This window comes from Trinickia sp. Z7, from assembly GCF_056498045.1.
Window position 1 is genome coordinate 629489 of record NZ_JAUEQW010000001.1, and the last position, 115343, is coordinate 744831.

The 115343-nt window shown below is 65.2% G+C and carries 89 protein-coding genes, 1 tRNA gene and 1 riboswitch (2 of these 91 running past the window's edge); of the genes, 40 read left to right on the forward strand and 50 right to left on the reverse strand.

The window, feature by feature from the left end:
• Nucleotides 1-2170, reverse strand: the 5' portion of a protein-coding gene (gene alaS / locus QQS38_RS02840; protein WP_479643840.1) for an alanine--tRNA ligase. 455 nt of this gene lie to the left of the window's left edge; 2170 of the gene's 2625 nt are visible here — the first part of the coding sequence; it begins with the start codon at nt 2168-2170; its stop codon lies off the left edge, out of view.
• Between the two features lie 294 nt (nt 2171-2464).
• Here alaS and QQS38_RS02845 point away from each other — a divergent pair, with 294 nt between their 5' ends.
• Complete coding sequence (locus QQS38_RS02845) at nt 2465-3685, forward strand: CaiB/BaiF CoA transferase family protein (protein ID WP_479643841.1); 1221 nt, start codon at nt 2465-2467, stop codon at nt 3683-3685.
• A 94-nt stretch (nt 3686-3779) separates the two neighbouring features.
• Here the strand turns inward: QQS38_RS02845 and QQS38_RS02850 are convergent, their stop codons facing one another.
• Nucleotides 3780-4328 (reverse strand): RBBP9/YdeN family alpha/beta hydrolase, encoded by a 549-nt coding sequence (locus tag QQS38_RS02850; RefSeq protein ID WP_479643842.1) that lies wholly within the window; start codon nt 4326-4328, stop codon nt 3780-3782.
• Nucleotides 4329-4435: 107 nt separating this feature from the next.
• On the opposite strand from QQS38_RS02850, the gene QQS38_RS02855 reads away from it, so the two are divergent.
• Both QQS38_RS02855 and QQS38_RS02860 read left to right on the forward strand, forming a co-directional pair.
• Entirely contained in the window at nt 4436-5104 is a 669-nt protein-coding gene (locus QQS38_RS02855; protein ID WP_479643843.1) for an O-methyltransferase, read from the forward strand.
• A gap of 176 nt (nt 5105-5280) precedes the next feature.
• The gene (locus QQS38_RS02860) at nt 5281-6993 is read left to right on the forward strand and encodes a glutamine--tRNA ligase/YqeY domain fusion protein (protein ID WP_479643844.1); all 1713 of its coding nucleotides are present in this window, start codon (nt 5281-5283) and stop codon (nt 6991-6993) included.
• Between the two features lie 143 nt (nt 6994-7136).
• Here QQS38_RS02860 and QQS38_RS02865 read toward each other — a convergent pair whose 3' ends face one another.
• The 7 genes from QQS38_RS02865 to QQS38_RS02895 form a co-directional block, all read right to left on the reverse strand.
• Entirely contained in the window at nt 7137-7586 is a 450-nt protein-coding gene (locus tag QQS38_RS02865; RefSeq protein ID WP_479643845.1) for an NUDIX hydrolase, read from the reverse strand.
• Between the two features lie 259 nt (nt 7587-7845).
• A complete protein-coding gene (locus QQS38_RS02870) occupies nt 7846-11109 on the reverse strand; it encodes an ATP-binding protein (protein ID WP_479643846.1) in 3264 nt (1087 codons plus the stop codon).
• Between the two features lie 11 nt (nt 11110-11120).
• On the reverse strand, nt 11121-11774 hold the full coding sequence (locus QQS38_RS02875) for a response regulator (protein WP_479643847.1): 654 nt from the start codon (nt 11772-11774) through the stop codon (nt 11121-11123).
• Between the two features lie 458 nt (nt 11775-12232).
• Nucleotides 12233-13015 carry a hypothetical protein gene (locus QQS38_RS02880; RefSeq protein WP_479643848.1) on the reverse strand — a complete coding sequence of 261 codons (783 nt, stop codon included), beginning with the start codon at nt 13013-13015 and terminating at the stop codon, nt 12233-12235.
• A gap of 10 nt (nt 13016-13025) precedes the next feature.
• Nucleotides 13026-13451: a hypothetical protein gene (locus QQS38_RS02885; protein ID WP_479643849.1), complete on the reverse strand. Its 426-nt coding sequence runs from the start codon at nt 13449-13451 to the stop codon at nt 13026-13028.
• A complete protein-coding gene (locus QQS38_RS02890; RefSeq protein WP_479643850.1) occupies nt 13448-13648 on the reverse strand; it encodes a hypothetical protein in 201 nt (66 codons plus the stop codon). Before QQS38_RS02890 ends, QQS38_RS02885 begins: the two co-directional genes overlap by 4 nt.
• A gap of 58 nt (nt 13649-13706) precedes the next feature.
• Nucleotides 13707-14036: a type III secretion system major pilin HrpA gene (locus tag QQS38_RS02895; RefSeq protein WP_479643851.1), complete on the reverse strand. Its 330-nt coding sequence runs from the start codon at nt 14034-14036 to the stop codon at nt 13707-13709.
• Nucleotides 14037-14267: 231 nt separating this feature from the next.
• Here QQS38_RS02895 and QQS38_RS02900 point away from each other — a divergent pair, with 231 nt between their 5' ends.
• The 8 genes from QQS38_RS02900 to QQS38_RS02935 all read left to right on the forward strand — a co-directional run bounded on the left by QQS38_RS02900 (nt 14268) and on the right by QQS38_RS02935 (nt 20508).
• The gene (locus tag QQS38_RS02900; RefSeq protein ID WP_479643852.1) at nt 14268-14822 is read left to right on the forward strand and encodes an RNA polymerase sigma factor; all 555 of its coding nucleotides are present in this window, start codon (nt 14268-14270) and stop codon (nt 14820-14822) included.
• Nucleotides 14823-14987: 165 nt separating this feature from the next.
• Nucleotides 14988-15194 carry a hypothetical protein gene (locus QQS38_RS02905; RefSeq protein WP_479643853.1) on the forward strand — a complete coding sequence of 69 codons (207 nt, stop codon included), beginning with the start codon at nt 14988-14990 and terminating at the stop codon, nt 15192-15194.
• Nucleotides 15181-16728 carry a secretin N-terminal domain-containing protein gene (locus QQS38_RS02910; protein WP_479643854.1) on the forward strand — a complete coding sequence of 516 codons (1548 nt, stop codon included), beginning with the start codon at nt 15181-15183 and terminating at the stop codon, nt 16726-16728. Before QQS38_RS02905 ends, QQS38_RS02910 begins: the two co-directional genes overlap by 14 nt.
• Nucleotides 16729-17517: an FHA domain-containing protein gene (locus QQS38_RS02915; RefSeq protein WP_479643855.1), complete on the forward strand. Its 789-nt coding sequence runs from the start codon at nt 16729-16731 to the stop codon at nt 17515-17517.
• 94 nt (nt 17518-17611) lie between these two features.
• Nucleotides 17612-18265, forward strand: coding sequence for a type III secretion system export apparatus subunit SctR (sctR, locus tag QQS38_RS02920; RefSeq protein WP_479643856.1), 654 nt, complete (start codon nt 17612-17614; stop codon nt 18263-18265).
• 4 nt (nt 18266-18269) lie between these two features.
• Nucleotides 18270-18533 carry a flagellar biosynthetic protein FliQ gene (locus QQS38_RS02925; protein WP_479643857.1) on the forward strand — a complete coding sequence of 88 codons (264 nt, stop codon included), beginning with the start codon at nt 18270-18272 and terminating at the stop codon, nt 18531-18533.
• A gap of 9 nt (nt 18534-18542) precedes the next feature.
• Nucleotides 18543-19352, forward strand: a complete 810-nt coding sequence (gene sctT / locus QQS38_RS02930) for a type III secretion system export apparatus subunit SctT (RefSeq protein WP_479643858.1) — start codon at nt 18543-18545, stop codon at nt 19350-19352.
• Nucleotides 19353-19404: 52 nt separating this feature from the next.
• Nucleotides 19405-20508 carry an EscU/YscU/HrcU family type III secretion system export apparatus switch protein gene (locus tag QQS38_RS02935; RefSeq protein ID WP_479643859.1) on the forward strand — a complete coding sequence of 368 codons (1104 nt, stop codon included), beginning with the start codon at nt 19405-19407 and terminating at the stop codon, nt 20506-20508.
• Nucleotides 20509-20537: 29 nt separating this feature from the next.
• Here the strand turns inward: QQS38_RS02935 and QQS38_RS02940 are convergent, their stop codons facing one another.
• Complete coding sequence (locus tag QQS38_RS02940; protein WP_479643860.1) at nt 20538-22694, reverse strand: FHIPEP family type III secretion protein; 2157 nt, start codon at nt 22692-22694, stop codon at nt 20538-20540.
• A 532-nt stretch (nt 22695-23226) separates the two neighbouring features.
• Between QQS38_RS02940 and QQS38_RS02945 the strand changes: the two genes are divergently transcribed.
• Entirely contained in the window at nt 23227-25617 is a 2391-nt protein-coding gene (locus tag QQS38_RS02945; protein WP_479644089.1) for a PIG-L family deacetylase, read from the forward strand.
• A gap of 90 nt (nt 25618-25707) precedes the next feature.
• Here QQS38_RS02945 and QQS38_RS02950 read toward each other — a convergent pair whose 3' ends face one another.
• The 4 genes from QQS38_RS02950 to QQS38_RS02965 all read right to left on the reverse strand — a co-directional run bounded on the left by QQS38_RS02950 (nt 25708) and on the right by QQS38_RS02965 (nt 33809).
• Nucleotides 25708-29361 (reverse strand): PipA/GogA/GtgA family type III secretion system effector, encoded by a 3654-nt coding sequence (locus QQS38_RS02950; protein WP_479643861.1) that lies wholly within the window; start codon nt 29359-29361, stop codon nt 25708-25710.
• 245 nt (nt 29362-29606) lie between these two features.
• Nucleotides 29607-29996: a hypothetical protein gene (locus QQS38_RS02955; RefSeq protein WP_479643862.1), complete on the reverse strand. Its 390-nt coding sequence runs from the start codon at nt 29994-29996 to the stop codon at nt 29607-29609.
• The gene (locus QQS38_RS02960; RefSeq protein ID WP_479643863.1) at nt 29968-33120 is read right to left on the reverse strand and encodes an ATP-binding protein; all 3153 of its coding nucleotides are present in this window, start codon (nt 33118-33120) and stop codon (nt 29968-29970) included. Before QQS38_RS02960 ends, QQS38_RS02955 begins: the two co-directional genes overlap by 29 nt.
• A 23-nt stretch (nt 33121-33143) precedes the next feature.
• Entirely contained in the window at nt 33144-33809 is a 666-nt protein-coding gene (locus tag QQS38_RS02965) for a response regulator transcription factor (protein ID WP_479643864.1), read from the reverse strand.
• 976 nt (nt 33810-34785) lie between these two features.
• Between QQS38_RS02965 and QQS38_RS02970 the strand changes: the two genes are divergently transcribed.
• Both QQS38_RS02970 and QQS38_RS02975 read left to right on the forward strand, forming a co-directional pair.
• Nucleotides 34786-35040, forward strand: coding sequence for a type II toxin-antitoxin system HicA family toxin (locus QQS38_RS02970; RefSeq protein ID WP_479643865.1), 255 nt, complete (start codon nt 34786-34788; stop codon nt 35038-35040).
• On the forward strand, nt 35037-35369 hold the full coding sequence (locus QQS38_RS02975; protein ID WP_479643866.1) for a type II toxin-antitoxin system HicB family antitoxin: 333 nt from the start codon (nt 35037-35039) through the stop codon (nt 35367-35369). Before QQS38_RS02970 ends, QQS38_RS02975 begins: the two co-directional genes overlap by 4 nt.
• Here the strand turns inward: QQS38_RS02975 and QQS38_RS02980 are convergent.
• From QQS38_RS02980 to QQS38_RS02990, 3 genes are all read right to left on the reverse strand, one after another.
• Nucleotides 35327-35602 (reverse strand): Arm DNA-binding domain-containing protein, encoded by a 276-nt coding sequence (locus tag QQS38_RS02980; RefSeq protein ID WP_479643867.1) that lies wholly within the window; start codon nt 35600-35602, stop codon nt 35327-35329. The two genes, QQS38_RS02975 and QQS38_RS02980, sit on opposite strands and share 43 nt — an antisense overlap.
• 251 nt (nt 35603-35853) lie before the next feature.
• Nucleotides 35854-35928, reverse strand: a tRNA-Arg gene (locus QQS38_RS02985).
• Between the two features lie 91 nt (nt 35929-36019).
• The gene (locus QQS38_RS02990) at nt 36020-36850 is read right to left on the reverse strand and encodes an undecaprenyl-diphosphate phosphatase (protein ID WP_479643868.1); all 831 of its coding nucleotides are present in this window, start codon (nt 36848-36850) and stop codon (nt 36020-36022) included.
• A gap of 238 nt (nt 36851-37088) precedes the next feature.
• Between QQS38_RS02990 and QQS38_RS02995 the strand changes: the two genes are divergently transcribed.
• The 6 genes from QQS38_RS02995 to QQS38_RS03020 all read left to right on the forward strand — a co-directional run bounded on the left by QQS38_RS02995 (nt 37089) and on the right by QQS38_RS03020 (nt 43051).
• Entirely contained in the window at nt 37089-38132 is a 1044-nt protein-coding gene (locus tag QQS38_RS02995) for a substrate-binding domain-containing protein (RefSeq protein WP_479643869.1), read from the forward strand.
• 105 nt (nt 38133-38237) lie between these two features.
• A complete protein-coding gene (locus QQS38_RS03000) occupies nt 38238-39281 on the forward strand; it encodes an ABC transporter substrate-binding protein (RefSeq protein WP_479643870.1) in 1044 nt (347 codons plus the stop codon).
• A 102-nt stretch (nt 39282-39383) separates the two neighbouring features.
• On the forward strand, nt 39384-40208 hold the full coding sequence (locus tag QQS38_RS03005) for an ABC transporter permease (RefSeq protein ID WP_479643871.1): 825 nt from the start codon (nt 39384-39386) through the stop codon (nt 40206-40208).
• A 13-nt stretch (nt 40209-40221) separates the two neighbouring features.
• A complete protein-coding gene (locus QQS38_RS03010; RefSeq protein WP_479643872.1) occupies nt 40222-41115 on the forward strand; it encodes an ABC transporter permease in 894 nt (297 codons plus the stop codon).
• A 21-nt stretch (nt 41116-41136) separates the two neighbouring features.
• Complete coding sequence (locus QQS38_RS03015; protein ID WP_479643873.1) at nt 41137-42180, forward strand: ABC transporter ATP-binding protein; 1044 nt, start codon at nt 41137-41139, stop codon at nt 42178-42180.
• A gap of 43 nt (nt 42181-42223) precedes the next feature.
• Nucleotides 42224-43051 (forward strand): phosphodiesterase, encoded by an 828-nt coding sequence (locus QQS38_RS03020; protein WP_479643874.1) that lies wholly within the window; start codon nt 42224-42226, stop codon nt 43049-43051.
• Nucleotides 43052-43065: 14 nt separating this feature from the next.
• On the opposite strand, the gene QQS38_RS03025 is transcribed toward QQS38_RS03020, so the two are convergent.
• Complete coding sequence (locus QQS38_RS03025) at nt 43066-43890, reverse strand: DUF4397 domain-containing protein (RefSeq protein ID WP_479643875.1); 825 nt, start codon at nt 43888-43890, stop codon at nt 43066-43068.
• Between the two features lie 218 nt (nt 43891-44108).
• Here QQS38_RS03025 and QQS38_RS03030 point away from each other — a divergent pair, with 218 nt between their 5' ends.
• Nucleotides 44109-46133: a 2,4-dienoyl-CoA reductase FMN-binding domain-containing protein gene (locus QQS38_RS03030; protein WP_479643876.1), complete on the forward strand. Its 2025-nt coding sequence runs from the start codon at nt 44109-44111 to the stop codon at nt 46131-46133.
• A gap of 82 nt (nt 46134-46215) precedes the next feature.
• Here QQS38_RS03030 and QQS38_RS03035 read toward each other — a convergent pair whose 3' ends face one another.
• On the reverse strand, nt 46216-47130 hold the full coding sequence (locus QQS38_RS03035; protein WP_479643877.1) for an EamA family transporter: 915 nt from the start codon (nt 47128-47130) through the stop codon (nt 46216-46218).
• Nucleotides 47131-47460: 330 nt separating this feature from the next.
• A riboswitch (TPP riboswitch) is annotated at nt 47461-47574 on the forward strand.
• 65 nt (nt 47575-47639) lie between these two features.
• Between QQS38_RS03035 and thiC the strand changes: the two genes are divergently transcribed.
• From thiC to QQS38_RS03050, 3 genes are all read left to right on the forward strand, one after another.
• Nucleotides 47640-49571 carry a phosphomethylpyrimidine synthase ThiC gene (gene thiC / locus QQS38_RS03040; protein WP_479643878.1) on the forward strand — a complete coding sequence of 644 codons (1932 nt, stop codon included), beginning with the start codon at nt 47640-47642 and terminating at the stop codon, nt 49569-49571.
• 353 nt (nt 49572-49924) lie between these two features.
• The gene (locus tag QQS38_RS03045) at nt 49925-50848 is read left to right on the forward strand and encodes a DMT family transporter (protein WP_479643879.1); all 924 of its coding nucleotides are present in this window, start codon (nt 49925-49927) and stop codon (nt 50846-50848) included.
• A gap of 434 nt (nt 50849-51282) precedes the next feature.
• Entirely contained in the window at nt 51283-52593 is a 1311-nt protein-coding gene (locus QQS38_RS03050) for an EAL domain-containing protein (protein WP_479644090.1), read from the forward strand.
• A gap of 51 nt (nt 52594-52644) precedes the next feature.
• On the opposite strand, the gene arfB is transcribed toward QQS38_RS03050, so the two are convergent.
• From arfB to recC, 4 genes are read right to left on the reverse strand one after another with little or no spacing between them, the layout of a single operon-like run.
• The gene (gene arfB / locus QQS38_RS03055; protein ID WP_479643880.1) at nt 52645-53049 is read right to left on the reverse strand and encodes an alternative ribosome rescue aminoacyl-tRNA hydrolase ArfB; all 405 of its coding nucleotides are present in this window, start codon (nt 53047-53049) and stop codon (nt 52645-52647) included.
• The gene (locus QQS38_RS03060) at nt 53046-55340 is read right to left on the reverse strand and encodes an AAA family ATPase (protein WP_479643881.1); all 2295 of its coding nucleotides are present in this window, start codon (nt 55338-55340) and stop codon (nt 53046-53048) included. The genes arfB and QQS38_RS03060 overlap by 4 nt, the downstream gene beginning before the upstream one ends.
• Before the next feature lie 25 nt (nt 55341-55365).
• The gene (gene recB / locus QQS38_RS03065) at nt 55366-59136 is read right to left on the reverse strand and encodes an exodeoxyribonuclease V subunit beta (protein WP_479643882.1); all 3771 of its coding nucleotides are present in this window, start codon (nt 59134-59136) and stop codon (nt 55366-55368) included.
• Nucleotides 59133-62615: an exodeoxyribonuclease V subunit gamma gene (recC, locus tag QQS38_RS03070; RefSeq protein WP_479643883.1), complete on the reverse strand. Its 3483-nt coding sequence runs from the start codon at nt 62613-62615 to the stop codon at nt 59133-59135. The genes recB and recC overlap by 4 nt, the downstream gene beginning before the upstream one ends.
• Nucleotides 62616-62871: 256 nt before the next feature.
• Here recC and QQS38_RS03075 point away from each other — a divergent pair, with 256 nt between their 5' ends.
• Nucleotides 62872-65169, forward strand: a complete 2298-nt coding sequence (locus QQS38_RS03075; RefSeq protein ID WP_479643884.1) for an FUSC family protein — start codon at nt 62872-62874, stop codon at nt 65167-65169.
• 84 nt (nt 65170-65253) lie between these two features.
• Here the strand turns inward: QQS38_RS03075 and QQS38_RS03080 are convergent, their stop codons facing one another.
• Nucleotides 65254-65424: a hypothetical protein gene (locus QQS38_RS03080; RefSeq protein WP_479643885.1), complete on the reverse strand. Its 171-nt coding sequence runs from the start codon at nt 65422-65424 to the stop codon at nt 65254-65256.
• 166 nt (nt 65425-65590) lie between these two features.
• Nucleotides 65591-66043: an Lrp/AsnC family transcriptional regulator gene (locus tag QQS38_RS03085; RefSeq protein WP_479644091.1), complete on the reverse strand. Its 453-nt coding sequence runs from the start codon at nt 66041-66043 to the stop codon at nt 65591-65593.
• Between the two features lie 148 nt (nt 66044-66191).
• On the opposite strand from QQS38_RS03085, the gene QQS38_RS03090 reads away from it, so the two are divergent.
• Nucleotides 66192-66854, forward strand: coding sequence for a cysteine dioxygenase family protein (locus QQS38_RS03090; RefSeq protein WP_479643886.1), 663 nt, complete (start codon nt 66192-66194; stop codon nt 66852-66854).
• A gap of 37 nt (nt 66855-66891) precedes the next feature.
• Here QQS38_RS03090 and QQS38_RS03095 read toward each other — a convergent pair whose 3' ends face one another.
• Together QQS38_RS03095 and QQS38_RS03100 are read right to left on the reverse strand one after the other, a co-directional pair.
• A complete protein-coding gene (locus QQS38_RS03095) occupies nt 66892-67536 on the reverse strand; it encodes an NAD(P)-dependent oxidoreductase (RefSeq protein WP_479644092.1) in 645 nt (214 codons plus the stop codon).
• 150 nt (nt 67537-67686) lie between these two features.
• Nucleotides 67687-68127 carry an Rrf2 family transcriptional regulator gene (locus QQS38_RS03100; protein WP_479643887.1) on the reverse strand — a complete coding sequence of 147 codons (441 nt, stop codon included), beginning with the start codon at nt 68125-68127 and terminating at the stop codon, nt 67687-67689.
• A 251-nt stretch (nt 68128-68378) separates the two neighbouring features.
• On the opposite strand from QQS38_RS03100, the gene QQS38_RS03105 reads away from it, so the two are divergent.
• Nucleotides 68379-68960, forward strand: a complete 582-nt coding sequence (locus QQS38_RS03105) for a DJ-1/PfpI family protein (RefSeq protein WP_479643888.1) — start codon at nt 68379-68381, stop codon at nt 68958-68960.
• A 138-nt stretch (nt 68961-69098) separates the two neighbouring features.
• On the opposite strand, the gene QQS38_RS03110 is transcribed toward QQS38_RS03105, so the two are convergent.
• The 4 genes from QQS38_RS03110 to QQS38_RS03125 form a co-directional block, all read right to left on the reverse strand.
• Nucleotides 69099-69584 carry a response regulator gene (locus QQS38_RS03110; RefSeq protein ID WP_479643889.1) on the reverse strand — a complete coding sequence of 162 codons (486 nt, stop codon included), beginning with the start codon at nt 69582-69584 and terminating at the stop codon, nt 69099-69101.
• 17 nt (nt 69585-69601) lie between these two features.
• Nucleotides 69602-71203 carry a sensor histidine kinase gene (locus QQS38_RS03115; protein WP_479643890.1) on the reverse strand — a complete coding sequence of 534 codons (1602 nt, stop codon included), beginning with the start codon at nt 71201-71203 and terminating at the stop codon, nt 69602-69604.
• A gap of 90 nt (nt 71204-71293) precedes the next feature.
• Complete coding sequence (locus QQS38_RS03120) at nt 71294-72055, reverse strand: ABC transporter permease (protein WP_479643891.1); 762 nt, start codon at nt 72053-72055, stop codon at nt 71294-71296.
• Complete coding sequence (locus tag QQS38_RS03125) at nt 72052-72993, reverse strand: ABC transporter ATP-binding protein (RefSeq protein ID WP_479644093.1); 942 nt, start codon at nt 72991-72993, stop codon at nt 72052-72054. Before QQS38_RS03125 ends, QQS38_RS03120 begins: the two co-directional genes overlap by 4 nt.
• A 511-nt stretch (nt 72994-73504) precedes the next feature.
• Between QQS38_RS03125 and QQS38_RS03130 the strand changes: the two genes are divergently transcribed.
• The 6 genes from QQS38_RS03130 to QQS38_RS03155 all read left to right on the forward strand — a co-directional run bounded on the left by QQS38_RS03130 (nt 73505) and on the right by QQS38_RS03155 (nt 83474).
• On the forward strand, nt 73505-74341 hold the full coding sequence (locus QQS38_RS03130; protein ID WP_479643892.1) for an IclR family transcriptional regulator: 837 nt from the start codon (nt 73505-73507) through the stop codon (nt 74339-74341).
• Nucleotides 74342-74578: 237 nt separating this feature from the next.
• The gene (locus QQS38_RS03135; protein ID WP_479643893.1) at nt 74579-75952 is read left to right on the forward strand and encodes an MdtA/MuxA family multidrug efflux RND transporter periplasmic adaptor subunit; all 1374 of its coding nucleotides are present in this window, start codon (nt 74579-74581) and stop codon (nt 75950-75952) included.
• An 18-nt stretch (nt 75953-75970) separates the two neighbouring features.
• Nucleotides 75971-79105, forward strand: coding sequence for an MdtB/MuxB family multidrug efflux RND transporter permease subunit (locus QQS38_RS03140; protein ID WP_479643894.1), 3135 nt, complete (start codon nt 75971-75973; stop codon nt 79103-79105).
• 52 nt (nt 79106-79157) lie between these two features.
• Nucleotides 79158-82457, forward strand: a complete 3300-nt coding sequence (locus tag QQS38_RS03145) for an efflux RND transporter permease subunit (RefSeq protein WP_479643895.1) — start codon at nt 79158-79160, stop codon at nt 82455-82457.
• 116 nt (nt 82458-82573) lie between these two features.
• Entirely contained in the window at nt 82574-82954 is a 381-nt protein-coding gene (locus QQS38_RS03150) for a hypothetical protein (RefSeq protein WP_479643896.1), read from the forward strand.
• Between the two features lie 4 nt (nt 82955-82958).
• Nucleotides 82959-83474 (forward strand): hypothetical protein, encoded by a 516-nt coding sequence (locus QQS38_RS03155; RefSeq protein WP_479643897.1) that lies wholly within the window; start codon nt 82959-82961, stop codon nt 83472-83474.
• Between the two features lie 62 nt (nt 83475-83536).
• On the opposite strand, the gene QQS38_RS03160 is transcribed toward QQS38_RS03155, so the two are convergent.
• The gene (locus tag QQS38_RS03160) at nt 83537-84100 is read right to left on the reverse strand and encodes a peroxiredoxin (protein ID WP_479643898.1); all 564 of its coding nucleotides are present in this window, start codon (nt 84098-84100) and stop codon (nt 83537-83539) included.
• A gap of 435 nt (nt 84101-84535) precedes the next feature.
• Between QQS38_RS03160 and QQS38_RS03165 the strand changes: the two genes are divergently transcribed.
• Both QQS38_RS03165 and QQS38_RS03170 read left to right on the forward strand, forming a co-directional pair.
• The gene (locus tag QQS38_RS03165; protein WP_479643899.1) at nt 84536-86377 is read left to right on the forward strand and encodes a putative bifunctional diguanylate cyclase/phosphodiesterase; all 1842 of its coding nucleotides are present in this window, start codon (nt 84536-84538) and stop codon (nt 86375-86377) included.
• Between the two features lie 63 nt (nt 86378-86440).
• Nucleotides 86441-87901, forward strand: coding sequence for an HDOD domain-containing protein (locus tag QQS38_RS03170; protein ID WP_479643900.1), 1461 nt, complete (start codon nt 86441-86443; stop codon nt 87899-87901).
• Between the two features lie 38 nt (nt 87902-87939).
• Here the strand turns inward: QQS38_RS03170 and QQS38_RS03175 are convergent, their stop codons facing one another.
• The 3 genes from QQS38_RS03175 to QQS38_RS03185 form a co-directional block, all read right to left on the reverse strand.
• On the reverse strand, nt 87940-89325 hold the full coding sequence (locus QQS38_RS03175) for an EAL and HDOD domain-containing protein (RefSeq protein ID WP_479643901.1): 1386 nt from the start codon (nt 89323-89325) through the stop codon (nt 87940-87942).
• A 176-nt stretch (nt 89326-89501) separates the two neighbouring features.
• A complete protein-coding gene (locus QQS38_RS03180) occupies nt 89502-90302 on the reverse strand; it encodes an ABC transporter substrate-binding protein (RefSeq protein ID WP_479643902.1) in 801 nt (266 codons plus the stop codon).
• Nucleotides 90303-90589: 287 nt separating this feature from the next.
• Nucleotides 90590-91225 (reverse strand): FMN-dependent NADH-azoreductase, encoded by a 636-nt coding sequence (locus tag QQS38_RS03185; protein ID WP_479643903.1) that lies wholly within the window; start codon nt 91223-91225, stop codon nt 90590-90592.
• A 126-nt stretch (nt 91226-91351) separates the two neighbouring features.
• On the opposite strand from QQS38_RS03185, the gene QQS38_RS03190 reads away from it, so the two are divergent.
• Together QQS38_RS03190 and QQS38_RS03195 are read left to right on the forward strand one after the other, a co-directional pair.
• On the forward strand, nt 91352-92191 hold the full coding sequence (locus tag QQS38_RS03190; RefSeq protein ID WP_479643904.1) for a LysR family transcriptional regulator: 840 nt from the start codon (nt 91352-91354) through the stop codon (nt 92189-92191).
• A gap of 623 nt (nt 92192-92814) precedes the next feature.
• The gene (locus tag QQS38_RS03195; protein ID WP_479643905.1) at nt 92815-93639 is read left to right on the forward strand and encodes a hypothetical protein; all 825 of its coding nucleotides are present in this window, start codon (nt 92815-92817) and stop codon (nt 93637-93639) included.
• Nucleotides 93640-93745: 106 nt separating this feature from the next.
• On the opposite strand, the gene astE is transcribed toward QQS38_RS03195, so the two are convergent.
• The 14 genes from astE to hpnI form a co-directional block, all read right to left on the reverse strand.
• A complete protein-coding gene (gene astE / locus QQS38_RS03200) occupies nt 93746-94801 on the reverse strand; it encodes a succinylglutamate desuccinylase (protein ID WP_479643906.1) in 1056 nt (351 codons plus the stop codon).
• Nucleotides 94785-96125: an N-succinylarginine dihydrolase gene (gene astB / locus QQS38_RS03205; RefSeq protein ID WP_479643907.1), complete on the reverse strand. Its 1341-nt coding sequence runs from the start codon at nt 96123-96125 to the stop codon at nt 94785-94787. The genes astE and astB overlap by 17 nt, the downstream gene beginning before the upstream one ends.
• A 20-nt stretch (nt 96126-96145) precedes the next feature.
• On the reverse strand, nt 96146-97609 hold the full coding sequence (gene astD / locus QQS38_RS03210; RefSeq protein WP_479644094.1) for a succinylglutamate-semialdehyde dehydrogenase: 1464 nt from the start codon (nt 97607-97609) through the stop codon (nt 96146-96148).
• A gap of 12 nt (nt 97610-97621) precedes the next feature.
• Nucleotides 97622-98662 carry an arginine N-succinyltransferase gene (gene astA, locus QQS38_RS03215; RefSeq protein WP_479643908.1) on the reverse strand — a complete coding sequence of 347 codons (1041 nt, stop codon included), beginning with the start codon at nt 98660-98662 and terminating at the stop codon, nt 97622-97624.
• Entirely contained in the window at nt 98659-99789 is a 1131-nt protein-coding gene (gene aruF / locus QQS38_RS03220; protein ID WP_479644095.1) for an arginine/ornithine succinyltransferase subunit alpha, read from the reverse strand. Before aruF ends, astA begins: the two co-directional genes overlap by 4 nt.
• A gap of 25 nt (nt 99790-99814) precedes the next feature.
• Entirely contained in the window at nt 99815-101050 is a 1236-nt protein-coding gene (locus tag QQS38_RS03225; RefSeq protein ID WP_479643909.1) for an aspartate aminotransferase family protein, read from the reverse strand.
• Nucleotides 101051-101192: 142 nt separating this feature from the next.
• Nucleotides 101193-102233: a GlxA family transcriptional regulator gene (locus QQS38_RS03230; RefSeq protein ID WP_479643910.1), complete on the reverse strand. Its 1041-nt coding sequence runs from the start codon at nt 102231-102233 to the stop codon at nt 101193-101195.
• 86 nt (nt 102234-102319) lie between these two features.
• A complete protein-coding gene (locus tag QQS38_RS03235; RefSeq protein WP_277426587.1) occupies nt 102320-103117 on the reverse strand; it encodes an ABC transporter ATP-binding protein in 798 nt (265 codons plus the stop codon).
• A 43-nt stretch (nt 103118-103160) separates the two neighbouring features.
• Nucleotides 103161-103874 carry an ABC transporter permease gene (locus QQS38_RS03240; RefSeq protein ID WP_479643911.1) on the reverse strand — a complete coding sequence of 238 codons (714 nt, stop codon included), beginning with the start codon at nt 103872-103874 and terminating at the stop codon, nt 103161-103163.
• A 13-nt stretch (nt 103875-103887) separates the two neighbouring features.
• Nucleotides 103888-104577 carry an ABC transporter permease gene (locus QQS38_RS03245; protein ID WP_479643912.1) on the reverse strand — a complete coding sequence of 230 codons (690 nt, stop codon included), beginning with the start codon at nt 104575-104577 and terminating at the stop codon, nt 103888-103890.
• A 679-nt stretch (nt 104578-105256) separates the two neighbouring features.
• Nucleotides 105257-106315, reverse strand: a complete 1059-nt coding sequence (locus QQS38_RS03250; RefSeq protein WP_479643913.1) for a lysylphosphatidylglycerol synthase domain-containing protein — start codon at nt 106313-106315, stop codon at nt 105257-105259.
• Nucleotides 106312-107211 (reverse strand): hopanoid biosynthesis-associated protein HpnK, encoded by a 900-nt coding sequence (gene hpnK, locus QQS38_RS03255; protein WP_479643914.1) that lies wholly within the window; start codon nt 107209-107211, stop codon nt 106312-106314. The genes QQS38_RS03250 and hpnK overlap by 4 nt, the downstream gene beginning before the upstream one ends.
• Before the next feature lie 4 nt (nt 107212-107215).
• Complete coding sequence (gene hpnJ / locus QQS38_RS03260; protein WP_479643915.1) at nt 107216-108637, reverse strand: hopanoid biosynthesis associated radical SAM protein HpnJ; 1422 nt, start codon at nt 108635-108637, stop codon at nt 107216-107218.
• A gap of 103 nt (nt 108638-108740) precedes the next feature.
• A complete protein-coding gene (hpnI, locus tag QQS38_RS03265; RefSeq protein WP_479643916.1) occupies nt 108741-109910 on the reverse strand; it encodes a bacteriohopanetetrol glucosamine biosynthesis glycosyltransferase HpnI in 1170 nt (389 codons plus the stop codon).
• 472 nt (nt 109911-110382) lie between these two features.
• On the opposite strand from hpnI, the gene pdxY reads away from it, so the two are divergent.
• Nucleotides 110383-111255 carry a pyridoxal kinase PdxY gene (gene pdxY, locus QQS38_RS03270; RefSeq protein WP_479643917.1) on the forward strand — a complete coding sequence of 291 codons (873 nt, stop codon included), beginning with the start codon at nt 110383-110385 and terminating at the stop codon, nt 111253-111255.
• A 47-nt stretch (nt 111256-111302) separates the two neighbouring features.
• Here the strand turns inward: pdxY and QQS38_RS03275 are convergent, their stop codons facing one another.
• Nucleotides 111303-113105 carry a methyl-accepting chemotaxis protein gene (locus QQS38_RS03275; RefSeq protein ID WP_479643918.1) on the reverse strand — a complete coding sequence of 601 codons (1803 nt, stop codon included), beginning with the start codon at nt 113103-113105 and terminating at the stop codon, nt 111303-111305.
• 493 nt (nt 113106-113598) lie between these two features.
• Here QQS38_RS03275 and QQS38_RS03280 point away from each other — a divergent pair, with 493 nt between their 5' ends.
• Nucleotides 113599-114747 (forward strand): branched-chain amino acid ABC transporter substrate-binding protein, encoded by a 1149-nt coding sequence (locus QQS38_RS03280; RefSeq protein ID WP_479643919.1) that lies wholly within the window; start codon nt 113599-113601, stop codon nt 114745-114747.
• A 107-nt stretch (nt 114748-114854) separates the two neighbouring features.
• Nucleotides 114855-115343, forward strand: partial view of an NAD(P)/FAD-dependent oxidoreductase gene (locus QQS38_RS03285; protein WP_479643920.1) — the start only. Its footprint extends 684 nt past the window's final position; only the first 489 of its 1173 coding nucleotides appear in the window; the start codon lies at nt 114855-114857; its stop codon lies off the right edge, out of view.

Genomic DNA, 115343 nt, shown 5'->3' on the forward strand with positions numbered 1-115343 from the left:
GCTGCGCCTTCAATGCGGCCGCAACCGCATTGACACGGCTTTCGAGGCCTTGCACGTAACGCACGGCGTTATCGCCCGTGATCGCCTCGACCCGCCGGATGCCGGCCGCGACGCCCGTTTCGCCCACGATCTTGAAGAGGCCGATATCGCCCGTGCGATGCACGTGCGTGCCGCCGCAAAGCTCGCGCGAGAAGCCCAGATCGAGCACGCGCACTTCGTCGCCGTACTTTTCGCCGAACAAGGCCATCGCGCCGCCCTTGACCGCCTCGTCGTACGGCATGACGCGCACGATGCCGGGCGCATTGGCGAGCACTTCGGCATTGACGATATCTTCGACGCGGCGCAACTGCTCGTCGGACACCGGCGCATTGTGCGCAAAATCGAAGCGCGTCTTTTCGTCGTCGACGAGCGAACCCTTTTGCTGAACGTGCGACCCGAGCACTTCGCGCAACGCCTTGTGCATCAGGTGGGTGGCCGAGTGGTTGCGCGCGGTGCGCGCGCGACGCACCGCGTCGATCTCGGCTTTGACGACATCGCCCACCCGCAAGACGCCCTGCTCCAGCGTACCGTGATGGCCCACGACGTCGGCTTGCACCTTCAGCGTATCGGCCACCGCGAAACGCACGCTGGCGTTCGCGAGGACCCCGGTGTCGCCCACCTGGCCGCCCGACTCCGCGTAAAACGGCGTGTGGTCGAGCACGACGACGGCCTGTTGCCCGTGCGCGACTTCCTTGACGGCGGTCCCGTCGACGTAGAGCGCCACGACCTTGGCGTCGTCGAGGATCGACTCTTCGTAACCGTGGAAGGTCGTCTTCGCGCCCGAGTAATCGAGACCCTGCGCCATCTTGAACTTGCCCGCCGCACGCGCCTGCTCGCGCTGACGCGACATCGCCTCGTCGAACGCGGGCTCGTCCACCGTCATGCCGCGCTCGCGGCAGACATCGGCCGTCAGGTCGAGCGGAAAGCCGTAGGTATCGTGCAGCTTGAACGCGATATCGCCGGAAAGGAGCTTGCCGCCCTTGCCCTCGAGCGCGCCGAGCGCCTCGTCGAGAATCGACATGCCGTGTTCGATCGTTTCGAAGAAGCGCTCTTCTTCTTGACGCAATACATCGGTCACGCGCGCTTGCGCATCGGCGAGTTCGGGATAGGCCCCGCCCATTTGCGCGACGAGATCGGCAACGAGCTTATTGAAGAACGGCCGCTTGCAGCCGAGCTTGTAGCCGTGCCGAATCGCGCGGCGCACGATCCGGCGCAGCACATAGCCGCGCCCTTCGTTGCCGGGAATGACGCCGTCGACGATCAGGAACGAGCAAGCGCGAATGTGATCGGCGATGACCTTCAACGAGTTGTTCGAGAGATCGCTCACGCCAGTTTCGCGCGCCGCCGCGGCGATGAGCGCTTGGAACAGATCGATCTCGTAGTTGCTGTGCACATGCTGCAAGACCGCCGCGATGCGCTCGAGGCCCATGCCCGTATCGACGCAGGGCTTGGGCAGCGGCGTCATATTGCCTTGGGCGTCGCGGTTGAACTGCATGAACACGAGATTCCAGATCTCGATGTAGCGATCGCCGTCTTCCTCGGGTGAACCCGGGGGGCCGCCCCACACGTCGGGCCCGTGATCGTAGAAGATTTCCGAGCACGGCCCGCACGGCCCCGTATCGGCCATCTGCCAGAAATTGTCGGACGCGTAGCGCGCGCCTTTGTTGTCGCCGATGCGGATGATGCGCTCGGTCGGCACGCCCACTTCCTTGGCCCAGATGTCGTAGGCTTCGTCGTCTTCTTGATAGACCGTCACCCAGAGCTTTTCCTTGGGCAATCCGTAGACGGTGGTCAACAGTTCCCACGCGTAATGGATGGCGTCGCGCTTGAAATAATCGCCGAACGAGAAGTTGCCGAGCATCTCGAAGAACGTGTGATGCCGCGCGGTGTAACCAACGTTTTCGAGATCGTTGTGCTTGCCGCCGGCGCGCACGCTGCGCTGCGCCGTGGTCGCACGCGAATACGGGCGCGACTCCGCGCCGAGGAACACGTCTTTGAACTGCACCATTCCCGAATTGGTGAAGAGCAGCGTAGGGTCGTTGCCGGGCACGAGGCTCGACGAGCGAACGATCGTATGGCCCTTCGATTCGAAGAACTTGAGGAATTTCTCGCGGATTTCGGCGGCTTTCATAGAAAACGGAAGGGGGACGGTCTCGACTGGAAACCGGCCGCGCCTTATGCCCCAGGGCGCACGGCCGTTTTCCCCTAAACGGCTCATTATACGGAATTGTCGCCGGATCGCCCCACCGGGGCGGCGATCGCGCCGTTTTTCGCTCACGCCGCCGGCCCGTGAGCCCGGGGCTCGCTTGGGACGCGGCCCCAAAAGCGCTTACCATGCAAGGGGCCTGCTCGCGCTCGAGCGCGCATTGCAGGCCCGCCGCCCGCCCCTTTGGGCGCGCAATCAACTCGAGGAGACAGTGTTCGCATGGGAGCGCTCAGTCATATCCGCGTGCTCGACCTGACCCGCGTCCTTGCGGGCCCGTGGTGCGCGCAAACGCTCGCCGATCTCGGCGCCGACGTCATCAAAATCGAGCGCCCCGGCGCCGGCGACGACACGCGCCATTGGGGGCCGCCGTACCTGAAGACGCCCGAGGGCGCCGATACGCGCGAGGCGGCCTACTATCTGTGCGCCAACCGCAACAAACGCTCGGTCACCGTCGATATCGCCACCCCCGAAGGCCAACGGATCGTGCGCGAACTGGCCGCGATCAGCGATGTCGTGCTCGAAAACTACAAGGTCGGGCAATTGGCGAAGTACGGGCTCGACTATGCGTCGCTCAAGGCGGTCAAGCCCGATCTCGTCTACTGCTCGGTGACGGGCTTCGGCCAAACGGGCCCGCTCGCCGATCGCGCCGGCTACGACTTCATCGTGCAGGGGATGGGCGGGTTCATGAGCATCACGGGCGAGCGCGACGATCTGCCCGGCGGCGGCCCGCAAAAGGCCGGCGTGGCGATCGCCGACTTGATGACGGGCATGTACGCCAGCGTGGCCGTGCTCGCCGCGCTCGCGCACCGCGATCGCACCGGCGAAGGCCAGGCGATCGACATGGCGCTGCTCGACGTGCAGGTGGCGATGCTGGCGAACGTCGGCTCGAACTATTTGGCGAGCGGCAAAGCGCCGCAGCGCTGGGGCAACGCCCATCAAAACATCGTGCCCTACCAAGCGTTCCAGACGAGCGACAGTTGGATCATCGTGGCCGTGGGCAACGACGGACAGTTTCGCAAGTTCGTGGAAGCGGGCGGGCGGCCGGAACTGGCCGACGACCCGCGCTTCGCGACGAACCCCGAGCGCGTGCGCCACCGCGACGTGCTCGTGCCGATCGTGGCCGAGATGGTGAAGACGCGCGGCAAGCGCGAGTGGATCGAGGCGCTCGAAGCGGCGGGCGTGCCGTGCGGGCCGATCAACGATGTCGGCGAAGTTTTCGCCGACGAGCAGGTTCGAGCGCGCGGCATGCGCGTGGAGGCGCCGCATCCGAGCGGCGCGATGGCTCCGCTCGTGCGCAACCCGATCCGCATGAGCGCGACGCCGCCGGAAGTGCGCAGCGCGCCGCCGCTGTTGGGCGAGCACACCGACGAGGTATTGCGGGACGTGCTCGGCTACGATGCGGCGGCCATTGCCGCGCTGCGAGGCAAAGCGGTGATCTGAAGGACGATTCGAGGGGTACCGATACGAGGGAGACTCGCCTGCGGCGAGCGTTTCGCGTGCGTGCGGCCAAACCCTACGTTGGCCGCGCCGCCGCTTAGTTGGAGAGCGACGCGAGCCAGGCCCGGCCCTCTTCCCAATCGCCGAGACCGCTTTCGGCGTTGATATGCCCACGGGGGCCGATCTCGACTAGGCGGCCGCCCCAGGCATCGGCACAGCGCTTGGCGAACGCTAGCGTGCCGTATGGATCGTCGCTGCTCGCGACGACGATCGAGGGGAACGGCAGCGGCGCGAGCGGGAGGTCGTCGTAGCCGTGCGCGTCGCGCGGAAACGACGGGCCGCTCGGATCGGGCAGCGCCACGAGCAGCGCACCCGCGATTTTGTCGAGCTGCGCCGGCTGCGCTTCTCTCAAGGCCCAGTGCGCGACCGTCAAACAACCTAGGCTGTGCGCCGCGAAGCAAATCGGCCCGCGCTGCGCGGCGACCGCGGCGTCGAGCGTCGCGCACCACGCCTCGCGCACGGGATGGTCCCAGTCGGGCATCGCCACGCGTGCAAACGAAGCGTCTAGCGCTTCCCATCGCGTTTGCCAATGACCGGGGCCCGAATTCGCATAGCCGGGCAGAACGAGGGTTTGGGTTCGAATCATGGTGCGTCGTACGTGGTGCGTGCGAAGGTATGCGCGCTCGCGCGCGCCGTCCGAAGGTTCGCGCGTAGTATAAGCGCTCAACCGCTCGCTCGAAGGAGGCGCAACCGATGAATCCCGCGCAATGGACCGCCGTCGATCGCTATCTGTGCGATACCTTGGTCCCGTCCGATCCCGCGCTCGATGCGGCGCTCTCCGCGAGCGCCGAGGCGGGACTGCCCGCGATCAACGTGTCCCCCAATCAAGGCAAGCTGCTGCACTTGCTCGCCCGCATCCACGGCGCGCGGCGCATCCTCGAAATCGGCACGCTCGGGGGTTACAGCACGATCTGGCTCGCCCGCGCCCTGCCGGCCGACGGTACGGTCACGACCCTCGAACTCGACCCGGGCTATGCCGCGCTCGCGCGCAACAACCTCGAACGCGCCGGGGTGGCCGGGTGCGTCACGGTCCGCGTCGGCGATGCGGCAGCGTCGCTCGCCGCACTGGCTGCCGAGCAAGCCGCGCCGTTCGATTTCGTCTTCATCGACGCGAATAAAGACGGCAATCCGGACTACCTGCGGCTTGCCCTAGGCCTTTCGCGCCCGGGCACGGTGATCGTCTGCGACAACGTCGTGCGCGAGGGGCGCGTCGCCGATGCAGGCAGCCGCGACGCCGACGTCGTCGGCGTGCGACGCTACTTCGAGATGGCGGCGGCCGACCCGCGCCTCACGACCACGGCGATCCAAACCGTCGGCAGCAAAGGCTGGGACGGCTTCGCGATCTCGATCGTCTCGGCGTAGGCTCGCCTTTGCGCGCGCGGTGCGGGCGAGCGACGGGACCCTCCCGCGGCACGCATCGCACCCGCGCTCGCGCGGGCCTGCACCGTGCCGCGCGTCGCTGCCAGTCTCCTTTAGGTAGAATGATCGGATTGCCGCGGGCTCGTCCCGTGTAACTTCCGCCGATTTCCGACTCTCGCATGAACAACGAACGCAACGACGCTGCGGCGGCTCCGCCGTCCAATTTCATCCGCAACATCATCGATGAGGACAACCGCACGGGCAAATGGGGCGGCCGCGTCGAAACGCGCTTCCCCCCCGAGCCGAACGGCTACCTGCACATCGGCCATGCGAAGAGCATCTGCCTGAATTTCGGCGTGGCGCGCGACTACGGCGGCGTCTGCCATTTGCGTTTCGACGATACGAATCCTGAAAAGGAAAGCATCGAATACGCCGATTCGATCGTCGACGCCGTGCGTTGGCTCGGCTTCGACTGGGAGAAGGACGGCAAGTCGCATCAGTATTTCGCGAGCGACTACTACGACAAGCTCTACCAATACGCCGAACTGTTGATCCAGCGCGGCAAGGCCTACGTCGACAGCCAAACGGCGGACGAGATCCGCGCCAATCGCGGTTCGCTCACCGAGCCCGGAAAGAACTCGCCCTATCGCGACCGCACGCCCGAGGAAAACCTCGAGCTGTTCCGTCGCATGAAAGCCGGCGAATTCAAGGAAGGCGAGCATGTGCTGCGCGCCAAGATCGACATGGGCTCGCCGAACATGACGATGCGCGACCCGGTGCTCTACCGCGTCCGCTTCGCGCATCACTACCGCACCGGCGATACCTGGTGCATTTACCCGATGTACGACTATGCGCACTGCATTTCGGACGCGATCGAAAACATCACGCATTCGCTTTGCACGCTCGAATTCGAGGATCACCGCCCGTTGTACGACTGGGTGCTCGACGAACTCGCCGAGGCGGGCGTCTTCACGCGTCCGCTGCCGCAGCAGATCGAGTTCTCGCGACTGAACCTCACTTACGCGATCACGAGCAAGCGCAAGCTGTTGCAACTCGTGACCGAGGGCCACGTCGACGGCTGGGACGATCCGCGCATGCCGACGATCGTCGGCGTGCGCCGGCGCGGCTTCACGCCGGAGGGCATCAGGCTGTTTTGCGATCGCATCGGCGTCACGAAAGTCGACTCGTGGATCGACATGAGCGTGTTCGAAGGCGCGCTGCGCGACGATCTGGACGAGAAAGCGCCACGCACGGCGGCCGTGCTCGATCCGCTCAAGCTCGTCATCGACAACTTCCCCGTCGATTTGGCCGATCTGTGTTCGGCGCCCGTCCATCCGCACCACCCGGAACGCGGCCAGCGCACGTTCCCGATCACGCGCGAGTTGTGGATCGAGCGCGACGATTTCACCGAAACACCGCCAAAGGGTTACTTCCGGCTGTTCCCGGGCAACAAGGTACGGTTGCGCTACGGTTACGTCATCGAATGCACGGGCGCGGAAAGGGACGCGAACGGCAATATCGTCGCCGTCCACTGCAACTACTTCCCCGATAGCAAGTCCGGCACGGAAGGCGCAAACAACTACAAGGTGAAAGGCAATATCCACTGGGTCAGCGCCACCCATGCCGTGCCGGCCGAAGTGCGGCTGTACGACCGGCTGTTCAAGGAGGCGCAACCCGATGCGGGCGGGCGCAATTTCCTCGAGGCGCTCAATCCCGATTCGAAGCGCGTGGTCCAGGCCTATTTGGAGCCGGGCGCGGAAACCTTGGCGCCCGAGGAGCGCTGCCAATTCGAGCGCCACGGCTACTTCGTCGCCGACCGCTACGATTCGAAACCGGGCAAGCCCGTGTTCAATCGAATCGTCGGCCTGCGCGACAGTTGGGGCGGCAAGTAACCAAGGGAACGGCGGCGGCTTCGCCGCGTGCTCGGCGCGGTGGTTCACGAGCATCCGCACCGAGCGCGCCGGGCCGTTTCTGTACGGCAGGCGATCCGGGGCAACGCTTCGCGTTCCCCTCAGTCTGCGTCTGACCTCTACTTCTACAAATCGCGGTGTAATTGCGCGAGCGAAAGCGCCGTCGCGAAGAGTCGCGTGAGGCTGCCGCTCGCATAGCGGCCGACCGCATGCGGCGCCACCCAGCGGAACGCATCCATCTCGGGGATGGGCCCGCCATGCTTGCGGCTCGGAAACATCGACGTACACACGCAGCGGGCTAAATCGACTTCCCCCTCCTCGACGCGCGCGGCGAACAAATGCAAGTCCTTGTCGCGGCGATAAGCGAAGCGGCCGAGGTCTTTCAGGCGCTGCGGCGCGAGTTCGATGCCCGTTTCCTCGCGCAACTCACGCAAGGCAGCTTCGAGCGGAGCCTCGCCGGCGTCGGGCTGTCCTTTGGGAATGTCCCAATGTGACGTTTCCGTAGCGTGGGCGAGCAAGACTCGGCCGCGACCGTCGAGCAACACGACGCCGCACGAAATCGTTCGCTCGCTCATGGCCGCGGCCCGAACCTTCCGACGCCTGCCGAACGAGCCTGCATGAGCTCCAAGCGCACGTTTCCTCCGATATCAAGGACATCACCAGATGATACCGGCGGCACGGGCGTCGCGGCAAAGCGGCAAAGCGGCAAACAGGATTCACGTCGATTCCCGGTGAAGCGCAAGCGATGCAGCGAAGCAAATATCGACGCATTGACGACTAACATCTCGCCACCATCGACTCTGCCTGCGGCAAGCTACGAACGAAAGCTCGGCCTCAATCCGATGAGCATGCCTGTGCGATGGCACGCTCGATCGCCGCTGACAGGGTGCGCACCGACGCCTGCACCCCTTCCTGTTGCGCCAACGCTTCCTGAAGGCGAACGGCCGCGTCGGCCACCGCTCGCAGTCGAAACCATGCCGCCGTGCCGGCAATCGCGTGGGCAACCTCATGCATACGGTCGCTGTCCCCCTTCGATGACGAGGCTAGCAACGCATTCAAATCCGCGGCGAGCGTTCGGCAAAGCTGCTGCCACAACTCGTCGCGCACGAGCGCATCGTCGAAACCGCTGTTCCACGAATCGAGGAGCCGATGCCGCACGAGCAACGCGCGCAACTGCTCGGTCGATAGCGGTTTGACGAAGACTTCATCGGCGCCTGCGTCGAGGCAGGCCTCCCGCTTTTGTGCGGTGGCATCGGCCGTCAATACGACGAGCACCGTGCGACGCTCGTGATCGCCTTGGACCGCGCCATCTCGCTCGCGCCGGCGAATGCGCTCGACGAGCGTCAAGCCGTCGAGCAGAGGCATCGCGCAATCGGTGATCACCATCGCGTAATCGCCCTGTTCATAAGCCTTAAGCGCTTGAACGCCGTCCTCGGCCAAATCGCAGTCGACGACACTCAAATTCGCGAGCTGTCGTCCCAGCACTTCGCGGTTGATGAGTTGATCCTCGACCAGCAAAATCCGCCGCCTCGCACGCTCCGATGCAAACGATGCAGTCGGGTCGGCTTCGGGCGCAACACCGCCGTGGCCGCCGGTGGCAAGGGGCGCACGGTCGATCGGCAGATCCAATGTGACGGTGACCGTGGTGCCCTGCGCCAACGCGCTCTCGAGCTCAATGGCGCCGCCCATCCGTTCGATCAAGCGCCGGCAAATGGCCAGCCCTAAGCCCGTCCCGCCGTACCCGCTCCTGGCAGTTCCGCTCGCCTGCGAAAACGGCGCGAACAAGCGCGCCTGATCGTCCTGCGAGATGCCGATGCCCGTATCGGCAATACGCAGACGCAGCGCTTGCGTGGCGGCCGTCTCTCCGAGCACCTCGACCGTCACCGAGACAGAGCCTCGTTCCGTGAACTTCACCGCATTGCCGAGCAGGTTGAGCAACACCTGTCCGAGCCGCTGCATGTCGCCGAGATGGCGCGGCGCCACGGCGCGCGAGATTTCCACGTGCAACCGCAACCCCTTGCGCTGGATCAACGGTGCAACGAAGCCGGCTGCTCGCTCGACGATCTCGGCCATGCAGATGGGCGTCGATTCGAGCGCGAACTCGCCGTTTTCGCTTTTGGCGAAATCGAGAATGTCATTGAGGATTCGTAGCAATAGTTCGGCGGCATTGCCGGCCATCTCGACGAGACGGCGGTCGTCATCGGCCAAAGCGTCGTGATCGAGCAACTGCAAGATGCCGATGATGCCGCTCATCGGCGTACGTAGTTCGTGACTGACCATTGCGATGAAAGCGTCTCGCGCGCTCGCGGCCTCTTCGGCCTGGTGCTTTGCGTCGATCAGGGCCGCGTGAGACGCTTTGGCCTCGGTCACATCATGCAAGTACCCATTCCATTCGACGCCGCCGTCTTCGCGCGAGCGCGGCTCCGCTTCGACGTGAAACCACGCGAGCCGGCCGTCAGGCATGTGCAGCATGAATTCGGCGCGCACGCGCTCGAGCGAGCGGGCCGAACGCAGGAACATCCTCGTCAATCGCCTGCGTTGAGGCAGATCGAGCGAGCGCACGAACGGGCCGAACGCGTCGGTCGCGTGGGTGTCGTGCGCGCGCACGAGCGCGTCGGCCCGACGGTTGGCGAAGACCAGATCGAACGTGGGGCGCGGCGCGCGCCGCAAGCGCAGTTGGAACACGACAGAAGGCAGGGCCTGCGTCAATTCGACGAGCCGGCGCTTATGCTCCAGTTCCCTGCGCTCCATGCGACGCAGGTCCGAGACATCGACGAACGCGCACAGCACCGCGGCTCGATGGCCGTCTTCACCGCTGCAAAGCCGAACCCAATACACGGCCTCATGGATCGTGTCGTCGTGGCCGCGATAGCGCAGTTCGCCCTGCGCGGGCCGCCCCGTTTCAAGAACTGCGCGCGCCGCCTGCGCGAATACATCGACGTCGACCTCTCGCCCCGGCCCCGGCGGCGGCAGTATCTTTCCGACGACATGTTCGGACCGCACGCCCATGGCCTGCTCGTAGGCGGGATTGACGGCGACATATCGACCGTCGGCATCTTTGACGCAAACCGGAATCGGCACCGTATCCATCAGCAGCGCCTTGAAGCGGGTCTCGAACACCAGCTCGCGTTCGGTTCGACGGCGATGACGAACCTCTTTGCGAAGACGCAGCATGTTGAACGACAACAGCGCGAGAAAGACCACCGTCACGACGCCCAGCGGCGTAAGCACGAGCCAGAGGGTGCGCGGGGCAACCCCGAACGTGAAGCGGCTCGATAGCCAGCTGTTTTGGATGCGCTCGCGCTCGATTTCGGGAATCTCCGACAATACGCGGTCGATCAGAGGCACCAGAGGCGCAAACTGCGGCGCAACGCCGAAGGACAGCTCTTGAATGCGATCGGCTGGCGCCGCGATGCGCAACGTGCCTGCATAACGCTCGCGCACGATCCGATCGATGACGCCGAGATTACCGATGTACGCGAAGGCGCGGCCCTGCGCGACCGCATCGAGCCCATCCTCGGCGGAGCCGACCGTGACCGCGTGAACGCTCGGCAACCCCGGGAACCTAAGACGCGCCGTCTGGACATCGCCGACGATCGCCACCTGCCCGCCTTCGAGGTCCTGCAGGCTGCCGATGAACGGCGCGTTTTCGCGCGTGACGATGACGAGGGGATAACGCACGTAGGGAGTCGACAAGCCGAAGCCTGGTGCGAGCCCATCGAACTGCGAGGCGGCTAGCACGATATCGATGCGGCCTTCATTGGCGAGCCAAATCGTTTCGCCCCACGAGCGCGTCGGGACCAAACGGAAGCGAACACCCAACGTGCTCTTCAGAAAGTCGAGATAGTCGGCGGAGATGCCGTCGATGCGCCCCTGTGGATCCACGAACGCCATGGGCGCCCAATGCGGATCGACGCCCAGGCGCAGCGGCGGCAGAGATTCGAGGTAGTCGCGATCGGCCTGCGACAGCGGCACGCGCAAATCGCGCGCAGCGCTCGAGGGCGTGCCGCGTTCATGTTGGGAACAGCCGACGAGCACTGCCGCAGCGAAGACGCACGCTGCGAGCCCACGCCCGATGCGCAAGACGCCGGCATGCACGGCCGCCATCGCTACGAACAATGATCATGCGCTCGCCAATACTCGAGCAATTCTTGATTGGTCCCCAGGCCGAGTTTGTGCTGCGCGCGAACCTTGTGTGCGCTCACCGTCTTGACGCTGCGATTGAGCCTTTCGGCAATTTGCGCGGCGGTCAGCCCGTCCGCGGCGAACAAGCGAATCACTTCCATTTCCGCGGTGGTCAGCGTCGCTTCCTTGCCGACGCGCTCGCCGACGAGATTCATTCGCGCGAGCAGCTTTTCCACACCGGGACTGACGTAAGTCCTACTCTGCGCCGCTGCGACGAGCGCGCAATGCAATTCGTTGACGCCGCCCGCCTTCTCCACGACACCCTTTACGCCTTTCGCCAACAGTTTGTTCAAGATGGCCGCATTGCGCATGGCGGTGACGACGATGATGGGCACACCCGGGCAAATCCGCTGCAAGCGATCGACGAGGGCGATCCCGTCGCGCGTTCGTGTGCCGGGCATCGACAAATCGGTCACGATCGCGTCGCACGGATATTGCCGTACTGCCGCGATCAGCTCGTCGGAATCGGCGGCTTCCGCGACGACGTGTGCGACATGCCCAGCCTCGATGGCCAGCCGAATGCCGTAGCGGACAATGCCATGATCTTCCGCCAATATGATCTGCAATGGTTTGTTCACGACGTTGTATGCCTCTCTGATCTGCCGGCGATGCGCCCGGGTAGCCAGCTCGGCCGGCCACCGCGTCGCGACCAGCCCCGGTGATCGGCGCGTCGGCGGTTATCGAGAAATTGTAGTCACGGCCGGCCAATATCAAACTGTAGGGACGTTATGCAGATCGGCGAATAAGAAAATTCTCGAATAGTGAAACAAACGGGCGTTTGCAATCGATTTCTAGTGCCAATTCGCCGTGGTTCTAGCGCATCAACCGTGGCTATACCGCTGCCATCTGCCGCGCGCCGTCGCAGCAAGCACGGCGCACGAGACGGCAACGGCAGGAATTGGACTTAGGCCCCGGCCATATGCGGGGGTTTCTATGCGCGGCGCATGGACCCGTATTCTGCGGCGGCACGCCATATCGTCTATGCCGCTCTGGCGCCGCCCCACGCCACGTTTCGCACCCAAACGGCGGAATCGGATCATCCGGCGCTTGCGCTGTCGGCGTTGCCGCCCTTGCCTCCTTTCGGACGGCGCCAGTCTATTCGACGCAGCAGCCGATCGGCGAAAAACCCCAGCGCCGCGGCCCCGGCAACGACCGCGATCAATGGCAGCCGGGACGGATCGTGAGACGTGCCGCCCGAAACCGCCGGCGCGCCGTCGCTCGATTGCTCCGGCACGAGCAAAACGGTGACGTGCCGATCGTCCTCGCCCGCCAGCCCCGGGGCACCGTTCTTGACGAGCCTGGCCATGCCGGGCAACAGCGGCGACAAATCGACGCCCGCGCGATGCTTGATGAGAACGGAAGCCGACGCCGGCATCAGTTGCGCCCCGGGAAATGGGCGCTCCGGCGCCACGACGCGCACCCGTGCCGCGGTAACGCCGTCGATATCCATGAGCGCCGCTTCGAGGTCGCGCTCGATCGCATGAACGTGCCGCAGGCGCTCTTCGAACGGCGTCGGTGCGATGCCGCGCTTGCCGAGCGCCTCGTCGACGCTGGGCCGGCTGGGCCGCAACAAACCGGCCTCGCGCAGCGCGCGCATCGCATGCGGGAAGTCGGCATTGCCCACGAAAAGCGTCACGCCGGCCTTCTCCGACTTGCGCTCGACCTCGATTCCCCGCGCACTCAGCACGGCGTCGATCTCGCTTGCCTGGCGCACATCGGCTGCCTGTTCCAATGCGACCTTGCGCCCACAGCCTGCAGAACCAGCCACGGCAACGACGACCGACAACCACGTCAGCCCCACGCGCACGGACAGCCTCATCACAGGCCGTTCATGTCGGCGACGTCAACTGTTTGAGCGCGCCCGTCGTCACGCCGACGAGTTTCGCGCTCAACATGACGCTCATGTTGTACGAGGCCATGGCGCGTGCCTGACGGTGCATCTTTTCCGCGAGCGTGGCCAGATCGGTGCCGCTCGCCCAAGCGCCGGCCAAATCGTCGGACAGCGCCTGCGCCTCCACCCGATGCCGAGCGAGCGCGTCCAACCGGCGTGCAAGCGCGGGAACGAATGGGCCCGCCGAACCGGCGGAGGGCGCCTGCGGCGCCGCGGCCCCGAGCGAAACCCGGTTGACGGGTACGGCGCGCATGGCGGCGGCGAACGTATCGAATTCGCCGCCCACGGGCGAAACGACATAGCGGGAAACGACGCCGGGCGAGTCGACACCGAGGGACATCGCCTCCCAATTCGCGGCGGTCATGGCCGCAACTGCTGGGCGAGGTTGCGCCATGCGTTGACGAGTTCCGTTTTGGCGTGCCCATGAACGAATGCCAGCGCATGTTCCGCGTCGATACGGCGCTTTTCACGTGCAAATGCGATCCCCGCCTGCGCCGCCCACCGAGCCGCATACCGTTGATCCGCCGCGCGCGCGGCGAAGCTTTCCACTGCGTCTATCATGTTCTTCACCTTGGACGGCGGGCACGATCGCTCGCGCCCGCCGGATTGCCCGCACACGTTAAAAGTGAATGCCCTGCGCCGCTTTGATGCTGGCGTTCTGCACTTTCGTCCCGGAATCGAGATGGCCGCTCGCGATGCTGTTCGCCGTGTCGGTCATCATCTTTTGGATGCTGGCCTCGGTCTGTATCTCCATCGCCTTCAGCTGCATTGTTTGCTGCCGTTGCAGGACGCGCTCCATCTGATTTGCGGCCGCGCTGCTCGTCGCGCCTGCCGCACCCGGCGACGCCGCTTCCGACGCGCCGGACAGGGCCGACACGACCGACGAAGCCAGCGTGGCGAGCGAACCGACAGCTTGAATTGCGGGAACTATGGCTGCGATGGTCATCATTGGACTTCCCTCTTTATCGAGATTGAACGGGTGCTCTTCCGCGTATCGATCGAAGGCCGGAATTGCGCACTTAGTAACGGCCGGCGCGGCGCGGTTCCATTCCACCGCCGAAATCGATTCGAGCCGCGTCGCCAGGCGTTATATCGTCCGATTTTTCAGTCGACCTGGTCCTACCGCGAGGTAACTCCGAGATGATGCGCGGATCGCCATGTCATGAGTTTCGACCCGCCTATGATTTCGACACGCTCGCACGCGGTCCGATCGACTGCCGCGGATCGGACCAGCGAATTCGATGACTGGTACCGCGCCCACGGCCGTTCCATTTATCGCTTCATCGCGCGCCGGGTGCGCAGCGCGGAAGATGCCGAAGACATTTTGCAATCGACCTATTTGGGGGCTTGGGAAAACCGCATGTCGTATCGCGGCACGGCGCAGCCGAAAACATGGCTCACGGCGATCGCGCTCAACGTCGTGCGCAATCACGTCAACCGCGCGTCCGACTATCGATTCGTGACCGAACGTATCGACGACCACGAACAGGCGCTCGTCGATACGCGTGCGCCCGAACGTTGCATGTCCGTGAAGCAAACATTCCTGCGGTTCCTCGACTTCGCGCAATCGCTGTCTTCGGAACAACAGCGAATGCTCGAACTGCTGTTCATCGACAACGTCAGCTATGTCGACGTCGCAGCCACGCTCGGCATCCCGGTCGGGACCGTTCGCTCGCGGCTGTCGCGCCTGCGGGCGAAGCTCGACCGGCACTTCGAACAGACAGGAGGGCCATGACACGCTTCGCTCGTCTTGGCGCCGGGCCATCGCCGTTCGCCGCACATGCCGAACGCCTTCCCGCCTCCATTGGCGCGGTTGGCACGGTTCGATTTTCGCGTGACACCTCGTACAGCTGTCCGTGCCCGTCTCCCATGCAATTGCTCGAATCAGCCTTCTCGACACATGACTTCATCTATCGCCGAAACTCAGTTGCTCAATGCGCTGCGCCACACCGAACATCTGCGCCGCTCTTTATCGCCAGCCGCGCCGGAGCAGTGGCAGGACTATGTCGAGTCCTTGCGCGGCGTCTCGCTCGCGAACTGGAGCGCAACGACGGATCTGCAAATGAGGTTCGCCTTGTTGCGCACGGTCATCAATGAGATTCGGTAGCGCGATGGCGCTTCCCCTGCGTCTATGCCATCTCTTGCTCGCAGCCGTTTGCGCGTTCGCCCCCGGCGCCGGCGCGAGCGCCAGCACGCCTGCCGGGTTGGCAGCCGGAAGCGCCACGCTGACTGCCCCCTATGCGCTCGACGCCTCGAACCTGGTCGTGCGAGAGGTGCTGCATCGATTCGCAGCCGATCACGGCCTGGCGCTGCGCATCGACGCGAGCACGCATCCGCTCTGGCAGTCGGGCAAGCTCGACGGCTGGCTGCGCGCCGATTCAGGCCACGCCTTTCTCGAGCATCTCGCCCAGGCGCACCACTTCTCATGGTTCGTTGCAAACCGCACGTTGCATGCGAGCTCGGCGCACGATTCAGCCGTGGAGCGCATCGCGTTGGCCGGCATGCGCGCCGCTAGCGCGCGCGACGCGCTCGAAGCCGTCGGCATTTACGATGCGCGCTTCGGATGGGGCGAGTTGGAGGGTCGAGACACCGTTCTAGTGGGCGGCCCGCGGGCATACCGGACGCTCGTGCGGCGCTTCGTAGCGGGTGACGCTCATTCTCGAAGCACTGGGGCCGCGACGGAAGCCATGATTTTTCCGCTGCGTTATGCGCAAGCTGTCGATCGGCCAGCGCCGGCCTCCTCGCCTTCGGTTCGCCCGGGCGTCGCAACGCTGCTACGGGAATTGCTCGCCCCGGGCGCGGCAATCGCACAACCGGCTTTCTCGATGCCAATCCAGCCGGATATGCCGCCGCTGCCAAGCGCGGCGCCATCGCTCGCGCAATGGATCGGACTGCCCGCGGCCGCTGCCCCGGCGCTTGCGACGCCACGCGCGCGCGGGGCGATCGCCTCGCCCTCGCCCACGGCCGTGAGCGTCGTCGCAGACGAAAGCACGAACGCCGTAATGGTATGGGCCGACCGCAGCCTGCGCGCCGACATCCAGCGGCTCATCGACGCGCTCGATCGCCCCTCGCCGCTCGTCTCGATGGAAGTGCTCGTGATCGAAGCGGATGCCGCGACGCTGCGTGCGCTGGAAGCGGCCGGCGAACGTGGCGATAGGGGCATGGAAACGAATCGATCCTCGAATACCGTCTCGTTCGAGACGCAACTCGCACAGGCCGTCGCCGACCAGCGCGTGCGCGTGCTCAATCGCCAAATCCTCGTTGGGCGCATGAACGCCCATACCACGCTCACGATCGGCGCCGAGTCGTCGCAAGGGGGCGCCACAGCCGATAAAACCGGAGAGCAACCCGTCAACGGCCGCGACGGCAGTCAGGGCGATCGCCTGGATCTCGCCGCACGCATCGTGCCGGCGGCAGAAGCCGGCGCAACCGCGATCGCAGTCGATGTCGACTTGCTGATGGCCCAGCCCACCGGCCTGCCAGGCCAAACCTGGGCGAACACGAGCAGCGTCAAATTCGACACCGCCGTTACGGTCGAAAGCGGGGCGCCGCCACGCCTGATCGCCAGTTACCCGGTTGCAACCGCACGTGCCGAGCAGCGTGCCATCTTCATCAGCGCAAACGCGCTTCGAGACAGGTAAGTGCAATCGGCCATGCTCGAACTGCGCATCTTGACGGGCTTACACCGTGGCGCTGCGCTTCCGCTCGAAGGCGATCGGGTCTGCATCGGAAGCGGCGAGGAAAACGACATCGTCTTGCTCGACCCGGGTATGCCCGTGCGTGCGGCCATCCTAGAACGAGCGACAGGCTCGTCATGGACATGTCGCATGTATGCCTCCCCGCAGAAGCAAGGCGAATCGCCATCCGGCGCTCCTGCGAGGAACGACATCGAGATCGGCGCCGGTGCGCGCTGGTTCGCCGGCCCGGTGCTGATGGCCTGCGAGGAAGAAACCGCACCATGGAGCAACTCCGCGGGTGAACAGCGAGCACCGTCGGCTCAACCGCGCTTCTCCTTGAAAGCCAAGCTCGCAGTGGCGCTCGTCGTCGCAACGCTAATCGTCGCGCTTGCGGCAACGCTCGGTGGGCAAGCGGCATCTCGTTTGGGCATCGGCGAACCTGCGCGCCATGCGTCGAGCGTGCTCGCCGCACCGTCCGCGGACCGTGCGCTCCGTCTCGAACCAGCGGCAACGGCCGCCGCGACACCGGCCTCCGGCGTTCGCCTGCTGGCCGCAGCCGTGTACCCGAACGAGACGAAGGAACGCCCTCCCTTTTCGATCGGCAGCGCAAACGGCGGCCCGTATGGATTCATCGTGACCGACGACGGTCGGGTATTGCTGCCGGGCAGCCGGTGGCGCGGGTTCACGCTCGTGCGCATCGAGCCGGGACGTGCGATTTTCACAGGTCCGTTTGCGGCGGAGCTGACATGGTGACGCCGGATAAGAGCGAAGCTCGACGGGGCGCCTGCATCGAATTGCCCGTTGAAATCACGCAGTGGCCACGGAACCATGCTGGCGAGCCGCGGCCATGATGCCCGATCAGCACCCGCTTGCACTGATCGCGCTATTGGGGCTGCTTTCCTTACTGCCGCTCGTCGCGATCGCCACTACCTCCTATCTCAAGATTTCGATCGTCCTCGTACTGACGCGCAACGCGCTCGGCGTCCAACAAGCGCCCACGACGCTGGCCCTCAACGCCATCGCCCTCGTCGCGACGTTGTTCGTGATGTCGCCAACGCTGTCGGCATGCATGGACAAAGCAAGGGCAATCCCGGCCGTGCCGGCATCGGGCTCGTCGCAGATCGAAGCGGCGCTCGCCGTGGTCGAGCCGCTCAAGCAATTCGTGCTCCGCAACGGCAGCGAGCGCGAGCGCGAACGCTTTCTCGACCTGGCGCAAAAAAGTTGGCCCGACACCGCGCGCGCTTCCGCACGCAGCGACGATTGGAGCATCGCCGTGCCCGCCTTCGTCGTCTCGGAACTACAGGCCGCGTTCGAAATCGGCCTGCTGTTGTTCATCCCATTCATCGCCGTCGACATTCTCGTCTCCAACGTGCTGCTTGCCATGGGTATGCAAATGGTGCCGCCGATGATCGTCGCCTTGCCGATCAAGCTATTGTTGTTCGTGCTCGCCGACGGATGGGGAAAGCTGCTGCACGCCCTCGTCCTCTCCTACCAAGGATGACGCCATGCCGGAAGCGCTCGCCTTGTTGCAGCACGCACTGCTCTTCGCATTCAAGGTCTCGGTTGCGCTCGCGCTCGCCGCAGCGTGCGCCGGCATCGCGATTTCACTCGTCTTGTCGGCGTTTCAGATACAAGACCAAGCATTGCCGTTCGCAGTCAAATTGGTCGTCGTCGGTATCGCGGTCGCGATCACCGGGCACGGTGTCGGCGTGGAACTCGTTCGCATGGTCGAGCAAGCGTTCGATCTGGCGAGCGTCGCGCGCACTTGACGATTCGACGTGACGGGCTCCATCGAATCCGCCGTCCCCTTCGTGGCCGCGTTGGCCCTATGTGCCCTGCGCTGGCTTCCCGCGATGGTGCTCGTGCCGGTCTTCGCTGCCCATGCGCTGAGCGGTTTGGCACGGACCGCGATTGCGCTCGCGCTTGCGTTGCCGATTACCCCCGGCGTGGCGACGGCGCTCGCTAGCACGCCGATGTCCGCCATCGACTGGATCACGACCGGCGCCAAGGAGATTGCGCTCGGGATCGCGATCGCATGCCTCGTCGCCGTGCCGTTCTGGGCCATCGAGGCCGCCGGCACCTATCTCGACTACCAGCGTGGCGGCAATCCACAGGCGCTCGACCCCGCCGCCTCGATCGACGCCTCCGTGCTCGGCGCCTCGTTGCAACAAGCCCTCGTCGTCTTTCTGATCCATTCCGGCGGCCTCTTCGCCCTCTTCGACATCATATGGACGAGTTACGCCGTTTGGCCGGCGCTAGCGCCGCTGCCATCTCTCGGTGATCAAGCATGGGCGCCGGTCTGCCACTTGCTCGTGTCGACCATGCGATGGGCCCTTACGCTCGCCGCGCCCTATTTGTTGGCGCTTGGCGCGATCGAAGCCAGCTTCGCGCTGCTATCTCGCGTCAACGCGAAATTCCCGGCTTACGTGGCTGCGCTACCGTTCAAAAGCGTGGCCTTGCTGCTCCTGCTCGCATTGACGCTCCCCAGCCTGTTGAACGCAGCGGCCGATACCGCCGCCGGACATCTCACCGAAGTTGATCGCTCGATGCGCGATGCAGCGCCGGGCCGTATGTCCGTCAAACCATGATGGGCACTGGACGGTCGAGCGGCAAGCGGTCGGGCGCCGACACACTCGAGCGATGAGCGACAAAGCGCTGCCGCCGACGGAAAAGCGCCTGCGCGATGCACGCGCCGAGGGCAACGCCGCGCGCAGCGACGTGCTCGCCGGATTCGCAGTGGCCGTATTCACGGCCGAGGTCGCCTTCGCATCGATCGACGCGAATCTGGCACGCTGGCTCCGCCTCCAAGACGCCGTATTCGCGCGCCTCGAAGCGTTGGATCACGCGCAAGCGTTGCTCCGCATGTCTGCAGAGGCCATGCGCCTACTGGCCATCGCGATAGCGCCTGTGATGGCGGCGGCTATCGCCGGCTCGATCGTCGCCGCTTGGGCCGTCGGCGGACTGTCGCTCGCGCCGAAAGCGGTGGGTCCGTCGATGAGGCGGCTGAACGCCGTAAAGCATTTGAAGGAACGCTTCAGCGCGAACAACCTCGTTTCCGTCGGAATTTCATTGGCTAGCGCGGGGTTACTCGCAGCCATCGGCACGTGGCAATTGCGCAGTCGTTTTCCCGTCATCGATTCGATGGTTGCTTGGCAAGCGCTCGACTTCGATCTGCAAGCGGGCATCACCACGTTACATGGTTTCATTCGCGCGCTCCTCGCTGCTTTACTCGTGCCAACCGTCCTGGCGGCGATCCTCGCGAAATGGCAGCATCGCCGGGGCCTGCGAATGTCACATCGCGAACTGAAAGACGAGCTCAAGCAAGCGAACGGCAATCCCTTGCTACGGGCCCATCAACGCACACAGTTCAGCGAGGCCGCCGCGAGCGCATCGACGCGCGGCCGCAGCGGCAAACGCGCGCTCGTCACCAACCCCGAACATATCGCCGTCCTGCTCGATTACGCCGGAGATGCGTCGCAAGCGCCTATCGTCATCGGCAAAGCAACCGAGGACGTTGCGCGCGCGATGACGAACAGCGCTTTGCTCGAGCGCATCCCCGTATTCCAATGTCGACGGCTCGCGCGCCGTCTTTTGCAGCACGGTGAACTGCAAGCGGCGATTCCGCCCGATTGCTACCGCGCGGTCGCGATCGTTTATCGAATCGTCGACGAGATCGAACTTCTAAAAGAACGTCCCAGTGTTCCGATCGAAATTGATGATGTCGTCTGCGATCCCGATCCATAGAAAAGCGTACCGGCATGCGTCGCGATACCTCACTGCGCAACCGCCGTCTGCCCGTCGAGGCAAACCGTGGCGAACACCTGCACCCGTTGCATCGGCCCAACCTCGGCATAGGACAGCACATGCGTATCGAAGAGGTCCTCGGCAAGCAGTTGTCGCAATGGCCGGCGCAACGTCTGCGTCGTCAATAGAACGGGAGCGATCCGCCTCTCGACATACGCGCGGTTGAGCGCGCGGATACGCTCGACGAGCGCCTGCGTCATGTCGTGGTCGAGGACGAGCATCGCGCCGCGCGGCGTCTGCTGCAGCGCCGCCTCGAGCTTTTCCTCCAACGCCCCCGCAAGCAATAAAGCATGCAGGACTGCGCCGTGCGCGAACTCCTGGCATATTTGAGCCCCGAGCGCCGCGCGCACATGCTCGGCCAGCGCCGACGCTTCCGTCTCGCGCGGCGCCCAAATGACGAGCGTCTCGGCGATCTCGCGCACGTTGCGCAGCGAAACGCGCTCGACGACGAGCAGCTTCATGACTTCAGCGAATCGCGGCAGCGTCAACGCTTGCGAGAGCTCCTTCGCGGTAGCCGGCAGTTCCCGCTGCAGCCAATTGAACACGAGCTGCGCCTCGTGAATGCCGACGAACTGAGGTGCATGCCGGTGCAACAGCCGACGCAGCAGCAGGGCGAAGTATTCGGTCGGTCCCAACCGCAGCCCATCCCCGGCAGCCGCTTCCGGCAACCGATGGGGCTCGAGCCATACTGCTCCGTCGATGAGCGGAAACGACTGAGACAGGCCGTGCTCGCGGGCAAGCGCTTCGATTTCGTCTGTCACAGGCACGCACACCCGATCGCGATGAAGGTGTCCCGTCGCGACCACGACTTCGTAAATGGCGATTTCGTAGTCGCACTCGCCTGCCCGCGCAAGTGCGTCGATTTCGATGACAGGCACCGTCACGCCGTAGCGCAAGACGAGTTCGTTGCGGACTCGGCGGGCCGCCCGCATGAGCGCCGCTACCTGCTCGGCGTCGGCATCCGTCTCCCGCTGGGCAAGCGACACGACGAGCGGACGCATCGGCGCGATTTGGCGTACGTCGGCATTGTCGGGAACGACGCCGGGCATGGGCGCCGCCGCCGACGCCTCGGATCGGGCCTGCGCACGCGCTTCGCGGCGCAGCCGCAACAGCGCCGCCCCGAGCATCGCGCCGCCAAGAAGCAGAAACACAGGCCAGGGCATACCGGGCGCCGCCGCGAACATCGCCATCACGCCGGCGGCCACGAACCAAGCGGCCGGCGCGCCGCCCACTTGGTCGGCGATCTGGCGGCCCACCGTCGCACCCGCCGCGCCGGACTCGCCGCCGCGCGTAATCAACAAGGCCGCCGCAATCGCGATCAGAAGCGCGGGGATCTGTGCGATGAGCGCATTGCCGATGGTGAGAATCGAATAACGCGACACGGCTTGCTCGAACGAGAGCCCGTGTTGCGCGATGCCGAGCGCTATCCCCGCCGTTAGATTGATCGCCACGATGACGAGCCCGGCAATGGCGTCGCCTTTGACGAAGCGCATGGCCCCGTCCATCGCGCCGTGCATCCGGCTTTCTCGCGCGAGCTCCACACGAAGTTGTTGGGCTGTCTCGGGGCGGATGAAGCCGGCGCGTAGATCGGCGTCGATCGCCATCTGCCGCCCGGGAATCGCATCGAGCGTGAAACGCGCCGCCACTTCGGCCACGCGTTCCGCACCTTTGGTCACGACTAGAAACTGCACGATCGCGACGATCGAAAACACGATGACGCCGACCGCCAAGTTCTCGCCCGCGACATAGCGGCCAAACGTGTCGACGATCTCGCCTGCATCGGCGTGCAGCAGTATCGAACGGCTGGCGCCGACCTCGATGCCGAGCCGAAACAGCGTGGTCAACAGCAGCACGACCGGGAAGCTCGAAAAGGCGACGGCGCTCGGCAGATATAGCGCGAGCGCAACCAGCAATACGGCAGCGCCGATATTCACGCCGATCAGCGCATCGATGATCACTACCGGGACCGGCAGCAGCATCATCGCCACCACGAGCGTGACCAACAGCGCGGCGCAAGCGTCGCCGCGCGCGCCCAGCCATGTCAGGCACCGGGTCAATCGCGCTTTTTCAATCACATGCGAGCGCAAACTCGACAGGATACGTAGCAACGGTGAAGCAGCGATCATCGTAGTGCGCCAAGGGATGGAGCCGTTTCAGTAACGCCTGGCATGGCGACGGTTCCCACGCAAACGCAGCAAAAAAGGATGCGGCGCAGCGCTATATCCCGGCCGGGCAGCGAAAAGCGCGCAGCGCCGGCAATGCGAATGGATTGACCACGCTCGAGCCACCCTCATCGATCGGTTGCAACAAGGTCGAAACATCTCAGAATCAGACAAAATTCGGAGTGCTTTTGCGACGGCCAGCCGCGAGCGGAAAACGGCGACCGCTAACGCTAGCACTACCCGAATAGTGAGCATCCTCAGTCTTGCGCAGTGGCGCTGCGCCTGCGTTCGACGGGCAGCCGCCGCCGGCCGCGGGGCGTCGCTCGCCCCACGGCGCCCCGCCCGGCTCGGCATCCGGCGTGCGGGGGCGCCCGCGGACGGGCGCGCCGGTTTGCATCCGCGCCGGCCGCATTCCGGCGCCAATTGTGAGTTCGCCAACGTGGCGGCCCTGGCCGGCACAGTATGATTCGAGGTCACCCTCGGGGCTCGAATCATGATGCGATCATCGGCAACCCGGCTCGTTCGCGATTCATTGGCTGCGCATCTCGCGCTGCTCTTGTTCGCCTTCCTTCCGGGCTCCGCTCGCGCGGCCGACTGCGGCGCCGGTACGCTGGTCACCGTGGTGGCTCACCTCGACGACGATCTGCTGTTCGTGGACCCCGCCATCAGCGAACGTCTCGACGCGGGCTGGTGCATCACTACCGTGCATCTGGTCGGCGGCGCCAAGGGCGCGGATTTCGCTTATGTCCAAACGCGCGAGCGGGCTTCGCGGCTCGCTTATGCGCGCATGGCGGGCGCTCCCGACGAGTGGATCGAGTCCAACGTGACGATTGCCGGCAAGCTCGTGCATCAGATGGTGCTGAAGGCGAGCCCACGAGTGCGGCTGCTCGAACTGCGGTTGCCCGGGGGCGCGATGCGCGGCGGCCTGGTGCCGCTCGGCCTGCTGTGGGAGCAACGCGCCACGCTCTCGACTTATCCGATGAACGCCGACGGGTCCGTGCGCGTCAAATACGATCGCGACGGCTTATCCGCCACGTTGAAAGCGATACTCGCGTCGGCGACGCTGATCTATACGCTCGACCCGGATACCGTGCCGTTCATCGAGCATCCCGATCACATCCTCACCGCGCGCATTACACGCCATGTCGCCCAGACGCTCGGCAAGAGCGAGCCGATCGTCTACCACGTGACCTATCCGACCGGCAACTGGCCGGCCAACCTTTCGGCGGCCGAAGTGCAGCGCAAACGCGACATCGTCGCCAGCTACTTTGCGATCGACGGCAGCGACTCGTCGCATGTATTCGGCGAGTTCCAGTGGGACGGCAACTGGATTTCACGCCGCTATGCTGTTGCCGACCGCACCGATCACCGCGTGCCGGATTTCGTCTCTCACCCGATTCGCCTCTTCAACGCGGCGTCGAGCCGCTGCCTGAGCGCGCCGGGTCCTGGGCGCGCGCCAACGCTCGCCGCGTGCACGGACTCGCCGGCCCAGAAATGGCGCTGGAATCCGCTAACCGTCTATCCTGGCAACACGCGCAACGCCGCGCTCGTGAACGTCGCCACTTCCCAATGCATCGCCGAGCGCGACGGCTATCTGGTCGCCGAGACCTGCGATCAATGGGACGTGGCGCAGCGCTGGACGCCGTGGGACTTCGGCCTCGTCTATACGCCTATGCGGCATTGCCTCGGCGAAAACGACGGCAAGCCGACCGTTCGCGGCTGCACCGCGCTCACCACGCGCTACCGTTGGGCCACCAGGCGACACACCCAGGCGAACGATCTCCGGCTCGCCGCCGCCATGGTGGGCGACGTTGTCGGCTCCGGCGAGCAGTCTGCCGTGTATGTCCAGCGGCAGCGCGATGGCCCGGGGTTCACCGTTTACGCGGCGTCGCTCGCCAAGGTAGCGCCGCCCGCGCTGTGGTACGCAAGTGTCGTCCCATTCGATCCGCTCGCCACAAGAGCAAGCTGCGCCGGCGACAAGCTGTGCTTCGACAGCGTGCGCTTCCTGCTCGGCGATTTCGACGGCGACGGCAAGGCGGATCTGATGATCGTCTCGGCGCGCCAGGGCGGGACCGCGTTCTGGTTGCTTCGCAGCGCCGGCGACCGTTTCGAGGCGCCGCGCCTCTGGCTGCAAACCAGCACCGCATTCAAGCCGGAACTGACGCAGCAATACGTGGCCGGTGACTTCACCGCAGCGGGCCGGGCCAGCGTGCTGATCGCGCAGAAACGGGCCGATAGCGGACTCGATCTGTGGGTCGCGTCACCGCAAGGATCGGGCCTTGCGGTGGGATCGGCGCCGGTGCTGTGGGCGCAGGCCAGAGACCTGCCGCGCAACGTCAATCTGCTGGTGCGCGAGACAGCGGGCGGCCCCGCCTCGCTGGTTGCGGTGGACGGGGAAAACGGCCGCCTCGCGCTCACCTCCATTGCCAATGACGGGAAGCGCATGACCGTCGGCGAGCGCAACGTCTTGCCGGCGAGTTTCGACCCGGACTTCGTGAAAGTGACGATCGGCGCCGTGCACGGGCGCGACTGCAACACGCTGATTCTGCTCACGCCTCATCTCGACGCATCGAGCGAAGAAGGCATGGTCGACGTCGCCACACTCGACCTGAGCGCCGCGACGAGCGAGGCGGTCCCGGCAGCGACATTACGCGCGATGTCGTGGTCGGATGTCATCCCCGAATTCGAGCACGACAAACTCGGCGCCGCGCTCGTGCTGTTTCGACGGACCGACGCCACTCTCGGCGATTTCTATTTCACCGGCGGTGCGCCTGCGCTGTCTCGCTATCCGTCGGAAAACGGACTCGCCCTCGGCGAAGCTCAAGAGCTCGGAACGCTGCCGGGGCTTTTCTCGGAAACCGTTCGAATCGACCGGCTCGCGCAATAACGCGATGCCAACCTGCCCTTCGCCTGTCGGCGTCTCGGCTACCATCGCCGCGATCGGTCGGAAGAGAACGCCGGCGACCGGCCTCGGTCGTTAGCCGAGAAGAAGGTGGCGGTCTTCCGCGGTGGCGCTGCGCAACGCCTGCGTTTGACGCGCGAGCAATGCGGCTTGCGCGCCCGCATCGGACGGTCCCACGAGCGCAGCGACGAGCTGACGCGGGTAGTTGAAACCGGCTTCTTTCAAGATCCGGTCCGTCAAGAACACCGCCGCGCCTCGGTGGGCGAGCCCCTGGGCGGCCGGCGGTTTCGGTTGCCCCGTCAGCGCGCTGATCATTTGCCCGGCCAGCTTGCGCTCGATTTCCACCTCGCGTAGGCCGGACTCGGTCAAATAGCGCGCGCCATCGTCGAGAACGTAGATCTTCTTGGACGTTTCGCTCACACCGTGCGCCCGCCCGCCGGGCGACATCGCGTCGAATTCGAGATCGCCCTCGAGCACGAACTTCCACGGCTCGGCCTGCGTCGCCTCGGTCACGGGCATCTTGTCGAACATGCGGCGGAACGTGACGCTTCGATGGTAAAGCCGCTCGAAGAAATCGATGATCACCATCGAATCGGAGGCGAGCGACGTCGTCATGTTTCGGTCCTGCACATAAAAGCCGAAATTCTTGTCGAACTTCGTCCTGAAGTCGCGCCGACCCAGGAACACTTCGTCGCCCTCGTCTTCGATCTCGCGAAGAATCGCGTTCGTGCGTACGACGGTAGGACGCGAGGCCACCGGAACGCCTTCCACCAGCGAGTCCGCCCGAAGGAAAGTGCGCTTCTCGTCCACGAGCGGGTCCAGATAGCGGTTTTCGCGTGCGGCCGTGCGTGCGGCGGCGCCCGCTTGAAACTCGACGGTCTGATCGATCGGCATCTCGGGCGAGGGGTTCGTTTGGCGATACATGATCTGCTCGGGAATCGCGTAGCCTGCTTCGCTCAAGATCTTGTCGGTCAGATAAACCACTGGGCCGCGATTCATCATGTCGAGCGCGCGCTCCGGATCGCGCGCCCCGGTCAACGCGTGGATCGCCTCGTGCAAATAGACTTGTTCGCTCGTCATGGCCTGCGGCCCGGCGGCGCTGACATAGGTCATCGCCTGGACCGCATCATCGGTCGGTATGTAGATGCGCTTGTGCTCGAAATCGGTATATGCCTTGCGAGGCGCGCCGAGCGGGCCCGCCTCGCCAATCACGAACTCCCATTTTTTCCAGCGTGCGGCCGTACCGTTGCGCGCGCGCGCATCGAGTTCGGCATGGCGATTGAAGATCCGCCGAAATGTTTCGCTGGAATCGTAGAGCTTCCGGTAAAAACCCGGCGCATCCAATCGCGATGCATCGAATGCCGGCGGCTCGAGCGCGAGCGACTCGGCGATGGCTCGATCGAAATCGATCCGCTTCAGGTCGTTCGCGCGCGCGAGCAAATCCGTCACGCGCTCGACCGTCAGGCGCTCGCGCACATCGGCATCGCGCAACGCCTGCGCGTGCGCGCCCTCGGCGGCATGCAGCCGCCGGCCTCTGCTCGTACCCGCGTCCAGTTCGATTCGAGGGGCGTCGCGCAGCCGGTGACCGGTGCGCCAATCGACTTCGACATAGACCTCGCCTTCGCGGCGAACGGGAACGATCAGGTCTTCTTCGTCGAGATGCACGACATCGTAATCGCGCCACCGAACGTTGCGCTGTCCGCGGGCCTGCCGCGCCAATGCCCGCAATTGCTCGGGAACATCGGCATCGGGCCGAGCGATACGAACGGGGTCGACGCTCATTTCGATCATTTCGGGGTGACCCGCTGCGTTGCCGGTCGAGCGGTCGACGCGGCCGGAAACGCGCCGAAGCTTCGGCACGACCGGATGCGCCGCCTCTGCACGCGCGCCGCGGCCGGCGCCCGTCGTCAGATCGAACCCGTCCGCCCCGAGAAACAGCAGCCCGAATGCGGCGCGCGCCGCATCTTTGTGACGCACGCCTTCCTCGATGTTGTAAATCGGCCCCACGATGGGAATCGTGTTGACCCATGTGTCGAGCCCTTTTACGAGCGCTCGATGTCCTTCCGTCTCGGCTGCGAAGTTTCCGGCAATCTGTGCGCAGACACGCTGCACGGCCGCGGGCGTCGTCGCTTTCGATTGCGCTCGCAGGCGCTCCTTCGCCGTCGCCACGACCCACGGATCGGATGGCAGAAACGCGTTGAACGCTTCTTCTTCGCGTTGCAGTTCGGCGCGCGGCGTTAGGCGCACGCCCGAGCCCAGTGTCATCGACGAGCCGTTAAAGCCCACCCAATCGGCGCGGTCGAGAAATTCATCCACGATGTCGCCGAAGGCGGCCTTCGTCACATGGGTGTTGTCGCCGACGATCACGTAATGGCGCTCATCGGTCATCGACGAACCGTCGACACCATGGCGACGCACAATTGCATCGGCCGCTTGACGGCGATCGAAGGCCGGAGGACGGCCGTATGCCGCCAGCAAGCGTTCGTTGGCGTACCCGAGCACGGCGGCCGCTCTTGCGTCCGGATCGACGCCGACGATGCGATTGGGCGTCAACACGCCTTTGTCGCGAATGCTTTGCGCGAAGGTCGCGATCGGGTCGCGCTCGTCCGCTGCCGCGCGCAACGCTTCGAACAACCCTTGCAGCACCTGCGCCTGCACCGCGGGTGCGGCCGTCTTCCAATTGACGCCCCGCGCTTCCCAGGCGGATAGATGGCGCGCGAGCCACTGGGAGGGTTCGCTATTGCCGCTTGCCATCAGCTCCAATGCCGGGTCGCTCACCTGGTTCTCGTAAATCAGCCGCAGATCGTCGGGCGAGACGACTTCGTATCCGCTCGATCTAGCCAGATGCATGGCGAACAGCAATCGCGGATGGTACGGATACGTCGTGCCGCCACGCCACGCCTGCTCTTGCCGTATGAAGGTGCGAGCGAGCGTCTCCTCGTCGGCGTGCCGAGATGGCGCGGCGCCGCCGTATCGATCGATGCGAAGCACCACCGTTGCCAGCGAGTGCGCGATCGAGCCGACGGGAAACTGAGTCGATTCGGCCATCTCGTCGAATTTTCCCGTCAAGAGCGCGCGACGCTGGTCGCGGTTCAACGCCGCCACGTCGGGATGGGTCCATACGGGTTGCCAGTCGAGCAAATCGTCGAAGGACTTTCCCTCGGCATGGCGCAGCGCAAAGCCGTCGAAATGCGGCGTCGTCTGCCCGAGCGAAGCACTGGGCGCGAACAGCGCGTCGAGCATGCGGCGCTTGGCGTAAGCGGCACGTAGCGCTTCGACGAAGGACGCGCGCAGCACGGCCAGAGAGGGTACGCTCGGGCTCGAGCCAGCGGTCGCGAGCCGACGGCCGAGACGCTCGTGAAGGACAGCCGCCTCGTCGAGGATGGCCTCGTCATCCAACAGCGTTGCGTCGAGCGTCATGCGAAATTGGTCCGGCACGACACGATGGCGTTGCCGCGCCACGGCACGCAAGAGGTCACTCGGACGGTCCGCGTATGCGCGCGCCTTTTCTTCGTCGACCCATTGCGTCAATGAAAGATTCAGCCGTTCGAGCAGCGCAGCTTCGGCCGCAAGCGCGCCAGCGCCAGGCGACGACGTTGCGTTCGCCGCCGCCGTCGCGGGCGGTGTCTGCAGAAGCAGCGTCAGCCCCGGCGCCGCACCATGCGCCGTAGCCTCGGCTGAAGCCGATGTCGCGTCGCGCGTCGCCCTCGGGGATTCAACCGTATTCATGCCGGCCGCGCGCCGGACTCTGCGTTCGCTCGCGGTTTCGTGGCGGGCTCCGCCCGACGTACCCTGCTGCGTCACCGCGTGCAGTTCGACGTCAGATGGACGGTCAGGCTCCCGCGCCACCGCTAGCCGATCGCTTCGCTCAAGAGCGTCGCTCGGTGGCGCCGTCGCAGCGATCTGGGTCGGATCCACCGGCAAAGTCATCAACGGCTCGGGAATCGACGGTATGTGCATCTCTGTCCTTCGTTTTAGCGCGCATTCGCCGGTTCGGCGGCGAGTGCGGCTCGGAAAGCGACGAGCGCCGCACGGGCTTGCGCGATCGCTCGCTCCGCCTGAATCGCATCGCCCCGTCGCAAGCCACGCTCTAGGCGGCAAAGCGGATCGAGCGCGCGCTCATCGCCGATGAAAAAAGCCACCGTGCCCGTTAGCCGATGCAATGCCTCCGCCGCCGGCATCCACTGTTTGCGTTCGAACGCGGCATCGAATGCCAGTCGCTGACAGTCGAACTCGTCGAGCGCCACCGTCAACAACAGGCGGAAGTCGCCCTCGCCGTACAACGCACGCAGCTCGGACAAATTCAACGCCCACTGCGCCGATGCGTCGGGCCGCTCAAATCCGTGCCCTACCGGCTTGCGCATCTGCCTCCTCCCTCCATTTCTCGAGCATCGCGGCAAGCTTGCCCCGCGTGATCGGCTTGGACAAATAATCGTCCATACCTGCCTCACGGCAAGCGCGCACATCGTCTTGGGTCGCATTCGCGCTAACGGCGACAATCGTCGTGCGTCCTCCCTGTGTGCCTTCGGCTTGCCGGATCTTGCGTGCGAGCGTATAGCCGTCCATGCCGGGCATGTGGCAGTCGAGCAGCATCAGCGCCGGACGGGCGCGCTGCCAGAGGGCATAGCCTTCGACGCCGTCGGCCGCCGCATCGGCCCAAACGCCGAGGGCACGAAGCTGCCTCACCATGATGTCTCGATTGATGTCGTTGTCCTCGATCACCAGCACGTGCTCGCCAGCAGTTGCGGATGCGGGGGCCGCCGGGAACGCGAGCGCGCCGGGGCGATCGTCGCGATGCAATTCATCGCCGCGAGCGCCGGCCATCGGTTGCGGCGCGCCCGCGCGCGGCGGCAGGGCACGCCCCAACGCCGCGAGCACGGTGTGAGAGAGCTCGTCCATGCCGCGAACGACGCGAGGCGCGGCCCGACGAGAGGTGACGATGAGCGCCCCCACTGCGTCGGTCGCAATCTCGATATCGGCGTGTTTGCCGTGACTCGTGCATCGAACCCCCATCTTCGTCAGGACCGCACGCACCGAGACGGTCAGCGCCGGCACCGGGGTTCGCACGACCGCGCGCGCAGGCGCCACGCACGGCCAGACGCGCGCGCCGTCGCCCCATTCGATCGGCAGTCGAACGCGCACGCGCGTGCCTTCGCCAACGCGGCTGTCTATGTCGATCGAGCCGCCCATGAGATCGACCAGCCGCTTGACGATCGACAGCCCGAGGCCCGTGCCGCCATAGCGCCGCGTCGTCGTGGTGTCTTGTTGAGTGAAGGGCGCGAACAAGCGGGCGCGATAGGCTTCGGAGATGCCCACCCCGGTATCGGTAACCGACAGCACGAGCCACGCGCGGCCTCTAGCCACCTTTCGTCGCGCCTCCAGCAACACATAGCCGCGGTCGGTGAAGCGAATCGCGTTGCTGAGCAAGTTCGTCACGATCTGGTTGATGCGCGCCTCGTCACCTATTAGCCGCCGATCGAAGTGCGGCATCGCCGCCAGATAGACGGCCAGCCCCTTGCGGGCGGCCAGCGGCACGTGCAGTTCCACAGCCGCCGCCGCAAGCGCGCACAGATCGAACGGCTCGGCGGCGAGCGTCAATGCGCCTTGCTCGATCTTCACGTAGTCGAGCGTGTCGTCGACCACGTGCAGCATCAGCCGCGCCGAATGTTGCGCGATGCTCAGGTAGCGCCGCGGCTCGGGCGCGAGGGCCATCGTTTCGAGCAGATCGAGCACGCCGACGACGCCGTTCATCGGCGTGCGGATTTCATGGCTCATCATCGCGACGAACGCCGATTTCGCACGGTCGGCCGCAAGCGCTTGCTCGCGCGCGGCGACCGCCTCGCCATGCGCCGCCAAGGCGGCAGCGCGGGCGGCGCGGGTGCGCCGGTAGGCCCAGCCGAGCGTTGCGATGATCGCCAGCGCAATGGCTGCGCCGGCCGATGTCAGCGCGATCACGGCATTCTTCTCATAGCCGAGCACGATCGTCAGCGGCCGCGCGCGGCTCGCGAGCCGTGCCAACTCGCGCGGGCTGTAGGAAGACAAATAGCGGTCGAGCATCTGCGCGAGCGCGCGGTGCTGCCGCGCCGTGGCGAAACCAATGCGTTCGACACCGGCCACGGTCGGATCGGCAATCAGCCGGCCGTGCGCGTAGCGGTCTCCCAGCTCTTCGGCTGCGACCGTGTTGATCAGCGCGGCATCGGCGTTGCCGGCCAGCACCGCGCGCAACGCGTCCGCGGCATTGATTCGCGGCACGAGCGCGGCTCCGTCGAGGCTTGGCGCGGCCGCCAACCGCCGCATGCGCCACGGTGTCGTCGCAATCCGACTCGTGCTTGCATCGTCGCGTTCGGCACGCACGAACGACCAGGGGAAGCTGTCATAGGCGCGCGTCGACGCGTAGCCCGTGGCCGCCCCCGGCGCCCCGAGCGGAAACGACGAGATGAGATCGACGATGCCCTCGCGCAGCGCTTGGTCAGGCTCGAGCGCCGGTTCGAGCGGCACGGGCTCGAAGCGCACGTCCGTCGTTTGCGCGAATTGCCGCAAAAGCGTCGCGCCAAGTCCTTGCCAGCGGCCCTGATCGTCGATGAAGTCGTATGGCCGGCCAAGCCGCTGAACGCCGACGCGCACGACCGGATGCGAGCGTATCCACGCGCGCTCCGCATCGTTCAGCGCAAAGGCCGGGGGGGCCGACGCGTGGCGCATCGCAGACGGCAGCGGCTGAAATTCGAGTTCGGCGAGCGCCGACGGGGGAATCGCGGCCAACCCATCTGCGATCAGCGCCGCCACGTCGGAACGGCGCGACGCAAGACACAGAGAAAGCGACAGCGGCATAGCGACCGGCACAAGCGTACCGAGCGCCGACGCATTGACCGCTCCCACGTTCAGCGCATGCATCCCGACGAATGCGTCGGCTTCGTGGCTCGCCACGGCGGACAACGCTGCGTCACGATCGGCCATTTCCCGCAATGTCACGCCGCGCAACTGGGCCTTTAGCGTTGCTGCGCCCAGGCTGCCTGCCACGATCGCGACGCGCCTACCGGCAAGGTCGTTCAGCGTCACGGGCGCCGCGTGGCCTTGCGCCACCACGGCGCCGATACGAGCATGCGCATACGGCGGCGACAGAACGCCGACGCGCTGCTGCGCCGGATCCTCGCATGCGACGGGCGCCACGTCGATATCACCGCGCTCGAGCGCGGCCCAGGCCTGCGCCACTGACGAAAACGGGCGATAGACGAGCGCCATTCGATGCCGATCCGCGATCGCGCGCAGGACGTTTGCGTTCAGGCCCTGCCGAACGCCCGCATGATCGACATAATCGAGCGCGCTCATTTCGTCGCGATAGGCGCCCACGCGCAGCTGTGCCCGCTCGCTCTTTTCGGCGTTCGCCGCGCCGGCGAGACACCCGGCCGCCAACACGCAAGCGAAGCCGCTTGCAAGGCTGCGCCATCGGCGAGCGCGCGAAGAAGCGGCTCGCTCCAGTTGCGCGCCCATAGCCATCGCCGCCCCCTGCCCGCTCAATACCGAAATTTCTCTTTGAGAAAGAGCGCGAGGCCGAGATCGTCCGCGACGCGCAACTTGCGCATGGCGCTTCGCTTGTGCGTGCTCACGGTCTTTTTGCTGCGCATGAGCCGGGCTGCCGTTTGCGTGACGGAGAGCCCATCTGCAATGTGGCGCAAGATCTCGATCTCGGATGCCGATAGCATGTCCTCGCGCGGACGCGGGACGCGCGCTTCGACTTTTCCCTGCCGCACGACGAAGAACTTGCGCGGCGCCGCCACGGCATAGCGGACGGTCTCCGCGATCAGCGGCAGCGGTATGGTCTTTTCGACGAAGGCATTGGCGCCCGCGCGATGGCAAACGCACTCGGTGTCGGCGGCGCGCGCCGCGGACAACACCACGATGGCGACCGCGGGCGCTTCGGTTCGTAATCGCCTGACGAAGGTCGCACCGTCAAACCGATCGCCGGGAAGGTAGTAATCGACGAGTGCGGCGTCGCATTCGCCGCGTTCGACGACCGCGAAGAGATCGTCGATGGAGGAGACGTTCGCCATGAGCTGGAAGTCGGCTTGATCACGCAGATAAGTTGCGATGCCGAGCGCGACGATCGGGTGATCGTCCAGCACTGCGATACGGATTCGATGCCTGGGACGAGACAACAATAGGACTTGCCGGGGGGTCATGCGTTTCATCCTCGCTATTGCCATTGCGACGTGAAAGGACCGCCGCTTTGATTTAATGAACCTCATTGCGCGGCGACGAAATAATGCACGAAGCTGATCGAATAATTATCTCTATATTGACATTCCACAATTGAACCGAGATTTGCGTTTTGTCTCCTGGAAACTGCGAGTCAATTGTGGCCGGCCGCGATGCTCGACATTGGAATTTGGTGTACGCCACGGCCGCGAGTCGACCGCGACTCATACGACGCCGGCAATTCTAGCCGAACGGTATAGACGCAACAATATTTAGCGAGGAGTATTTTGTCCAAAAACGATGGAACCGATTGATTCACCTTCTTTTGGTCTTAAAAATCCGTTCCAATTCACCACATCGATCAATTTTGTGCTTTATGCTTCGAAAAGCAAAATAGCCAATAGGAATAGTCTCGATTCACCGTAGGCGGGCGACCGACATGCGGCAATGCTCTCTTGGTTAGTTTTGAGATGACGTTAAGGATTCGGCGGTGAAGGGATGCATGGGCCGGCACACGCGTTGCTCGCCCGACAGCGTCGGAAAGCGATCAGCGAGAATCGGAGGGAGGGATGCAACATGAATCGATCGATTGAACCCGGCAAGCTGCCTTCATTCGATTTCCATGCCTATGCCCGAGCGCAGGACGTACTGAAACCGTTGATCGCAGTCAATCAATCAAGCTTCCCTCATCGAAGGGAGTGTTTTCCGATCCGAGCGCGGTCGACGCACAGTACATCAAAGACCTCGTGACTGGGCTGGCCGAGTTTTACCAGACCATCCCAAATCAATGCCCCCCGCTGAGCTGCCGCGTCGCACATAGTGGGTTTCGCACACGAGCCAACACTCCGCGTGCGCCCACCCTCTCCACGACGTCGCCGCATCCGGAGCACCGGCTCGCGCGCCATCGAGCGAAACGCCATCACGTCACATTTGATAGCACTATCTGCTATCATTCTCAGCATGAACAGCAAACAACGCAAAACGCTCAGAGCGATCTTTGCGAAGCCGACTCAGGGCGGCATCGTGTTCACCGACATCGAATCGCTTGTTCGGGCGCTTGGCGGTGAGGTGCTGGAGCGCGAAGGATCACGTGTCAAGCTCGTCTTGAATGGCCAGGAATGGCGCTGCCACCGGCCGCATCCGGGCAAAGAAGCCCGCAAATATCAGGTCGAAGAAGCGCGCGAATTTTTCGAACGTGCTGGAGTGAAACCATGAATACGATGATCTACAAGGGCTATACAGCCCGTATCGATTTCGATGATCGAGACAACATCTTCGTCGGGCGCGTGCTTGGCGTGAGTTCGATCATCAGCTTTCACGGCGAGACCGTGAAGCAACTGCAGAAGGAATTTAAGGTCGCCGTCGACGATTTTTTGGCCGACTGCAAGGAACGCGGCGTCGCGCCTGAAAAGCCAGCCTCAGGAAAGCTGATGCTGCGCATCAGGCCCGAAGTTCACGCCGCCGTCAGCGTCGCTGCCCAAGCCAGCGGTAAGAGCATCAATCAGTGGGCCGACGAGGTACTAGAAAGGGCCGCGCGCGCGTAAGACAAGCTCGAGCAACTGGCCGGTGCCGTGGGTGGGGAGGCGATTGGGATGCCGATTGCGGCGGCAAGGCCGACCGTCACTCCCGCGTGAGCCATCCTGAGCGAGGCGCGCCGACGGGCGGCCAGCGGCGACACGGTCGGGTAGACGCCGATGGCGTGTACCCTTTCCTTACCGTCGACGCGATACTTCAGGCGCCAGTACTGCGCGCCGCTCGGAGCCACGTGGAGACACACATGCCTTGGCCGTCAGTCAGCTTGTAGGCTTTCTCGCGAGGCTTTGCGGCGCGCACCGCGGCGTCAGTCAGGGACATCTTAAACTGTGGGCGTATCTTGGTACCCCAATCGGTCAAAAAGTACCCTGAAAAGCCCCCCGCGACTCATGGGTGTCAATGGGAAAACTTTGGCGCCGATGGGCGGCGAACCGGCCGCAAGCCCGTGACTGGCTTGGGATTTTGGTATGCGATGGGAAACGTTAGGTGCATTTTTGGCCCCCCCACGAGGAATCGAACCTCGATTTCAGGTTTAGAAGACCCGTGTTCTATCCGTTGAACTATGGGGAGGCAAACGGTAATTTTACGACGCCCCGGCCATAGCGGGCCGGGGGCGCAGATTATACTCGATCGGGGCGAGCGCAGCCGGAAGACGGCTTCGTCAAACCGGCTGGCCGTGCGTGACGAACCAGACGAAGCAAGCCAGCCCCGCCAGCACGCAATAGATCCCGAACGACGCCAAACGGCCTCGACCTTCGAAATAGCGCATCAAGAAACGCACGCTCAAATAAGCGGCGATTGCCGTCAGCACGCCCCCTAGGACCGCATCCGCGAGTTGCCCCGGCGCGTGAAACAACTTCGGCACCTCCAGCAACCCGGCTGCGAAAATAATCGGCGTGCCGAGCAAAAACGCGAATTCCGCCGCACTTTCAGCCGTCAGGCCCGCCGCGTTCCCGGCGATCATCGTCAACCCGCTGCGCGAGAAGCCCGGAATCAACGCGCCGATCTGCGCCAAACCGACCAGGAACGCCTGCTTGTAGCTCAATTTCTCCGGCGCCCGGTGGGCGCGAGCGCGCTGCAAGCGGTCGCCAAGCCACAGCAGCAGCCCATTCACCACGAGCGCCAGCGCAACGATGCGCAAATCGTGAAAGACCCGCTCCAGCCGCTTTTCCAGCAAAAGCCCCACGAGGCCCGCGGGAATCGTGCCGATGATGAGCGCCCACATCATATGGCCCTCTTCGCTGCGCCGCCCCGCAAGCGAGCCAAACCAGCCGCGGATCAGCTCGATCCAACGCTTGCGGAAATACCAGAGCAACGCGAACGCCGTCCCCAGGTGCAGCGCGACCAAAAACGGAATCAGCTGCGGCGCATGCTTGTCGATATGCATGCCCAGCAACGCAGGCGCGAGCAAGGTGTGCCCCAGGCTGCTAACGGGGAAAAGCTCCGTGACGCCCTGCAGGACGCTTAGAAAAATCAAAAACCAAAGGCTCACGCGTCGATCCTTTCTTTCTTCAACTTGCGGGTTACGAGGAATATTTCGGTCGCCAGCATCCACGCCGGTAGCCGATCGGGTCCGATTATGCCTAGCGCGGCCGCGAGAGCCAAGCTGACAAAACATTTTTTTCAGCCCAAATATCGAGCAAAAAGGTCATAGGTCAGTCATAATCGACGCGGATAATCGTTGCGACGTAAACGTTTCCAGGCCCAGCACTACCGGACTGCACAGAAAGATGAAACACACGATCAAGGACGTGGCCGCCTACGCCGGCTTTTCCATCGCGACCGTCTCTCGCGCGATCAATGCACCGCACACGGTGAACCGCGTGACGCTCGCGAAGATCCGCGAGGCGATAGACGCGCTGCAGTTCAGCCCGAGTCCGCTCGGCAGGCAACTGCGCGGCGAGCGCACGCGCCTGATCGGCATCGTTCTGCCGACGCTCGCCAACCCGGTCTTCGCCGAATGCCTGCAGGGAATCGACGAACTCGCGGCAGCGCAAGGCTATCGCCTGATGCTGATGACCACCCAGTACGACGCCGCGCGCGAGCGCCACGCTATCGAAACGCTGCTGGCCCAGCGCGTCGAGGGCCTGATCCTGACCGTCGCCGACGCGGACACGCACCCCCTGCTCGACGAACTCGATCGCGACGGCAAGCTCTACGTGCTGATGCACAACGATACGGTGCGGCGTCCGTCGGTGTCGGTCGACAACCGGCGCGCCGCCTACGACGGCGTGCGCATGCTGATCGAGCACGGCCACGAACGCGTGATGATGCTGGCCGGCACGCTCGCCGAGTCCGATCGCGCGCGTCTGCGCTATCGGGGCTACGCGGAAGCGATGCGCCAAGCCGGGTGCACGCCGGCCCCCGCATTGGAAGTCGATTTCAACGCCGACGAACTCGCGCCGTCCGTGCTCACGCACTTGACCTGCGGCGCCGCACGCCCCACCGCCCTGTTCTGCAGCAACGATCTGCTCGCGATGGTCGTCATGCGCGGCTTGCGCCGGGCCCGTTACAGCGTGCCGGAGGATATGTCCATTCTCGGCTTCGACGGCCTCGCCATGGGCGAATTGCTTTCGCCGGCGCTCGCCAGCATCAGCACCCCCAACCGGGAAATCGGCTGCGCCGCCTGGCGGCGCCTGATGGCGCGCATCGAGGGCGCCGACGACGGCGAATCGCTGTCTCTCACGTTGCCTCACACGCTGCGTCAAGGCGCGACGATCGGCGCGCTGTCCGGCGCGCAGGACCCTTCGCTGCCCATTCACCCGGTCGCGTAAGCGGCGCGCGCTCGGCTCGTTTCCCGCGTCGGCCCGGCAAGGGCCGGCGCAGCATTCCCACGACGTCCCAATCCATCGCTTTCCCGTCCCGTAAGGAGACCTCAAGTGACACGTCGCTCATTGCAGTTTCGCGCGCGCCTCGTCCGGCTCGGTTGCATCGCCGCGGCGCTCGTCGCGTTCGCGGCGCCATTCGCGCCCGCAGCGCACGCCCAACAAACGGCCATTTGCTACAACTGCCCGCCCGAGTGGGCCGATTGGGCAAGCGAGCTGAAGGCAATTGAAGCAACCACCGGCATTCACGTCCCGTCGGACAACAAGAATTCGGGCCAAGCGATTGCACAGCTGATCGCGGAACAGAAAAGTCCCGTCGCCGATGTCGTCTATCTGGGCGTGTCCTCGGCGTTCCAAGCCAAGGACAAGGGCGTCGTGCAACCGTACAAGCCGGCGCATTGGAACGACATTCCCGCCGGCCTCAAGGACCCGCAAGGCTACTGGTTCGCGATTCACTCGGGCACGCTCGGCTTCTTCGTCAACAAGGACGCCCTGGAAGGCAAGCCGGTGCCCAAGTCGTGGGCCGATTTGCTCAAGCCCGAGTACAAAGGGATGATCGGATACCTCGACCCCTCGAGCGCGTTCGTCGGCTATGCGGGCGCAGTGGCCGTCAACGAGGCGCTCGGCGGTTCGTTCGACAATTTCCAGCCGGCCCTCGACTGGTTCAAGAAGCTGAAGGCCAATTCGCCGATCGTGCCCAAGCAGACCGCGTACGCTCGCGTGCTCTCCGGCGAAATTCCGATTTTGCTCGACTACGATTTCGACGCCTACCGGGCAAAGTACAAAGACAAGGCCAATGTCGAGTTCGTGATTCCGGCCGAAGGGACGATTTCGGTGCCGTACGTCATGAGCCTCGTCAAGGGCGCGCCGCACGAAGCGAACGGCAAGAAGGTGCTCGACTTCGTGCTGTCCGACGAGGGCCAGAAGATTTGGGCCGATGCATACTTGCGCCCCGTGCGCGCGAGCGCGATGAGCAAAGAAGCCGCCACCAAGTTCCTGCCGGCGAGCGACTACGCGCGCGCCAAACCCGTCGATTTCGGCAAGATGGCCGCTAAGCAGCAAACGTTCGGTCAACAATATTTGCAAGTCATGCACTAAGGCACGCGGGCAGTCCCCGGGTTGCGCGGGCGCGCGCGGCAAAACGCGCGCGCCCGCCGCTTTCTCCGAGGCCGCTTTTCCTCGTTACGAGCGGTCGTCACCATGCACGACATCACCTTTCCGCTGCGCTGGCGCATCGTCCTGATCGCGCCTGCGCTCGCCGTTTTCATCGCCTTTTGGCTGCTGCCGATGGGCGTACTCGTTCATGTGAGCGCCAACGGTCACGCCCTTGCGACTTATCGCGCGCTGCTGACCAACGCCCGCTACATGGACAGTCTGCTCGCGACCGTCGCGCTATCGGCCGCGGTCACGTTCGCCACGCTCGTGCTCTCGGTCATTTCCGGCCTGCTGCTCGCGCGGCGCGAATTTCCCGGCAAACGCGCGCTCGTCGCGCTTTTGACGTTCCCGCTCGCGTTTCCGGGCGTGGTCGTCGGCTTCATGGTCATCATGCTAGCGGGACGGCAAGGGCTCATCGGCGCGCTCACGCAAAAGCTCACCGGCGAGAAGTGGGTGTTCGCCTACTCGATGACGGGCCTGTTTCTCGGCTACTTGTACTTCTCGATCCCACGCGTGATCGTGACCGTCATGGCGTCGGCCTCCAAGCTCGATCGCTCGCTCGAAGAGGCCGCGCGCTCGCTCGGCGCATCGTCCTGGCAAATCATGCGCGATGTGATCCTGCCCGGGCTCGCGCCGGGGCTCGTCGCGGCCGGCGCGATTTGCTTCGCCACCGCAATGGGCGCTTTCGGCACCGCGTTCACGCTCGCTACCGACATCGACGTGTTGCCCATGACGATCTACACCGAATTCACGTTGAACGCGAACATGATCACGGCTGCGGGACTGTCGGTGATCCTCGGCATCGTCACCTGGCTCGTGCTCGCGTTGGCGCGCAGTGCGACCGGCTCGGCCGTCGCGGCCACGGCATGAGACGAGGCCCGCAATGAAGCTATCGGCCGAACCCGTTCGCACCGTTCGCAGCCCCGCCGCCGCATTGGCCGCGCACCTCGCGCCGCGCCGCCTCTTCGCCTTCGGCCAGTGGTTCGTGACCTTCGCGCTGTGTGCATTTCTCGTCGTTCCCGTCGTCATGTCCGTGCTGGCCGGGCTCACCGTCAATTATTTTCGCGGCGTCTCGAGCGGCCTCACGCTGCGGTGGCTGGCGCAGGTCTGGTCTCAGTATCACGGGTCGGTGCTGCTCTCGTTCGAAGTCGCCGCAGCTACGCTCGTGATCACGCTGGTCACCGGGGTGCCAGCCGCCTATGCGCTCGCGCGGAGCAAGACGCGCCTTGCCCGCATCGTCGAAGAATTGCTCGTGCTGCCGATCGCACTGCCGGGGCTCGCGTCGGCGCTCGCGCTGATCGTCGTCTACGGCGGCTTCACCGCATTTCGCATGAGCATCGCGTTCATCGTCGTCGGCCACGTCGTGTTTACGCTGCCGTTCATGGTGCGCGCCGTCGCGGCGGTGGCCGCCAGCGCTGATCTGCGCACGCTCGAAGAAGGCGCGGCTAGCCTGGGAGCAACCTTCGTTCAACGTTTCTTCACCGTCGTGCTGCCCAACTTGCAGCCGGGCATCGTCGCGGGTGCGCTCGCTGTCGTCACCTTGTCGATCGGCGAATTCAACTTGACCTGGATGCTGCACACACCCGAAACGAAAACGCTGCCCGTAGGGCTCGCCGATACCTACGCCTCGTTGCGAATCGAAGTGGGCAGCGCCTACACGATTCTATTCTTCGCGATGACGATGCCCTTGCTCGTGGCGATGCAGCGCCTCGGCGGACAAGGCGAGATCATGCGTGCGGCGGACGCCGCGCGCCGCGGCAAGAACCACACGGAATAATTTCTCGATCCACTCGCTCCAATGAAATTCACTCCGGTTCCCATCGCCCTCGCCCAGTGCTCCAAGACGTTCCACGGCACGCGGGTGCTCGAGCCCGTCGATCTGACGATCGGCGCCGGCGAAACGCTCGTTTTGCTCGGACCCTCGGGGTGCGGCAAAACGACGACGCTGCGCATCGTCGCAGGCCTCGAAACACCCGATGCAGGAGGCGCCGTGTTCTTCGGCGGCGACGACGTCACGCGCTTGCCGATCGAGCAGCGGCAAGTGGGCATGGTGTTTCAAAGCTATGCGCTGTTCCCGAATTTGAGCGTGCGCGGCAACGTCGGCTACGGGTTGAAGATCGCCAAGGCCGACCCTGCGCTCGTGCGCAAGCGGGTGGACGAGCTACTCGCGATGATGCGGCTCGAAGCGCACGCGGATAAAGCGATCCACCAGCTTTCCGGCGGCCAGCGGCAGCGCGTGGCGCTTGCCCGCGCGCTCGCGCGCGAGCCGCGCGTGCTGCTGCTCGACGAGCCGCTGACCGCACTCGACGCGCGGCTGCGCGACACGCTGCGACGCGACATGAACGCGCTGCTACGCGGGCTCGGCATCACGACGGTCTACGTGACGCACGACCAAGCCGAAGCGATGGAGCTGGGCGATCGCATCGTCGTGATGAGTGCGGGCCGTATCGAGCAAATCGGCACGCCACGCGAGATCTACTATCGGCCGGCCAATCGTGCCGTCGCGCACTTCGTCGGCACCATCAACCGGCTCGCGGGACAATGGCGAGAGAACGGGCTCGCCACGGCCGGAGGATGCATCGACACGCCCGGGGGATTCCCGCACGACGGGCCGCCCGAATTGTTCTTCCGCCCCGAGGACGCACGGCTCGTCGCGCCGGAGCACGCCTCGCTGCGCGGGGTCGTCGAGACGGTGTCGTTTTTGGGCGAACGCACGCGCGTGACGGTGACGGGCGCCGCCCCCGAGGCGCTCGTCATCGACGTGGCGGGACGCAGTCAATGGGTGAGCGGCTCGCCGGTCGGCATCGAGATTGCGGCGGAGGGGTTGATCGCACTGCCGTAAAGAAACGCCGCGCCGCCGCGCACAAAAAAAGGAGGAACCCCACATGCTGCTCGCCCAAATCAGCGATTTGCACATCAAACGCCCCGGCGCGCTGGCTTATCGCCGCGTCGATACGTCGGCTTATCTGCAACGCTGTGTCGCACGCTTGAACGCGATGGAGCCGCAACCGGACGCCGTCGTCGTGACGGGCGATCTCGTCGATTTGGGCAGCCTCGTCGAGTACGAGGCGCTCAAAAGGCTACTGGCTCCGCTGACCATGCCGGTCTATTTGCTCGTCGGCAATCACGACGATCGCGCTGCGCTGCGAGAAGTGTTCGACGGGCACGCATACCTGCGCGGCGAGGGAGAATTCGTCCAATACGCGGTGGACGTCGGCGCACTGCGCCTCATTGCGCTCGATTCGCAAACGCCGCGGCAAAGCGGCGGCCAGTTGTGCGATGCGCGCCTCGCATGGCTAGCCGAGCAACTGACGGCTTGCGCGGGCAAACCGGTCGTCGTCGCGCTGCATCATCCGCCATTTGTGTCAGGCATCGATCACATGGATCGTCAGCGGCTCGAGCCCGATTCCGCGCGGCGTCTAGCCGAGCTCGTGAGCCGTTTCCCGAATGTCGAGCGCGTGATCTGCGGTCACGTGCACCGGCCGATTTTCACGCGATTCGCGGGCACCATCGCGTCGGCCGTGCCCGCCCCCGCGCATCAGGTCGCGCTCGATCTGCGGCCCAATGCGCCCTCGGCCTTCCGGCTCGAGCCCCCCGCCTTCGCCGTGCACCGGTACACGCCCGATACGGGCGTCGTCACGCACCATGCTTACGTCGACGAAGGCGAAGGGCCCTATCCCTTCTACGAAACCGACGGCACGCTGATCGATTGAGGCCCTCGAGCGAGTCAGTGCCCAGTCAGCGCGTTGGACAATTCGAGCGCCGGTTGTGTCGTGTTGCCGCCTTGCGCGACCAGCAAGTGAATCTGGCCAGGTTGCAAGGTGCTAGCGACGCCACCTGCGGGAACGACCGATATCAGCCAGTCGGCGTTGTTGTCGAGGTTGAATTGAGACGATTCGTAGATAGGCGTCGCGGTGCCCGCCACTGTCACGATCGCCATATAACTGCCGCCCGAAAGATAGAGCGAATCCTGCCCGGAGGCCGGGACCGCGTTGCCGTACGAGATGCCGGCCATCGTCGGGCTTCTGCCGGACACGCTCGTCGTGCCCGGGGGCACGATGTAGAGGTCGACGTCGCTCGCATTCGGCGCCGCGTTGAACGCGCGCACACGCGCATCGTTCGACAGCAGGCCCTTGGAGAAGGGATCGTCGATCAAACCGATGCCGTAGCCGTCGCTGGCCGTGATGCTCGGCAGCGCGATGACGGTGTACTCATGTCCGCTCGCGACATTCGGAAACGTACCGCTCGCTAGCGCCGAGCTTGCGCTCGTGCCGGTGAGGCCATAACCGACCAACGTGCTGCCCATGTTGATGTTGGCGAAATTAGTCACGCCTTTGTACGGCACGTTCGTTTGCCCCGACAAGGTCGAGCCGTTGACGAACAGATCGAGGTTCGGCGCCGCGGACCCATTCGGTGCGATCGGCACCGCGTTGACGAAATGAATCTCAGGGTTCTGCAGACCGACTTCCTTGCCCACGTCGCCCGAGCCGCCGCACGCGGCCAATACCAACGCGGCGCTCGCGCACGCGGCGAAATGACGAACTGTTTTCATCACGACCTCCCATCCTAACCTCTGACGAATACGAGCTGAGAAACGCGCGCTCGCGCCTTTCGGGGAGCAAAGGGTATGCCGTTCGTCGTCGCCGCGATGCACTGCGCTGCGCATGGCCGTGGCCACTGAGTCCATCTCGGTTAGAGCCAAACCTCCAGCGCATGAGGGGCGACGCGCGCTATCGTTCGCTCGCACTGACTTTTACAAAACACGTCCTCATGCCCTACCCACATTTGCTCTCCGAACTAGACATCGGCTTCACGAAGCTTAGGAATCGCGTCGTCATGGGTTCGATGCATACGGGCCTCGAGGACCGCTTTTGGCACTATCCCGCGCTCGCCGAGTACTACCGCGAGCGCGCAAAAGGCGGCGTGGGCCTGATCATCACAGGCGGCATTTCTCCGAACCGCGAAGGTTGGCTGCTGCCATTCGGCGGTACGCTCAATAGCGTCTTCGATCTGCACAATCATCGTCGTCTGACAAAAGCCGTGCACGACGAAGGCGGCAAGATCGCCTTGCAGATCCTGCATGCGGGCCGCTACGGCTATCACCCATTCGTGGTTTCGGCATCGGCCATTCGCTCGCCGATCTCGAAGTTCACGCCCAAAGCGCTGACCGAAGCGGGCATCGAGCGCACCGTGCGCGCCTATGCGAATACCGCGCGACTCGCTCGGCGCGCCGGCTACGACGGCATCGAGATCATGGGCAGCGAAGGCTATTTGCTCAACCAGTTCCTCTGCCCGCGCACGAACCGCCGCACCGATCGCTACGGCGGCAGCATCGGCAACCGGATGCGCTTGGCGCTCGACGTGGTGCGCCGCGTGCGTGAAGCCTGCAGCGAACGGTTCATCGTCATCTATCGTCTTTCGCTGATCGATCTCGTCGATGGCGGCAACACTTGGGACGAAACCATCGAAGTCGCCCGCGCGCTCGAGGCCGCGGGCGTCACGCTGATCAACACCGGCATAGGCTGGCACGAGGCACGCGTGCCGACGATCGTAACTAGCGTGCCGCGCGCCGCCTTCGCACCGCTTACGGCCCGTTTGCGCGCGGCCGTGACGATTCCCGTGATCGCATCGAACCGGATCAACACACCCGAGTTGGCCGAGGCGCTAATTGCGCAAGGCAGCGCCGATCTCGTGTCGATGGCGCGGCCCCTGCTGGCCGATCCGCAGTTCGTCGTCAAAGCCAGCGAAGGGCGCGCCGACGAAATCAACACGTGCATCGCCTGCAACCAGGCCTGTCTCGATCACACCTTTCGCAACGAACGCGCGAGCTGCCTCGTCAATCCGCGCGCCGCGCGCGAAACGGAACTCGTCTATCGACCCACGCGGCGCCCGCTCGCGCTCGCCGTCGTCGGCGCAGGACCGGCCGGACTCTCGGCCGCGTGCGTGGCGGCGGCACGCGGGCACCGCGTCACGCTGTTCGATGCGAATGCGACGATCGGCGGCCAATTCAATCTGGCCAAGCGCATCCCGGGCAAAGAGGAATTCGCCGAAACGCTGCGCTATTTCGGCGCGCAATTGCGCAAATATCAGGTCGACGTTCGCCTTTGCACGCGTGTCGACGCCGAGCAGCTCGGCCAGGAACGCTACGACGAAATCATCGTTGCGACGGGCATCGTGCCGCGGCGGCCGTCGATCCCCGGCATCGACGGCGCCAACGTCCTCTCTTACATCGATGTATTGCACGGGGCGCCGGTGGGCCGCACCGTCGCAGTCATCGGCGCAGGCGGCATCGGCTTCGACATCTGCGAATTCTTGCTGCATCGCGCAGGCGATCAGTTGCCGCAGCCGCGCGACGCGTGGCTCGACGCCTGGCGCGTCGACTTGAACGTGGCCTCACCGGGCGGCCTTGCCCCGGCGGCTTGCGCGCCGCAGCCGGAACGCGAGATTTGGCTGTTGCAACGCAAGAAGGGCAAGCTTGGGGCTGGGCTGGGCAAGACCTCGGGCTGGGTCCACCGCGCGACGCTCGTGCGTCACGGCGTGAAGATGCTCGACGGCGTCATCTACCTCGAGATTGGACCAGCCGGGCTGAAGATCGAACGCGACGGGCGGCCGCAATGGCTCGAAGTCGATACGATCGTCGTGTGCGCGGGGCAGGAATCGCTGCGCGATCTCGTGCCCGCAGCGCCCCGTTCAGGCGGGCCGCGGTTTCATGTGATCGGCGGCGCGGCCCTCGCGCGCGAGCTCGACGCGGAACGCGCCATTCGCGAAGGCGCCGAACTGGCCGCCAAGCTCTAGCGCTTCGCGATCCGGCGCGAGTCGATCGGGCCACTCTTGCGCTCGCGGCGGGTTGCAGCCGGCTTCGCCGGCGCTCCCGCGATCAAGCGACGCGCCGCCGGTCGAACCAGAACGATAGCGCCACGCTGGCAAGGATCACGCCGGTCGCGACCAATGTCGAGCCCGTTACCGGTTCGCCCAGCATCATCGCGCCGAGCGCCACGGCGACGATGGGGTTCACGTACATGCAACTGCTCGCCACGATCGGACTCGTGTGCCGAATCAGGAAACCGTAGGCGACGTACGCCGCCATCGTCGCGACCACCATCAGATACACGAACGCGAACAGCGAGCCGAGACTGAGCGCGGCGACGCGCTCGCCGCCCGCCACGGCGATCATCGTCGAAATCGCGCCACCGAGACCGATCTGCAGCGCAGTCGACAAGAATAGATCGGCAGGCAGCGTGAGACGGCTCGCGAGATGCGCGCCGCCAGCCCAAAACAGCGCGGCGCACAGGATCACGATGCTGCCGCTCGTCGACGAATTGGAGGCGTCGCCGTGGTTCAGGATGAAAATGCCGGCCAAACCCAGCGCAACGGCCGCCCATTCGCCCTTCGCGATCGGCCGCCCCGCCACGGCCGAGATGATCGTCGCGAACAGCGGCACGGTCGCCACCATGACCGCCGCGGTACCGGTGCCTACGCTGCGCATGCCGAACGCCAGCAAGCCACTCGAGAAGCCCACGAGCATCGTGCCGACGATGCCCGCGTTGCGCGTTTGGATCAGCGTCGGCCACGCGCTGGCGCGTCGCACGGCGAATAAGAAGAGGCCGATGCCCGCGATCAAATTGCGCAGGCCGGACAACAATAAGGGCGGAAACGCTTCCAGTGCGACGTGCACCGCCAGATAGGCCGAGCCCCAGGCGAGGTACACGACGGCCAGCGCAAGCGCGATGCGCCCCCCGTGCGTGCGCGGCGGTCTGATCCACTTCACGAAGGCAGGTAGCGCGAGCGGCATCAACGGATGCCTTGAGGCAAGTCCCGCCGGCGCACGGCGTCGCCGCACGGCGGGCACGGCGCGATGCGCAAGCGGCGCGGCGCTGCAAAGTCGATACGGGCAATGCAGGGCGGCATTCTTGTCGGCACGCTATGGGAGTGAACGGCGCGCCGTCGATGGACGCGCAAACCACGCCATTATGCAACGGCGCGGCGCCGAAGCGGCGTAGGCTCACGGTGCAAAGGGACTCCCGGACGGTGCGCCGCGGCCGCGACGGCGCGCGCAGCCTCGCCAGGAGCGAATTGCGGCGCGGCCGGTTGCCAAAGCCCGGCCGCCCGTGTATCTTCTGCGATGCTAACGCGGGGGTCCTGCGTCGTACCGTCGCACTCGGTACGCGCGGGTGAGAAATACCCTTTGAACCTGATCTGGATAATGCCAGCGCAGGGAAGCGTAGGAGTTTCTCGGCTCCGCGCATTTCTCTCATCCGCCCTCTCGTCTCCTGCATTAGCGCCCTAAGTCAGGAGAATCGCATGAGTGCCAATCCGAAATTCATTTCATCCGAAGCACGCGTGGACGCCGCGGCCGTCGCTGCGCTGCCCAACTCGAAAAAGTTCTACGTGACGGGCTCGCGGCCGGATATCCGCGTGCCGATGCGCGAAATCGCGCAAGCCGATACGCCTACGGCTTTTGGCGGCGAAAAGAACCCGCCGATCTACGTCTACGATACCTCGGGGCCTTATACCGACCCGCAAGCGGCGATCGACATCCGTTCGGGCCTGCCCGCGTTGCGCCAGCGCTGGATCGAAGAGCGCGGCGACACCGAGGCGCTGCCCGGCCTCACGAGCCAATACGGCCTCGAACGCGCAGCCGATCAGGCCACGGCCTCGCTGCGCTTCCCCGGCTTGCATCGCACGCCGCGCCGCGCCAAAGCTGGCGCGAACGTCACGCAAATGCACTACGCCCGGCGCGGCATCATCACGCCCGAGATGGAGTTCATCGCGATTCGCGAGAACCAGCGCCGCGCCGAATACCTCGAGAGCCTGCGCGCGAGCGGGCCGAACGGCGCGAAGCTGGCGGACATGATGGGCCGCCAGCACCCCGGTCAAGCCTTCGGCGCCGCCGCCTTCGGTGCGAACGCCCCACGCGAGATCACGCCGGAATTCGTGCGTGAAGAAGTGGCGCGCGGCCGCGCGATCATTCCCGCGAACATCAACCACCCGGAAAGCGAACCGATGATCATCGGTCGCAACTTCCTCGTGAAGATCAACGCGAACATCGGCAATTCGGCCGTGACATCGTCGATCGGCGAAGAAGTCGACAAAATGACGTGGGCCATCCGCTGGGGCGGCGACACGGTCATGGATCTGTCGACGGGCAAGCATATCCACGAGACGCGCGAGTGGATCATCCGCAACAGCCCGGTGCCGATCGGCACGGTGCCGATCTACCAAGCGCTCGAAAAGGTCAACGGCAAAGCCGAGGATCTGACCTGGGAGATTTTCCGCGACACGCTCATCGAGCAAGCCGAGCAAGGCGTCGATTACTTCACGATCCATGCGGGCGTGCTGCTGCGCTACGTGCCGCTCACGGCCAATCGCATGACGGGCATCGTCTCGCGCGGCGGCTCGATCATGGCCAAGTGGTGCCTCGCGCATCACAAGGAGAGTTTCCTCTACGAACACTTCGAGGACATCTGCGAAATCATGAAGGCCTACGACGTCAGCTTTTCGCTCGGCGATGGCCTGCGTCCCGGCTCGATCTACGACGCCAACGACGAAGCGCAGCTCGGCGAGCTCAAGACGCTCGGCGAACTGACGCAAACGGCGTGGAAGCACGATGTGCAGGTCATGATCGAAGGTCCCGGCCATGTGCCGATGCAGCTCATCAAAGAGAACATGGACCTGCAACTGCAATGGTGCGACGAAGCGCCGTTCTACACGCTCGGACCGCTCACGACCGACATCGCACCGGGCTACGACCATATCACCTCGGGCATCGGCGCGGCGATGATCGGCTGGTTCGGCACCGCGATGCTCTGCTATGTCACGCCGAAAGAGCACCTGGGCCTGCCGAACAAGGACGACGTCAAGGAAGGCATCATCACCTACAAGCTCGCGGCGCACGCGGCCGATCTGGCCAAGGGGCATCCGGGCGCGCAAGTGCGCGACAACGCCTTGTCGAAGGCGCGTTTCGAGTTCCGCTGGGAAGACCAGTTCAACCTCGGTCTCGATCCCGACAAGGCGCGCGAATTCCACGACGAAACGCTGCCGAAGGATTCGGCGAAAGTCGCCCACTTTTGCTCGATGTGCGGCCCCCACTTCTGTTCGATGAAGATCACGCAGGATGTGCGCGACTTCGCCGCCGCCCAAGGCATGTCGGACGAAACGGCGCTCAAGAAGGGGATGGAGGAAAAAGCCGTCGAATTCGTCAAGAGCGGCGCGCAACTCTATCAGCGGCAGTAACGCCGCGAAGCGGCGTCCTCGCCGTTCGCCGGGGGGCCGCGAGGCCCGGCTCGTAGTCGCTCGCGACGAACCTCGCGGTGGATCGAGCCCGTCCCGAACGAGCCGGCCGGAGCGCTTCGATGGCGCGTTCAAAGCGGCGCCGAAAAGGGGCGCAGTCTCTCGACTGCGCCCCTTTTTTCGCGCGCCGTGCGTTGCATGCGCTCGGTCCGCCACACCTTCTTTTTCTGCCGTTCGGCGGCCAGTTCTGTCGATTTTTGCTGTTTCATCTCGCGCTGAAATATCGAACGGCGAGCCGGTGATACCATGCCTTTCGTTCAGCAGAGACAAGACGAAAACAAGCCTCGAGACCCTTCATGAAACCCAGCCATCTGCTTCAACTGCTCGTGCTCGCCGCCCTGTGGGGCGCATCGTTCCTATTCATTCGCGTAGGGGTCGTAGAGTTCGGCGTCGCGCCGCTCATGGCGCTGCGTGTGTCGATCGGCGCCGCTGTGCTCATCCTCATGCTCGCGCTGCGCGGCACGCCGCGCGCTTCGTTCGCGACGCTGCGCTCGCGAGCACTGCCCCTGTTCGTCGTCGGCGTGCTCAACTCGGCCGCGCCGTTCTGCTTGTTCGCATTTGCCGAGCTCACGCTATCGGCGGGCCTGACTTCGGTCATCAATGCCACCACGCCGCTGTGGGGCGCGCTCATCGCCTTCGTATGGCTCAAGGACCGGCTCACCCCCTTGCGCACGGTCGGCATGCTGATCGGGTTCGGCGGTGTGGTATCGCTCGTCTGGGGCCAGATTGCGGCGCCGCATGGCACGCTCGCGCCGTCTGCGTTCGCGACGGCCCTCGCCGCGCTCGCGGCGACAGGCGCCGCGCTGCTCTACGGCATCGCCGCCAATTACACCAAACGCCATTTGACCGGCGTCGATTCGCTGACGATCGCCACCGGCAGCATGATCGGCGGCAGCGTCGCGCTCATCCCGTTCGCGATCGCCACTTGGCCCGCCGGTCCGGTCTCGCTGCACGCCTGGGGCGCGGTGCTCAGCCTCGGCGTGGCGTGCACGGGCGTGGCCTACCTGATCTTCTTCCATCTCATCAACGTCGCGGGACCGGCGCGCGCCATCACCGTCACCTTCGTGATTCCGGTGTTCGGCATTCTGTGGGGCACGCTGTTCCTCGACGAGGCCCTCACCGCGAACATGGTGCGAGGCTGCGCGATCGTGCTCGTGGGCACCGCGCTCGCCACCGGTGTGATCAAGCGCATCCCCGGCCTGCGGCAGCGGCCCGCATAGCCCTCGCTCGGCTCACACCCGCCACGGGCGCCACATCGGCGCCCGTCCTTTCGACCGTCCCCGCCCTTCCTCCGCTTCCTCCGCTTCCTCCGCTTCCTCCGCTTCCTCCCTTTTCCGCCTGTCTTCGCCCGCTGCCTCTTCGTCTCTCCCGCGTTCGGCGCCGCACGCGCGACGCCCACGGCACCGTCCTTTCCATGTCAACCGTCTGCGACCGCACGCTCGAAGGCGCCCGCTCAGCCTTAGGCTGGGGGCGTTGCTTGGGTTCGCACTTTGCTACACTGCCCGTTGGTTACATGGATACCGTTCGACATGCCAAGTCCTTTCGTCCGCTTCCGCTCGGACGGCTCACTGCGCGCACGCGGCACGACCTCTTCCCGCATCTCGCGCGGCGGCCGCCGCGCGCAGCCACGGCGCGCGGGCGCGCTTCGCTCGGCATGTCGTCGCGACGTGACCTGACGCTTGCGGGCATCCTGCCGCATCTCGCCCGCGATGAAGCCGGCTGGCACATCGCGTTCCAAGGCGTGACGCTGCGTAGCGCCTTCCAAGCGGTCGTGTCGATTACGCACAAGCGCATCGTGGGCTACGAGGCGCTCTTGCGCGCAACCGATGCCAAAGGCCGCGCGATCTCCCCAGAGCAGTTGTTCGCGCGCGCCAAAGCCACGGGGCCTGCACTCGCGCTCGAACGGCTGACCCGCTGCGTCCATTTCGCCAACTTCGCGGAGCAGAACGTGCAGTCGGGCTGGCTGTTCGTCAACGCACTGCCGCAGTTGCTGCGCATCGGGCCGAACCATCAGGTCTTCATCGACGAACTGTGCGCTCACTTCGGCATCGCGCCGCATCGCGTGGTGTTCGAGATGATCGAGCAACCGAGCACGGACGAGCCGCAATTCGAGCGCATCGTCGATGCGTTGCGCGAACGCGATCTGCTGATCGCCATCGACGATTTCGGCACGGGGTTTTCGAACTTCGACCGCATCTGGCGCATGCGCCCAGACATCGTCAAGCTCGATCGTTCACTCGTCGCCCGCATCGCCGCCCCCGGCGCCGATCATCAATTCGCAACCCAACTCGTGACGATGCTGCACCGCGCCGGCACCATGGTGCTCGGCGAGGGGATCGAATCCGAGGATGAACTGATGACGCTGATGGAGGCCGATGTGGATTTCGTCCAGGGCTTTTGGCTAGGCAAGCCCCAACCGTCGGTCCCCGGTGCGAGCGAGGACGCCCCGAGCCGCATCGAATCGATGTGGCAACGCTTTCACGCGCGCGCCTGGGCCGCCCCCGGCATGCCCGTCGAGTTTGCGAGCATCGAAGAAGTCGTGCTCGCCGGCGCACGCGCGTACGACGCGACCGGCGATCTCGCGTTCGCCGCGCAGCAGGCGTTCCGCGCACCGTGGGCGCGGCGCGTGTTCGTCGTCGATCGGCATGGCGATCAGCACCGGCCGTCGATCGCTTCCCAGCCGCAACCCCACTCCCCTCGTCTTGCGCCGCTGTTTCCCGATACCGCCAGCAATTGGTCGCGGCGCGCTTACTTCAAACGCGCACTGGGTTCGCCCGGACGCGTCGCCGTCATGGGGCCGCACTATTCGCTCACCGAAGGCAAGGACTGCTACACGGCCGCGGTCACGGTCCAGACGCACGGGCACATCGAAGTGTTTTGCGTCGACTTCGTCGCAAGCTTGGAAGCGACGGCGATCGACCGCGATCGAGAATGCGGCTCGCGGGAAAATGACGAGCGGCCGTAAGCGAGCGGCTCGGGCGCGCCGCGCCACCCGATGAACCGACGGACGCAGACGTCAGTCTTGAACGCGCCCACGCCCCGCCTTCACACTCGAGCGGCGCGTCTTGCTTTCGAGTCGACGTACGGTGGACGCTCGCGTCGGCCGCGTCGGAATTCGCGGGCGGCGTGTGACGCTGACGCTCGTGATCAGCTCTTCCAGCCGCGCCAGCGCAGCAGCGCGATTCATCTCCTGCGTCCGGTATTCCTGCGCTTTGATGACGATCACCCCGTCGCGGGTGATGCGCCGATCTTCCAAAGCGAGCAACCTCATCTTCAGGACATCGGGCAGCGACGACGCGCGAATATCGAAGCGCAAGTGGATCGCGCTCGAGACTTTATTGACGTTCTGGCCACCGGCGCCTTGCGCGCGCACGGCCGTCAATTCGACTTCTTCCGGTACGACGTGAAAACGCAGCGTCATCTTTGCATCTCCTGCATTCGAGCGAGCAACCCCGAATCGCGGCGCGTCGGCGCAGCGATCGCCTCGGCCAGCACCTCGCGTGCGCCGACGATGCGAACGGTCTTGCGCGCGCGCGTCACCGCGGTATAGACGAGCTCGCGCGTGAGGACACGGCTCGTCGATGCCGGCAACACCAGCGCCGCATGGTCGAACTCCGAGCCCTGCGCCTTGTGGACCGTCAGCGCAAAGGCCGTATCGTGCGGCGGCAGTGCGGCTGGCGCAATGCCGCGCACGCCGCCGTCGGCCGTGCGGAAGAACACGCGCAGCGGGCCATCCGCCGTAGGAAGCGCGATGCCGATGTCGCCGTTGAAGAGCCCCAGGGCATAATCGTTGCGCGCCACCATGACCGCGCGGCCCGCGAACCAGTTCGAGCCGAGCGCGAGCGGTACGCGCGCGGCGCGTCGCACGTGCTCGGCCATCTGCGCGTTCAAGGCCTGCACCCCGCGTGCGCCGAGCCGCGTCGCGCACAGAATACGAAATGCGTTGAGTGCATCGAACAACGATGCGCAATCGGGCTGCGGCGCGGCGAGCGCCGCAGCCAGCGCATCGATGTACGGCACGAAGCCCTGCGCCAAGCGCTGCAAGGTGCTCGCACGCAGCACCGGGCCGTTGTCTTCGTCGAGTTGAGCCGGGGCGGCGGCGGGCTCGGCAAGCACGTCCGGTGCTGCGAACAAGTCGCTCTGAGCCGAAGCGTTCCGCGTCACGCCAAGGGCGTCGAACGCGGCCCGGACGTCGCCGCGGCGAATGGCCACCGACAAACGGCCGATGGCCGAGTCCAGCCCGAAACGGTAGTTGCGCTCGAGCCAAACGACACAGTCGACGAGCGGCACACGCTCGGGGAACGCGCAGATCGGCCCGGCGTGCGATTGTGGCTGGGCGGTGGCAACCGTCCGTTCGGGTCCGGCACCGGGCGCTTCGCCCCGGGGCGCGTGCGTGCTCGGGGCTGCGCCCGGGTTCGGGTTCGAGTACGGATTCAGGGCAGCGCCCCCCTCGACTCCATCGCCGCCAAGCGCGATGTCGGGCTCTGCGAGCCCCGTCCACCCCCAATCGTCTTCGAGCGAACCGAGCGGTTCCAGCAAATCCAAACCGTCGTCGCTCGAGAGCGCGGCGAATGCGGATCGATCCGCATCACACGCCGCTTCTTCGTCGGACTGCCACCGCGGTAGCGCCGCGCGCACGCGCGCTTCGTCCACGCCCGTCGCCTGCGCGATGCGCGCGATCCCAGCCGCGCTGAAGCTCGGGCAGGCGCTCAGTTCAGCGAAGACGGCTCCCGCTTCCACTGCCGCCAGTTGGTCCTTGTCGCCAAGCAGCACGAGGCGCGTGTGCGGCGCCAGCGCATCGAACAGTTGCGCCGCGAGCGTCAAGTCGATCATCGACGCTTCGTCGACCACGAGGACATCGTAGGGCAGCGGGTTGTCGCGGCCGTAGCGCGCGCGCATCCCTTGGCCCAAGCCCAACAGCCGGTGCAGCGTCTGCGAGACGCGCGGCAGCCGCTCGGCGATCGGAGCCGGTAGGCTAGCGGCGCGCGCCAGCAAGGCCTCTTGCATGCGTTGCGCCGCCTTGCCGGTCGGTGCGGCCAGCGCGATCGTCGAAGACGGATCGGCATCGATCAGACACGCAAGCATGCCGACGACCGTCGTCGTCTTGCCGGTGCCGGGCCCGCCGCTCACGACCGTCAAGCGGCTCGACAAGGACAACGCGGCGCACGCTCGCTGCCAATCGACTTCGCTCGGATCCGGCGGCCCGAAAAAGCGCGTGAGCCGCGCCGCAAGCCCCGTCTCATCGGTCGCGAGCGCGCTCGCCCCTGTCATGCCCGCGTCGCCCCCCCCAGCGTCACGGCCGCCGAGCGGGGGCGCATGCTCGATCACAGTCTGAGCCAGCCGGCGTTCATCTTCGTAGTAGCGCGCCAAATAAAGGCGGCCCGCCGCATCGAGCACCAGTGGCCGCAGCGCCGCGGCGTCTTCGGTCCCATCCGATACGATCCCGCTTTCGAGCAATGCCGCGGCGGCTCGATCCGGCGTTTCGCCGTAGCGTCGCGCAAGGCGTTCGAGCGAGAGGCAAACGTGACCCGCGCTCGTCGCGCGGCTGACGGCGAATGCCGCGCGACGCGCCCAACGCGCGGCGGCGGGATTCGCCCCCACTCGCCCCGCCAAAGCGCCCATACGATAGGCGAACCCCGCCGCGAGCGCGGCGCCGAACTCGCCGCCCTCGCGCTGCGGCGCCGGCCGCAATGATTGCGCCGTCGAACTCATCCTGCCCCCCGGTCGTGCATTACGCTCATGACGCAAGCTCCCCGTTCATCGATGCATCGAGCGCCTCGATCAACTCGCGCGCCGGCAAGCGCGCGCATACGCCCGCCTGCGCCGCCCCGTCGCGCCATGCTGGACGCATGCCCCGCACGAACAGATAGGCGTAGCCGCCCATGTGCAAGTCGTAGTCGTAGCGTGGCAGGCGCATCTTCAGGTAACGATGCAGCGCGACCGTGTAAAGGAGCGCCTGCAAATGGTAGGCATGGTGCGCCATCGCCGCTTCGAGCGCGTCGGCCCCGTAATCGGCCGGCGTCGTGCCAAGGTGATTCGACTTCCAATCGATGATCCAAAAACGACCTTCACATTCGACCACCAGATCGATGAACCCTTTGACGTAGCCCGCCAGCGTGGACGGATCGAGCAGCACGTCCGGGTAGCCATGCCGGGCGAGCAACGCCCGCAGCTCGCGCGGCTCGAGCGCCGGCGCGGCGAACACGAACGGCCACTCGGTCAATCGGCGGGCCGGATTCAGCGCCGCGAGCGTCAGCCCGGGCGCCCATGGCGTGGCCGTGACGTCTTCGATCAACCGCGCCATCATGGCCGGCAGACGAGCCGCCGTCTCCGCCTCGGCAGAGACCGGCCGCTCGATCAGCGCACGGTCGATCGCCGCGGGCCACGTCGCAGGCGCCGAAAAGTCGGCCAGCTCGAACATCCGGTGCAGGCATTCGCCGGCCGCCGCGCCGCGCGGAAACGCCAGGATGTCGTTCTCGACCAGCAGTTCGGCGTGCGTGCGCGCAGGCAGCGCGAGCAAGGGCGGCCACGCCGACTCCACCGCCTGCGCGTCCTGCGGGGCGGGAACGAGCGCGTCGTGATCGGGCCTCGGCTCGTCGTCGACGGTTACGCTCGTCTGGCGCGCGGCCGCCGCGAGGGAGCTGAAACTCGCCATGCGCCAAGTCTCTTTCAACGCACGGTGCAACACCCGCGCAACGAAATGCCGGCTCGGCCCTGCCTCGCGAGCAAGCGGCTCTCGGCGCGACGGCGCGGGCAGCGGCGCAAGCCCGATCGGGCCGCCCGCCACGGCCGCCCAGGCCAGATCGAGCGCACTCTGCTCAGGCGGATCGTCGAACCAATCCTCGAATGCACGCCCATCTCCCGCGACGAGCCAGTTCAGGACGCTGCGGCGGGATTCTTTCGTCGAGCGCGACACGAGATAAGCGCCGCAGACGAGATAGCATCGGTACACCGCGCGCGTCAGCGCCACGTAGACGAGCCGCGCGCGCTCGGCCGCCTCCTCGCGCGCCGCCTCGCGTTCGGCGCGCTCGGCTTCGCTTCCCTCGCAACCGTAATGCAGCACCGCGCGCGCGCCTCTTTGCGCATCGTCGTGGTACTCGTGCGCATCGGGCAACCCGCTCGACGAATTCGCCATCCGCGCGCCGTCGCAGAGGAACGGACAAAACACGACGGCGTATTCGAGCCCCTTCGATTTATGAACCGTAACGATCTGCACGAGGTCGCGATCCGATTCGAGCCGCAACTGCGCCTCCTCGCCGCCGCCTCGCGCACGCTCGGCGGCGAGCCAGCGCAGTGTCGGCGCAATGCCCGGGTGGACGGCGGCGCGGGCCGAAGCCAGTTCGGCCAGGTGATGAACGTCCGTCAGCCGCCGCTCTCCTTCGCGCCCGGCGAGCAGACGCTCGCCGATGTCGAGTTCGCGCATCATCGTGCGCCACATCGTGGCAAAACCGCGCTCGAGCCACAGCGTGCGGTAGCGCGAAAACCGTTCGACCCAAGCCGTCGCCTCGTCGGCATGCGCCTGCGCCGGCGCATCGGCAAGCTGCGCGAGGCGCGCGAGCGCGTGTGCGTCGAGGCCGAACCAATCGGCCGCGAGCGCCGCGCGCAACCGCCTCAGATCCCCCGGCGCCTCGACTGCCGCCATCACGCGTTCGAGTTGCTCGGCATCGAGCGTCGCGAACACCGACGACTGCGCCAACTCGACACTGCCGACGCCCCAAGCGGCCAGCACGCGTTTCATCAAGCTGCCCTGCTTGTGCGTGCGCACGAGCACGGCGATATCGGCCGGCGCGAGCTGAGTCTCGCCCAACGCAACGCGCCCCTCCCGCGCGCCGCGCAGCAGACGCACGATTTCAGCGGCGCACGCTTCGGCGGCTTGCCGCTGCGCCTCGCGCTTGGTCAACGCCGCCTCGCCCGAAGGGAGCGTCCAGACGCGCAGCGCCGCGTCGGCGCGCTGCGCATCGGCGTCGTCGACGAACGCCGGCCGCGCGCGGCCGGCCGCTTGCACCGGCATGTAGTCGAGCCCGTCGAGCACGAACGCGTGCGGGTTCGCGCCGAAGATGCGATTGCAGGCATCGACGAGCGGCGCCGTCGAACGCTGATTGACGGCCAGCGTATAGCGCGCCGTCGCCGCATGCCGCGCGGCCAAATAGGTGTGCAGATCGGCGGCGCGAAAGCTGTAGATCGCTTGCTTCGGATCGCCGACGAGAAAGAGCGGCCCGACGAGGCCGTCCTTGCCGGCTCCTCCGAAAATACGCTCGAAGATGGCGAACTGCAGCGGGTCCGTGTCTTGGAACTCGTCGATGAGCGCGGCCGGATAGCGCGCGCGCAGCGCATCGGCGAGCCACGGATGTTCGAGCAACGCGCTGTAGAGATTGGCGAGCAAGTCGTCGAACGAGGCCAAGCGGCGCGTGCGCTTCAACGCCACGAGCGTCTGCGGGGCTTGTTCGAGCCATGTCGCGAGCAAGCCGAGCCAGCGCGCCCGGTGGGTCGCTTCAGCGGTTTCGGACGCCTTGGCGAGCGTATCGGCCAACAAGAAGAACGGATGCTCGGGCGCTGCGAACTTGACCTTCGTCGCTTTGCGCAGGGCCGTTGCGCTCAGCTTGAGCGCTTCCCGGGGAGGCGGCGCATGGCAGTCGCCTTCGGCGAAGTAACGGTCCCACGCAACCAGCGCCGCGCGCACCGCTTCGCTTTTATGGGTCGTTTGCTTCAGCGCGGCCTGTGCCTCATCGAGCAGCCGCGCGATCGCCCCTCGCTCCTCGCGCCAGAGTCCGCACGCTTGATCGAAGCGGACCTGCGCATCATCCTCGCCGTGCGTGCCGAGTTCCGACGGCGTCGCCCCGGATGCGCCCCAGCGCAATTGCGCGAGCGGCTTTTTCAGCCGTCGCGCGAGCTGCGCATCGAGCGCAAGCGGCGTCGCGCCTTTGGCCACCAGCCAAGCGGCGAATGCCGGGTAGGCGGCGGCGACGGGCTCGACGCGCTCGCGCCAAAATTCGGCGGCGAGCTCGAACCGCAGCGACGCGTCGTCTGCCTCCATCTCGAACGCGAACGGCATGGCTGCCGCGAAAGGCGCCTCCTGTAGCGCGCGCTGGCAAAACGCGTGAATCGTATGGATGGCCGCCTGGTCGAACGTCGACAGTGCGCGCCGAATCCGCTTGCCGGCCAACTCCCGATCGAGCCCGCCGGGACCGAGCGTCGTGGCCAGCAACTGCGCGACGAACGGATCCCCGCCGTCGTCGTCGATCTCGATGGCCCGCGCGAGCTCGGCAAGCCGCCCGCGAATCCGCTCGTGCAATTCCGCCGTGGCCGCTTTCGTGAACGTAACGACGAGAATTTGGTCGGCGTTCAGGTCGCGTTCGAGCAACAAGCGTACGTAGAGCGCGCAAATGTTCCAGGTCTTGCCGGTGCCCGCCGAGGCCTCGATTTGATTGACGCCAGCCAGCACACAACCGAAGACGTCGAGGGGCTCAGGCGGCGGCGGATCGGACGGACGGCAATCGAGTTCGCTCATGCGTCGTCTCCGCTCAGATGGGCAAGCAGCGGCTCGAAAACGATGCGCGACAGCGCGCCGAAGGATTCATCCAGCGTCAAGTCGAGGCCGCGCCAAGCGATCTCGAGCGCCGCATCGTCGGATTCGCCGCGCACGCGATCGCTGATCCAAACGCCGAGCGCATCGGAATCGCCGCCATTCGCCTTGGCCCATGCGCTCTTCGAAAAGAAACGCAATGGCAGGCGGCGCCCGGCCAGGAACAGCGCGACGAGCGGCCCGAGATGCACGAGCGGCGCATCGACGCGCGAAAACGCGAAGCGCTCGCTAGCGCCGTGCCACACCGTGCGGCAGGGTCCGTCCGGTTGCGCCGCGCAGTACGCAAGATGGGTCAACCAGGCGCTGAGGTATTCGCGCGCATTGGGATTCGAATAGCGATAGAGGACGAGCCCCGCCTCCGTCGCATGGTTCAGCGCGCCATACAGTTGCACGGGCGCAGCCTCGGACAGCGCCTCGCGCAACGCCGCGTCGTGCTCGCCGAAGAGCGCAACGCCGTTCGTCTCGGGCCAGCGCGCAACGACCGGCAGCGAGAACTGCAAGCGCGCGCTGCCCGCCGCGAGCGCCGCGCGCACGTCGCCCGCGAGGCGTGCGAGCGCACCGAGCTCGCGCCGCTTCAACACATCGCCCGTCGCGCCCGCGGGCAGCTCGGGGCTCGTCTGCGCGACTCGCCATGCGCGCGCGCGGGCGCCATCGCCATCGCCATCGATCAAACGCGGCAGCAACCGATCGGCCAATGCATCGCGCCCTGCGAAGTCGAGTTCGAAAGGCTCCACTTCGAGCAGCTCGCCTCGCGTCTTTTCGAGCACGACGCCCAGGCGCTCGCGCAACAATGCGCGCGCCGGATGCTGCCAAAACCGCTGAAAATCGACAAACGCAATCGGCTCCGCCGGCTCCGGCGGCAACGGCCCGGCAAAGAATGCGGGCGCAACGGGATCGGCGTCTTCGGCCAGCCGCTGCGCGAGGCGCGCGCGCTCGGCGTCGTAGGTGAAGAGCCGGGACTCGCCCTCGAAATACGACGCGGCGAACGGCTGCAGCGGATGCTCGACGATGAAGGCGCGACGCGCCTGCTCGAGCGCGGCCGGCGCCGCATCGGGGCCGGCCTTCGCGCGCGCCAAATGGTCGAGCAATTCGTCGACGAGCGCGGCCGGCGGCAGCGGCGCATTGTCTCGAATGCTGCGGCCCGTATAGCTCACGAAGAACCGGTCGCGCGCCGCCAGCAACAGATCGAGGAACAGGTTGCGTTCGTCGGCGCGACGTTGACGGTCGCCCAACTGGGGCAACGCCGCCATCAAATCGAACTCGTCGGCGCGCGCAAGGCTGGGCAAGACGCCATCGTCCATGCCGATGAGACAGATGACGCGGTAGGGCAAACCGCGCAGGCTCGTCAGCGACGAGAACGTGACGCCGCCCCAGGGCACGCCGCCGTGCGCCGCATCGTCCAAGGCGACGGTGAGCGCCGCGCGCATGACGGCTGCCGGCGCCGGCGCCTCGCGCGCGCCGTCGCGCATCGCCTCTAGGGCCTTTTCGATTGCTTCGCGCACGCTCGCGAGCGCATCCGCGAACGGCGGCGACGAATCGAACAAGCGCGCGAGCGCATCGGCCAACAAGACAGCCCAGCCGTCGCAGTTCAGGGGCTCGCGGGAACGCCGGACGAACCCATAGAGATCGTCGATGAAGCAAGCGAGCCGCCCGAGCAGCTCCGCATCGGCCCCGCGCGGACCCGCGACCGGCAACCAAGCGTCGAGCGGATCGGCGTCGTCGGGCATGGCGTAGCCCAGGAAGAGACGCGTCAAGGCATCGGCGAAGGTATGGCGCGAGCCCGCCACGGCCTGCGATGCAGGCTCGCCCTCGCCCGCTGCCGGGGCCTCGTGCGCAAGCCCGCGCCGCGCCCCCGCTTGAGCGAGCCAACCCTGGACGATGTCGAGCGATGCGGCGTCGATGCCGTAGCGGGCCGCCACCGCTTCGACGCGCAGCCATTCGACGACTTCGGGTGCGGTCACACCGCGCTCGGCGAGCGCCAGCCAATCGAGCAGCACGCGCGCCACGGGATTCGCTTGCGAGGGCGGCAGGCCCGTGATGCGATACGGGATGCGGCCGCGCGCATCGTATTGCGTCGTGCCGAAAACGGCGTCGATGAGCGGCGCGGCCGCCGCCAGATCGGGACATACGACGAGCACATCGGAGGGCCGCAGGCCCGGCAGCGCGCCCTGCGCGCTCGATTGCGCCTCGTCGAACCAGCCAAGGAGCCGATCGTGCAGCACTTCGAGCTGGCGCGACAGACTATGGCAGACGTGGACTTCGATGCCTCCGGTCTCGTGCGTGCATCCGGCGACGGGCGTCTCCGGCGTCAAATCGAGCATCGCGTTTTGCACGCGGGCGAGCCAATTGCCGGCCTCGTTCTCGCCGAAATGCGTCGCCTCGCCCGCGGCCGCGCCTTCCGTCAGTTCGTGCAGCAAATGCAGATGCGCCTGCGTTTGTCGGCCCCATTGGGCGAGCAGCGGGTGGCCGACCTCGTGATAGTCAAGTGCGTCGGCGGCTTCGAGCGCCAGCGCCCTGCCTTCGGTGACGATGTCGAACCAAAACTGCCGGCACGGATTCACCACGTACAAACGGACGTCGATCCAGCGCGAGAGCTCGCGCAGCAACGCGATATAGAGCGGCGCGATGGTTGGCAGCGCGAAGATGCTGACCGACGCCGGCCAACCCGCGCGCATGACCGCATCGAGATCGAGCGTGCGCGCGAGCGCTAGAAAGCGGTGGGCGGGCGGGGTTGCATCGGCTACACCGGCAACGCCTTGCACGGCGCCAAGCTCGGCCAATAACTGCCGCCACAGGGCAGCCTGCCAGCGTTCGTCTTCGCGCAGCGTGGCGCTGGCTTTCGCCGCGCGCACCGGTGCGATCGCGCCGGGACCGGGGCCGGGATCGAAGATCGACCGCCCCTGCTGCCAATGCGCCAACCACTCGGGGCGGTAGGTCAAGTAGTGATCGAAGACCGCGGCCACGCGCCGTGACAATTCGTAGCGCATCGGCGCATCGGCCGCATCGAGATAGGCGCGAAGCCGCGGCGACTCGAGCCATGCGGCCGGGGCGCCGGACGCCGTGTCCAGTCCCTGCGCCTGCCCCGCGCCCGCAGGCTCGCCGGCGAACGCGCCGAACAAGCGATAGCAGCGCCAAGCGAGCCGCTCGACTGCCAGCGGGGAGTGCATCGGCACATCGATGACGCCGCCGATCTGGGTCCACAGCCACTGCGCGAGAAAGCTGAAGTTGACGTTCGCGCAGATCCCGCGGCGCGAGGCGAGTTCGAGCTCGAGATGGCGACGCACCGCGGCGCTCGGCACGACGATCTCTTCGCGCGCCCATGGATCGGACGGCATCGAGGCGAGATCTTCCGTGAGCGCTCGAACGAGCGTTTCGTAGCGATTCGAATAGAAAAGCTGGAGCATGAACCCTTGCGGTGAGAGCGGCGTTACGGTCGTGGCCGAGCGGCGAAATGCATCAGCATAGCAAACGCATCGGCCGGCGCGTGCGCGCCGGCATCACGCAGTCGCCCCGTCGCGGGCGGGTGGCGGGCGAACGCCGTGAGCCCGTTGCGGCGCGCTTGTAAGCACGCGCCGCAGCCGCGCCCGGCGCGTGCGAAATACGTTAGACTCGACGCCAATCCCCTTCCCGACCCCGCTTGGCGTTGCCGCCTCGAGATCGATGCGCTATTCGAAAGAAATCGAAAAATTTCTCTACGGTCAATATTTTTTCGGGGGACTGCGCATGGCCGTCGGCGTTTCGCTGCCGGCCGTCCTGTGCCTCGTCGTGTTTCACCAGGCCGATCTCGGTTTCACCATCGCGACGGGGGCGCTCGGCGCCTGCGTCGTCGATATGCCGGGCCCGCTCAAATACAAGCACAACGAGATGCTGATTTGCAGCGTGCTCGGCTTCGCGTCCGCGCTCGCGACCGGGCTTGCGACGTTCAACGTCTTCGCGCTGTGGGCCACGGTCGTGGCACTGACGTTCGGGCTGTCGCTGACCGTTGCCTACGGCAATCGCTGGCCGCAAATCAGCTTCGCGACGCTATTCATGATGGTGATGACGCTCGAGCAGCATTTCACGCCGCTGCAGGCGCTCACGAACGCGGCGTGGATTCTCGCGGGCGGCCTCTGGTACACGTACTGGGCGACCTTCGTCTCGCAATGGCAGGCGCATCGCATCGAGAAGCAAGCGCTCGCGGAAAACGTCTTCGCCTGCGTGGACTATCTGCTTGCGCGCGCCGATTTCTACGACATCGACGCGAACCTCGACGACTGCTACCGCAATCTCGTCGATAAACAAACGACGGCAGTGGAAATGCAGGACGCCGCGCGTGCGATCGTCTTGCGCAATCTGCCGAAGCTGCGGCGCGGCCAGCTCGATGCGAGCCGCGTGACGCTGTTCAATCTGTTCATCAACACCGTCGATCTGCATGAATTATTCGTCGGCGCGCACACCGACTACCCGCTCATGCGCGCCACGTTCGGCAATACCGACGTCATGCTTTTCTTCCGCGATCTGATCCGCAAAGCCGCGAGCGATCTCGAAGAAGTCGGCTTGGCCGTTCTGCAGAATCGGCGGCCCGCGACGCGCGTCAATATGAAGGCCGAGATGCGCGCGATCGAATACGAGATCGAACAGATGCGCAAGCAGGGCCTGCCGGAGCGCCAACCCGAGGCGTATGCCGCCGCCTCGGCTACGTTCAGGCGCATCTGGAGCGGCGTGCGGCTCATCGACAAGATGAAGAAGCACCTGGCGAGCGATGCGCCCAGCGCGCGCACCGAGCTGCGCATCGACCATACGTTGATGCGCTTCTTGTCGAACCGCCGCGTGCCGCTGCGTCAGATTTTTTCGAATCTGACGATGGCCTCCCCGAGCTTTCGCCACGCGCTGCGCGTGACGCTCGCGGTAGCCGTCGGCTTTTGGCTCGGACGCCTGTTGCCGCTCACGAACGCGTATTGGATCGTGATGACGACGCTGATCATCATGAAGCCCGGCTATTCGCTCACCAAACAGCGCAACGCCCAGCGTATCGTCGGCACGGCGATCGGCTGTGCGGCCAGCATCGCACTGATCTGGTTCGTGAAGGCCCCGGCCGTGCTGCTCGTGTTCATGTTCGCATCGATGGTGATGAGCTACAGCCTGCTGTTGTTCAATTACACCGCGAGCGTCGTGTTCACGTCCTCGTACGTCTTGCTGCTGTTTCATCTGCTCGCGCCGGGTAGCATGCGCATCATCGGCGAGCGCGCGATCGACACCGTCATCGGCTGCGCGCTCGCGATCGGGGCGAGCCGCCTATTTCCGTACTGGGAGTATCGGCTGATGGGCAAGCTCGTCACGGAGATGCTGAGCGCGACGCGCCAATACCTGGAAAGCGCCTGGTGGCGAGGCAATGCGCCTGACGCTGCCACGGCGGGCGCTCCGCCTGGGGCGGCCGCCGCGACGGTTTCGGCCGTTGCGGGCGGATCGCCCCGCGATGCGGCTGCAACGGACGAGCGCGACTTCCGCTACCGCCTCGCGCGCAAGAACGTCCATATTGCGTTCGCCAACCTGGCGCAAGCGTTTCGCCGCATGATGCTCGAACCCAAGGCGCACCAACGGTTCGTGCCGGAGTTGAACGACCTGCTCGTGCAGAGTCACGGACTGGCCGCGCACATCACGGCCGCCGCTCCGCTGTTGCGCAGCGTGGCCGAGCACGAGCCAGACGGCGCGCTCGCCTTGCAACACGCGCTCTCGGCCGTGCGCGAGAACCTCACGCGCGCTCAGGCGGGGGAGGCGCCGCCCGCGGATCAATCCGAAACAGCCAAGCTCATCAAGCGCGACCTCGACACGATGGTGGTCGAAACCGAGCGGGCCGGGACGCAAACGGCGGAGTTCGTCGGCGAACTCAAGCTACTGGCCCTGCAGTGCAAGCAGATGCTCGCCGCCTCGCAGCTGATTTGCAAAGATGCCGGCACGATCCGCTTGCCACAGCCATAAACGAAACGCCGCGAGGGCGGCGCCGGCCGGAACGTCCGCTGCGCATGGGCGAGCGAGCAGCCCGCCGGCCGTGCGCCTGCTCGCTTACTGCGAAGCCGCGGGCGCGCTCGCGGCGATGGCGCCGCTCGTGATTTGAACGGCTGGCATCGACGCGGCCGGCGCGCCTGCGTTTTGCTCGTCGTATTCGCGTTTGCCCTTGATCGCGTTGAAAAGGAACGTGCCGATCACAATCAGCACGAGAACGACGATGAGCACGGCGACGCGCGTCGTCGGATTCGATTTGTTAGGTTGGCGCGGATGGTTCATAAAAAAGGAGTGTACGGCGGGAAAAACACGGGCCGAAGAAAGAGAGAGTCGAGCAGCCGGCATTCTACGCGCATCGCACTGCGCCCACCGCGCGCGCCGTGCGGCGCGGCCAGGATCAACGCACCGGTAGCGCGGTCGAATACTTGATCTGCTCCATCGCGAAGCTCGAGCTGACGTCGAACAAGGGCACCGCGCGGATCAATTGCTTATAGACGCGATCGTAGTCGTCGATGTCGGACACGACGATGCGCAGCAGATAATCGGTCTCGCCGCTCATCCGGTACGCCTCCACCACCTCCGGAATGTCCCGCACGGCCGTCACGAACTGGCGCGCCCACTCCTCCGTATGCTGATTCGTGCGCACGGCGACGAACACGGTCGTGCCGACGCCCAGCTTGCGGGCGTCGCACAGCGCCACCTGAGCTCGGATGACGCCTTCCTCCTTGAGCCGCTGCACGCGCTTCCAACACGGTGTTTGCGAAAGATTGACGCGACTCGCGAGTTCGGCGATCGGTAGCGTCGCATCGGCTTGAAGGAACTCGACGAGCCTTTTATCGATAGCGTCCATTCCCATAGCGACCTCGTGCTAGAAAAAATTTCTATATTTATGCGAAACGAGGAAATTATACGGAAACTCTTTTTGTCGATAACACGATATAAATGGGCCATCGATCACTCCGACGCCCGCCCCGCGCGGCGCGTCCCGTCAAAGCGCCATGGACCAAGTTTCGAAATCGACGCCGCACACCGGCGCAGCACCGTTCGGCTCGCCCCCGGTCGGCTCGCAACGCGCGGCGTCAATGCCGAAAAGCGAAACCGCAGCCGCCGTGGCGCGCTTGCGCGATGCCCTCGACGCGGCGTTCGCCGCCGTTCCCCGCGATGCCGATCCATCGGCGGGCGGCAGCGCACAATTCGCGCACCTGATGCGGGCGGCGCTCGCGCAGGCGGCGGCCGAGGACACACTGCTCACGCCCGCCCAACGCGAGGGCGCGGCTCATTGCTACCGGCGTCATTTGCTGATTGCCGATCCGCATGGCCGCTATGCTGCCGCCGCGCTCGTTTGGCAACCAGGTCAGGCGAGCCCCGTCCATGGGCATCACACCTGGTGCGGGTACGCCGTGCTCGATGGCACGCTGCACGAAACCCTTTACGAGTGGGACGGCGACACCCAATGCGCTGCGCCCGTGCGCGCGCATATGCGCGCAGCGGGCGCCGTGTCGTACGTGCGCGCCGGCTTGACGGCGATCCACCGGCTCGCCAATACCAGCTCGCGGCCCGCCCTATCGCTCCAAGTGTATGGCGTGCATGGCGAGCAGATCGCCACGCACGTCAACCGGCTCGTGGAGGCGGCGGCGGAGCCGTCGTTGTCCGGGCGTTGAGCGCCGCTCGCAGCTGTGTCCGCCGGCTGTCGCGCCGTCAGTATGCCGTCGTCGCAATGCGCCGCACGAAGCGGCCCGCTTCGATTTCATCGACGAACGCAACCGCGTAATCTTCAGCGGAAATCTTGCTCTCCCCATTGGCGTCGACAATCAACGTGTCGGCGCCCGTGCGGAAAACGCCGGTCTCGACGCCCGGCGCAATGATCGCGGCAGGTGCGAAGAAGGTCCAATCCAGGTCGGTCGCCGTTCGATAAATCGACAGGGCCTCGCGATGAGCGAGCGCGACGGCTTTGTAGGCATCGGGAAACCCTTCGGTGTCGACCAACTGCTTGCCCGGGGCCACCTCGAGCGAGCCCGCTCCCCCTACGGCCACCAGGCGCTTGACCCCGGCCTCCCGTGCCACCGAGATCAGCGCGCGCGTGGCGTCCAGGACCTTCGCGGCATCCTCGCTCGCCGGGCCGTAGGCGCTGGCGATGACGTCGACGCCCTTCACGTGCTGCGCGCTCGTCGCGGTGTCGAACAGATCCGCGGCGACCACCCGCAGCGCGGGCATGCCTTCGACAGGCCGAGCCCGGCGCACGAGCGCCGTCACTTCGTGTCCTCGCGCCAGCGCCCGTGCCGCGATACGCGATCCGATCATGCCGGTCGCCCCGAACAAGGCGATTTTCAAACGTTGTTGCATCATGCCGCTCCAGATCGTTATGTAACCGTGTCGATTACATTTTAGGGCCTAAAAAAGAGAGGCAGCGCCTCTCGCTTGTGACTTCGTTTCGGCGCCACGCGCTCGGCGCGGACACTCCTGCGGCGGCCCGCGAGCCGCCTCGACTGCGGCTTACGCGCCGCCTGCCGAGTGTTCGGCCTCGATCACCCCAGCGGTGACGTCGGCCAGCGTACGCGAGCCCAGCGAGCCTTCCATGGCCCGCTGCGCGTTATCGATGATGCCGACGAGCACCTGCTGAATGTGCCGGCCCACGAGGCACGCCGGATTCGGCGCCTCACGGTGCAGTCCGAACAAAGGCGCCTCGTCGACTGCGCGGTACACGTCGATCAACGCGATCGCTTCAGGCGCGCGCGCGAGCAACGCGCCACCGCCCGCGCCGAGCTGGGACGTCGTGAGACCGGCGCGCGCAAGCATCGACAGCAACTTGCGAATCAGCGCGGGATTCGTATTGACGCTGCCCGCGATGATCTCCGACGACAACGGCTCGCCCTGCTGCAACGACAGCAGCGCCAGAATATGGACGGCATAGGCGAAGCGGCTGCTGGTATTCATGGCTCTGCACGGGTCCGACGAAGTGTACCTATGTTAATTACAATTTGACTCGAAAGCAACCCGGCGCCCGTCACGGTTCGTCCATCGAGAGACGAGCGTCGGGCGCAAGGCGCCCCGCCGCTGCTCGCCCCTACCTGAAGCTGGCGCATAGCGGTCATGGTCGAGGAGTACACTGCCTGTTCCCTCAGCATTTCGTTCTGACGCACTCAGCCTCATTCACGTTTGTCCGCTCACCTCGAAAGGAGAAGGTCATGGCCGCGAAGAAAATTTTGTTTCTCACGGGCGATTTCGCCGAGGACTACGAGACGATGGTGCCGTTCCAGGCGCTGCAGGCGGTCGGTCATACGGTCGATGCCGTGTGCCCCGGCAAGCATGCCGGCCAGAAAGTGAAAACCGCCATCCACGATTTCGAGGGCGATCAGACCTACACCGAAAAGCCCGGCCACCAATTCGCGCTGAACGCGAGCTTCGAGGACGTGGACGCCAATACATACGACGCCCTCGCCATCGCGGGCGGGCGCGCGCCCGAGTACCTGCGCTTGGACCCGAAGGTCATCGAACTCGTCCGCCATTTCGCGCATGCGAACAAGCCGATCGCCGCCATCTGCCACGCAGCGCAACTGTTGGCGGCGGCCGACGTGATTCGCGGCAAGCGCATTTCCTGTTATCCGGCTTGTGCACCTGAAGTCCGCTTGGCTGGCGGCGAATATGCCGACATTCCCGTCGATGCCGCCGTGACCGATGCGCCGTTCGTCACCGCCCCGGCGTGGCCCGCGCATCCCGAGTGGCTGCGCCAGTTCCTGGCGTTGCTCGGAACCCGCATCGAGCTATAACCGCGCGGCTGCCTTGCGCGCGGCGGCAACGCTTGCCGCCGCGCCGACGCGCTAGCCGGTACGCCGTCGGCGAGCGCGACGCGACCCGTAACAAGGCTGCGAATCCTGCGCCGTCGGCGACCAAGCGCGCAAGGGCGCTCATCTAGCCGCCGTGGGCAGCTTCACCACCTGCAGAAAAAATCCGAGGCGCCTCACCGCTTCGATGAATGCATCGTATTCGACGGGCTTCGTGACATACACGTTGCAACCCAGCTCGTAACAGCGTTCGATTTCCCGCGGATCGTCCGTCGTCGTCAGCACGATCACGGGCAGCGATGCCGTGCGCCGGTCGGCCTTGAGCCGGCGCAGCACTTCCAAGCCGTCGATGCGGGGCATCTTCAAGTCGAGCAGGATCACGGAAGGCGGCAAATCCTCGCGCGCGTGCGCCGGCTCGTCGCTGAAGAAATAGTCGAGCGCCTGCTGTCCGTCGGAAAAACGCGTGAAACCGTTCGTCAAGCCCGCTCGCCGCAAGTTGCGCTCGATCAACGTGGCATGCCCGTCGTCGTCCTCGATCAGGATGATGCTGACCGATTGTCCTGGCGGCAGCGCGCCGCTCTGGCCCGCGGGCCCTGTCGTGTTGTGCATGGTGCTTCCCCTGTTCGTTATGCGGCGACAACCTGTTTGGCCGCTTCCGGCAGCGATAAATAGAACGTAGTGCCTTCACCCTCCGTCGACTCGGCCCAGACGCGCCCACCGTGACGCTCGACCATCCGGCGCACCAGCGCGAGGCCAATGCCTTCGCCGGCGGCGATATTGCCGTGCAGCCGCTGGAACGCGTTGAAAAGGCGCGGCATTGCGCCGGCCGGGATGCCGAGGCCATTGTCCTTCACATAAAAGATGCGCAGCGAATGCACGCCGGGGGGCACCGGCAGCGCGCCGATCTCGATGCGGCCCGATCGCTCGGGGTCGAGATAATTGATCGCATTGCCGATCAAATTGGCGAAGATCTGTTCGAGCGCCGTGGGATCGCCCCACACCGGAGGAAGTTCCTCCACGACGATCTGCGCGTGGCAATTGCGAATCGACGCCTGCATCGCATCGAGCACGTGACGCACGACCGCGCCGACATCCACCTCTTGGCGCCGGTACTCGACGCGGCCCACGCGGGACAAGCGCAGGAGCGAATCGATGATGTGCGCCGCGCGCAGCACCGCGCTTTGCAGAAAGCGCAAGGCCTCGCCGATGTCTTCGTCGATGAGCCGCTCGACTCGCTCGCGCTCGCCGGGCGCGAGCGAGGAGGCCCGCACGCCCGCGCGCAGATCGTCGCAAGCGTGCGTGAGCTCTTTCGAAAAACCCTGCAGGTTCACGAGCGGTGCGCGCAGATCGTGCGACACGCTGTAGATGAACATCTCGTTTTCCTGCGTCTGCTGATGCAGCGTTTCATTGGTGCGCGTGAGCTCGTCGGCGCGCCGCGCCAAATCGTTCTGAAATCGCGCGCGCAGCCGCTCCGATTCGAGCAAGCGCCGGCTCGTATCGTGCAGGATCTCGTCGAGTTCGGCGATTTCGTCGTCCCCCGCGGACGGCGGGCCGAGCGGTGCGCTTTCGGCCAAGCGCTCGGCATTGTCGGACAGCCGGGCGAGCCGCCCGCGCAAGCCGCGCGTAAACAAAAACACGGCGAGCGCAGTCATGACGAGTGCGCCCACGACGACGGCCACCGTCAGTTGCTGTTGCTGCGCGAGCGCCTCGGCCGCTTGAGCGGAACGCATCGCGTCGGTGCGCAGTTCCTCGTTCTGGAACGCCGCCAGTTGGGCGCGGAAGCGATCGACTACGTCGACGTTCACCTGATTGCGGAACCGATCGAGGACATCGTCGCGCCGGCCCGTGCGCAGCAGATCCTGCACGCGGTCGGACCATTGCCGGTAGGCCTGGACCGTCTGGCGAATCTGCGCCGCGCGTTCGACCTGGACGGGGTTATCGGCGACCAGATCGACGAGCCGGTCGATGCGCCGATCCAAGTCGATCCACAGGGTTACGGGCGTGATCGACGTGCGCTCGTTCTTGAGCACGGCGCCGCGCATACGCACGGACTCGATCAGCACGGGTTCGAGAATGGCGCTCGTCTGACGCAATACGTCCTTGCTGCGCAGCGACCATTGCTCGGCTTGCTCGGCGTCGTTTTGCGCTTTCACGAGCCCTGAAAGCAGCGCGACTTCGACCAACGTCGGAATAGCGATCAGCAACAGCCCTTTGGTTGTCAGTCTCATGCGCGGTCAAAGCGAGTCGGGGAACCGGCCAGTCGCGCGCCGGTGATTGACGCATTATGTCGACGTTTTAAGAGAATGACAAAGAGCGCGTCAGTTCTTCAATCGGTAACCGGTTTTGAATATCCAAGCCACGATGCCGGTGAAAAACGCCAGAAATACCGCCGTCATGACTAGACTTACGCCGACATGCACGTCGGCAATACCGTAAAAGCTCCAGCGGAAGCCGCTGATCAAATAGACGACAGGGTTCGCGAGCGCGATCGTGCGCCACAAAGGCGGCAAAATGCCGATCGAATAAAAACTGCCGCCAAGGAATGTGAGCGGTGTAACGATCAGGAGCGGGACGACTTGCAGTTTCTCGAAGCCGTCGGCCCAGATTCCGATCACGAATCCGAACAGGCTGAAGGTGACCGAAGTGAGCACGAGAAAGAGCAACATCCAGAACGGGTGCTCGATGCGCAACGGCACGAAAAACGCTGCCGTGATCATGATGATGAGCCCGAGCATGATCGACTTGGTCGCGGCCGCGCCCACGAAGCTCACGACGAGCTCGAAGTACGACACCGGCGCCGTCAGCAGTTCATAAATGGTGCCCGTAAACTTTGGGAAATAGATGCCGAAAGACGCATTGCTGATGCTTTGCGTGAGCAGCGACAACATGACGAGCCCGGGCACGATGAAAGCGCCGTAGCTGATGCCGTCGATCTCGCGGATGCGCGAGCCGATCGCCGCGCCGAAGACGATAAAGTAAAGCGAAGTGGAAATCACGGGCGAGATCACGCTTTGCATCAGCGTGCGCCAGGTGCGCGCCATCTCGAAGCGATAGATCGCGCGCATCGCGTGGTAGTTCATGAGCGGTCCTTGTCCTTGTTTTTGACCAGATCGACGAAGATATCTTCGAGCGAACTTTGCGTCGTCTGCAGATCCTTGAAGCGCACCTGCGCATCGCCCAGGTCCCGCAGCAGCGTGACGATGCCCGCCCGCTCCGATTGCGTATCGTCGTAGGTGTACGTGAGCGAGCCGCCGTCGGCCGACAACTCCAGCCGGTAGCCGGCCAGCGCGGGCGGCACTTGCGCGAGCGGCGCCTCCAGTTGCAACGTCAGTTGCTTTTTGCCGAGCTTGCGCAGCAGTTGCGTCTTTTCTTCGACGAGAACGATTTCGCCGCGATTGATGATGCCGATGCGATCGGCCATTTCTTCGGCTTCGTCGATGTAATGCGTCGTGAGAATGATCGTCACGCCGGTGTCCTTCAAACCGCGCATGAGTTGCCACATGTCGCGGCGCAACTCCACGTCCACTCCCGCGGTCGGCTCGTCGAGAAACAGCACCGCCGGTTCGTGCGAGAGCGCCTTGGCGATCAACACGCGCCGCTTCATACCGCCCGACAGCGTCATGATCGGATTGTTGCGCTTGTCCCACAGCGACAATGCGCGCAGCACTTTTTCCAGATGGCCCGCATCGGGCGATTTGCCGAATAGACCCCGGGTGAACGAAACGGTGTCCCACACCGTTTCGAACGCGTTGGTCGTCAATTCTTGCGGCACGAGCCCGATGATCGACCGCGCGCGGCGGTAATCCTTGAGGATGTCGTGGCCGTCGACGCTGATCTGCCCTTCGCTCGGGTTGACGAGGCCGCAGACGGTGCCGATCAAGGTCGTTTTGCCCGCCCCGTTCGGGCCGAGCAGCGCGAAGATCTCGCCGCGCCGGATGTCGAGATTGACGTGTTTGAGCGCCTGGAATCCCGACGCGTACGTCTTCGACAGATTTGAGATGGTGAGGATCGTTTGCATCGAGCGACGATAGCAGAAGCGCGCCGACACTGCCGCCAACCCATGCGAAATGCATCCCTGCGAGGAACCGGACGCCGCCGGCGCGATCCATCGCATGCGGGTAGGCTCGCCGAACCGGCATGCGAAATCAGGGCGCCCGTGCCGGGCGCACGAAAAAAAAGGCGCCACGTTGCCGTGGCGCCTTAAAGAAGTTCTAGCCATTCCGAGGGCCGTGCTAGAACCTGAGAGACGGTATTTCGGGGGGTGCAGGATCGGTGCAGCGGCGAGCGCCGAATCGATCCGCGCATCGCTCAGGACGCGCCGTTCCGAAATCAGATTCCATTCTTTAGCTTTCCGCTGACGAAGTCAAGATAATTTTTTCCGAAAAGTTAACAGGTAGGGCTATTCCGAAAACGATTTCACGATAAGGAACAGGTACTTTTTACCTGGTTTCACGATTAACCGAGTGGAGTAGACTGCGAGGAATCGTCATACTTGAAACCCAGTTTCAAAAAACTGTCACGAGCGCACCGTGCCGACCTCCTCCCGCTTCCCCGCCCGAAACCGCGCCGACAAGCCTCGGGATAGTTCGGGCGACGAAATCATCGCCCTTGCGCGCGGCTTGACGCTGCTGCGGCGCGTGGCGTCGGCCGACGCTCCCATCAGCAATCGCGAGCTGGCCGAACTGACCGGGATCCCGAAACCGACGGTCTCCCGCATCACCGCTACGCTCGTGGGCGCCGGATTTCTCTTTCAACTGCCCGACAGCGAACGATTCGTGTTGACCGCTTCGGTGTTGGAATTGAGCAACGGCTTCCTGCGCAATTTCGATATCCGCGCGCGCGCCCGGCCGTTCTTGACCGAACTGGCCGAACGCACTTCTCTGTCCGTCCACCTTGGTGCACGCGACCGGCTCGATATGGTCGTGCTCGACGCGATCCGGCCCCGCTCGGCAATTCTCGTTTCCCGGCTCGAGGTCGGCTCACGCATGGATCTGACCCGCACCGCGGTGGGCCGCGCCTATTTGGCCGTGCTCCCCGAGGCCGAGCGCACGGCGCTGATGGCCGGGCTGCAAGCGGCCTTGGGCGATGACTGGCCGCACATTCACGCGCGGCTCTCGGCCTCGCTCGAAGAAACGCGCACGCTCGGTTTCGCAATCGCCACGGGCGAGTGGTACGCGGAGCTCAATGCCATTGCGGCGGGGTTCATCGGCCCGTCGGGCGAACGCTACGCGATCAATTGCGGAGGCGCGGCCCATCTTTGCCCGCGCGAGTGGCTCATCGAGCACGCCGCGCCGGTGCTGACCGAGTGCGTCGCGCGCATCGTCCGGGAAATCGGCGGTGCACCGAACCAGCGGCTGCGCGATTGAAGCGCGAGCCGGCGCACCGGACGCGGCGCGTGCGTGCCGCGCCCCGGTCCTCGGTGTGTAACCCGCGTAAACAACCGAAAGATGCAAAACTAGACTGGGCGCGCCCCCGGGACGTAGCATCATGCATCTTTGCGCCCTGCCCATGGGCCGCCCGGACAGCGCAGGCTAAGCCGCCCGGCGCTTGCGCCACACCGTGCTCACCCTTCTCCGATTTTGCACCGCCGCTCACCTATATCGATGGCCGAACAAGAACACCGCCCTCCCACGAATGAAAACGGCCAGCCTGCAACGCCCCCAGGAATCGACGCCGGGTCGCGCCGGGGCCGGCGCCCGCGCATCCGGCGTCCCGTTATCGCGGCGTTGATCGTGCTCGCCCTTGCGCTGGCCGTGCTGCTATGGTGGCGGCCATGGCGCGGCGCGAGCCCGAGCGGTGCAGGGCCGGACGCCGGTTCGCCTCGTCAAGCAGGGAGCCGCCGCGCGCTCGCCGCTATGCCGCAGCCCGTGCATGTCGCCGCCGCGACGACCGGCGAAATGCCGATCGTGTTGACGGCGCTCGGCACCGTGACACCGCTTGCCACGGTCACCGTCAAAACCCAACTATCGGGCACATTGCAGAGCGTCGCTTTTCACGAAGGCCAATTCGTCAAAGCCGGCGACGTGTTGGCGCAGATCGATCCTCGGCCCTACCAGAATTCGCTTCAAAACGCCGAAGGCGCCCTCGCCAAAGACAGCGCGCTCTTGCAAACGGCGCGACTGGATTTGCAGCGCTATCAAGCCCTGCTCGCGCAAGATTCCATCGCACGCCAGCAAGTGGACACGCAAGCTTCGCTCGTCAAGCAGTACGAGGGCCAAGTGCAATCGGACCGCGCGAATGTCGATACCTACAAGCTCGATCTCGTCTATGCGCGCATCACGGCGCCCGTCTCGGGGCGCGTCGGCCTGCGCCAAGTCGATCCCGGCAACTACGTGACGCCTTCGGATGCAAACGGCATCGTCGTGATCACTCAACTGCAACCGATCAGCGTCGTGTTCACGACGTCGGAGGACAATCTGCCGGCAATCCTCGCGCGCATGCACGCCGGCGCGAAATTGTCGACGACCGCTTTCGATCGCAACAACACGGTCGTGCTCGAATCGGGGTATCTCGACACGCTCGACAATCAGATCGATACGGCCACGGGCACCGTCAAGCTGCGCGCGATGTTCGCAAACGCGAACGAAATGCTGTTTCCGAATCAGTTCGTCAACGCTCGCCTGCTGATCGACACGCTGCGCAATGCCGTCATCGTGCCCAGCTCCGCGGTCCTGAACGGCGCCAACGGGCCGTTCGTCTATGTCGTCAAGACCGACAACTCCGTCACCGTGCGCCAAGTCAAGGTCGGACCGGTCGACGCCGAGCGCACGAGCATCGCCTCGGGGCTGGCGGTGGGCGAGCGCGTCGTGATCGACGGCTCCGACCGTCTGCGCGAAGGGGCAAAAATCACGGTCGCGCCCGACGCGGCGAGCGTCATGCAGGGCGCCTCGGGCGCATCCGCTGCGCCGAGCGCATCCGGCGCCCGCGCTCACCACCGTCGAGCCGCTTCGGGCGCCGCCAGCGGCGGCGCGCAATAACGGCGCGCGCCCACTCGAATGAATCCGTCTCGCGCCTTTATCCTGCGCCCCGTCGGCACGGCCTTGCTGATGGCGGCCATCATGCTCGTCGGCCTGGTCGCGCTGCGCTTCTTGCCGATTTCGGCGCTGCCCGAGGTCGACTATCCGACGATCCAAGTTCAAACGTTCTACCCCGGCGCCAGCCCCGAGGTCATGACTTCGTCGGTCACCGCGCCGCTGGAGCGGCAGTTCGGGCAAATGCCCTCGCTCAACCAGATGGCCTCGCAAAGCTCTGCCGGCGCATCGGTGATCACGCTGCAGTTCAGCCTGGACTTGCCGCTCGATATCGCGGAGCAGGAAGTGCAGGCCGCGATCAATGCGGCAGGCAACCTGTTGCCGGCCGATCTCCCCGCGCCGCCGATTTATGCGAAGGTCAATCCAGCCGACGCCCCGATCCTCACGCTCGCGATCACGTCCAAGACGACGCCGCTCACCGATATCGAAGATCTCGCCGATACGCGTCTTGCCGAAAAAATCTCTCAGGTGGCAGGCGTCGGCCTCGTGAGCATCGGCGGTGGACAGCGGCCCGCGGTGCGGATTCAAGCCAACCCGCTCGCCCTCGCTTCGTACGGACTCAATCTCGACGATCTGCGCACGACCGTCTCGAACCTGAACGTCAATACCCCCAAGGGCAACTTCGACGGACCGACACGCAACTTCACGATCAACGCCAACGATCAGCTCACCGATGCGCGCGCCTACAACGATGCGATCGTCGCCTACAAGAGCGGCCGGCCCGTCATGCTGACCGACGTGGCCACGATCGTGGCCGGCGCCCAGAACACCAAGCTCGGCGCGTGGGTCGGTGCGCACGGCACGGTCACCCCGGCGATCTTGCTCAACATTCAGCGTCAACCGGGCGCGAACGTGATCCAGGTCGTCGACAGCGTGAAAGCGCTGTTGCCGCAGTTGCAAGCGTCGCTGCCTGCGTCGATCGACGTCTCGGTCGTCACGGACCGCACGACGACGATCCGCGCTTCCGTGCGCGACGTCCAGTTCGAGCTTGCGACGTCGGTCGTGCTCGTCGTGCTCGTGATGTATCTATTTCTCGCCAACGTCTATGCGACCGTGATCCCGAGCCTGTCCGTGCCGCTTTCGCTGATCGGCACGCTGGCCGTGATGTATCTGTGCGGCTTCTCGCTCGATAACCTGTCGCTGATGGCGCTGACGATCGCAACGGGGTTCGTCGTCGACGACGCCATCGTCATGATCGAAAACATCGCGCGCTACGTCGAGCAAGGCGACACGGCGCTCGACGCGGCGCTCAAAGGCTCCCGGCAAATCGGCTTCACGATCATATCGCTCACGGTGTCGCTGATCGCGGTACTGATCCCGCTGCTGTTCATGGGTGACGTGGTCGGCCGGCTGTTCCACGAGTTCGCGATCACGCTCGCGGTCACGATCGTGATTTCCGCGATCGTCTCGCTCACGCTCGTGCCGATGATGTGCGCCAAGCTGCTCCGGCATACGCCGCCGCCCGAGAGTCATCGGTTCGAGGCCAAAGCGCACGCCGTCATCGACGCCGTCATCGCACGGTACGCCGTGGCCTTGCGCTGGGTGCTCGAGCGCGAGCGCGCGACGCTCGTGGTCGCCGTCTTGACCCTCGTGCTCACCGCTCTACTCTACGTGCTGATTCCGAAGGGTTTCTTCCCCGTGCAGGATACGGGCGTCGTGCAGGCGATCACGCAGGCGCCGCAGTCGATCTCTTACAGCGCGATGGCCGAGCGCCAACAAGCGCTCGCCGCCGTGATTCTGAAGAACCCGAACGTAGAAAGCCTGACCTCGTTCATCGGCGTGGACGGCACCAACATCACGCTCAACAGCGGCCGCATGCTGATCAACTTGAAGCCGCACAGCGAGCGCGGGAAGAGCGCAACCGAAATCATTCGCGATTTGACGAGCGAAACGGCGAACGTCTCGGGCATTTCGCTATATCTGCAGCCGGTGCAGGATTTGACCATCAATTCGACCGTCAGCGCGACGCAATATCAGTTCATGCTGACCGATCCGAATCCCGACGAATTCTCCACTTGGGTTCCGAAGCTCGTCGACCGGCTCAAGCAAGCGCCGGAATTGGCCGACGTCGCCACCGATCTGCAAGAAAGCGGTGCATCGGTCTTCGTCCAGATCGACCGCGCGACGGCCGCGCGCTTCGGCATCACGCCGGCCACCGTCGACAACGCGCTTTACGACGCGTTCGGTCAGCGCATCATCTCGACGATCTTCACGCAGTCGAACCAGTACCGCGTGATTCTCGAAACCGACCCGCGTATGCAGCACTACACCGACGCCTTGAAGGCGATTTATTTACCGTCGTCCCAAGGCTCGGGCCAGCAGGTGCCGTTGAGCGCAATCGCGAAGTTCATCGAGCGGCCCGCGCCGCTGCTCGTCTCGCACCTCGGCCAGTTTCCGTCGACGACCGTCTCGTTCAATCTCGCGCAAGGCGCATCGCTGGGCGCGGCGGTCAAGGCGATCGAGCAAGCGCAGCGCGAAGTCGGCTTGCCCGCCTCGTTCCAGACCCGCTTCCAAGGCGCGGCGCTCGCGTTCCAAGCCTCGCTGTCGAACGAGCTGTTTTTGATCCTCGCCGCCGTGGTGACGATGTATATCGTGCTGGGCGTGCTCTACGAGAGCTTCATCCATCCGATCACGATCCTCTCGACGCTGCCTTCGGCCGGCGTCGGCGCATTGCTTGCGTTGATGTTGTCGGGGCACGACCTCGACATCATCGGCATCATCGGCATCGTGCTGTTGATCGGCATCGTCAAGAAAAACGCGATCATGATGATCGACTTCGCGCTCGAGGCCGAACGCGAGCAAGGCAAGAGCCCGCGCGATGCGATTTATCAAGCCTGCCTGCTGCGTTTCAGGCCGATCTTGATGACGACGCTCGCGGCGCTGCTCGGCGCGTTGCCGCTGATGCTCGGCACGGGAGTGGGCTCGGAGCTGCGCCACCCGCTCGGCATCGCGATCGCCGGCGGGCTCATCGTCAGCCAGTTGCTGACGCTGTTTACAACGCCGGTCATCTATTTGGGCTTCGACTCGCTGGCGCGCCGCGTGCGGGCGCGCTTCGGCCACGGCAGCCGCGAAGCCGGCGCCGGCGACGCGGGAGCGTGACGATGACGCAGCGCTGCCTTCCGATGGCTTCGCCGCGCGCCGGAGCGGCGCCGTGAATCTGTCGCGCCCGTTCATCTCGCGCCCCGTCGCCACCACGCTGCTCGCGATCGGCGTGGCGCTGGCCGGCATCTTCGCTTTCGCCAAGCTGCCCGTCGCGCCGCTGCCGCAAGTCGACTTCCCGACCATCTCCGTTCAGGCGCAATTGCCGGGCGCGAGCCCCGAGACGGTGGCGACGAGCGTCGCCAGCCCGCTCGAGCGCCATCTCGGCCAGATCGCCGACGTCACGGAGATGACGTCGATGAGCGGCGTCGGCCAAACCCGGATCACGCTGCAGTTCGGCCTGAACCGGGACATCGACGGCGCCGCGCGCGACGTCCAAGCCGCAATCAACGCCGCGCGCGCCGATCTGCCAACCAGCCTGCGCAGCAATCCGACCTACCATAAGGTCAATCCGGCAGACGCCCCGATCCTCGTGCTCTCGCTGACATCAAAGACGATGCGGCCGGGCCAGTTGTACGACGCGGCGTCGACCGTCCTGCAACAAGCGCTCTCCCAAGTGAAAGGCATCGGCGAAGTCGACGTGAGCGGCTCGGCGAACCCGGCCGTGCGCGTCGAGCTCGAACCGCAGGCGCTGTTCCACTACGGCATCGGGCTCGAGGACGTGCGGGCCGCGCTCGCGGCGGCGAACGCCAATAGCCCCAAGGGCTCGATCGACTTCGGCAAAAACCGCGTCCAACTGTATACGAACGATCAGGCCAAGGCGGCCTCGCAATACAAGGATCTCGTCATTGCCTATCGCAACGGCGCGGCCGTGAAGCTGTCCGACGTCGCGCAGGTCGACGATTCCGTGGAAGACCTGCGCAATCTCGGTTTGATGAACGGGCAACGCTCAGTGTTGGTGATCCTCTACCGGCAGCCCGGCGCGAACATCGTCGCAACGATAGACCGCGTGCTGGCGATGTTGCCGCAATTGCAGGCGTCGGTGCCGGCGGCGATCGACATCACGCCGGTGGCCGATCGCTCGACGACGATCCGCGCCTCGCTCAAGGATACCGAGCGCACGCTGATCGTCGCCGTGCTGCTCGTCGTGACGGTCGTGTTCCTGTTCCTGCGCAATTGGCGGGCGACGCTGATACCGAGCGTAGCGGTGCCGATCTCGATCGTCGGCACGTTCGCGGCGATGTATCTGCTGCACTACTCGATCGACAATCTTTCACTGATGGCGCTGATCGTGGCGACGGGCTTCGTCGTCGACGATGCGATCGTCGTGCTCGAAAACATCTCCCGCCATATCGAGGAAGGGGTGCCGCGCATGCAGGCCGCCTTCATCGGGGCGCGCGAAGTGGGCTTCACCGTCACTTCGATCAGCCTCTCGCTCGTCGCCGTATTCTTGCCGATCCTGCTGATGGGCGGCATCGTCGGGCGCCTCTTTCGCGAATTCGCCGTCACGCTCTCGCTTGCGATCACCGTCTCGCTCGCCGTTTCGCTGACGGTCACGCCGATGATGTGCTCGCGCTTGCTCGCCGACGCGGCCCACAAGCCCAAGGAAGGACCGCTCGGACGGGCGCTCGAGCGTGGGTTCGCCCGGCTCCAGAGCGGCTACGCGCGCACGCTCGGCTGGGCGTTGTCGCATCCGCTCATCATTCTCGCGACCCTAGTCGCGACGATCGCCCTGAACGGCTATCTCTATGTCGTCATCCCGAAGGGCTTCTTCCCGCAGCAGGACACGGGGCGCCTGGTCGGCGGCATTCAGGCCGATCAGGCTACGTCGTTCCAAGCGATGAAGGTCAAGTTCTCGGAAATGATGTCGATCGTGCAGCACAACCCGAACGTGCAGAACGTCATCGGCTTCACGGGCGGGCGCCAAACGAATTCGGGCTTCATGTTCGTCACGCTCAAGCCCAAAACGACACGCAAGGCGTCGGCCGACCAGGTCATCGCGCAGTTGCGCGCGCCGCTGTCGCACGTCGCGGGCGCGCAGACGTTCTTGCAGGCCGTGCAAGACATCCGCATGGGCGGACGGCAATCGAATGCGCAGTATCAGTACACGCTGCTCGGCGATTCGAGCGCGCAGGTGTACAAGTGGGCCCCGCTGCTCGCCGAAGCGCTCAAGCACCGTCCCGAGCTCGCCGACGTCAACTCCGATCAGCAGCAGGGCGGGCTCGAAGCGTATGTGACGGTCAACCGCCAAAGCGCGGCGCGGCTCAAGATCACGCCCTCGCAGATCGACAACACGCTCTACGATGCATTCGGGCAACGACAGGTGTCGACGATCTACAACCCGCTGAATCAATACCACGTGATCATGGAAGTCGCGCCGCGCTACTGGCAAGACCCCGCGATGCTCGATCAGATCTACGTGAGCACATCGGGCGGCAGCGCGGGCGGGTCGCAATCGACGAACGCCGTGGCCGGCACCTTCACGATGCCGGCCGCGCGCACGAGCGCCGGCGGCACGGGCGCCGCCACGAGCGCCGCGGCGATCGCAACGGACGCCGCGCGCAATCTGGCGACCAACTCCATCGCGCAACGCGGCAAAACGAGCACATCGACGGGGGCCGCCGTCTCGACCGCGAAGGAAACGATGATTCCCTTGTCGGCCATCGCCTCGTTCGGACCGGGTAGCACGCCAATCGCGGTCAATCACCAAGGCCCGTTCGTGGCCTCCACGATCTCGTTCAACTTGCCGCTCGGCCGCTCGCTCTCCGATGCGACGCGCGCCATCAACGAGACGACGGCCGAGATCGGCATGCCCGCGACCATTCACGGCAACTTCTCCGGCACCGCGCAAGCGTTCCAGCAATCGAATCGGGACATGCCGCTCTTGATTCTCGCAGCCCTTGCGGCCGTCTATATCGTGCTCGGCATCCTCTACGAGAGCTACATCCACCCCGTGACGATCCTCTCGACGCTGCCTTCGGCCGGTGTCGGCGCACTGCTTGCCCTGCTTTTGTTCCGCTCCGAGTTCAGCATCATCGCGCTCATCGCGGTGATCTTGTTGATCGGCATCGTCAAAAAGAACGCGATCATGATGGTCGACTTCGCCATCGAAGCATCCCGGCAGGGCATGTCTTCGCTCGAGGCGATACGCCGCGCCTGCTTGCTGCGCTTTCGGCCCATCATGATGACCACCTGCGCGGCGATGCTCGGTGCGCTGCCGCTCGCCTTCGGCCACGGAGAAGGGGCCGAGCTGCGCTCGCCGCTCGGCATTTCGATCGTCGGCGGCTTGCTCGTCAGCCAGGTTCTGACGCTTTATACGACGCCCGTCGTTTATCTGTACATGGACCGCCTGCGCCTGTGGCGGGAGCGACGCCGCCGCCCGCTTAGCGGGACGCCGACCGGCGCCGGGTAAGGCACGGAAACAATTGTGACCGGGGCCGTTATGGCAGGCGCCGCAGCGATCGCCTAGCCTTATAAGATGCGGGCCGTTGTGGCCGCGCATCGAACCACAAGAGAAAGGAGCGTATCGTGCGGTGGCTCAATGCTACTTTCCTCGCGCTCGCCGGCGCCGCCTACCTGACTGCCGGCAGCGCCGCTCAGGCGCATTGGCGCGTCGGCGTTTACATGGGTGGGCCTGCTTACCCGTACTACTATCCCCCGCCGCTCGTGCCGGCGCCCTACTCGCCCTATTATTACGCCCCCTATCCGCCGCCCGTCGTCATCGCCCCCGGCGAGCCCGACGTGACCTACGTCGAGCGCTCGCAAGAAAACGATGAGCAGGCCGGCGACCAGCCGCCGCAAGGCACCTGGTGGTACTGCGACAAGACGAAAACCTACTATCCGTACGTTAAACAATGCGCGAGCGGCTGGCGCGAAGTGCCGGCCACTCCGCCCGCACCGAGGCGGTGACGATATGAACGCTTCCACGCTCCAACCGGCCAAGCGGCACGCGATATGGCTGCCGCTTGCGGCGATTCTCGGCCTCGGCGCCTGCACCGTGATGCCGACCGGCCCCAGCGTCATGGCGCTGCCCGGCACCGGCAAAAGCTTCGATCAGTTCCGCGCCGACGATTACAACTGCCGCCAATACGCACTCGGCCAAGTCGGCGGCGTCAGCGCGAGCCAGGGCGCGACGGCGGCCGGGGTCGGCAGCGCAGCGCTGGGCACCGCGGTCGGGGCGGCGGCGGGCGCGGCGTTCGGCGGCGGGCGCGGCGCGGCCGTCGGTGCCGGCGCGGGCCTCTTGACGGGCGGCGCGATCGGCATGGGCACCTCGCAAGGCTCGGCCTACGACATCCAGCGGCGCTACGATTACGCCTATCTGCAATGCATGTACGCGGCGGGCGAACGCGTCCCGATGCCGGCCGGCACCGTGGAGAACCGGCCACCGCGGTACTACACGCCGCCGCCACCGCCGCCGCCCGGGTATTGAGCGTCCCAACCTAGCTGTTGCCCGCGCGGGGCCGGCCGATGCGCGGCGGCCCGCGCTCGCCCCTAGTGGCGAGGATGCCGCTCGACCCAGTCCTTGACGGCGTTCAGCGTGTTTTGCACGTGCTTGTCGGGCGACAGGCTCGTGTATTCGTAGACGATCGTGCCATCGGGCGCGATCACGTACGAGACGCGATTGGCCATGGTCCTAACGAGCGGCAACGCAGCATCGTACGCATCGATGATGCGGCGCTGCGGGTCGGCCGCGACGGGGAATTTGCTGCGGCACTCGCTGACGGAAAACTTCTTGAGCGTGTCGATATCGTCGTGCGAGACGCCGATCACGGTCGCGCCGTATTGTTTGTACCGGTCCACGGCGTCGGCGAATTCGTGCGCCTCGATCGTGCATCCCTTCGTGAAGGCAGCCGGATAGAAGTAAAGTACGACCGGCCCGTGCTTCAACGCATCGGCCAGCGAGTACGAATAGGCGTGGCCGCCGAGCGAAGCTTGCGTGGTGAAATCAGGCGCTTTCTCGCCGGCTTTGAGCACGGCCGAGGCATCGAGCGAAACGGCCGACAACATCGCACATATGGCCGCCGCGCGCAGGGCGCGATTCCCGTTGACTTTCATCGGCTCTCCTTGGAACGCGGAACGAAGAACGCGGGGACCGACCGATGGTGCACGATCCGGCGCGTCGAGGCATTCATTGAACCACGCCGGCGCGATCGGCGCTGCCAGCCCGATTCGCCCCGCGCGAACAGCGCCCGCGCGTGCGCTTGTAATTTCGGCCATGGATAATGCGACCAACAGGAAGGTGGAACGCCTCGCGGCCCAACGTAGCGTTGGCGACCCGTCGGCCGCAAAACCGAGCGTATGCGCTGCCCGGGCCGGTTCCCAGGGCAATCGTGCGTAAATTCGTCGGATCGACCCTAAAGAATCGTCGCGCCGTGCCGATATTCACCGTGATGGAAGGTATGGCGGCGCAACGACCAGGGGTCGCCGAGCGCGGCGGCGCGCCTGACGACGCGCACTGCGCCCATCGACTTCAGTCGGCAACGAGAACGAATGCAAGCAAAATCAATCGGCGCACCGCGCCGCAGCGCCTGGCGCGCGGCTCTGGACCTGTTGCGCGGCCGCACGGGGCAAGTGCATCCGCCGGCCGTCCGCCAGCCGGTGGACGGCGAGCACCGCATCTGGCGGCTGCAACTCGAAGAGACGCTCGGCGCAGTCGACTTCCTTGCCCACGTCGATGAGGACCAGCGCTTTCTCTATGTGTCGGAGGCAAGCCTGCGCTTCATCGGCTACCGGCGCGAATACCTGCAAACCGCGACGCTGCACGAACTCGTGCCGAGCGGCGAGACGGCGGCGCTCGATGCGCTGCTCGCGCGGGCCAAGGCCAGCGGCCACGTCGAGCGAGCGTGCCTGCACCTCATGAAGTCCATGACTTACCCGATTGCCGTGGAGTTGCGCGTCGTCGCCAGCAGCCACCGGGACACCGCGGGATTCGCGGTGAGCGCCTTCGACGTCTCCCCATGGCGCGCCAACGAAGAGCGCCTCATCTACGAATTGCACAGCGATCCGCTCACGGGCCTCGCCAATGGGCTCGCCTTGAAGGCTGCCGTCAAGCGCGCTCAGGATGACGCCGATGTCGACGGCAGCGGCGCGGCGCTGCTGCTGGTGGATCTCGATGACTATCAGCGCGTCAATCGTGCGCTCGGCTACGACGCCGGCGACGATTTGCTGCGCGACACCGCTCGGCGCCTGGAAGGGCTCGTCACGCCCGCCGAGATCCTCGCCCGGGTGACGAGCGACGAGTTCGCGGTGCTCTTGCGCGCCGATACGCGCGAAAATGCCGCAGCCGCCGCGGAGGCCCTCGGCCGCCGCTTCATGACCGCGGTGCAGCAACCGTATGCGGTGGACGGCCAGCCAGTCCACCTTTCCGCCAGCGTGGGCGTGGCGCTCTACCCCGATCCGGCGCACGATACCGGCGCCTCGGGTTACCACGACCAATTGCTGCGCCGCGCCGATCAAGCGCTGTCGCAGGCGAAAGCCTCGGGCAGCAACACGCTCGCGTTTCACACGGCCCACGCCGATCCGGCCGACGCCGAGCGCCTGAAGCTCGAAGCGGATTTGTACGACGGCGTGCGCAACGGCGAATTTTCGTTGCATTTTCAACCCATTACGAGCAGTCAAACGGGCGGCGTGGTGGGCGTGGAAGCGTTGATTCGCTGGCACCATCCCGTGCATGGCTTCGTGCCGCCGTCGACCTTCATCCCGCTCGCCGAATCGATCGGCCTCATCAATTACCTCGGCAATTGGGTCCTCAAGATCGCCTGCATGCAGCTCATGCAGTGGGATGCACAGGGCATCGAGTTGCAGTACGTGGCCGTGAACGTGTCGCCGCAGCAGTTCCGCGATCCGCGTTTCATTCGGAACGTGCGCGATGCGCTGGCCTTGACCGGCGTCAAGGCCGAACGGCTCGTGTTCGAAATCACCGAGTCGCTGCTGATGCAGGACCCGGCCCATGCCAAGGTGCTGCTCGAGCAGTTGACGGCCATCGGGATCCGCTTCGCCATCGACGATTTCGGCACGGGCTACTCGTCGCTGGCGTATCTGCAACGTTTTCCGCTCGCCAAATTGAAGATCGACCGCAGTTTCGTCGAGAACCTGCTAACCTCTCGCAACGATCAAGCGATCGTATCGGCCGTGGTCGGGCTCGCTCAAACGCTCGAGCTCGAACTCGTCGCGGAAGGCGTGGAAACGGAGGCCCAGCGGGAGCTGCTGACGGCGATGGGCTGCGATCACATCCAGGGTTGGCTGGTGTGCAAAGCGCTGCCGTCGGACGAGCTGGCGAAACGCTTCGAGGATCGCGTGCTGCGCCTGCACGAGGTGGTACCGGGGTTATAGGCGCGCGCCGGCACGACGCGCGGCACTCAAAACAGACATGCGTATGGTTCGAACGGGATTCACATGGTAAAGGCGGCGCTGCTCGATAAGCTTTGGGCGCGTATGAGCGAGCGCGGCGACTTCCCGATGCTGTCGCAGGCGCTTCGCACGACGATGGCCGCCATGAAAAATGACGACCTCGACTTCACGGGCCTCGTGCAGGTCGTGTTGTCCGACTTCGCCCTGACGCAGAAGGTGCTGCGCCTGGCCAATTCGGCCATGTATATGGCCTTCGGCGGCAATATCACGACGGTGACGCGCGCGTTGATGGTGCTCGGCATGGATGCCGTCGGCCATCTCGTCGTCGGGCTCAAGCTCGTCGATCACTTCCAGCACAGCGCACCGCACCGCATCGACGCCAAGCTCGAACTGAACCGCACGATGCTCTCGGGCTGCGTCGCCCGCAAGCTCACCGAACGCGGCGATCTGCGCGAGGGCGAGGAAGCCGTCGTCTGCACGTTGATGCGGCAAGTGGGTAAGCTGCTCGTCGTCTTTTACCTCGAGGCGGAGTGGGAGCAGATTCGGCAGAAGATGCGCATCGGCGGGCTCGATGAAGCCGCCGCATGCACGGCCGTGCTGGGCGTCACCTACGAAGAGCTCGGCGAAGAGGCCGCCACGCGCTGGCGCTTGCCCGAGACGATCCGCGCGGGCATGGGCGCCTACGAAGCCGACGCCAAGGACACGCACCCAAGCCAAGGCCAGTGGCTGCGCGCCGTGACCAACTACTCCACGGACGTGGCCGACGCGCTGAGCGCGCCGGGCGTGTCCGAGCATGCGCTTGAAGCGCGGCTCGCCGAGCTGGCGCACCGCTACAGCCGCGCGTTGGCCACGGACGCCGAAGAGCTTGCCGCGATGAGCATCGCGCTGGCAAGCGAGGAAGCCGGCGAAGGTTTCATGCGCGAAATTTACGAGTTGCGGGCGAACGCCGACGCCATCGCGCGCGCCAGCGTCGACGCCGAAACCCGCATCGAAGCCGGGCTCGAAGATCTGCGCGCCCTGCCATCGGAAAATGCGCTGGCGCCGGTGCTGGCGCTCGCGTCCGAAACCGTGCTCGCGGGGTTGAGCTTCACGCGCACGATCGTGTTCGTGCGCCAGGCATCGGCCGTCTACAAGGCGCGCTTGGGCTTCGGCCGCGACGTCGATCGGGTGCTGCCTTCGTTGTCGTTCAAGGAAGCCTTCGAGCCAGACGTCTTTCATCTGGCGATCGCCAATTCGGTCGGCATCTTCATCGAGAACGCGCGCGATCCGAAAATGATCGCGAGGCTGCCATTGTGGTACCGGCATGCATTCGAGGATGTCCGTTCGTTCGTGCTGCTACCCGTCGTCGCGCATCAATCGGCCGTCGCATTGCTCTATGGCGATTGGTCGCTCGAGCAAGCGCCGCGCAAGATTTCGCAGACGCAGATGAGCGCGCTGAATGAACTCGCGCGCGAACTCGGGCGCTTCTTCGCCCACGCGCCGGCCAAGGAACTCGAAACGCTCTAGCCCTGGCTTCTGGGCGCCTCGATCCTTCGCCTTCGGGGCTACTCCTCGAAACGCTCGAGGCCCTCGTTGTCCTTGCTTTGATCGGCGGTGCTGGCCCACGCGGCCGCCGTGATCGCAAGCTGCGCCAGCTCGCCCGCAGTGAGCGGTGCGAGCGCCGCGCTTGCACGGTCGAGCGCATCCCAATCGCCGTGTTCGAGCGCCTCGATGGCGCTCAACAAGGTGCCCAACTGCCCTTCCCGACGCAAGATCGCCGCACGAATATGGCTGGCGAGCGTCAGCGCTTCGAGCGTGTTTTCGAGTGTGTCGCCGAACACCGCATCGACGAGCGAAAACACGCCCGTCAAAAACGCGCCGTCGACCACTTTACGGTTCGCGTGCGAAAGCCGTGCCGATGCGAGCTCCATGAAGCGCGCCCGCGTGGCCGCGAGCTGCACGAGCGGATCTTCTTCCAGGCGGACTTTGCGCCCGTCCGCGTAGAGCAGCAATTGCGTCCAGCGGGCGATACGGTTGGTCCCGGTCGCGTTGATCGCGTCGCGCAACGTTGCCACTTTGCGACCGATGCTGGCCTCGCCCGAATTGGCAAGACGCATCAAGTGCATGACGAGCACCGGATTGAGTTTGAGTTCGGCCTCGAGTTGGGCGACGCTCGGATCGGACGAGAGCAACCGCAACAGGCCGAGCAGCGCCTGACGCGGCGCATTGACCCGGCGGGCGCCTTGCTTGCTGCCCCGCGCGAAGAAGTAGCCTTGAAACAGATCGAACTGCAACGCCTTGGCCCGTTCGAAGGCCTCGTGCGTATCGATGTTTTGCGCGATCAGCAACTTGCCGGCGGACTTGAGCGCGCCCGTGAGCCGCTGCAGCAACTCGGGGGCCAAGCGGGCCGGGTCGATCTTGATCGCACACACGTACGGCAGCAGCTTCGCGAACCCTTCATCGGGCTGGCGCAGGTCGTCGATAACGAAGCGGTAGCGCTTCGCATGCAATAGGACCAAGCGCGCGATCAGTTCGGAATCGACGCGTTGCGGCGCCGAGATTTCGAGGTAAAAGCGGTCGGGGGCAAGGCGCGCGATGGCGTCGGAGAACAACAACGAGCGGCTGACGTTCAGGTAGCCGTGATGGCCGGCAAGGGCGGTGCGTACGTCGCTCGCGCCCAATGTCGCGAGCAATTGCGCGGCTTCGGCGTCGGCCTGGCGTTGCGAATCGCGTTGGTCCGCTGGCTCGGGTACGTCGGGCTCCTCGCCCTCATCGAGCGTCCCGCTTTCCGCCCTGGGCGCTTCGCGCACAATGAGTTCGAAGCCGCGCAGCAGCGCTTCGCCATCGACGATGGGCGCTCTCGCGGGGTACTGAACGGGGTGGGATTGGCCGGGATTCATTCGGCCATCGGCATAGGCCGGGCGCTGCGCCTCGTCGGTGGTCGTCCCCATCGCCCCTCTCCTTTTTTTTCTTACGATTAGCGGCGCGACGTTGGTCCGACGTCTTTAGTGCGCTCAATAAATTGGGGCGATTATAACCGTAAAGCAGGGCTTGAAAAACGCGCGGCAGGCGGGCTGCGCGCCGCGCATCTCGCCTGCCGCGCCGCCACCGGCATCGGATGTTCGAACTACTTGAGCACGACCTTGACGTCGAAATACTTCGCGGCGAGCTTGTCGATCGTTCCGTCTTCCTTGAGCGCCTTGAGCGCGCCATCGAGCTTGTCGAGCAGCGCTTTATCGCCTTTGCGCACGCCGTAGCCGACGCCCGAGCCGAGCAGCTTTTGATCGGAGACGGTGGGACCGGCAAAATCGAAGCCGGCGCCTTGGGGACGCTTCAGAAAGCCTTTGGACGCCGCTTCCGAATCTTGGAAAGCCGCATCGAGCCGGCTCGATGCGAGGTCGGCATAGACTTGGTCCTGCGTTTGATACGAGACGACGTCGACGCCGGCATTCGCCCACTTAGCCTTCGCGTACGTTTCTTGGATCGTGCCTTGGAGCACGCCCACATGCTTGCCCTTGAGCGAGGCGACGCTAGGCTGCAAACCGCTGCCCTTCTTGGCGATCAGTTGGTTGGGGATCGTATAGATCGGATCGGTGAAATCGATGGCCTGCTTGCGCTGTTCGGTGATCGTCATGTCCGAGTTGATCGCATCGAACTTGCGCGCCTGCAATGCCGGGATGAGACCGTCGAAGTCGTTCTCGACCCACACGCACTTCATCTTCAATTTCGCGCAGACGGCGTTGCCCACATCGATGTCGAAGCCCTGCAATTGGCCGGACGCCGTCTTCGATTCGAACGGCGCATACGACGCCTCGACGCCGAAACGAAGCACATTCGAATCGGCAGCGCAGACGTTCCCGGCCATGCCGATCGACGTTGCTGCCGCGACGAGGGCGAGTGCCACCCGATTGCGCAAGTTCACTTTCATTGCATTGATCCTAGACAGTGGTCAGTGTTGGAAAACCCCTGGCGCGCATCGTGGCCGCGCCAAAAACGGCATTCAAATCGCCGCCGCGCGCTTGATGCGATGCACAACGGGCGAGCCCGGCATTGTACGGCGAGCGACGCTGCTCGCACGCACGCATGGGCGCCGGGTCATCGGCAATCCGGGGGTGGGGTGTCCAATCTGTCCGAGCCGCGCGAAGACGCAATTGTGTGTCGCGCGGCGGCAAGTCCGCAGGCCAGGCTCAATGCTTCGTTCTACTCGCCTGTGCCCTACACGGTGCGCGCCAGCTCGGCTGCCGCGCGGCATGCCGCCTCCCGGGCGGCTGAGTCGACTTCGGCGCCGAACAACGTCTTCTCGACGACGATCGATTCAATGTCCTCGATGCCGACGAAGCGCAACCAGGCTTCGAAGTACGGCTGCTGAAAATCGTAGGACTGTGCCGGGGTAATCGATTGCTTGCCATAGTCAAGGCCTCGCGCGTAGACGACGACGGCTCGCTTGCCCGCAAGCAACCCACCGAAGCCCACTTGCGGGTCGAACGAAAACAACACGTCCTTTTGAGATACGACGTCGATGAAGTGTTTCAGCTTGTAGGGAATAGCAAAATTCCAGAGCGGCACGGAGAAGAGCAGCGTGCTCGCCTCGTGCAGCGGTTTCGCGAGCGCATGAATTTGGTCCCACGCCGCCTGCTGCGACGGTGTCAACGGGGTACCGCTGAGCCCCGCGTACTTTGCGTCGAGCGCATCGCTATCGAACTCGGGCAACGGCACGCGCCACACATCGAGCGTCTCCACCGACGCGCGGGGGCGCGAGAGGCGATAGGCGTCGATGAACGCGCGGGCAGCTTCGAGCGAGGCCGACCGCTGCTTACGCGGAGATGCCTCGATGTGCAGCAAGTCGGCCATGCTCTGTTTCTCCTGAGTCGGTTGGCGATACATGACGGCGTGGGATAGGCGTCATCTGAACATATTCGAATTCAAAATGAAAACGAAGTATTATTCTGCCATTCAACTCGTTTCTCACTGAATATCGTGTTCGATACCATCCTGCTGCGCTCTTTCGTCACGGTGGCTCAGGAGGGCAGCTTTACGCGGGCTGCAACGCGTCTGCATTTGACGCAATCGGCCGTGAGCGCGCACTTGCGCCGGCTCGAGGAGCAGGCGGGAACGCCGCTCGTCACGCGCACGACGCGCTCGCTGGCGCTCACGCCCGACGGCGAGGTGTTACTGGGCTATGCGCGCGCGATCCTTGCATTGAATCGCGACGCGCGCGCCCGCTTGCACCGTTCGGCCGGCGAGGGTCTCGTGCGCATCGGGTTGTCCGACGATTTTGCGCAACCCCGGGTGATGGAGCGGCTGCATGCGTTTGGGCTGCGGCATCCCGGTCTTGCCGTGAATCTGGCCGTGGGCATTCCCGGCACGTTGTTGCAGGCGATGGATCGCGGCGAGCTCGACTTCGTCATGGCGGGGCGGTGTCACGATGAACGCCCTGGGCGCGCGCTGTGGCGCGAGCCGCTCGCGTGGGCCGGCGCGCCTTGGCTGACGATCGACGCAGCGCTGCCCTTGCCGCTGGCTGTTTTCCCCGAGCCTTGTCCCTATCGCGATGCAGCGCTCGCGGCACTCGCGCATGCGGGGATCGATTACCGCATCGACGTGGTGTGCCCGAGCAGCTCGGGTGTGCATGCGGCGGTTCAGGCGGGGCTCGGGGTTACGCCGATGCCCAAGAGCCGAATCGACGGCACGCTTGCGATCGTCGAAGAACGGTGGGGTTTGCCGCCATTGCCTCAAGTCGAGTTCGCGCTATTTGGCGCGGCGAATCCGGGGACGCTCGTCGATGAACTGTGTGAGGCGGCTCAGCGCGATTTGGGTTGAAAGCGAAGGGAACGAAGTGTCCGCCGAGCTAGTCACGTACGACAACGAAGAGGGAAGAACCCGCCGACGGCGCACTCGCAGCCATCAGCGAGCACGCCCATTCACCGGTGGCCCACCCTAGCGCAACACATCGCTGGACGCGCGTCGGTCGGCGGGAACACACACCACGAACCGTCCCCGTGGCGAAATAGGAAGATCGAACGCGGGCCGCTCGACGCTTGCGTTTCGACGAAGACGAACCGCGTGCGGTTGCTGCTCATGCGCCCCGTGCGCAGCACGCGCGCAGGCGCGGCGGCAGTCGGCGCAAGCCATTTATCCACTAATGCGCGCAGAGAAATCTTTTCCGCACTCATCGCTTACCTCCTGAACCGTTCGCGGACCGCCCCCGACGATCCGTTGGCTGAGCCCTTGAATACAGTATCGGCACCGACGCGGACGATAAACATCAGCGGCGTCCGAGAATCGCGTCAAGCGTTGCCACAGCATGTCGGAGATGGACTACATGCGCCGGTGACGGGCGCGAAATCGCGACGCCCCCGGCGAATCCCATTGAGGGCCGTCAATCGCTGTAGGCGATGAGCGTCTATGCTGGAAGAGAGAACGACGCACCGAGGGAGAGGTCTATGAACGCAAGAACCGTCATTGCACTCGCCGTGGCCGGCGTAACCGGCCTATCGGCAGTTACAGGGCTTGCGCAGGAACGCGAACGCGGCCACGAATCGGCGCGAGGGCCATCGGCGGCGCCGTTGCAAGGCCCCGGAGAAGCGGGCCCGGGCGGCCACCAAGGCCCGCCCGGGGGGCCAGCCGGAGGACGCATGAGCGAAGGTCCCGCGCCCCGGGGCACAGGCCCCGCCGTGGGCATCGCGCCGGGCCAAGCGGCGCAAAGCCCTGCGTTCGGGCAACGGCCCATGCCGCAAGCTCCCGCGCCGGGGCGCGCTCCGGCTCCCGCCCCCGCTCCTGCACCCACCATGCGGCAGCCGCGCGGTCCGGCCATGACACCCGAATTCGGGCACCACCCGATGGGCCAGGCGCCGGCGCTGCGGCAACCCAACCATGGCCCGGGCGCCACGCAAGAATTTGGACGGCGCCCCGGCCCCGAGCCGCGTGCCCCGCTGGCGCAAGCGCCGCGCGCTTCCGGGCGCGTTCCCGCGCCGTTTCGCGGCGACATCCACCGGTTCGTCGATCTCGACGCGCGTGTCTGGCGTGGCGGCAATTGGCACCATTCGCACCATCGCGGACGCTACGGTTGGTGGTGGGTCGTGGGCGGCATGTGGTACTTCTACCCGCAACCGGTCTATCCGTATCCCGATCCGTTCGCACCCGGCGATGTGATCTACGAGTATGGCGAAGCGGGCGACTATTGGTACTACTGCGAATCGGCGGGTCAGTACTACCCTTATGTGACGGAATGTCCCGAAGGGTGGCAGGCGGTGATTCCCGAGGAATAGATGCGACTAGCCGGCGGCTGCAACCACCCGGGCAAGGCCTTCACTCCGTTGCCGCGTCGAACGATGTCGGCAACATCGACGACATCGCCAACCCGCCGTTAGCGCGCTAGCGCGCCAACCCGGCCAGCGTCTCTGCCGTGGTTTCAACTACAGTCAGCCCGGCACGCAAACCCGGTTTCACCGTGCGATTCGGAAACACGATACTTTCCTCGGCGTGCGTCACCGCATAGCAATAGTTTGCGTCGCGCGCGAGCACCGTACCTTTTGGGAACGCGGTGAAGTTCGCCACGTCGTCCGGCATCAAAAGTTCGAAGGCGTCGCTGTGCTTCGTGATCTGCCCGATGACGGTGAACACGCGCGGCATCGGCGCGGCACCAGCGCGAGCTTGTCCCGAGATCAGGCCGCGCACCGCGTCATCTGCACCCGTGTAGCGCGACAGATCGTTTTCACCGAAGGGCCGAACTTTGCCCAATTCCAAAGTACAAGCCCTCGCGCCGAAGGATTCGGCCGTGAAATGCGTGTAGGTATTGCCCTTGGTCGTGTGCAACAACACCGCCTCGATCCGCGCACCGGCCAGCCATTCGAACATTGCCCGCGAAAGCGCCGCGCCTGTGTAAGGCAACAAGGCGAAACGCTCGAACACCGAGGCGCGAATGGCCGTGTGCATGTCGATGTGCCAACGCTCGCCGTCGCCCGCGGCGCGCTCGAACAAACGTGCGGCAGCCGCTTCGAGCGCGCGTGCGCGCGGCGCTTCGCGGCTTTGCGCGAGTTGCGCATGGCGACCGCAGAAGAGCCGATTCAAATCATCGTCGAGATACCGACTGCCCGCACGCATGGCAGGGACATTGCCGAGGACGATGCACAGCCGACAAGCGAGCGGCACATCGCCGCTCGCAATATCGGCGATCATGTGCGACACGAGCTCGAGCGGCGCAGTCTCGTCGCCGTGGATGCCGGCCGAGACGAGCACGGAGGGCATCGCATGGCCATCGGCCCCCACCGCAGGCGCGAGTTCGATCACCCCTTCGTCGATCCATGCATAACGAACGCCCTGTGCGCACGCCCCCCGAGCCTCGGCCGGCACGGGCCGCGCCCCACTCAACGTGTATGCCAGAAAATCGTCGAGCATCGCCGGCACAGCCGCTTCAACGTTGGAAGTCATAGAGCGAACCGAGCCCGAGAATTTGCGTGAGTTCGTCCAGCGCCGTGCGCGACTCCATCAGCAGATGCGGATCGGCAAGATCGGCCGGCGCCAGCCGATCACGATAGTGCTTGCCGATCCACGCGTCGAGCCGTGCGAACAACGCATCGTCGATCCACACGCCCGCGCTCACGGCCTCGCGCTCCGCTTCGGTCAAGACGACACGCAAACGCAGGCAAGCCGGGCCGCCGCCGTTCTTCATGCTTTCGCGCAATTCGAACACGAGCACTTCGCCGATAGGCCCGGCGCCGCTGACCAGATCGTCCAAATACGCGGCCACGCGCGGGTTCTCGCGGCACTCCTGCGGCACGACCAGCACGTCGCGACCGTCAGGACGCGTCAACAATTGACTGTTGAATAGATACGAAGTGACGGCGTCGGAAACGCTCACGCGGGCATCGGGCACTTCGATCACATTCAATTGAGCGCCCGTGCGCAATAGTTGCGCGCGCAACTGATCGTAGACGGCGCTCTGATCGACGAAGGCCCGCTCATGACAGAACAGCGTCTGCCGATTCCCCACCGCGATGACGTCGTTGTGGAATACGCCCGCGTCGACGACTTCGGGGCTTTGCTGCGCGTAGACGGTCCCTTCCTCGCTCAAGCCATGACGTTGCGCCACGGCGCGGCTCGCCTCGAAGGTTTGGCGCGCCGGATAGCGCACGGGCTCGGGGCCGCGCCGGTATTCGCTGCGTCCATAGACGAAGAATTCGACGCCGCGTTCGCCGTATTGCGCGCAAAACCGCGTATGGTTGGCCGCCCCTTCGTCGCCGAGCGCGGGCGTGCCGGGCAACGCCTCATGCACGGCAAAGCGCGCCGGATCGGCGAAGATCGCCTGCAGTGTGCGACGCGTCGCCTCGTGTTCGATCGCACGATGCAGCTTGCTCGTCAGATTGGCTGGCGTGAAATGGACACGGCCGTCCTGCGTATCGGCCGAAGGACTCACGGTCGCCGCGTTGGCCGTCCACATCGCCGAAGCCGAGCTGGCGGCCGCCAACAATTCGGGGGCGTCCTTGGCCGCGCGCGCGATCACCGCCGCATCGGAACCCGAGAACCCAAGTTCGCGCAGCAGCCGCAGCGAGGGCCGCTCCTGCGGCGGCAGCACGCCCTGCAAAAAGCCGAGATCGGCCAATTGCTTCATCTTGCGCAGACCCTGCTTGGCGGCGGCGAGCGGATTGGCGATCGACTTTTCGTTCGTCTGCGACGCTACGTTGCCGAACGACAGCCCCGCGTAGTTGTGCGTCGGACCTACGAGTCCATCGAAATTGGCTTCCCGTGCTTGCATCGTCGATCCTTGCTCGATCTTTAGAAATGAAGGCCCGGCGATACGCTCGCGGGCATCGTGAGTTGCGTGCTTTCGACCGACGCCATCGGGTAGGCGCAATAGTCGGCTGCGTAATACGCGCTTGGCCGATGGTTGCCCGAACGCCCCGTTCCACCGAACGGCGCCGCAGAAGAAGCGCCATTCGTCGGCCGATTCCAATTGACGATGCCGGCGCGGATCGTGCGGTGAAAACGCGTCCACAGCGCTTCATCGTCGGCGAGCAGCCCCGCCGACAAACCGTAGACGGTATCGTTCGCGCGTGCTATCGCTTCGTCGAAATCCCTATAGCGCACGACCTGCGCGAGCGGGCCGAAGTGCTCCTCGTCGGGCAACTGCGCGACATCGGTCACATCGAGGATCGCGGGGCTCACGAAGCCCAAGCGCTCGTCGCGCTGCTCCATCGCCAAGAGGGGGCGAGCGCCCGCGGCGAGCAGGCGCGCTTGCGCCGCGACGAGCCGCGCGGCCGCCCGTGCGGACACCACCGCACCCATGAACGGCTGCGGGTCGGCATCGTAGGCGCCATGGGCAATGCGCGAGGCGACTTGTGCGAAGCGCGCGAGAAAGCGATCGCCGAAGGCATCGCTCGGCACGAAAATGCGCCGGGCGCAGGTGCAGCGCTGTCCCGCCGATAGGTACGCCGATTGAATCGTGTGATGAACGGCCGCATCGATATCTTCGACGCCGGCCACGACCAGCGGATTGTTGCCGCCCATCTCGAGCGCCAAGACGATTTCGGGCCGCCCTCCGAACTGCTTATGCAGCAGCGTGCCGGTATCCGAGCTGCCGGTGAAGAAGAGCCCGTCGATCTGGCGATGGTTCGCGAGCGCGACGCCCGTGTCCTTTTCGCCTTGCACGAGGTTGAGCACGCCCGCGGGCAGGCCCGCTTCGCGCCATGCTTGGACCGTCGCCCGCGCGACGCCGGGCGCAAGCTCCGACGGCTTGAACACCACCGTATTGCCCGCGACCAACGCGGGCACGATGTGTCCGTTGGGCAAGTGCCCGGGGAAGTTGTACGGCCCGAATACCGCAACCACGCCATGCGGGCGATGGCGAAGCACGGCCGTGCCGTCGGCCATCGGCAGCCTTTTTTCGCCGGTGCGTTCGTGGTACGCCGTGATCGAGATCTCGACCTTGGCCGCCATGGCGGCCACCTCGGTGCGCGCCTCCCAAAGCGGTTTGCCCGTTTCCCGGCCGATCGCGTGCGCAATCTGCTCCTTGCGCTCCGACAACACCATGGCGAAGCGGCGCACGATTTCCACGCGCGCTTCGAAAGGCTGCGCGGACCATGGCTCGAATGCGCGGCGCGCGCTGGCCACGGCGCGATCGACATCGTCCGTCGAGGCGCTCTTGCCTTCCCACACCACCGTATCCGTGCCGGGGTTGCGCGACGCAAAGCTGGGGCCGTCGCCTTCGCACCATTGCCCGTCGATGTAATGTTCACCCATATCCATGTCGACTCAGTCCTTGTTCGGCTTCTTCCCCGGCGCGAGCGCAAGCACGCGCACCGGATCTCCTTCGCGCACTTCGAGTGCGGCTGCGTCGTCGGCGCTGAGCGCCATCGTGCCGCCCTCCGCGACGCCCGGCGCCACCCCCACGCGAAAGCGCGCCATCGACGTGTTCGAAACGAGCGAGCGCACGCCTTCGCCGGCCGGCGCAGCGCCGATCGCCACCGTCGCCATGACGCTTTCGCGCACGGTGCGCAAATCGTTGATGTGGCATTCGAGCACGGGGCCGGCGTCGAAAATATCGACGTGCCCCTGATAGCGCAGGCCTTCGGCTTCGAGCATCTTGCGCGCGGGCGCCGTGTCGCGATGCGTCACGCCGATGACCGCCTGCGCCTCCTGCGGCAGCAAATCGGCATAGACGGGAAAGCGCGGCATCAATTCGGCGAGGAACGACTTGCGGCCATGGGCGCTCAGGTAATCGGCCGCATTGAAGTCGATCTGATAAAAGTGCGAGCCCACGGCGCGCCAGAACGGCGAGGTGCCGTCCGCATCGAAATGGCCGCGCAATTCCGCGCACAGCCGCTCCGGAAACCGCTCGCGGAACTGCGCCATGAACATGAAGCGCGAGCGCGACAACAAGCCGCCGACCCCGTGCGCCCGAAAGCGCGGCGAGAGGAACAGCGAGCACACCTCGGCATAGCCCGTGAGGGCGTGCGAGATGTTGAGCAACGACATCTTGGTCCAGACACCCAGCTCCTGACTCGCGTGCACGACCGTGCTTACACGGTAGTTGTAGAACGGTTGCTCGAGGCCCACTTGCACTTCGATGCCGCATACACCCGCGACATCGGCCGTGGCGGTGTCTTCCATGACGAAGAAGTAGCCGGCCTCATGAGGCGCCGCGCGTCCTTCGATCGTCTTTCTCGCTCGTTCGATGCGCGCGGCAAGTGCGTCGCGATCGGGCTTGAACGTCGTCAGTCCCGGGCCCGTTTCCCGTGCCAGCGATACGAGCGCATCGAGGTCTTCCGTCTTGACGGCGCGCACGACGATCATCGCCGGTCTCCCGATGGATAAGTCTTATGGATCGAATGCCATTGCGGGACATCGTCGCCGGCTTGCGGCCCGTCCGCCTGCGCTGCACCGCGGTGCAGCGGCACGCAGCGCACCGTATCGCCATGCACGACGTCGAGCGCGGCGCGCACCTGTGCGGCGAGCGGCGCATCGGCGCCGCGCTCGCTCGGCAACTCGGCCAGCACGCAGCGGAAGTCATCGTCGCGGTGGCTCGCAACGAGATATGCGCATGCCTGCCGCTGCGCGACGCCTGAAGCGCTCTCAGCGGCCTCGCGCACCGTGCGCGCCTCGTTCGAACTTACGCACGCGCTGCGGTCCACTTGCGCCGTGAGCACGGGACCCGCATCGAAGATATCGACGAAACGGTCGGGCTCGAAGCCTTCTTCGAGATGAATGTCGTACGAGAGCAACGCCTTCGCGTTGGGCTCGCCGATCACCCGCTGCGCGGACTCGGGCAGAAGCGGCACGTAGATCGGGTACGTCGGCATGACTTCGGCGATGAAGGTGCGGCTGCGCCCGCCCGAGGCGACTTCGATCTGCGCGAAGTCGCGTCCGAAGAACTTGCGCCCGACCGCCTCCCAGAACGGCGAGGTGCCGGCCTCGTCCGTGACCCCGAGCAGCAGCGAGAACACTTCCGGCGTGAAGCGCCGCCGGTTCGCCGCGACATACATCATGCGTGCGCGCGTGAGCAGATGCGCCGGCGCGTCGCCGTGCACCGAGGGGTCGATGTAGAACCCAGCCAAGCGGCTCTTGCCCGTCAGCTCGTGCGACATCGTCAGCGCATGGATCTTGCGATTGACGTGCAATTCGCGCGACGCGTGGATCAACGCATCGTTGCGAAAGACGTAGAACGGCTCGGCGTAACCGGCGGCGGCGACGATGCTCGCCGTGCCGAGCAGCTTGCCGGTGGCGCTGTCCTCGAGCACGAAGAGATAGACCTCCTCGCCCGGGAAATCCACTTGTGCGCGAAACGAATCCTCCGATAGCGCGACACGCGCTTCGAGCGCATGCCGGTCGTGCGGCAGCGAATGCAGCACGGGCTGCGCCGAGCGCGCCATCTGCGCCAGCGCGTCGAGGTCGGAAAGCCTTCCGGGGCGGACGAAGAGCATCATCGTTTCCTTGGCGGCCGGCCGCTCAGCGCGTCTGGGCGTCGGCGGTGGCGCCGACGACTTGCTCGATCGCCTTTTTGAGCCGCGAGAACCCTTCGTTCAACTCAGCGTCTTCGATCACGAGCGACGGCGCGAACCGCAGCACATTGGGCCCGGCGATCAGCAGCATGACGCCCTGAGCGGCCGCGGCGTTGACGAAATCCTTGGCGCGCCCCTCGTAAGCCGCCGTCAGCTCGGCGCCGATCAACAGGCCCTTGCCGCGCACTTCCTTGAACAGGTTGAAGCGCCGGTTCAACTTGCCGAGCTTGGCCGTGATCGACGCGCCGCGGCGCTTGACGCCTTCGAGCAGCGCCGGGTCGCTCACGAGTTCGACGACCTTGTCGGCGACAGCCGCGCCGAGCGGATTGCCGCCGTAGGTCGTGCCGTGCACGCCGACCTTGAAATGCTGGGCGAGCGCGTTCGTTGTCAACATCGCACCGATCGGGAAACCGTTGCCGAGGGCTTTAGCCGACGTCAGGATGTCCGGGGTCACACCCGTGTCCATATACGCGTAGAAGAAGCCCGTGCGGCCGACGCCGGTTTGCACTTCGTCGAAAATCAACAGTGCGCCGTGCGCGTCGCAGGCCTCGCGCAGCGCGCGCAGGAACGCCGGATCGGCAGGAATCACGCCCCCCTCGCCCTGGATCGGTTCGACGATCACGGCGCACGTCTTCGCGCCGATGGCGGCGCGTGCCGCGTCGATGTCGTTGTACGGCAGATGCACGATGCCGGCCGGCACGGGGCCGAAGCCTTCGGCGTATTTCGGCTGGCCGCCCACACTGACCGTGAAGAACGTGCGCCCGTGAAACGATTGCTTGAACGAGACGATTTCGATCTTCTCGGGGCCATGCCGCTCGATCGCGACGCGGCGCGCGAGCTTGAGCGCCGCCTCGTTGGCCTCGGCCCCCGAATTGGCGAAGAACGCGCGCTCGGCGAAGGTCAGCGATTCGAGGCGTTTGGCCAGTCGAAGCACGGGCTCGTTCGTGTACGCATTGCTGACGTGCCACAGCGTTTCGCCCTGCTCGCGCAGCACGCGCACGAGTTCGGGATGCGCGTGCCCCAAGCCCGTCACGGCGATCCCGCCCGTGAAATCGACATAGTCGCGGCCCTGCGTGTCCCACACCCGCGAGCCCTTGCCGCGCGCCGGCACGAAAGAGGCCGGCGAAAATACCGGCACCATGACTTCGTCGAAAGTCTGGCGGTTCACAGCGAAATCGTTCATGGCGGGTCCTCGTCGAGGGAATGGGGAATAAACGTAAGTGTAGAAAACGATCGCGATATCGTCTTGCTTGTTGGCGACGCGATCTGTCGCGTATCGCCGGGCGCGGCCGCGCTACTCCGGCGGCAGTCACATCCGGGCGCCGTCACATCGCGTCGGGCGGCTCGATCATCGCTCCCGCACGCGGCTCGTCCGCATGAGCCGCGCCCGCTCCATGCTGCTTGGCGATCCAATTGCGACGTTCCTCGCGCGGCGTCACCCCGAAGCGCTCCCGATACGCATTCGAGAAATGCGCTGCCGACGAAAACCCGCACGCGAGGCTCACCTGCACGATCGATTTGCTCGTGCGCTGCAACTGCAGGCGCGCCTTCGACAGCCGCAGCCCGAGGTAGTATTTCGACGGCATCGCGCCCAGGTACTGCCTGAACAGGCGCTCGAGCTGCCGGCGCGAGATGCCGACGAGGTTGGCGATATCGTCCGTGGTCAGCGGATCTTCGATGTTCGCCTCCATCAATTGCAGCGCGTCGTTCAAGCGCGGATGCCGTTCGCCGGGGGCCGTCACATAGGGAATGCGCTGACGCGATTCGCCCGAGCGCAGTGCGCCGACCCCGAGCGAATCGGCGATGCGCTCCACGAGTTCCGGCCCATGCTCGCGAGCGATCATCGCCAGCATGAAGTCGACGCTGGCGAGCCCCCCGGCGCACGTGGCCCGATCGCGGTCGATCTCGAAGATCTGTTGCGTGACGATCGAGCGCTCGAACTGCTCGGCGAATTGTTGATAAGTCTCCCAATTGACGCTGACGCGATAGCCGGACAGTTGCCCAGCCATCGCGAGCCACCAGACGCCGTGATGAATGCCCGTCACGAGCGGCGTGCGTTGACCCACGCGTGCGAGGCTGGCCAAGAAAAGCTTATAGTCGGCGAATTGCTGAAAGCGCTCCGCCACGACGATGAGCCAATCGCACGAAACGCCGTCGCCGAACGCGCCGTCGGCAGGCAGCGTGGCCGTGCCGGCGAGCGGCACGGGCCGTCCGTCCCAGGAATAGACCTGCCAGCGGTACAGCGCCCGTCCGTCGATGTCGTTCGCCAGCCGCAGCGCGTCGACGATCGGCGCGAGCCCCGACATGGAGACGGGCGGCAACGCGACGATCGCCACCTGCGTCGTTTTCGCCGGGGCCGCTTGCATGCGAGCCATCGATCAGCCCCTGCCGCGGGCGGGCTGCGCGCCCGGCGCGCCCGTTGCTCGTTGGTTTCGCCCTTCCCGCATATCGCTTACTTCAGGCTGCCCGAGAGGAATTGCTGCAAGCGCTCGCTCTTTGGCTGCGCGAGCACGACCGCGGGGTCGCCCTCTTCTTCGGTACGCCCTTGATGCAAAAACATCACGTGATTCGACACATTGCGCGCGAAGCCCATCTCGTGCGTGACGACGATCATCGTGCGCCCTTCCTCGGCGAGCTTTTGCATGACCTTGAGCACCTCGCCGACGAGTTCGGGATCGAGCGCGGAAGTCGGTTCGTCGAACAGCATCACATCGGGATTCATGGCCAACGCGCGCGCAATCGCCACGCGCTGCTGCTGTCCGCCCGACAAATGCGACGGATACTGCTTCTCGAGCCGCGGCGCGAGGCCAACCTTCTCCAGGTAGACGCGGGCTCGCTCTTCGGCTTCGCGCTTGGACAGCCCCAGCACGTGGATAGGCGCTTCGACGATATTCTCGAGCACGTTCATGTGCGCCCAGAGATTGAAGTGCTGAAACACCATCGCAAGCTTCGTGCGGATGCGCTGCAACTGCTTGTGGTCTGCCACTTCGAGATTGCCTGCCCGATCCGCTTTGGTGCGCACCGTCTCGCCATCGACGACGATGCTGCCCGCATTGGGCCGCTCGAGGAAGTTGATGCAGCGCAAGAACGTGCTTTTACCCGAACCGCTGGCGCCGATGATGCTGATGACGTCGCCGGCTTTAGCCGTCAACGTCACGCCTTTGAGGACCTCGTTGTCGCCGTAGCGCTTATGGATGTCGAGCGCCGCGAGCTTGACGGCGGCGGATTGAGAAGTCGCTTGGAGCACCATGCTCTCCCGTATGAATCGAAGGCGTGTGAATCGATGCAGGCTGTCAGTGCCGGCTTGCGGCCAAGTAGGCCAGCCAATGCCGCTCGGCTCGTCTGAACGCCGCGACGAGTGCGAACGATACCGCAAGATAAATCAGCGCAGCGATGCCGAAGGCCTGGAACGACATGTAGGTGGCCGAGTTGGCGTCGCGAGCGACCTTGAGCACGTCGGGCACGGTCGCCGTGAAAGCGATCGTCGTCGCGTGCAGCATCAAGATGACTTCGTTACTGTACAACGGCAACGCACGGCGCAGCGCCGAGGGCAATACGACGCGGCGATACATCGTCCAGCGGCTCATGCCGTAAGCGCGCGCGGCTTCCACCTCGCCATGCGAAATCGCGCGGATCGCACCCGCGAAGATCTCGGTGGTGTAAGCGCCGGTGTTCAAGCCGAAAGCGAGAATCGCGCAATGCAACCCGCTGCGGAAGAATTCGTTGAGCACCGCATGCGCACGCACGAATTCGAGACTATAGACGCCGCTGTAGATCAACAGCAATTGCACGTAAAGCGGCGTGCCGCGAAACACGTAGGTGTAACAGCGCACGGGCGTGGACAGCCAGCGGTTCTTCGACACGCGCGCCACCGCCAGCGGCAGCGCCATGCAAAACCCGATGACGAGCGACGCAACGAGCAACCACAGCGTCACTGCAAGGCCGGAGAGGTTTTGCCCGTCGTAGTAGAGAAATGCGCGACCGTACTGCGAGAGGATTTCGATCATCGTGCCGTCTCCGTCAAAGGTCCGCGTGGCGCACGCCGATCGAGTAGCGCCGGTCGAGCCACAGCAGCACCCCATTCGAGACGGTCGTGATCGCCAGATAGATCAGCGCGGCGACGAGGATGAAGAAGAACATGTTGAAGGTGCTCTTGCCGGCGTCTTGCGCCGCTTTCACGACATCGGCCAAGCCGATGATCGAGACGAGCGCCGTCGCCTTGACCAGCACCTGCCAGTTGTTGCCGAGACCCGGCAACGCGAAGCGCATCATCTGTGGAAAGAGGATGCGCACGAACACGCGCAAGCCGCTCATGCCATAGGCGCTACCCGCTTCCAGTTGACCGCGCGGCACGGCGAGAAAGGCGCCGCGAAACGTCTCGGTGAAGTACGCGCCATAGATGAACCCGAGCGTGAGCACGCCCGCCGCGAACGGATCGATGTCGATCTGGCTCATGCCGAACGCATCGGTGACTTGATTGACGGCGATTTGAATGCTGTAAAAAAGCAGCAGCATCAGGACGAGATCGGGCACGGAACGAATCAGCGTCGTGTACGCCGTCGCCGCGCCGGCCACGACGCGATTGCGCGAGAGCTTCGCCACCGCGCCGGCAAGCCCGAGCAGCACCGACACCGCGAGCGAAAGCACCGACAACTCGATCGTTCTGATCGTGCCGGCAAGAAGGATCGGGCCGAAGCCATATAAGAACACGCGCGTCTCCATTGGAATCAGCTTTAGTCGCGTGGGTGGCGCGCCGCATTGCGGACCCGCGGCGCATTCCGCACGGCGCCAATACTCGCAAGCGATTCAAAATCGTTCAAACCCGGGGCCATGTTATGCTGCGTCGCAACAACGAAAGCACGCCGGCGGGCATGTCCGCGGACCGCTTGTTACGGCCGACCCAAGAAGCCCGAGGCGCAATGCCCGGGATGCGGCGGCACCGCGATTTTGCAAGTTTCGGGTCGCATTTTCGATAGTCCAAGGCTGAGAGATGGCGGGGTCGCCGCGCAGCCCGTCGTCAAAAAGCAGGCTCGCAAAAAACAGAACCGGCCGTCACGCGAAGTGAACGGCCGGCAATCATCATGGCGCGCGACGCAAATACGTCGGCAAACAACCGAACACCGGCAGAGCGACGTCGTCCCCATGCGCTGCGTCATTGGCCTGCGGCCACCCGCCCGTGCGATGCACGTGGCGTTCGACCGCCCCCCGTGGCCGGCGCTGCGCTGCGTCCTCTGACCTTTTGATCCTCTTCTATCTATTCGATATGGCGTGTTCGTGGCTGTAATGTAGGACGAGACGTGGTCTGAAGACAAAGCGTGTTTACGCGGATAGGGATTGGCCGATATAGAAGCGCTCGCGGACCGTGCGCTGCCGAACCGACGCGCATTCTTCAGCGTACGAAATGGCGATCTCGCGCTTGCCCGGGGCGCCCAGCCGCAGGCGCCGCCGCTTGCTCGGCCGTGCCTTGCAGGACCGGCTCGCGCGCATAGCGCCGCGCACGCACGATCTCGGCACATTGCCACGAGCCGAGCGCGATACAGCCGAACAGCACTTCGCGCATGCGCTTGACGAGCGCGAGCGAAAACGCCACCTCACGCCCCACGCCGAACATCTGTGCAAGCAGGACCACCGTGCCTTCCTGCACGCCAAGGCCGGCGGGCACCATGAACGCCGCATGCCGCACGGCTTGCGTCAGCGCTTCGATAGCGACGGCGCCGCCCACCGAAACGGGATGCCCGAGCAATGCCAGCGCCCAATAGGTTTCGAACGCGCCGATAAGGTAACCGGCGAACTGCCAACCGAAAGCGCTCACGAGCAAACCCGTGCGCGTCATCAGCGCGTCGATTTGCGCATCGAGCCGTGCGCCGTCGATTCCCTGCAAGAAACGATGCTCGCTGCCGAGCGCGCGGGCCGCGAATCGCTCGATCGCATGAAAGACGCCGCCCCGGCGCAGCAGCAGCGCGGTGATCACGGGCAGCGGCAACGACAGGACGAGCGCGAGCGCGATCGTCCTCGCGTGTCCCCCGCCCGTTGCGGCGAGAATGAGCACGACGCCAAGCGCCGAAAACGCATACTGCACGGCGATCGTGACGAGCACTTCGACGATCACCGATGCGCTCACGCAACTTGCATCGTTCACCCGCCACCGCGCGAGCCGGATGCCGACGATTTCGCCGCCCACCGCGAGCACGGGCAACAGCCGGCTCACGGCTTCGCGCACGGTCGCCACCCACCAGAGAAAGGGAAGCGACGCGCGAGCGCGCAGCAGGACGCGCCAGCCGTAAGCGTCGAACAAGAGCGGCAGCGCATGGAATGGCACGAGCCACAGCAACGCCCAGCCGGCCGCGCCGATGACATGCATGACGTCGGCGGCGCCTTCACGCAGCACCAGGGCGATGAAGATGCCGATGCCCACGGGCCAACCGGCCCATTTGAGCCACTTCGTCATGACGGCGAGCCTCCTTGTGCAGCGTCACGGCCATGATGCGCATTGGCCATGCCGCGCACGCTCGCGCCGCCGCCGAAGATGTCTGCAAACCCGCCGCAGGCGAGCCCTGCGCCCGCGATAGCCGCGGCTACGCGCGGCGAGAGCAATGCGTCGAGTTCATCGACGTGGCGATAGTGCTGCATCGAGGGGGTGATGGCGCCCTCGCCCGCTTCGGCCGGATGGCAATAGATTTCGCCGACGCCCTCGGCCGGCATGCGTGCGAGCGCACCGAGCAGCGCCGCTTCGTCCATCCCGCCCGTATGTTCGATGCCCATGACGTAATCGTTGTAGGCGATGCCGGCGCGCGTGAGCCTGCGGCGCATCAGCGCGATCCACGGCTTGAGCCACCACGGCGCGTTGGCCTCGAACGGCAGCCGCACGGCCCGCAGCCCGAACTCCCGGCCGATCGACAGCACCAGCGAAAGCACGGTGGGATGCAGATGGAAATGCTTGTGGGCGTTGACGTGATCGAGCGGCAAACCCGTTTGCGCGAACGCCTCGAATTGAGCGCGGATCTCGCGTGCGAGCGCCGCGCGCACGCCCGGCAGGAAGAAGAAACGAAAGCCGTCGCGCACCATCGCATCGCCGAAACGACCGTCGGGACCGACGAGCGCGGCAATCTGGCCAGGCGGCAGCAGCGCCGGCCCGTCCGCCAGGACGAGATGCATGCCCACGCGCAAGCTGGGCAGGCGTCGCGCACGCTCGACGGCATCGGCCGCCGCGGGCGCGCCCACCATGAGGCTCGCGGCTTTGAGCACGCCGTGCCGGTGCGCCCGTTCGACCGCCGCGTTGACCCGCAGATGCAAGCCGAAATCGTCCGCGGTGACGATGAGGCCGCGGCGGCCCGGGCGCTTCACGTTATCAAGCCTCGTGCGCGCGCAAGAAACGGAAGAACTCGACGCCTTCGCGCAGGCGGCGCTTCATCATGTCCCAGCTCGTCAACATCTCGCGCACGATCTCCCAGATCTTCGAGGGCCGGAAGTAGAACGCCTTGTAGAACGCCTCGAGGTGATGGTAGATCTCTTCGCGCGAGAGGTGCGGATAGCCGATCGCCGCCAACTGCACACCTTCCTTGCTCACGAGATTGATGGTCTTGTTCTCTTCCATCCATCCGCTTTCGACGGCCTGTTTGTATAGCGTCGTGCCTGGGTAAGGCGCGGCGAGCGAAACCTGAATCGTGTGCGGATTGATTTCCTTCGCGTACTCGATCGTCTTCTTGATGGTTTCCTGCGTCTCGCCGGGCAGGCCGAGGATGAAGGTGCCGTGGATCTTGATGCCGAGCTTCTTGCAATCCGCGCTAAAGCGGCGCGCGAAGTCGGTACGCACGCCCTTCTTGATGTTCACGAGAATCTGATCGTCGCCGGATTCGAAGCCGACGAGCAACAACCGCAGCCCGTTCTCCTTCATCACCTTGAGCGTCTTATACGGGACGTTCGCCTTCGCATTGCACGACCAGGTCACGCCGAGCTTGCCCAGCCCAAGCGCGATCGCTTCGGCGCGCGGCAAGTCGTCGGTGAACGTATCGTCGTCGAACATGACCTCCTTCACTTCCGGCATGTTGTCGCGAATCCACTTCACCTCCGCGATCACGTTCTCGACCGAGCGCGTGCGGTAGCGGTGGCCGCTGACCGTCTGCGGCCACAAGCAGAACGTGCAGCGCGACTTGCAGCCGCGCCCCGTGTAGATCGAGACGTACGGATAGTTCAGATAGCCGATGAAGTAGTTGTCGATCTTCAGGTCGCGCTTGTAGATGGGCGCGACGAACGGCAGCTCATCCATGTTCTCGAGGATCGGACGCGCTTCGTTGTGTTCGATCGAGCCGTCCTTTGCGCGCCAGCTCAAACCCTTGATCTCGGGGAACGGTTTGCCTTCGGCGATTTCCTTGCAGGTGAAGTCGAATTCCTCACGGCAGACGAAATCGATCGCTTCGGTCGCCAACAGTGAGTTGTGCGGATCGACCATCACCTTCGCGCCGACCATGCCGACCACCAGCGACGGCTTGCGCTTTTTCAGATCTTGGGCGAAGAGCGCATCGGTCGGGAACGACGGCGTGCTCGTATGGATGATGATGAGCTCGTAATCGTCGCAAATCTTCAGCGTTTCTTCGACCGACAAACCATCGGCCGGCGCGTCGATCACGCGGCTGTCGGGGACGAGCGCCGCAGGCTGCGCCAGCCAGGTCGGATACCAGAACGAGCGAATTTCGCGCTTGGCCTGGTAGCGCGAACCGGCTCCGCCATCGAAGCCGTCATAAGACGGGGCCTGCAAAAACAGCGTTTTCATGGATGAAGCTCCGGCACCCTGTTGGGTGAAGCAAATAACGTGAGAACGGCAGGCCGACTCGAACGGCCGCCCACCAGCGACTTAAAAGACGAATACGGTTCGCTCAAGGGCCATCCGAGCCCTCCGCGATTCGTGCCACGACGGGCATGCGAGCGCCGCGCCAAACCACGTGCGAGCCGAATGCCGCGACGAACCATTGCGCAGCCAGCAGCGCATCGCGCAGCGGCACGAGCGGCAGATCGCGCCAAAACTCCCCGGGCTCGCGCGCTGCGCGGGCGTGCAAGAGCACGCGCGCAGCGATCCCGAGCGCCGTCGATACGGCCAACAAAGCCCCGCCGCCGTGTGCGGCGGAGAGCGTCCCCGCAGCGAGCCAAGGCGACGTGAACGTGATGAACAAAAAAGCGAAGCCGAGCGGATTGATCGAGCGAATCGTGCGCAGCCAGCGCGTCTCGCGCAGCCACAGCGTGCGGAAGTCGGGCTCGATGACGTCGGTATCGACGACGATTTCGGACAAGACCGTCGTCATACCGAGCTGGCGCGTATGCTCGGCCAGCCAATAATCGTCCGCCAGACAATCCTTGAGCGCGTCGAAGCCGCCGATATCGGCCAGCACCGAAGCGCGCAGTGCGAGCGTCGCGCCGAAGCCGAAACTGCGCGAGCCGCCCGCATGGGCGATGCGCACCGACGGCGCGAACCATTCGTTGATGAATTGGGCGCCCACGCGGGTCCAGAACCCGCCGACGCTTTTCGCATGGTAGAGGCAGGTGACGATGCCCACCTGCGGGTCGGCGAGCGGCGCCGTGACCGCTTCGAGATAATCGGGCGCAACGGCGATATCGCTATCGGCCAGCACGATCAGCGGATGCTTCGCGCGCGCGGCCAAATTGATGAGATTGCTCACCTTCAGGTTGTGGCCGTGCACACGCGAATCGACCACGAGGACGATGTCGCGCGCCGGGAACGCCGCCTGCAGCCGGCGCACGACGGCAATGGCAGGATCGGCCGGCGAGGACACGCCGAACAGCAGTTGATAGCACGGATGAGACTGCTCGCAGAACGTCGAAAGGTTTTCGTAAAGCCGCGGTTCGTCGCCGCAAAGGGGCTTGAGCACGCTCACGGGCTGCGCCCCCCGCGCGGCTTGGCCGTCGCGCGAGCGCACGAGAAGCGCTCGTGCCGACGGCAGCGCGAGCGCCGCGACGACGGCATACGCCGTGGCCGCGCAGCACAGCGCCACGAGCAGCCAATCCCAGGCTACGACGGGCGCAACCGTCATCGGACGCCACCGCCATGGGCCGCCCCCGCGCGCTTGCGGCGCACGGTAGACCCGTTGGATGAGACGCTTGCTGACACGTTCGCTACTCCTTCGTTTTACTGGGCGCACCGCGTGCGACACCCTGCGTGGCCCGTACGTCGCGCCGCCTGGGCGCGCTATGGAAACGGACAATTGTAGCAGTGCGTGCGGGAAAACGCTTAAGGCACGGGCGGCGAAAGGGCCGTTTCGTCGGCCGGGAACAACGCCGCGGGCCGTGCTGCGCATCCTCGCGCGGGGCCCGTAGCGCATTCATGCGCAACCGCGGGGGCGCCTCGCTCGGGGCGCGAGCTCGAATGCATGAGCGCCGCGCAGGCGCCCGATGACGCGACGCAGCAAGTCCTGTATCTTCTTAGTGGTCGGGCCGCTCGCAGGAGCGGCGCACCGGCCGCCCGAGCTTCCGGCGAAGCCCGGGCATCACGCGAGCGAAGTCATCATGAAAAACGTCTTGAGCATTCAACCGCACGTCGTGTTCGGTCATGCGGGCAATAGTGCCGCCGTCTTTCCGATGCAGCGGCTGGGCGTGAACGTCTGGCCGCTCGACACGATGCAGTTCTCCAATCACATGCAATACGGCCATTGGGCCGGCAGCGCGATCGATGCGCCGCAGATGACCGAACTCGTCGAGGGCATCGGCGCGATCGGCATGCTCAGGCGCTGCGACGCCATCATTTCGGGCTATCTCGGCGACAAGACGCATGCCCAGGCCGTGATGGACATCGTGCGCGCCGTGAAGGCGACGAACCCCGAAGCGTGGCACTTTTGGACGCCCGTCATCGGGGCGGGCGCCGGCGCGAGCGTCGACGAATATCTGCTCGAAACGATGCCGGCGCTCGCCGATGCGCTCTCGCCGACGCACGACACCCTGCAAAAGCTCGTCGGGCGCAGCATCGAGACCATCGACGACGCCGTCGCCGCCTGCCGGGAGCTGATTCGCCGCGGCCCCCAAGTCGTGCTCGTCAAGCAACTGATCGACCGCAATAGCCCCGCCAACCGCGTGAACCTCCTGCTCGTCACCGAACGCGAAGCGTGGATGACGCAGCACCCGCGCTATCCGTTCGCGCGGCAACCCGTGGGCGTCGGCGAACTCACGAGCGCGACCTTCGTCGCGCGGCGCTTGTGCGGCGATTCGCTGCTCACCGCGTTCGAGCATGCCGTCTCGGCGGTGCATGCCGTGCTTCGGGCCACGTACGACGCGGGCCGCTACGAGCTGGAGCTCGTCGCGACCCAGGACGAGATCGCCAAGCCCCGCGATTGGCTCGGCGCCTGGATGATCGACAAGACGCTGGAGCGGCGCAAACGCTCGTAGGCGCGGCACCGGCCCGGCAGCCCCTCTGCCCGGGCCGCCCCTACCCTTCAATCGAGCTTGAATTGCGCGACGGCCGTCGCGAGATTGACCGCTTGCGTCTGCAGCGCCGAGGCCGCCGCCGCGGATTGCTCGACGAGTGCGGCATTTTGCTGAACCATCTCGTCCAGTTGCGACACGGCGCGATTCACTTCCTGGATGCCGCGCGTCTGCTCGTCGGCCGCGTGAGTGATCTCGGACATGATCGTCGTGACGCTCGATACGTTCGAGACGATCTCGGTCATCGTGTCGCCCGCGCGTTTGACTTGGCTCGATCCCGACGACACGCTGTCGATCGTCGATTCGATCAGCGACTTGATCTCCTTGGCCGCCTGCGCGCTGCGCTGCGCCAGGCTGCGCACTTCGCCGGCCACGACCGCGAAACCGCGGCCCTGCTCGCCCGCGCGCGCCGCTTCGACGGCCGCGTTCAGGGCAAGGATGTTGGTCTGGAACGCGATGCCGTCGATCACGCCGATGATGTCGCCGATCTTGCCCGATGCCGACTCGATCGTGCCCATCGTCGTCACCACTTCCGAGACGACTTGGCCGCCGCGCGAGGCCACCGTCGAGGCCGATGCGGCCATGTCGTTCGCTTGGCGCGCCGAGCTCGCCGATTGCGTGACCGTCGACGTAATTTCCTCCATCGACGCCGCCGTCTGCTGCAGGCTCGCCGCCGCCGATTCGGTGCGGCCGGACAGATCCAAGTTGCCCGCGGCGATTTCGTCCGCCGCGGTGCGCACCGAGCCGCTCGTGTCGCGAATCTGGCGCATCACGTCGCGCAGCTTGTCGACGAACGTATTGAACGAACGCGCGATCTGCGCCACTTCGTCGCGGCCGTCCGCCGGCAAGCGGCGCGTCAGATCGCCGCTGCCCGAGCCGATGTCGTCCATCGCGTCGCGCACGAGCGAGAGGCGCTTGAACGCTTTCGAAGTCACGGCCGAGACGATCGCCGCCGCGAGCGCGACGATGAGCACGAGCGCGATCGCGGAGGTCGTCAAGAACGAGCGCACGCCGGCCTTCGCTTCGCTCTCGTCGAGCGCCACGACGACGGTCCAATCCGTGCCCGGCACATGAGCGCCGCGCAGCAGCACCGAACGGCCGTCGGCGGACGCCTGCACCGGCTTGCCGGCGCCCTCGAGCGCCGCGATCGCGCCGGCGCTCATGCTCGGCATCAACGCCGACACCGGCTTGAGCGTCAACTTCGCATCGGGGTGCGCGACGATATCGCCCGCACCGTCCACCAGCAAACCGAAGCTCGCGGGGGTCGGGTGAATCGCCTTCACGTTGGCGATCACGCTGTCCATCGCGACGTCGCCCGACACGACCGCTTTGAGCGCGCCGTCGCGCACGATCGGCACCGCGAACGCCACGACGAGCTTGCCCGACCCCGCGTCGACGTACGGCGGCGTCACCACCGGCTTGCCCGCGGCGGCCGCTTGCTTGTACCAAGGCCGCGCGGTCGGATCGTAGCCGGCGGGGATGCCCGTTGCATCGCCGAATTTGGCACTCTTGTCGGCATAGCCGGCATAAACGTTACTGAAACCGCCCGCGGCCATCGCTTGCTTGAATTCGGGGGCGGGGTCGGCCGCGCCGAGCGTGATGTCCTGCAGGGCGTTGATGGCGGCAGTCTTGGACGAGACCCATTCGGCAATGCCCGCATCGTGCCCGTTGGCGAGCGCTACGAGATTGTTGTCGATGGTGTCGTTTTCGTGGGAGTTGACGACGAAGAAGTTGAGCGTCGCGTTCACGATCAGCGAACCGACGACGATGGCAAGACAAGCTGCGAGCACACGGCCGCGAATTGACGCAAACATTAAAACGATTTCCTTCAGACGATTAGGCTGCGAGGGTTCGTAGCCCTCAAAACAAGTAAACGGCATACCGCATTGCAAACTTGATGCAGGCGGCCTAGGGGAATGTGCGGAGTGCCATTCGCATCGAATTGCGCATTGCGCCGCAAAAATGCGACTAATAGGACGTTTTCCTTAAACCCGCGCGGGCGTATTTATCCCGATTGCTCCGATTTAGCGCGCTGTGCCGAAATGCGCATAGGAAGCGTCGCGAAAGGTCAAGACGCAACCATATTGGCTTTCTATAGTCCTTTCGAGCGAATCGCTGCGGCGCTTCTGGAGCCGAGCGGCTCGATCGATATCACGCCTTGCAGGAGGTAGACCCCACACGCTGGACCACACGAACGAGAGCCGTGCATCGGCCGCCGCCTTGGTAGCGCGCCCGCGACAATGAATTGCGAGAAGCCCGCATGCACGCCACAGCACTACATTCATGCTTGCCGATAAAGGAAACAACATGCGTTTTGCGAAGAACCTCACCCCTGTCGCAGTTGCAGTTGGAGCACTCCTCGGGCTCGTCCCGTTCGCCTCTCACGCAGATACCGTCGTGAAAATCGGCTTTGCCGCGCCGCTCACCGGGCCTAACGCCAATTACGGCAAGGATTTGGAAAACGGCGTGAGAATGGCGCTCGACGATGCGAAAGCGCAAGGCGTCAAGATCAACGGCCAGCCGGTTTCCTTCGAACTCGAGGCCGAGGACGATCAGGCCGACCCGCGCACGGGCGCACAGGTCGCGCAAAAGCTCGTGGACGAAGGCGTGTCGGTGGTCGTGGGCCACTTCAACTCGGGCACGACGATCCCGGCCTCGACGATCTACGAAAAGGCCGGCATCCCCGATATCGACCCTGCGGCGACGAACCCGACGATCAGCAGCCGCGGCTTCAAGAACGTGTTCATGGTGATTTCGAGCGACGCGCAAAACGCCGGCACGGCAGGCGCCTACGCGGTCGAGGTGACCAAGGCCAAACGCATCGCGATCATCGACGATCGGACCGCGTTCGGTCAGGGCGAAGCGGACGAGTTCGAGAAGGCCGTGAAGGCCAAAGGCGGCACGATCGTCAAACGCGAATACACGACCAACCAAGCGACGGACTTCAAGACGCAGCTCACGAACCTGAAGTCGGTCAATCCCGACCTCGTGTTCGTCGGCGCGCTCAATCCGCAAGCCGCCGGCATCATGAAGCAGATGCGCGCGCTCGGCATCAACGCGCAGTACGTCGGCGGCGGCGGCGTGAAGGACATCGATTTCATCAAGCTCGCGGGCGACGTGTCCGAAGGCGCGATGGCTTGGGAGTACGGCCGCCCGCTCGACAGCACGCCGGTCGGCGCGAAGTTCGCCGAGCGCTTCAAGCAAAAGTTCGGTGTCGAGGTGCTCTCGTATGCGCCGTTCGGCTACGACGCAGCATGGACCGCCATCAAGGCGATGCAGGCGGCCAATTCGACCAAGCCCGACGACTATCGTCCGAAGCTGCAAAGCATCAGCTTCGACGGCATCACCGGCCACATCGAGTTCAACGCGAACGGCTCGCTCAAGCACGGCTCATCGACCGTCTATCAAGTGAAGAACGGTCAGTGGGTCACAGTCAAGACGGTGAGCGGCCTCTGATCACCGGCAACGGGCCCGCACGCCTTGCGCGGGCCTAGGGCGCGACGCCATTGCGGCGTCGCGCCTTTTATGCATTGTGCTTTCCAGGTAATTGTTTTGGAGTCCTAATGATTTCGAAGATCGTAGTCGTGGGCGGCGGCGTGATCGGCAGCGCCGTGGCGTATTTTCTGCGCAGCATGGATGCGAGCGTCGAGGTGACCGTGCTCGAGCGCGATCCAAGCTATGCGCGCGCCTCGTCGGCGCTGTCGGCGGCATCCATCCGCCAGCAATTCTCGACGCCCCTTTCCGTGCAAATGTCGCTCTACGGTATCGAGTTTCTGCGCTCGATAGGAGAGCGGCTGGCCGTGGGCGGCGACGCGCCGTCGATCGACTTGCACGAAGGCGGCTACCTCTTTCTCGCCACGGCCGCCGGGGAAACGATTCTGCGCGAAAATCACGCGCTGCAAACATCGCTCGGAGCGCAGATCCGTTACTTGCCGAAGGACGAACTGCAAGCGACGTTTCCGTGGCTGAACACCGAAGACCTCGTAGCGGGCTCGTACGGCGTTTCGGGAGAGGGATGGTTCGACGGCTACGGCCTCGTGCAAGCGCTGCGC

Coding starts and splice junctions, on each gene's coding strand:
- QQS38_RS03120 (WP_479643891.1), bottom strand. CDS start 72,055: ATGAACTACCACGCGATGCGCGCGATCTATCGCTTCGAGATGGCGCGC.
- QQS38_RS03160 (WP_479643898.1), bottom strand. CDS start 84,100: ATGAAAGTCAACGGGAATCGCGCCCTGCGCGCGGCGGCCATATGTGCG.
- QQS38_RS03060 (WP_479643881.1), bottom strand. CDS start 55,340: ATGAGTTCGACGGCGCAATCATTGCGGCCGGCGCCGCAGCGCGAGGGC.
- QQS38_RS03195 (WP_479643905.1), top strand. CDS start 92,815: ATGAACGCAAGAACCGTCATTGCACTCGCCGTGGCCGGCGTAACCGGC.
- QQS38_RS02890 (WP_479643850.1), bottom strand. CDS start 13,648: ATGATAGACGCAGTGGAAAGCTTCGCCGCGCGCGCGGCGGATCAACGG.
- QQS38_RS03045 (WP_479643879.1), top strand. CDS start 49,925: ATGAAACCCAGCCATCTGCTTCAACTGCTCGTGCTCGCCGCCCTGTGG.
- QQS38_RS03025 (WP_479643875.1), bottom strand. CDS start 43,890: ATGAAAACAGTTCGTCATTTCGCCGCGTGCGCGAGCGCCGCGTTGGTA.
- QQS38_RS02935 (WP_479643859.1), top strand. CDS start 19,405: ATGAGCGACAAAGCGCTGCCGCCGACGGAAAAGCGCCTGCGCGATGCA.
- QQS38_RS02910 (WP_479643854.1), top strand. CDS start 15,181: ATGAGATTCGGTAGCGCGATGGCGCTTCCCCTGCGTCTATGCCATCTC.
- QQS38_RS03275 (WP_479643918.1), bottom strand. CDS start 113,105: ATGTTTGCGTCAATTCGCGGCCGTGTGCTCGCAGCTTGTCTTGCCATC.
- QQS38_RS02905 (WP_479643853.1), top strand. CDS start 14,988: ATGACTTCATCTATCGCCGAAACTCAGTTGCTCAATGCGCTGCGCCAC.
- QQS38_RS03240 (WP_479643911.1), bottom strand. CDS start 103,874: ATGATCGAAATCCTCTCGCAGTACGGTCGCGCATTTCTCTACTACGAC.
- QQS38_RS03005 (WP_479643871.1), top strand. CDS start 39,384: ATGCACGACATCACCTTTCCGCTGCGCTGGCGCATCGTCCTGATCGCG.
- QQS38_RS02845 (WP_479643841.1), top strand. CDS start 2,465: ATGGGAGCGCTCAGTCATATCCGCGTGCTCGACCTGACCCGCGTCCTT.
- QQS38_RS03125 (WP_479644093.1), bottom strand. CDS start 72,993: ATGCAAACGATCCTCACCATCTCAAATCTGTCGAAGACGTACGCGTCG.
- QQS38_RS02855 (WP_479643843.1), top strand. CDS start 4,436: ATGAATCCCGCGCAATGGACCGCCGTCGATCGCTATCTGTGCGATACC.
- QQS38_RS02960 (WP_479643863.1), bottom strand. CDS start 33,120: ATGGGCGCGCAACTGGAGCGAGCCGCTTCTTCGCGCGCTCGCCGATGG.
- pdxY (WP_479643917.1), top strand. CDS start 110,383: ATGAAAAACGTCTTGAGCATTCAACCGCACGTCGTGTTCGGTCATGCG.
- QQS38_RS03095 (WP_479644092.1), bottom strand. CDS start 67,536: ATGCAACAACGTTTGAAAATCGCCTTGTTCGGGGCGACCGGCATGATC.
- QQS38_RS03280 (WP_479643919.1), top strand. CDS start 113,599: ATGCGTTTTGCGAAGAACCTCACCCCTGTCGCAGTTGCAGTTGGAGCA.
- QQS38_RS03230 (WP_479643910.1), bottom strand. CDS start 102,233: ATGCAAGCGGCCCCGGCGAAAACGACGCAGGTGGCGATCGTCGCGTTG.
- QQS38_RS03030 (WP_479643876.1), top strand. CDS start 44,109: ATGCCCTACCCACATTTGCTCTCCGAACTAGACATCGGCTTCACGAAG.
- astD (WP_479644094.1), bottom strand. CDS start 97,609: ATGGGTGAACATTACATCGACGGGCAATGGTGCGAAGGCGACGGCCCC.
- QQS38_RS03140 (WP_479643894.1), top strand. CDS start 75,971: ATGAATCCGTCTCGCGCCTTTATCCTGCGCCCCGTCGGCACGGCCTTG.
- QQS38_RS02885 (WP_479643849.1), bottom strand. CDS start 13,451: ATGACCGCCGCGAATTGGGAGGCGATGTCCCTCGGTGTCGACTCGCCC.
- QQS38_RS03100 (WP_479643887.1), bottom strand. CDS start 68,127: ATGAATACCAGCAGCCGCTTCGCCTATGCCGTCCATATTCTGGCGCTG.
- QQS38_RS02925 (WP_479643857.1), top strand. CDS start 18,270: ATGCCGGAAGCGCTCGCCTTGTTGCAGCACGCACTGCTCTTCGCATTC.
- QQS38_RS03020 (WP_479643874.1), top strand. CDS start 42,224: ATGCTGCTCGCCCAAATCAGCGATTTGCACATCAAACGCCCCGGCGCG.
- QQS38_RS03050 (WP_479644090.1), top strand. CDS start 51,283: ATGTCGTCGCGACGTGACCTGACGCTTGCGGGCATCCTGCCGCATCTC.
- QQS38_RS03225 (WP_479643909.1), bottom strand. CDS start 101,050: ATGAACGATTTCGCTGTGAACCGCCAGACTTTCGACGAAGTCATGGTG.
- QQS38_RS02965 (WP_479643864.1), bottom strand. CDS start 33,809: ATGACCCCCCGGCAAGTCCTATTGTTGTCTCGTCCCAGGCATCGAATC.
- QQS38_RS03105 (WP_479643888.1), top strand. CDS start 68,379: ATGGCCGCGAAGAAAATTTTGTTTCTCACGGGCGATTTCGCCGAGGAC.
- QQS38_RS03075 (WP_479643884.1), top strand. CDS start 62,872: ATGCGCTATTCGAAAGAAATCGAAAAATTTCTCTACGGTCAATATTTT.
- QQS38_RS02940 (WP_479643860.1), bottom strand. CDS start 22,694: ATGATCGCTGCTTCACCGTTGCTACGTATCCTGTCGAGTTTGCGCTCG.
- arfB (WP_479643880.1), bottom strand. CDS start 53,049: ATGACGCTGCGTTTTCACGTCGTACCGGAAGAAGTCGAATTGACGGCC.
- QQS38_RS02950 (WP_479643861.1), bottom strand. CDS start 29,361: ATGAATACGGTTGAATCCCCGAGGGCGACGCGCGACGCGACATCGGCT.
- QQS38_RS02970 (WP_479643865.1), top strand. CDS start 34,786: ATGAACAGCAAACAACGCAAAACGCTCAGAGCGATCTTTGCGAAGCCG.
- QQS38_RS03110 (WP_479643889.1), bottom strand. CDS start 69,584: ATGCACAACACGACAGGGCCCGCGGGCCAGAGCGGCGCGCTGCCGCCA.
- QQS38_RS03085 (WP_479644091.1), bottom strand. CDS start 66,043: ATGGACGCTATCGATAAAAGGCTCGTCGAGTTCCTTCAAGCCGATGCG.
- QQS38_RS03170 (WP_479643900.1), top strand. CDS start 86,441: ATGGTAAAGGCGGCGCTGCTCGATAAGCTTTGGGCGCGTATGAGCGAG.
- QQS38_RS03180 (WP_479643902.1), bottom strand. CDS start 90,302: ATGAAAGTGAACTTGCGCAATCGGGTGGCACTCGCCCTCGTCGCGGCA.
- astB (WP_479643907.1), bottom strand. CDS start 96,125: ATGCAAGCACGGGAAGCCAATTTCGATGGACTCGTAGGTCCGACGCAC.
- hpnI (WP_479643916.1), bottom strand. CDS start 109,910: ATGACGGTTGCGCCCGTCGTAGCCTGGGATTGGCTGCTCGTGGCGCTG.
- QQS38_RS02945 (WP_479644089.1), top strand. CDS start 23,227: ATGCGATCATCGGCAACCCGGCTCGTTCGCGATTCATTGGCTGCGCAT.
- QQS38_RS03250 (WP_479643913.1), bottom strand. CDS start 106,315: ATGACGAAGTGGCTCAAATGGGCCGGTTGGCCCGTGGGCATCGGCATC.
- QQS38_RS02895 (WP_479643851.1), bottom strand. CDS start 14,036: ATGATGACCATCGCAGCCATAGTTCCCGCAATTCAAGCTGTCGGTTCG.
- QQS38_RS02860 (WP_479643844.1), top strand. CDS start 5,281: ATGAACAACGAACGCAACGACGCTGCGGCGGCTCCGCCGTCCAATTTC.
- QQS38_RS03185 (WP_479643903.1), bottom strand. CDS start 91,225: ATGGCCGACTTGCTGCACATCGAGGCATCTCCGCGTAAGCAGCGGTCG.
- QQS38_RS02850 (WP_479643842.1), bottom strand. CDS start 4,328: ATGATTCGAACCCAAACCCTCGTTCTGCCCGGCTATGCGAATTCGGGC.
- QQS38_RS03165 (WP_479643899.1), top strand. CDS start 84,536: ATGCAAGCAAAATCAATCGGCGCACCGCGCCGCAGCGCCTGGCGCGCG.
- sctR (WP_479643856.1), top strand. CDS start 17,612: ATGATGCCCGATCAGCACCCGCTTGCACTGATCGCGCTATTGGGGCTG.
- QQS38_RS03155 (WP_479643897.1), top strand. CDS start 82,959: ATGAACGCTTCCACGCTCCAACCGGCCAAGCGGCACGCGATATGGCTG.
- QQS38_RS03135 (WP_479643893.1), top strand. CDS start 74,579: ATGGCCGAACAAGAACACCGCCCTCCCACGAATGAAAACGGCCAGCCT.
- QQS38_RS03035 (WP_479643877.1), bottom strand. CDS start 47,130: ATGCCGCTCGCGCTACCTGCCTTCGTGAAGTGGATCAGACCGCCGCGC.
- QQS38_RS02880 (WP_479643848.1), bottom strand. CDS start 13,015: ATGAGGCTGTCCGTGCGCGTGGGGCTGACGTGGTTGTCGGTCGTCGTT.
- astE (WP_479643906.1), bottom strand. CDS start 94,801: ATGACTTCCAACGTTGAAGCGGCTGTGCCGGCGATGCTCGACGATTTT.
- QQS38_RS03015 (WP_479643873.1), top strand. CDS start 41,137: ATGAAATTCACTCCGGTTCCCATCGCCCTCGCCCAGTGCTCCAAGACG.
- QQS38_RS03115 (WP_479643890.1), bottom strand. CDS start 71,203: ATGAGACTGACAACCAAAGGGCTGTTGCTGATCGCTATTCCGACGTTG.
- QQS38_RS03175 (WP_479643901.1), bottom strand. CDS start 89,325: ATGGGGACGACCACCGACGAGGCGCAGCGCCCGGCCTATGCCGATGGC.
- recB (WP_479643882.1), bottom strand. CDS start 59,136: ATGAGCGAACTCGATTGCCGTCCGTCCGATCCGCCGCCGCCTGAGCCC.
- QQS38_RS02900 (WP_479643852.1), top strand. CDS start 14,268: ATGATTTCGACACGCTCGCACGCGGTCCGATCGACTGCCGCGGATCGG.
- QQS38_RS02955 (WP_479643862.1), bottom strand. CDS start 29,996: ATGCGCAAGCCGGTAGGGCACGGATTTGAGCGGCCCGACGCATCGGCG.
- QQS38_RS03235 (WP_277426587.1), bottom strand. CDS start 103,117: ATGGTGCTCCAAGCGACTTCTCAATCCGCCGCCGTCAAGCTCGCGGCG.
- QQS38_RS03090 (WP_479643886.1), top strand. CDS start 66,192: ATGGACCAAGTTTCGAAATCGACGCCGCACACCGGCGCAGCACCGTTC.
- recC (WP_479643883.1), bottom strand. CDS start 62,615: ATGCTCCAGCTTTTCTATTCGAATCGCTACGAAACGCTCGTTCGAGCG.
- hpnJ (WP_479643915.1), bottom strand. CDS start 108,637: ATGAAAACGCTGTTTTTGCAGGCCCCGTCTTATGACGGCTTCGATGGC.
- thiC (WP_479643878.1), top strand. CDS start 47,640: ATGAGTGCCAATCCGAAATTCATTTCATCCGAAGCACGCGTGGACGCC.
- astA (WP_479643908.1), bottom strand. CDS start 98,662: ATGATCGTCGTGCGCGCCGTCAAGACGGAAGACCTCGATGCGCTCGTA.
- QQS38_RS03010 (WP_479643872.1), top strand. CDS start 40,222: ATGAAGCTATCGGCCGAACCCGTTCGCACCGTTCGCAGCCCCGCCGCC.
- QQS38_RS02865 (WP_479643845.1), bottom strand. CDS start 7,586: ATGAGCGAGCGAACGATTTCGTGCGGCGTCGTGTTGCTCGACGGTCGC.
- QQS38_RS02975 (WP_479643866.1), top strand. CDS start 35,037: ATGAATACGATGATCTACAAGGGCTATACAGCCCGTATCGATTTCGAT.
- QQS38_RS02995 (WP_479643869.1), top strand. CDS start 37,089: ATGAAACACACGATCAAGGACGTGGCCGCCTACGCCGGCTTTTCCATC.
- aruF (WP_479644095.1), bottom strand. CDS start 99,789: ATGCTCTTCGTCCGCCCCGGAAGGCTTTCCGACCTCGACGCGCTGGCG.